Below are 113,147 nucleotides of genomic sequence, written 5' to 3'. Positions count from 1 at the left end.
CGACGTTGTGTTGTTCGCAAGCAGGAAAGAGCTCTAATTTCATCGGTCATTTCCTTCTTATCAAAATAAGATTTTTGAGCATCTTCAAGCCCTTTGTTGTTTTCTGCAAAATCCTTAGCTAGTTGTTTCCCGTAATCGGCACCTTCACCTGAACCACTTTGACCAGGTAATTTACGACCTGAATCCTTGAATTTTTTATCAACGGCATCCTGTACACCATTGCTGTAAACTTCTTCAAACTTTGCAAGGTTAGCCGTTGTCGTTTCCTCATCATCACCAATAAAAAAGTCAATAATGCCATCTGGAAGGTTCTTTTCTTTTGCAACCTTCAAGGCTTTATTGACTATTGATTCGCGATTACGAGTTTTTTCAGCACCCTCAATCTGTTCGCGCCTGTTTGGAGTGCATAAAAAATATGCCTTTTAACGCCATGCTTAGGGCAAACAAAAAAGCACTCTCTTTAAAGAATGCTTTTTTGTGGTTAATAGCTTTATTTAGTTCGTTCATTACATTCTTCCACAATCGCGCCCTTGAAGAAAGACGCTTTCCTTATTTCAGAAAGCGCCCGATAATTTAAGACAGCTATTTTCGAGTAATCGGAATTTTAATTATTATTTCCGCAAAATCTTCTCCATCGCTTTTCCCTTTGCTAACTCATCGATCAGCTTATCCAAATAGCGAATTTCCTGCATAGTTTGTTCTTCAATGTCTTCCACTCGGACACCGCAGACCACACCTTTGATCAAAGTCCGTGAAGGATTCAGTCGGGGAGCTTCCGCAAAGAAGGTCTCAAAGTCTGTCTGTTTTTCCAGTTGCGCTTCTAACTCTTCCTGGCTATACCCTGTCAACCAACAGATGATTTCATCGACTTCAGTTTTCGTACGTCCTTTTTTCTCCGCCTTCGTAACATAATGGGGATAGACACTTGTGACACTCATTGTATAGATCTTATGTTTGGTCATGATACATCCTCCCTTACTGTATGTTCAGGTATGAAGTTTTTTGAGGTTTCCACATGATTATCCGAATACCCAATTCGCGCCCTTATATGGAATAAGCACCTTTGGAGAATTCCTATACCATACGTTTAATAGTCTCTAAAGAATTATTTCCATAATATTTAACTAATTCGATCAAATGCTTCCCGATAAAATCCCCTTAACTCAGCTGAATTATCTTTCCATTCAACTGGATGTCCGTTGACTATCTGGTGAAGTACATCCAGACATCGATGCCATCCTGCAGCAGTATACATTGCCATTTCCTTATCGTCGAAAATGTGGGTGAAGGCCATTTGGCATCCTTCATCCTCTTCTAGTAATGAGATTTGTATCAAATCATCAACTTCGCGGAACTCAAAAGTATGGGGTTTTTTTAATTCAGTTATGATACCTTCATATGTCGACCCTTCACCGTCATCGAAGGCAATCTTACCTCCTGATCTGAGTTCCATTTCCCCCGTTGCGAAAGGGTACCATTGGGAGAAGTAACTAGGATTCGTAATGACACGGAAAACATCTTCGGGTTTATAAGAGAAAAAGCGTTCAAATCTTAGAGCATAACGACCATTTGACTTATGTAGTGTTCCAAATTGATTCATCATATCATCCTCCCTTACTTTTATATCCTTAAAGTCTTACTATTCACCACTAATTCAAATAAACAAATTAGGCTCAGAAAAAACTAACAATACTCATATTTGTTTTCATGCTTTTATAGTACCAAACATTGTGTAAGACTAATTCTTTGGAATCGATATTTTCTCTTGTTAAACTCAAAACTCTTCCCCCTCATCAAACTTAACGCGCTTCACCTTGCCCTGGTGTGTAATAATCTTCGTCTCACCATGCGGGGGAAGCTTGGTCATTTTTGCTGTGCCTTTGCTGACCACAATTGAAAAGTTTTCCTGCTCTTCCATTATATCAACTTCTAGTCTCATTGTAATAGGATCGATTTTCAATTCTTTTAGTCTCATAATGTTCCCTCCTAATAAATGGCCAAAAGTCGAAAGTATGCTTCACCATGTCCAAAATTTCTTTTCTGAGGTACTGTGCAATACCATCTATTAAAGATTTTAAATATAGCTGAAAACTTGTATAATTTTATTACCTTTATATGAAAGGACTGAACTATGCACAGATATCAATATCTTGACCCCAAAATAAAAACTAATGGAGGTAAAAGTATTGATTACAGAGTTAAGCACCAAAAGATTACTATTAAGAAAGATGAAATCATCTGACTCGGATAGCTTGTTTCAAATTTGGTCTGATCCAGAAGTAACTAGATTTATGAATATTGATAGGTTCACTGATCAAAAACAAGCAAAAGAAATGATTATGTTATTTGATAAATTATCAAAAGAAAACACTGCAATTCGTTATTCAATAATTGAGTTGGAATCAAATAAAATTATTGGTTCTTGTGGTTATAACATTTTAGATTTCGAAAATGCCAAAACAGAAATTGGTTACGAAATTGATAAACATTATTGGGGCAAAGGTTATGCTCCAGAAGCTATTTCTTTTTTAATAAAATATGCTTTTAACGATTTAAATCTTAATCGAATAGAAGCAAAAGTAGAACCTGAAAATGTTAACTCAATTAAAGTCCTTAAAAAATTAAGTTTCCTCTTTGAAGGAACAATGAGAAAAGTAGAAAGATCAAAAGGACGATTTATTGATCTCAATCTATACTCGTTATTAGTAACAGATTAAATTGTCTGCCTATACTTGAAAAAGTATAGGCATTTGTATGATTAATATTTCGAAAAAGATACTAACTAGTTATACAGTATTGGTCTACTCACCCAATCCATCCCGGCAACAAAACCATGATCACAAATAATACAACTGTCGCAGCCCCGGCAAATGCAGCCGTCAAATCCTTGTTTCGTTCGGCAAGTGCAGTATATCCTCAGGATGCTCCTCATATTTTTTAGAGAGCTCCTGGACGGTTATCACTTAGTTCTTTGTCGCTAACTCTGTATGTAGAATTTCAATGTGTTTTGGCATCATTCGGGATCACCTGCCAGTGCTTTTAGTGCGACTTTGTACATTTGATTTGCACTTTGGATCGATGGATTTCTTGTAATGTCAATCAAAGCTTGATAATAGCGTTCATTTTCTACGTTAACAACCTTTTCAGCTTGCTCTATGAGATAATCAAATGACTCCATCCTTATTTCCACGATGTATGAATCCTCAAATATTATTGTACGGATGCTGGCTTCATTCCAATTTCCTGTATTTTATCCTCCATAAGTACCTCCAAATTGGAGCAGAACCCATGTTACAATAGAAACCTCCTACATTTTTATTGTCCGGGCTCTGCTCGGGCTTTTTAATTTTTTGACCAAGGTGTTTGCTCAACCATGTCAAATAGCTTCGGCTTCTCCTCTAGAAAGATCAGATGCTTGGCTATGTACGCTAGCCGTTCAGATTCTATCATTTTCCATGTAACAACCTCTCCCGGTAGATGATCATTTCTAGTTTTTGTGCTCATGAAGCAACCTCCTTCACTAGAACTTCAATACTTGGCGTTTCCTCATAAACCTTGTAAACTGAGATACTAACAACCTGATTATCATCTGCCCAGATCAATTGATTAAGAGAATCGAAGAGGCCCTTTGTTAGATTGTCTATATCAGGCTTTTTACAATGCTGGGTAACAACTGCAGCTTCTTTCTTTTTGCCACTCCAGCTCGAAGGAATCGGCATGTTAAATCATAATCCACATGCACTAGACCTGTAATAATCTAGTGCACTTTCAATTAATGTTTCAACTGCCATTGGATAGCTCTTTTGTAAGTTAAGTACCTTTGAGCGTTTTTATCTTTGAATTTGCCTTAATATGTCAGGCGGACTGCTCCCATCGGCAAGATTAGAATGTTTAATTTGTTCACTCCTCTATCTCCCATCAGCCTCAAGCCATTCTCGATTCCGTGTCTCTTGCCCGGGCAGCAGTATGATTTGTGTTAAGGCTCGGATCATTCTACTTCACCGTTTCCTGTAAATATCCCAAAATGCTACCTTTTCTTCCTGATAATTTTCCTGTGTCCGCCGTGCTGAAGTACAACATTACTAACTACTCGAATATAAAAGTTGGCGTACCTTTTATCGCTAAGGAATTTGGAGTCACAAAAAATTCGCGAAAAAACGCTAGAACCTTTTTCGACGAAAAATTGAACAAGAAAAAATTTGATGAGATGTTTCAAGATTTCATGCCACCTAAGAAAACTCCTCCATATTCTGCAGAAACTAGGGCAATTCTTTTAAAACTTTATCTACAACTTAAAAGAAAGGTGTGGATAGTAATGATTAAGCAAAGAGTCTATCAAGAATATGTGAACGAAAAACTAGTGTCATATTGATATGTACTTACTTTTGATCATATTAATTGGGACAAGCCGGTGATTTATTTTGATTTGCAGCCTCCATTTGAATATTTCTATCGTGATATGTTCGATGCTTCGATGCCCGCGATTTCTGTTACTATGAACGAATTGATTTTAAATCATGACTATCCTCGAAACTGCGAATTCTTAAATATGGTGGGAACCCGATTCATTTTAAACAATTCATTTTTCAAATTCCTGATCTTTCTGAAGTCTTGCGCTTAAATTCCTCATCGTAGAAAACTATTTAGAAAGTTAAAAATGAAATGTTAATGGAGAGAAGAACATGAGTAGTTTTAGACAAGTAAGACCAGGGACATACGAATTCCGCTTGGAGTTGGGATATGATTCTACTGGACGACGGATTCGTAAATTTAAGAATCACCAATGAAATAATAATAGAGAAGCTAAAAAAAATATTAGCACGACTCGAAGTAGGGCAACTTAGTTGATCATGATAATATCAAATTCGAAGCGTTGTATGAAAAGTGGAATGTTGATTTTGCTCCGTACACTCTTGATCCTAGGACTCAGGAGGTCTATCAATATACAATAGAGTCCTTAATCTTCCGTATTTCAAAAAGGCCACTGTACAGAAAATTAAAGTTCGGAATTTGATTCGATATTTTAACAAGGCATGATAAGGGCGAAGGTATATACACATATCACCAGGAAGTTGGATTCAGATGCCGGAAATGCATTTTTAGAGGCTAGAAATTGAAAAGGTCAGTTGTTTGGTCGGTTGGAAGAAATCAAAAAATAAAAAGCCACTTCCGAAGAAGTGGCTTTTTTATATGAGAATCCCTTGTTCCATAAGGGTTCTCGGGGTTTGGCACCCAATGATTCCGACTGGGCTCGAACCAGCGACCTCTACCCTGTCAAGGTAGCGCTCTCCCAGCTGAGCTACGGAATCGGATAAATCAATACGCTGGAATATGTACCGACATACATTATTATAATCAGATAACTTATTTTCGTCAATAGTTTTTTTAACCTTGTCTAATTTTCTATTTCTAGATAAATTAAGCCAACTGGTAGAGTTTATGATAAGAAGAAAATTAAATCAATCAACTATGAAAATCGACAACACTGTTTAGTTCCTGAAAAAACAGGAATCCCTGCTAAAAACAGGGTTCCTGATCAGGCACAACTCTAGACCGTAAAACTAGATGAAACAGCCTCAAGAGCTTGGTCGAAGTCTTTGATCAAGTCCTCTGCTGCTTCGACACCTGCACTTAGACGGAGCAATCCGTCAGTAATTCCTCGTTTTTCTCTTTCCTCTTTCGGCATAGAAGCATGAGACATTTTTGCCGGATACGACAAGATGGATTCGACAGCACCTAAGCTGACTGCAAATACAGGCAGTTTTAATTGTCGGACGACTTTCCGTACTGCATCTTCATTTTCCAATTCAAAAGAAAGTACAGCACCGTCTCCCAGCGACTGGCTCTTATGGATAGAAGCACCCGGATGAGAAGAAAGCCCTGGATAATACACATTTTTTACTGCCGGATGTCCGTTAAAGTACTCTGCCAGCTGCTTGGCTGTTTGGCTTGACCTTTCCAGCCTGACTTGCAGCGTTTTTAATCCTCTTAAAATAAGCCAGCAATCTTGGACGCCTAGAACCGCGCCAAATGAATTTTGCAGCTTATAAAGCTCTTGAGCAAGGTCTGGATCCTTAACAGCGGCAAGACCTGATAAGACATCGCTGTGTCCGCCCAAAAATTTCGTTGCACTATGCAGCACAATATCTACACCAAGGTCGAGCGGACGTTGAAGTGCAGGCGTCATAAAAGTATTATCGAGAAACGTTAAACAGCCATTTGCGCGCGCCAGTTTTACAACTCCTCGAATGTCTGTAATACCTAAGGTCGGGTTTGACGGTGTTTCCATATAGATGACTTTCGTATTTGGCTGAATATGTAACGCAACCTCATTGAGATCAGTCATATCAACAAATGAATGCTCAATGCCAAACCGGTTTAACACCTCGGTCACCATTCGGAAGGTGCCCCCGTAAACTTCTCTTGTCACTAGTACATGGTCTCCTTTTGACAACAGCAAAAAGGCGGTAGAGATCGCAGCCATTCCTGATGCAAAAGCAAATCCTCTTACTCCTCCTTCTAGAGCGGCTATCGTTTCTTCCAGCGCCTGTCTTGTCGGGTTTCCTGATCTGCTGTAATCAAATTCTCCAAACTCGTCAAAAGAAGCTTGATGGAAGGTAGAAGCGTGCTGTACAGGTACACTGACAGCACCAGTTGACCCATCAGTTTTATGCTCATTATGAAGAAGCCTTGTATCAAAACTCCAGTTATTACTCATACGTTACAGCCTCCTCTTTTACTTTCTCAAGTGCAATTCTTAGATCATCCTTTAAGTCCTCTACATTTTCGATCCCGACAGAGAAGCGTAAAAGCCGATTACAGACTCCATTTGCGATGCGAATCTCTTCTGGTATATCCATATGGGTTTGCGTCGCAGGATAAGTGATGAAACTTTCAACTCCGCCAAGACTTTCAGCAAAGCAGATCGTTTGCAGGTTTTTTAAAAATGGATTAACCATTTCTTCTTTCAGGATTCGAAAAGAAAGCATTCCCCCGCGTCCTGGGTATAAGACGTCGGTGATTCCTTCCTGCTCGATAAGAAATGCCGCAAGCTCCTTAGCATTTTCTTCATGTTGTCTCATACGCAAGGCAAGAGTTTTCATTCCTCTCATTAACAGCCAAGAATCAAAAGGTGCTAAAACAGCTCCAATTGCGTTTTGATGCTGAAATAGCTCTTCCGACAATTCTTCTCCTTTTGCTACCACAAGGCCGGCCAAAAGGTCATTATGCCCGCCTAAATACTTTGTCGCGCTGTGAATCACAATATCCGCACCTTCATCAATGGGACGCTGAAGCACCGGGGTATAGAAGGTGTTGTCTACAATCAACAGTAAATTATGCTTTTTCGCAATGTTTGCAACCTTCTCGATACTAACTTCCTGCATCAAAGGATTCGTCGGAGTTTCAAGAAATATCGCTTTTGTATTTTCATTGATGTTTGACTCCGTACAGTCCTCATTATCTAAATCATCATAGATAAAAGTAAGTCCGTATTTTTTCCATTCATTTTCAAACAAACGGTAGGTTCCCCCATATAAATCAGAGGAAACAATGATTTCGTCTCCGCTTTTAAATAACGCCATAATCGTATGAATGGCTGCCATACCAGAGCTGAATGCAAAGCCTCTAGTTCCTCCTTCAAGGCTTGCGATTGCATCTTCTACAAGCTGTCTTGTCGGATTTTTCGTGCGAATATAATCAAAACCCGTTGATTCGCCGATTCCTAAATGGCGGTATGCCGAGGAAAAATAAATCGGCGGATTAACAGCTCCTGTCGTTTCTTCACTTTTGTTTCCAATTTGTGCAAGTTTCGTTTCTACATGTCGAGTCATTTGGACACCATCCCTTTAAAAATTAAAAACCCTTCTTCATAAGAAGAAGGGTTTAACTCTTCCTCTTATCTTTCAAGCAAAAGAACGCTTGCTGGATTTAGCACCTTGGTGCAAGCTGATTGAACAGCATGCATAACCGGTTGCTGAGGTTTCTTCGGGCCAGTCCCTCCACCTCTCATGATAAGAACGTATTCGTATATTCTAATTTTTCTTTACTTTAACGTACTCCATCCTATTTTTCAAGAGCTTATATAAAAGTTTTTATCTTTTCTTCCATGCTTGTTCTTTGCTAAACTATAGGTAATCATAAAAATTATACTTTTTGTGACAATAGATGGAAACGCTTTAATTTTTTGCAATTGCGGGGGAATAGTTGTGACTAGCAAAAAAGGTGTTATAAACGAGGAAAAGCTTTATTCGAACGAATTAGCCGAACATATGGATGTATTGACGTATTTGCCCAAAACCTTTTCACCGTTGTACACGTACCATGTCATTATTGCCCAAGACGGTAATGATTATTTTCGATTAGGACGAATTGCCCGTCAGGCAGAAGCTCTTATGAATGACGGAAGTATGGAAAGATGCATAATTGTCGGTATACCATACAACAGTGTCAGTGAACGGAGAAACACCTATCATCCAGAAGGAACAAAATTTAATGCGTATAAACGATTTTTGGCAAAAGAGCTCATCCCATTCATTGACGAAAAATTTTCGACTTATCAGGTTGGTACCGGCCGAACGTTAATCGGCGACTCACTGGGCGCGACCGTTTCCTTGATGACCGCTCTTGACTATCCAAATATTTTCGGCAATATCATCATGCAATCGCCTTATGTCGATCAACATGTTTTACAAGCGATAAAAGATACCGAGTCCCTTCATCTCTTAAGCATCTATCATCAAATCGGCACAAAAGAGACTGAAGTACACACCTCAGACAAACAGGTTCTTGATTTTGTCAAACCAAATCAAGAATTAAAACAGCTGCTCGAGAATAAAAATGGCATTTATTATTTTGAAAGCTTTGACGGTGATCATAAATGGACGTATTGGCAGCCATTGATCACGCATGCTTTAAAGAAGATGCTCTCAATGTCTCCTTAATTTTTTGGTATACTATATAATATGAAACACTAAGGAGGTTCACTATGAAATACGGAATTGTTTTATTTCCTTCAAAAAAACTCCAGGATATCGCAAATTCTTACCGTAAACGTTACGATCCAAATTATGCACTCATTCCTCCTCATATAACATTGAAACCGGCTTTTGAAGCAAGCACTGAAGTCATTCACGCTCTTGTTCCAAAGCTGAAAGCAACGGCAAAAAAGTTAAACCCAGTGACTATAAACATAACAAAATACAGCTCATTTGCCCCTGTAAATAATGTGATTTACATGAAGATTGAACCGACAAAAGAGTTGAACCATCTTTATGAGGCTATTCATAATGATAGCTTGGACGCAGAACCGGAAAATCCTTTTGTTCCGCATGTGACAGTAGCCCAAAAGATATCTGAAGATGAACATTCCGATGTGCTTAGCTCGTTAAAAATGACAGACGCTGCCCATGAAGAGACAATCGATCGTTTTCATTTGCTTTATCAGCTCGAAAACGGGTCTTGGACTGTGTATGACACATTCATTTTAGGAGAAGGAGAATAAATATTGATAGCAACAATTGCAGAAACTGATCAACAACGGAAAGATGCTTTATCTATAAGAAATGAAGTATTTATTAACGAACAGAAAGTATCTCCGGAAATCGAGATGGATGAACTTGATGAGACCTCTGTCCACGTTGTATTGTATGATGGAGAGAAGCCGGTTGCTGCCGGGAGAACTCGATTATTCGAAGGTATGGGAAAGCTCGAACGCATTTGTGTATTAAAATCCTACCGATCCAAAGGTTGCGGAAAACAGATTGTGAATGCTCTCGAAGAAGCGGCGGCTAAGCTTGGGGCATCTTCTTTTCTGTTATATTCTCAAGTCCAAGCAGCTGTCTTCTACGAAGCTCAAGGCTATAAAACTGTATCTGGAGAGTTTTTGGCTGCAGGAATCCCGCACGTTAAAATGATAAAGGAAAAACTGTAAAAAACCATTGTGTGAAAAGGTTGTTTTTTAAGGTTTAAACATATTCTTGAAAGTACCTGCCTTTTCCATTCTCAGAATAAAAATTGTTCTGACGGCGTTTACGATTTCCACCCCAATTTGGCTGATAGCTTTTTGGGGTGTTTTTTTCCAGCTCACGGTAAACGAGTTCCCCTTGGATGCTCTTCACTTTTGAGACTTGGGCATAATTGCTTTTTCGGTTCATCCTGCTCGCGTATTGTATGTATTGGTCAAGCTGAACGTGCGGAGCATAAATCATTTCATACGCCTCCTTCCCATTGTGATGTCCTTTCCCCTTTCATTTTCATTTTAAACTCACAATTATCTATTCCATATAATGAACAGTGTTACCTTTTAAAAAAAAGCAGAGTGAAACATATCTGTTTCACTCTGCAGTAGAATTGTAATATCTTTATTTTTTCATCATTTTGCTGATCGTTCCAAAATCAAGCTTTTCTTTTCCGCTAGTAATCGATTGGACGATTTTATCTTCCATTTCTTTTGGAACTTTTCGATTAGCCATTTGGGCTACCCGTTGGATTACGCCTCTTACCGTCTTTTCATCTTTAAAATTCGCATGCTGCAATGAATTGGCAAGCTCCAATACATCTTTCATATTGACGCCCGTTTTCTTTTCAACATTTTTGAAAAATTGATTGTCCATTTAACTGCCTCCTTTTATGGGAGTGATAGGATATTGTATGAAGAAAAAACAATTTTGTGCTTGGTTCATAAACTCCCCTATTTTCTAATCCGCTGAATCAAACAAAAAAAGGTACGGTTTTAATCGACCGCACCTTTCATTCGTCCTTTCGATTGATTAACTATAAAAAGAAGCGCCTACGATAATCAAAAGAATGAACAAAACAACCACTAGAACAAACCCCGAACCGCCATAGCCACCTCCGTAGCCATATCCGCCGTATCCGTAGCCCATGTGCATTCACCTCCCTTTCTCATACTGTATGAAGATGAATGTATTTTGTTTGGATAAATGCATAGGTTCACATGAAAATCCCAAATGAGTCAGATTTTTTTCCTTGCGCAATCAACCATTGTTCGGTCTGACTGTCAAATTTATCCATTTCCCGATCAAAATTATCAGCTGATATCTGGAACTTATCAAATGCTCGTTCATTTTTAATTATTATTTTCTCATGCTTGCTAATGTCATAATTATGCTGCCGGTAAATCGATTCAATCATTTTTTCAAAGCTGTTCAACGGATGCTCCTCCCTTCCACTGCATTAATATGCAGCCCGCAAGAATTTGGGAAGAGGCTTTAAAATAAAGAGAAAAAAACCGACATCAGCCGGCTTCTTTAGTTCGAATATTTTTTCTTTTTGCAGCCGCAGCCGCTTTTTTTTATCGGTTTTTTCAACGTAGATTGATAGTTTTGAGAGACCTGCTTTTGTATACGAGGGGAAGGCTTATGCATTTGGTTCATTGTGTTTTCCTTCCTTTCTTTTCAGATAACATATTATATGAATCATAATTCATAAGTTTCTGGACATCTGACTTAACATTCAGCAATTTTCTAGTAATTGTTTCTAATAGATCAACAATACCTGCAAGTGAAAGTATTGCATCTGCTTTTTATAAGAGCTTCTTCGTGAAAAAAGAATAAACATCCAAAAATATTCATATTTCCACCCTCAATTGACCGTAATTCCTATACTTAGAACTCCATTCCAATGTATGCGCCTTCTTTAAGAAACATGAGCTGTAACTGAGGCGGAGTTTAAGGATCTGAAACCTTAGACTTAAGGAAATTAGGCTGTGAAGATGCAGTGCTAAGAGGATTTTTAGGCAGAAATACAGTCAAATATTTAAAAATAGGTGAATTCGTTATACAAAATCATTCATGTTACATTTAATAAATGTAAACGGAAGGAGGAATAATAGATATGAATTCAACACCATACAACCGGGTTGCATTTGATTGCTCTGACCGTCATCCAAATAATTTTAGTGACAAAAGAGATGATGTTAATACAGAGGCAGATCAACTAAGTAAAATCGCTCAACTTTCTTCAGAAGTAATTGTTATTAAAGATTCTTTGGACATTGACGTTCAAACAACTAAACACAAGAAGCTGATTTTCTGCAAGCAGCTTTACAAATAGCGATTGCCCTCGTTATTAACCTTACAATTGCTGACAGTAAAAGAGCAGAGCAAATTTCAACCGAACTTTTTCAGGCCTCGTCTATTAAACAAGCAAATCGACAAAAACTCGTCATCGAAAAATCTCGCGACGTTAGCGTGACAACTACAGATACAGACGTGGCACTTTCCATCCAACATCTTGTCCAAATCTTGGTGGCTCTAGTCGCTTCTATAGATATTAAATAAGGTTTACTGAAAAAACTAAAATTGGCGGATTTTTTTCTTGCGAAATCAACCATTGTTCTGTCTAATAGGCAAATTTCTTCGTACGACTGCTAATTTGAGCTGCATTTTGTCAGAATGTAATTTTTTCATGTAGAGTTACGCTGCCGGTATAACGATTAAATCAATTTATTAACTGTTCTCCAAATACATTTTTTATGTAGCTAAAAAAGCTTTCGGAGAATTTATAAAAAATGGATATTAAACATGATTTTTGTTTTGCAGCAGACTAAAGCCGCTTTTCATTAACGGTGTTTTTATAGATTAATATTTATGAAAATACTTCTTTAGAAAATGCGGGAAGGCATTTGCTTTTCATTCATAATATTTCCTTCCCTTTTTTATAGCATATTATATGAATCGAACTACATTTGTTTCTGGACATCTGTCTCAATCTTCCAATAATTTTCTAATAATCGTTTCTAATAGAGCTGCAATCCCTGCAAGGGCAAGAATCGCCATCAGCCATTCCCCAAGTCCGGGTAACAAGTAATTTACAAAAAGCAGGATTCCCGCACTCCATATGCCAGTACACCAATAACAGCTAATTAACTCACCAAACCATGCCTTCACACCATTACCCTTTATAAGCAAATAGGTTTCCTTATGACCTTCTTCATCAACTTCTTCTACTTCTTCATGAAAAATGCTCCTAAAGGATGAAGTGATCGTGTCAGATACGATCAGCCTTGTCAGTCGAAAAACTGCAAAAGAATAAATCATCAGTTCCAGCCAGCTTTCCATCATCAAATGATCGCACTTCCTTTTAATATCTCTCTCCTTTCCAATGTATGCGCATTGCCTAAGAATCATGAGCCGAAACTTGTCCGATTAATTTGGGCGGGTGATTGGATGTTTTTCTTATTCCACTATGCTTGTGACCTGCATTTACTAATGATATAGAGAGAAGGGAGTGAAGATATGTCAATTGTAGAAAATGCAGAAGTTCTCTATAGCCAATTAATTGCCGAACTTACGAGCGATGCAGAAGAAACGATATATATCGTCGGTTCAGAAGCAATCACGATAAACTCAACAAATAACAAAATTGCGCTGTCCCTTCAAGCTGCCGTTCAAGCGATCATCGCACTAGTTATCCAGCTTACCATTGCCGACAGTGACAAAGCAGATTCCGTTAGAAATCAGATTTCATCAAATATGAAGTGGCTAAACAGAAAAATGAAGGTCATATATATTGAAAATTCATCTCATGTAACAGTTACAGTCAGCTCGGTTGACATTGCTGTAACCCTCCAATTTATGCTTAAGATTTTGTTATCAATACTCGCAACAGTAGATATTCTTTGATCCCTTTCTCTTTTAATCCCACATTAAAGAGGTGATAACATGTCTAATGATCCAAAAGATGCACCAAATGTTTCTGATTCTCTAATGCAGCTGTTTGTTTCAAATGTTTTTAAGAAAAACAATGTTGCAGAAGATGATAAGCGTAAGCTGTCTTCAGCCGAGAAGCAGCAAATCCGCCAAATCGTAGAGGATCTGCAATCCCAAGTCAACGAATTTATTGAAAAGCAGAAGCAGCAGAAACAAGAAAAAACTGAAGCCGAGGAAGTACAGGAAGCTCCTAAAAACACAACATTAAGAGAAATTATTCGCAGAAGAAAAGACAAATAACTAAAAAATAGGTGATTTCATCAAGATAAATGTCTTATACAAAATCTCTCTTATTTACATTTAATAAAAGTAAATGGAAGGAGGAATATATATGGATTCAAAACCGTACAGCTGGGTTGCGTTGGATCGATCCGACCGTCACCCAACAGTTGCAAGTGAAAGAAACGCATGCTCTGATGATTCCATTGTTGAAACAGAAGCAGATCAATTAAGCAAAATCGCTCAGCTTTCTTCAGAAGTAATCGTTATTAAAGATTCATGTGACATCGACGTTCAAACAACCGAAACACAAGTCGCTGTTTCTCTCCAAGTAGCTATTCAAGTAGCTATCGCCCTCGTTATCAACATTACGATTGCTGACAGCGCAAGGGCGGAGCAAATTTCAACCGAACTTCTTCAAGCTTCAGCAATTAAACAATCGAACCGCCAAAAACTTGTCATCGAAAACTCACGTGACGTTCACGTAACAACTACAGACACAGATGTTGCACTTTCTATCCAGCTTCTAGTCCAAATTTTGGTGGCTCTAGTTGTTTCTCTAGATATTCTTTAACACAAAAGCAGAGCAAAAAACGCTCTGCTTTTCTTATTTCTCTAGTATACATAGACGTTTGCCCACACCAACATCGTTACGTGTACATATGTTGTTAAAGACTAAAGTCAAATACCCTTTTATGAAGGAGCTGAAACCATGAGCTGCGGAAAGAACCATGGCCATTCTGAAAACTGCGTGTGCGATGCGGTTGAACAAATATTGGCAGAGCAAGAAGCAGTAGAAGACAATTGCCCAACAAGCTGCTTCAGTAACCTGCTAAGTCCGACTACAGTTTCCGGCAGAGATACTATTCCATTCCTATTATTTGATAAAAAAGGCGGATTGTTTTCATCTTTTGGGAACGTTGGTGGTTTTAACGATGACACTCAATGCTTTGAATCAATCTTCTTTCGTGTAGAACACTTGAAGGATTGCTGTGCGACACTTTCTATTTTACGACCAGTTGACGTGAACGGAGATACCGTAAGTGTTGTTCATCCATGCGATCCTGACTTTTTCGGTCTAGAAAAAACAGATTTTTGTATCGAAGTAGATTTAACTTGCTTCTGTGCTATTCAATGTCTGTCACCTGAACTTGTAGACCGGGTTTTGCCTGCGAGAGATAAAAAACATCACGGATAGGCTTGAACACGAAATGCTGCGATAGAATGAGAAATCCCCTTTCCCGCTTCTGATCGTTGCAATAAGAGTTCATGCAGGCTGCCGTCTCTCGGCAGCTCCTTTAAAATTAATTCGTGTAAATAGGCTTGATAGGAGGGATAAAATGACCCGAAAAAAAGATTTCAGCTGTGTTTGCGAAGCTGTTGAAAATATCAATGATCTCCAAAATGCTGTTGAAGAAGAATGTCCCACCAGCTGTTTTAGCAACCTGCTGTCGCCAACAGCTACATTGGGAGACACCATTCCTTTTATATTATTCACAAAAAAATCAAAACCATTTACCGCATTCGGCAATGTCGGAGAATTAAATGCCGGTCCTTGCTTCAGTACGGTATTCTTCCGTGTAGAAAATATTAGAGGCTGCTGTGCTACTCTGCGCCTGCTGATTGCCTTTGATGAAAAGAGAAAAGTCCTTGATTTTACAGGTAAAGACCATCACAAAAATGAAGTCTGTGATGTGTTCAGATTAGAAAAAACAGACTTTTGTATCGAAGTTGACCTAGAATGCTTCTGTGCCATTGAGTGCTTGAACCCTAGATTATTGAATCGCTGCTAAAAGTCCCTTAGATGGGACTTTTTGCTTTCTTTCGCCTAATTGGATTTATTGTATCAATTAAAAACCGAGCGGATGAATCGATTTTATGCTTTCGATTTGAATCCTTTCTGGATCACCGCTTGCTGACGTTTTAATGAGTACAACCCCATCCTTTTTTTCAAGGATAATTCCCCTGTATGTTTTCTCCTCAGTTTCTATCATACAGAGGGCTTTCGGTATGTTATTTGGCAGCCTCGTAAGAAACTCTAGCCTTTCCTCGATATTCATATGATTTAACGGCTTTCTCGACCTTTTTCCTTCGTTCCTCTGCTCTCCTGCCGTTTCACTTAATACCCCTCCAGAAAGCTTTTCATCCGGCACTTCCACTGAGGAGGTATCTTCTGCTATTTCCTCTTCGGTCTGAAGCTGTTCATTTTCTTCTTCGCTTGCAGTTTCATTCTCTTGTACTTGATCTTCGAAGTTTTTTTCAGGTTTTTCCGGCTCTGCTTTTTTCTTTTTTTTCTTTACAAAATGCTGCATCGGTGCTTTCACTTCCGCATATTCTGGCTGAACAATGTACATCAACGGTTTTTTATCCGAATCATTATTATTTAATGTCATATCAATTATCCCTCCGAAATCGATCATTAGTGCATTATATGATTGCAAAAAAGAAATCAGAAGAAGGTTTTTTATCCCGTTTGAACAGGCAATAGAATTTGCGCCACAATTCAAGAATTAAAAAAGAGTAACCCGCCATCCGTACATCTGAATGGTGAGGTTACTCTCTGTATTATCTTGCAATGATATGGTAGCCGGAATCAACATGAATGTTTTCACCAGTGATTCCTCGAGCCAAGTCACTGAATAAAAACGATGCCGTATCTCCTACTTCTTCCGGTGTTGTTGTTCGTCTGAGCGGAGCGGATTCTTCAATTTCTTTCAATATGGAGTTGAAGTCGCTAATTCCTTTCGCAGACAATGTACGAATCGGGCCAGCAGATATGCTATTCACGCGAATTCCTTCCTTACCCAAATCGCTTGCTAAGTACTTTACGCTTGCATCAAGTGACGCTTTGGCCACTCCCATGACGTTATAGTTTGAAACGACCCGTTCTCCCCCAAGATACGTTAGCGTGACAATGCTGCCGCCTTCAGTCATGATTCCTCTAGCCGCTTTTGCAACAGCCGTTAATGAGTAAGAGCTGATATTGTGCGCCAATAAAAATCCGTCCCTTGTCGTGTTTAAATATTCTCCGGCAAGGTCTTCCTTGTTGGCAAACGCGATACAATGGGCAATCCCGTGAATTACCTGAACCTCTTCTTTTATTTTTTCGAAGCAGCTCTCCACCTCTTGATCATCGGTTACATCACACGGAAGGATGATGCTGTCCTTTCGGTCCAGTGAATCCACCAAGTCGCGCACTGATTTTTCAAGGCGTTCTCCGGCATAAGTAAAAATTAGTCTCGCGCCTGCCTCATGCAATGAACGGGCGATTCCCCATGCAATGCTTCGTTTATTGGCCACTCCCATAACGACGATGTTACGGCCTTTTAATGATAAATTCATATGTATAAGCCTCCTGTTTATGACGTGTTTCTAGTACCTGATCACAATAGTACCACAGAATTCATTTGATTGACAGGGGAGTTGCTATAACAAAAAAATACCTCCATTTCAGAGGTATTGTCAACGAAAACTATTCGCTAATTAATGAGTTGATTTTTCGACAATTTGTAAGCAAAGTGATTGGTCGGACCATGACCTTCACCGATGTTAATTCCGTTTTTTATTGCTTCATGAACGAAGCGGGCAGCTGTTTGAAAGGCTTCGTAAACGCCTTTTCCTTTTGCGATTTCCGCTGTTAATGCTGCAGAGAATGTGCAGCCGGTTCCATGAGTGTGGCGGGTATCAATAAACGGATTGGAGAGCGTCAAAAATTCCTTGCCGTCAAATAAAAGGTCGATTACTTTGTCGCTATCCGGCTGGTGCCCTCCTTTGATGATGACGTTCTTGGCCCCGAATTGATGCAATTTTTCTGCAGCTCGCTTCCGGTCATCCTCAGAGTTGATTTCAATCGAGGTTAAGCTTTCAGCTTCAGGAATATTTGGCGTTATCACAAATGCCAAGGGTACAAGCTCTTCTATTAATGCAGAAACGGCCTCTTTTTCAAGAAGAGACGCCCCTCCCTTTGCGATCATGACGGGATCAATCACAAGCTTTGTCAGTTCGTGCTCCTTTATTTTTGCAGCTGTTAATGCAATGATTTCTGCATTGAACAGCATGCCTGTTTTTAGAGCGTCCGGCTTTAAATCTCGAGCAACGGCATCCATTTGTTCTGCAAGTGCTTGTGCCGAAACGGGATAGACCCCGTGAACCCCAAGAGTATTTTGCGCCGTAATCGCAGTCAGAGCGGACATTCCGTAGACTCCCAATTCCTGAAATGTTTTTATATCCGCTTGAATTCCCGCTCCTCCGCCGGAATCAGACCCCGCAATTGTTAATGCTTTAAACATAGATCCATCTCCTTTTACCCTATCCATTTGCTGTAGATCGTCCGTGCTCTGGCAATGTCTTTTACTCCATGCACTAACGCCCGTCCATCCTGGAACAGAACCAGTTGGCAGCCATCAGCTTCGAACGAAACCAGGTAAGGATTCCCTTTTACCTTTACACCTGCTTTTCCCAAACGTTCATAAATAAGCTTTAACTCCATTTTTTTCTTCGTATTGCTTCTGATCTGAACCGTATTTCTGCCGCATAGAACGGCTGCTTTTGTCTGATTTTCATAAGATAAAAACGGATAGCTCCGTTCGGCACAGGTAGGACACGCAGAATGTTTTAAGGCATCTACCCTTACCTCAGAATGCTCGCCCTTCCAAATATCAGCAGTTCGCAAGACAGAACCCGTATGCTGACCGGCTAGTAGCTTAAAAACCTCTGTTACCTGCCAGACAGCCACCTGCTGAACAATCGGGCTGATGACCCCAACTGTGTCACACGTCATGCCATCTGCCGGAAGATGGCCGATTAAACAATTCAGGCAAGGCGTCTGTCCGGGAATGATCGTATAGGAAAGACCGTAGCTCGCAACACAAGCTCCAAACACAAAAGGAATCCCTTCTTTAACTGCGGCATCATTTACGATCAGCCTTGTTTCAAAATTATCGGTACCGTCAATAATGACCGAGGAACCTGCAATGAAACTGAAGATATTCTCAGCGGTAATATCAGCTACAATGCCTGTTACTTGAATGTCGCTGTTAATTTGCCGCAAACGTTTTTCTGCCGCGACAGCTTTCGGCAGCTTTTCCTGCACATCTGATTCTGTGTAAAGCTGCTGACGCTGGAGATTGCTTTCATCAACATAATCTCTGTCTACTATCGTTATTTTGCCTATGCCGGACCGGGCGAGCATCTCTGCTGAGGAGCTTCCCAGAGCTCCACCGCCGATAATTACAACGTGAGCATCTGCAAATTTTTTCTGTCCTTCCTCGCCGATCGGGCCAAATAATGTTTGCCTGGAATATTTATTTGTCAAGATCCTACCATTCCTTCAAGCGGACTGCTGGCAATTCCGTAATTTTTTTCTGGAATTCTTCCAGCTTCAAAGCCCATACGTCCGGCTTCAACAGCCAATTTCATCGCAAGCGACATTTTGACTGGATCGTTTGCATTTGACACCGCTGTATTTAGGAGAATACCATCTGCGCCTAGCTCCATTGCATAGGCAGCATCCTTTGGAGAGCCAATACCAGCATCAACGATAACCGGTACATTCGATTGTTCAATAATAAATGAGAGATTCATTGGATTGACAATGCCTTTTCCTGATCCAATCGGAGAAGCACCCGGCATGATTGCATGAACTCCCAAATCCTCGAGTCGCTTGGCAAGAACCACATCGTCAGACGTGTATGGCAGTACAATAAATCCTTCCTCCAGCAGCATTTCTGACGCTTTTAAGGTTTCTACCGGATCCGGCAGCAAAGTTCTGTCACAACCAATTACCTCAACTTTAATCATGTCACACAATCCCGAAGCCTTTGATAGCTTCGCGATTCTTACGGCTTCTTCTGCTGTTTTCGCCCCAGCTGTATTAGGCAATAACGTATACTTTGATAAATCTAGCGCTTCTAAAAAATTCGGCTGCGATTCTTCAAAGATATTCATTCGCCGCACGGCAAAGGTTAAAATTTCAGCCTCAGAGACTTCGACTGCTTCTCTTTGGGTCTCGAAATCAGGGTATTTTCCGGTACCGAGAAATAATCTGGATTGAAATACTTTATCAGCGATTTTTAACATTTTTTTTACCCTCCACCTACAAAATGAACGAGCTCGACAACGTCATTTTCCTGAAGCTGTTCATCTGTATAGTTTGATTTGTCAATGATTTCTTTGTTTTTTTCAACGATGACGATTCGGTTATCTAATTGATAGGCTTCTAAAAGCTTCTGAACCGTTGTAATGCCATTGTCAACTGTTATTTTTCGTCCGTTTAATTGAATCATCATATGACCTGTCTCTCCTTGTCCTTAATCGCAAAGGCATCTTCCCACTCTTGATTCACCTTCTTGCCGAGAACGAGGTCAGAAATCATGCTCCCCGTTGCCGGTGCAAGCAAAATTCCGTTTCTGTAATGCCCTGCTGCAAATAGGATTCGATTGTCATTCGGATGCTTTCCGATATATGGTGTACTGTCCTCTGTCTCGGGTCTCAGTCCTGCCCAAAAGGTGTCTATTTTCATCCGTGTGACAGCTGGAAGCATGGAGGCAGCTTTTTTCATGACGGCTCCAATTCCTCCTAAGGTTGGCTCTTCATCCCAATCGCCAGGCTTCATCGTCGCTCCGATAACAAGCCGCCCGTTTTTTCGCGGTACGATGTAGCAATGTTCATGATAGAGCGTTCTTTCAAGCGCAATATCCTCATTCCAAACTGAAAGGCATTCTCCTTTGACAGGATACAGCTTTTTCTCAAGTCCGAGCTGCTGAAAGAAATGCCCGCTCCAAACTCCGGAGGCAACGATCAATTGATCCGCTGAAAATGTTTCATTTTGCGATTTTATTGTAATAGCTGCAGAATCCGTATCAATCGCGGTAATTGGCGTATATTCATAAATATCTGCCCCAAGAAGCCTTGCTGATTTTGCGAAAGCCTTGCAAACTTTCGTTGGCTCTACTTGAATATCATCTTCGATAAAGCTCGCACCGAGAATACTTTCGCTGATAGAAGGCTCCATGGCAAGTGCCTCTTCCTTGCTTTTCCAAACGACAGAATCGAGTCTATTCATTTGATTTCCACTTTCTATATCTTCCTTGGAGTAAGCTAGCTTTAAGATTCCTCCAGTCTTCAGGTTCATATCAATTCCGCTGATTTCCTTTACTTCCTCTGCCAAAGTCGGGTACCTGCTCTGGCTGGCTCTTGCGAAATCAAAGAATACACCTGGCTTTTCCAGCTCTGCATGGGCACCAAGCATTCCGGCGGCAGCCTGAGATGCTTTTTTTCCAACTTTTCCGCTTTCAAACAGGGCAACCTTGACGTTTTTTTTCGCAAGATGATAGGCAGTAGATAAGCCGATAATGCCCCCTCCGATAATCGCTGCATCGTAATGCGTTGCCATTACTGTTCCTCCTTTAGCAGTTGTACAAATGACTCTGCTGCTCGTCGCGGATGATCAGCTGAAAGTATAGCGGACATCACCGCAATTCCTGCCGGTTTTATTTTTTTTAGCTCAGCGATTTTTTCTCCCGTTATTCCGCCGATGCTGATGACTGGAATAGCTACGGCGTTTACAACCTCCTGCAATGCTTCTGTTCCTCTGCCTGGTGCAAAGGATTTGCTCCCTGTCGGATAGATATGACCGAACAGGCAATAATCGGCGCCGTCTTTTTCGGCTTGAATTGCTTCTTCAACAGAATGGACTGAAACGCCGGCAGTTAAATAGGGGAATTTAGCTTTTACTTCCTTCACATCAAAGCTATGTGATGGAAGCTGTACTTGATTGACTCCAGCGAGCACAGCCGCATCAACCCGGTCGTTGATAACCAGCTGACTTCTGTCAAATCCGGAATTTATCAGCTGTTTCACTAAGTTCGCCACATCTTTTGCACTCTTCGTTTTTTCGCGAATGTGTAAGTAATCGATCGAATCTTGCAAATCGGATACCTTTTGAATCAATTGGTCTATCGTATGGCGGTCATCGGTAATTAAGTGAATCTGCACCCTGTTCCACCTCTTTAGACTCAGTAACGGACCAATTTTCTTTTTTATTCGCCATATCCCAAAATTTGTATTCATAGTAGCATGACGTTACAAAGTTTTGCTTCATTCGCTGTCTCACTTCTTCTGTGCTTTTCTCGGCCCACTCGTCAAAGCGCTCAATTTGTTCTTCAACAAGTGATTTGAACCAATCTCCGCCATAGGTTGCAATCCATTCTTGATAGATTGGATTATCAGGCGTACATTCCTTCAGATGCTCACCGACATCATAATAGAGCCAGTAACAAGGCAGCAGGGCTGCTAAAATCTCGCCGAAATTCCCTCCCATTGAAGAACGGTACATGTGAGAGGTATAGGAGTAAGCCGTTGGTGACGGCTGAAAAGCGTCCAATTCTTCATCGCTGATCTTTAATAGCTCAGTAAATTTCCGATGAAGGGCAAGTTCAGCTTCGTAGGTTCCTTTTGCATGGTCAGCCATCCGGCTCGTGACATACAGGCTGTCAGCATAGGCCGCCGCCAATGATTGGACCTTGGCAAAATGAGTTAAATAGTAGGAATCTTGGAGAACGTAATATTTAAACTTATCTAGAGGCAGCGTCCCTTCACCAATCCCTGTTACAAATGGGTGGATGAAGCTGCCCTCCCACCACTCTGCGGCGTTCTTTCTGCAATGTTCCGAAAATTTCATTCGTTTTCCCCCTAAAAATAGAAAAACCACTTTTCCGAAGAAAAGTGGTTTGGTATTTGCATAGATAAAGTAGATGGCAAATGCCTCGCCACTTCCCTACGCAGGTCTGAACCTGTTCAGGTACATAAGGGTCCGAAAGTCTCACTTTCATCTCAGCCCTTAAACAAGGACTCCCCTAGTGGTTTAACTATAAGTTTTACCTATATCTTATCACAAATTAAACAGTTTTTGTACTAATAGACTTCTAATTGGCTCCTTAAATCATTTATATAATTTCGCGAGCCGGAAATAATCAGCCTGTCATTTGTTTTTAATACAGTGTCTCCGTGCGGAATGATGCTGTCAGACCCTCGAAAAATTCTTACAAAAACGAGATCGCCTTTAAACGGAAAGTTCCTCAGCATCACTCCATCATAAGATTTATTCTTCATATTAATTTGAGCCAAGGATGCATCCTTACCGCTTAGCACATTCAAAATTTCAGGCGCTTCAATATACGCCTTTAACAGCATTTGCCCGGATAATGGAATAGAAAAGGGTTCAATGCCTTTGTCAGTTAGTTCATTTACCTCAGAAAGAAAGCCGGTGCTGGCAATGACACGATTTACACCATTTTCCTTTGCAAAAGAAGCAATTTGGCTATTGAGACTTTCATCTCCTGTAGCAACAACTATGATATCTGCTTCATATATAGAATGATCTCGAAGTGTCGATTCCTTGTAGTCGGGTAAGCGGTGAATATCGAAAACAGAGTCAGAAATTTTCTCTTCCGCATTTTCCGGGTACACATGATACACTCGAACTTCATACCGATCAGGATTTAGTTCCAGCGTAACCGGCAATGTCATTTGAGTGGCACCGATAAAAGCAATCTTTCGTTTCTGCTCTTTTGCGGATTTTTTTATATAAAGTTTCTTAAACCCAATTGGTGTGATGATACTCGTAATGACGGCGACTAATATTAGCGCGCCTGACATTTGGCTGTCAATCAGCCCTAGCCGTTCTCCGATCGTTGCTGCTGCAATCACCAGCGACAAGGTTGATGTTAAAAGAAACCCTGCAGCAAGCGCCTGCCTCGTTCCAAACCATTTCTTTAAAAGCATGACAGGAAGCAGCTTGCTGATTAATAATGCAATAAATAACAGCGGGATAAGAGCTAGTATTTTCGGATTTTGAAAAAGCGACCAAAGATCTAGTTTCGCCCCGACCATAACAAAGAAGATCGGAATCAAAAATCCATAGCCGAACGAGTCGAGTTGTTCAACCATTTCTTTATTCGGGGATAATAGGGAAACTAAGACGCCTGCTAAAAAAGCACCCAAAATGTTTTCCGCACCAACTGTTTCTGACAAGGCAACCAGGACGATAATCAGCGTAAATACTGCTCTCGTTCCAATTTGTATCGTACCTTTAGACATCGTTTCAACAAACCTGCGATTTTTAAATCCTCTTCCAAAAAAGTAAAGAATGACACCGGCAGCAAACAATATAAGAAGCAGCCACATGTTGCTATTGCCTTCTTCATAAACGGACGCAAAAATGGCAAGCAGAACCATAGTAACAAGATCCGCAATAACGGCAACTAATAAAATGATTTGGCCAAAACTTGAGTTCATGATTCGTTCTTCTTTTAATGTCGGCACGACGACTCCAAGTGAAATCGTAGAGATAATGATCGTCATTAAAAACGCTTGATTGATAAAGCCCATCCAGACAAATAGATAGGATAGAAGAAGGGATAAGGCAAAAATCCCTAAGAAAACGATGGAAGAAACAGTAAACGTGTTCGGTTCACTTTGTCCATCCTGTTTCTTTTTATTCTTCCCATTTCTGAAAGAAGAAAAATCAATTTCTAATCCGCTCAGAAACATTAGGAATATAAATCCCAGGGTAGACAACGTTTCCAGCCACATGTCATTTTCCATGACAAGATTCAGTCCGCTTTTTCCTATGATAAGACCCATTAAGATTTCTGCCACAACCACAGGCAAGATCGTTAATTTTAAACGATTCATAAGAATAGGTGTTATAAATGCGATGACAATCACTATAACGAGTGATGTAAGAGAATGATGCTCCATGGTTCCCCTCCTTTAATTGGACTTGAAAGCCTACAATATTATTATCGTTGACTTTCCTTAGAAAAACACATTTTAACAGGGTTCAATTCGATTGAAAAGAAATAACGCTCAAATTTTTCATAAATTCTCGGGTAAAATAGTAGTAAAGAAAACAGGGAGGGATTTTCACATGAGTTATGACGTAATAGGAGATGTTCACGGATGCTACGATGAATTAATCGAACTGCTGGGAAATTTGGGTTATGAACAACCCGCTTCAGGTGCCCCGTACCATCCTGAAAACAGAAAACCGGTTTTTTTAGGCGATCTGACAGACCGCGGCCCCCATTCTCTAAAAGTAATCGAATGGGTAGCAAAAGCCGTAAAAGAGGATCGCGCCTATTACGTACCTGGCAATCATTGCGATAAGCTGTACCGATACTTTCACGGAAACCCTGTAAAGATAAAGCACGGCTTAGAAACTACAGTAGCGGAACTCGAGAAAAGCTCCGAAAAAAAGCAGGATCAAATAAAACAAGCTTTTATCTCCCTCTATGAATCCGCCCCGTTATATCTTGAATTGGACGAGGGAAAACTGATCGTTGCCCATGCGGGAATAAAGGAAAAACTCATCGGGCAGAACAAATCAAAAAAACTAAAGGGATTTGTCCTGTATGGCGATGTGACTGGAGAAACTCTTCCTGATGGCAGACCCGTAAGAAAAGACTGGGCAAAGCAATATCAGGGAAAGCCATGGATTGTCTACGGACATACTCCCGTAAAGGAACCAAGAATATTCGGTCGGACGATTAATATCGATACTGGCTGTGTATTTGGGAACAAGCTTACTGCCTTTCGGTACCCTGAACAAACGACGATATCCGTTCCAAGCAGCATGCCGCTCGATGAGACAAGATTCCATGTATACGATTAATTAAAAGCTAAGGTCGTAACTATCGGCAAATGATCCGAAGCTTCCGGATTGTTCCAAACAACAGCGGCATCTACGACCTGTAGCTGGTTTCCGACAAAGATATAATCCAATCGTTTTCTTGGCCTCGCTGAAGGAAACGTATACCCCATACTTTTTCCCGACGCGGCCCAAGCATCGGTGTATTCCGATGTCATCCGTTTCCACCGCTTGGTATGAGGACTCATATTCCAATCCCCCAGGATAATGACCGGATGTTTGCTTTCTTTTGTTTTTTTCACAATAAACTCGGTTTGTTTTTTATGAAGGTACGTGTTCAAGCTAAGATGTGTGACATAAAAATTTATCAAGCGATTGTTTATTTCGACTGTTGCTTTAAGCAGCGACCTTCCTTCTGACAGCCCTTTTCTCACATTAAAGAAGTGATGGTTTTCCGCTAGGATCGGATACCGTGAGAGCAGTCCATTCCCGAACTGTTGAAGCAATCCAGTTTTTTTGCACGTCCTTTCGATAGAAGGGCTGTATACGTAATTAAAGTTAAGAAACTCGGCAATATGCCTGATCTGGTCGGCATGATTGCTGCGCTTGGAAAAATTCACATCGACTTCATTGACTCCGATGACATCCGCTTTGCTTCCAGAAATTATTTTTGCAATTCTATTTAAATCGACTTTCTTATCCATGCCTTTTCCGTGATGGATATTAAACGTCATTACTTTGATGTCCAACAATATCTTTCCCTTTCTTTCCCATGTGACTAGCTACCCCTTTAGCATGCGCATGATCCATTCCTTTACATCAACCATTCGCAAGTGTTCCGGTTCGAGATCCGTTCCCGATACAATGATCGGAAAAAAACTGTCCTCTTCATGCAATGAACCGTGGCTCGCTCCACCAACATGTGTCGGTGATCCTTCTCCAATAAATTCATAGCCGGGCTTTGTGTTTGCGATAATATAGCTTCCTGTGTGTGAATAAAACGAACTATAAAGCCTGGCAAGAGCGTCGGGGTAATCTCCGTAAGAAATTAAGCCATCCTTGTTTATAGAAAGATCTAACGCTTGAGGATCTCCTTCAATGTCCCAGCTTTGTCCAAAAGTGTCAGTATACTTTCCGTTTGACCGGAAGGAAAGTTCTTCTTCCCGTGTTCCGGATATTACGTTCACCGTATTCCCTTCTCTCCAAGCGATGGTATCGATGCGATCATCGGATTGAAGCTGCCGAGCTAGCGACTCGTGTTTGATTGTATTATCAAGAGTGTAGATAAAAGACATTCGTTCATTTAATCCAAGGACGATTTGGTCATCCTTCTGGATTGGCTTGTTAATCCTGTATATCTTGTAGCCATTCAACAGCTTTCTTAAATCGATCAACGCTGCTTCTTTCTCGCCTTTAATATGTGTCTGGCCGCTGTCCCCCATTACCATCCATATGTTATCTTTTAATGCTTCCTCCCACGATCCGTAGGAATTGAATAGGCTTTGCAGCTTTTTATCAGCCTCTTCAATTCCTTTTGTTTCATTCACTCCTTTTTTGTGGACCTTTTTATCATTATCTGAAAAATACACGAGTGAAAAGGAAGGGACTCTGTCTTTTTCAATTAAATATTTCATTTCTTCTGTCGCAAATTTGTCATTAAACCCGAAGCCGTTCCACAAATGAGTATGTGTATTCTCTGGATTTATTTTTGAAAGAAGCCCGTATGAAAAATAGGTAGCTCCTTTAATTGGAGCATCTTTCTTCAAGAATCGGAAAAACTGCATCAGCCTCGGTACCTGCAGCTTATGTGATCGATTGCCGCGAAATATGAGGGCATTAATTGAAGCAGACTGGAGACCATTCTCATCCAATTCTTCATGAATCGTTTTCACTTGATCGCTCAATTGCTTTTCATTTAACTGAGACAAACTGTTTTGCAGCACTTGCTTCGGACCTAATTTAAGAATTTCTTTTTTGTCGCTTCCATAGCTGATGAAACGCTTTTCTTTTTCATCATACCAAACAAGTGCAGGTACCTTATGTTGATCAGAATATGTTCCGGTTAAAAGGGTGCTGTCGATTGTGACAGACATCGTAGGGTAGCTGCTCACCACTTTCGGATAATACCTTCCATTATTGATTAAATATTTCATTGCGGGCGCCTTATCTTCTGTAATTGCCTTTTGCAGAGGCTCATTCATTAAAGAATCGACAATAATTAGAATGACCTTTTTCTGAGGCGAAGCATATGGAATAGTTAATTGAGATTGTACCTTTTGTTGCTGTGAACTTAAGTAAATAATGAATAAGACGAGAATAAGTAAAATTACGACTATGGCTATTTTCAAAACGCCCCACCTGCTTAACCCAATTTTTTGTACATTCATACCAAATAGTATGTGACCTTTTTTTGAATTTATCCCGCAGTAGTCGTTAGAAGTCTGATTGGAGAACTTCTCTCGCCAATGTCTTAATCAATTACTACCATTGACAAAAGTTAACATTATTCTCTTTATAGTAAATAGCTTTGAATCACACTTGTGAAATCCTCAAATGTATGAATATGGGCAGTTACTCTTTTCAGATGCTCTTCCCTCTCCTTCTCATCCTCCAAAAATTTCAAGATAGTTTCTTCAAGTTGGTCTCCATCGTTTAGCTTGATGACGAGCCCATTGCTTTCTAAATATGCTTTGTTTATTTCTTCCTGACCGGGAAGCCCGTAATAAAGAAAGACAGGAATTTGTTTGCGTAAACACTCGCTGATCGTAATGCCTCCCGGTTTAGTCAGGATGAGATCCATTTGATCGTACAAATCATTCATTTCGTTTCTATCTTGTATGTAACGAACAGGTGTAATAAGCTCACTCTTTAATTGCTTGATTTTGTTATACAATTGAATGTTTTTCCCGCATAAAACAAAAAAATTGATTTTATGATTCTTCTGCTTCAGAAGTTTTTCAATGGGACCGACACCAAGACTGCCCCCTGCGATAAGTACATTGTAAGTCGGTTTCTCATTTTCCTTCTTCGCAATGGATATTTCCGGATGAATCGGAATACCGGAAACCGTGATTTTTTCCGGTTTCACTCCGAGTTTTTCTAAAATCTGTTTGCAATCCAAACTCGGAACAAAATGGTGATCGATCGACTGGATGCCCCATACGTTATTAATAAAAAAATCCGTATAAGCATTGATAACAGGAACGTTTAGCACGTTCTTTTTTTTAAGCAGATTCAATAAATAGGAAGGCAAAGAGTGACTGCATATAATGAGATCAGGTTTTTCTCTTTCCACCAGCTCTTTCATGCTGCGCAAAAAGAGCATCTCATAAAAATAATAAGTTTTATCGCGTGCAGCGGTTTTATAGGCATTTGTTTTGTATAACCAGCTGTAAAATCGAGGAATTCTTTGGATGGCATATAAGTATAGATTTGATATCAATCGTTCGCCTCTGCCATAGGTGTAATGCAAAATATCAATTTTTTTGCACGAAATCGTCTGATCGAGCCGATAAATATATTCAGCTAAAGCATCTGCTACTTGATGATGCCCCGATGAAATTTGCAAAAATGGCAACAACAAAACTTTTTTCATCCGAAATCAACCTTTTTTGCTTATTATGAGGTTATCGGATACGTAATTATTCCTTTGATTCCCACTTTTAAAAACGAAAAAAAAAATCATCCTATCGATATAGACCTGGAGCACTGAAAGGAGAAGAACATTGTGCTTAGAATTTATTTAGTATCGATTTGGAGTATAATTGATCCAGTTTATTACCTGTTTACCCGGTTAAGATGCATTCAATCCAATGATTCATATCAACCCGTCTTTCGCGTAAGATTGACGAAATATAAAGGGAAAGATGTTTGTTTGCCTGATGGAACAAAAATATGCAAAAACGACATGTTATTAAAGGTTCACCTTCATAATGTTCGGCTGCTGCGAGAAACATTGGTCAATCAAAATCAAGTGATGCAAGGGAGATATATTTATAAAAGAGTAAAGCAATCCATGCCCTATTTAGCGATGTACATCAACAACCATAAAGATAAGTCAATGATTAAAGGGATCATTGGAATTACACTGATTAACAAAGGAATCAAAAATTTAGGGTTTGAATGCTTCGAGCCTGAAAACAAATTTTATAAATGGTTTAAAAAAATCAGTTTATTTCCAATTTACTTATTATCGACGAATACAGCTTCCTACGACATGAAAAAACACAAGCTTGTTTATTTAATGATGTCAAAAAACAACTTGCTTTCGAAATATTTAAATGAGGATATAAAATCCCAGTAACTCCCACTTGGACTTCATCTCTTCCGGCTCTATAATTTATAGTAGGAGGAGATGAAATGTACGTTTTATTTATTATTCTAGCAGCACTTATTTTTTTATTTTATAAGGCTTATAGAAACACGAAAAACGTTGTTGTTAATACTGTAGAACTACAAGATAAGAAAGCCAATGGAACGAGCAGAACGCTGTCCATCCTTCACTTATCTGATTTTCATATGGAAAATATCTCGATTTCTCCTGGTGAGCTGTATATTGCTGCCTCAAAACAACATGTTGATATCATTGCGTTAACGGGCGACTTTCTTGATCGCAAACGCAGCATACAAAAGCTGATTCCTTATCTTCACGTTTTTAAAAAAATCAACCCGAAATATGGTATTTTTGCAGTTTTCGGAAACCATGATTATGTGTTAAACTCGAAGAATTTTAATATATTAAAGCAGACATTAGAAGAAAACGGCTGTAAAACATTACAGAATGAACACGCTGCAATCGACGTGGATGGCACGCAGTTGAATATTATCGGTATCGATGATTACAGCACAGGCCGCAGCAGTATTGCCGGCTCTTACCAGGGGATGAAAGAAGGATACAACCTTGTCCTGACACACGATCCCAATGTCGTTCTTGAGATGCAGGACGCAGATTTTGATTATCTGTTGTCCGGGCACTTTCACGGCGGGCAAATTCATTGGCCAAAGCCCTATCATCTCGTAAAAATGGGACAATTGGTTAAAATGAAAATGGTTAAAGGACTGCACTATCATGATGGAAAACCGTTTTACATTAGCGAAGGCTTAGGACAAACCGGTGTAAACATCAGAATCGGCAGCAGACCTGAGATTACGTTTCATAATATTTCATAGATAAATAGCAGTTAATTAGGCAATCAACATTCAGCAATGACTCATATGTTGATTGCCTTTTTTTTAGCACTTTCCCCCCCCCCAAATAAAGATTGTGTGTCGAACATAGCGTTTAAGCATTTATAAAAAGTAGTTTTTAGTTTTTTTTAATTCGATAGCAATTTCCTTAATACCTTCCTCAATTCGATGTTCATTAACATTTGAAACATTCAACTTCAAAATTCGTTCATGGTAAAAATCATCTAAATAGTTCATTTCAACTGAATCTAGATATATATCCTTCTCCTGCAAACGATGAATAAATGATTTCATATTCACTTGCTTTGGCAGCACAATGTGATTATGCATTACAATTTCTGATGATGATTCGCACATAGATAAATGAGTCTGTAGTGATTGCTGAAGGGTTTTTGCGCGTGAATGATAAATGCTGCTTACCTTCGTTTTATAATGTTCATACATACCACTTTTCAAATAGAGATGTAATGCAGCTTGAGAAATCATAGAACTGTCGATATCCGTAGTCACTTTGAATTGTTGAAAGGTATTGATGAGAGCTTTTGGAAGTACCGCCAGACCAATTCTTAACCCAGGGAACATAATTTTTGAAAAGCTTTTCAAATAGATGACACGCTCGTGGAAATCCTCTGTAAAAAGTGGATCATTTTTCGAATTGTATTCAAAATCAGCTAAGTAATCATCTTCAATAATATACACATCATACTTGTTGGCTAACTGTAAAATAGCCGCTTTTTCTTTTTTGCAGTATGACGTCCCTAAAGGATTATGAAAACGTGGCATTGTATAAAAAAATTTAATGTTCTTTTCATGAAATATTTGTTCTAATTGATTTAAATCAATACCTTTTGCTGTACGCTTAATGCCTACTGCCGGCAGCCTATATGTTCTCACCATATCCATATATAAATGATAGCTTGGTTGTTCAACTAAGATAGTGGAACGATTATTTGGAAACGGCATAATACTTAACAAAGAAAGAGCCTGTTGAACTCCCGAAGTGATGAAAATCTTTTCGGAATGCGAGAATACTTGATAAGATTCTAAGAGTTTTTTAGCTTCGGTAATCAGTGAGGGCAAACCTTTTGGTGTGCCGTAGCGAAATAAGTCTTGTTGATACGTATCAATTGCTTTATTCAAGCAATGTTGAAAGTCTTTATAAGGAAACGCGTGCCATGTGGGAGATGATGTGGCAAAGTCGATACTGTCAGTGATTGATGGTGTTTTAAAGACCTGATGTTCCACAATATAATATCCGCTTTTTGGTATGGAATATAGAATATGTTGCTCTTCTAATTTTTTAAGAGCTGTTAATATTGTGCTTTTACTACAAGAATAACGCTGAGTTAAATTTCGAATTGAGGGTAATTTTGTCCCTGCCGGTATATCCCCTGCTTGAATTTGCAGAAGAAGTGACTGAAATATCGATTCATATTTAAGCATAGTATTACACCTCAATCTCATCTGTATCGGTACAGATATGTATTTTTCATATCGTACATATTGCTAATTTTTCTTACGATAGTGTTACCGGCCGGATACAACTTAGAAAGGATGCCTTTAGATGATTGAAAAAAGAAAAGCGTATATCGCTGCAACAATCTACTCAATAATTATCGGATTGTCATTTTTGTTTGTCAAAGTGGCATTAACTGCTGCAACGCCACTTGATACATTGGCTCACCGGTTTACAATCGCATGGATCGCTGCCTCAGTGTTATTGCTGTTAAAAAAAGAATCTTTAAAAGTAAAAATAAAGGATGTACTGATGATTGCTTTGCTAGCTATTCTTTATCCGACACTTTTTTTTGCTTTTCAAGTATTTGGGCTGGTGCATACGTCGTCATCTGAAGCTGGGATTATACAAGCGGCAGTCCCGATTTTCACATTAGTTTTCGCAAGTCTTTTGTTAAGAGAAACATCTACACTTGGTCAAAAATTAGCGATTAGTTTATCGGTGCTCGGTGTAATGTATATTATGTACATGAATGGAGCGGGGGACAAAAATACAAGTCTGCTAGGAAGCAGTTTAATCTTTCTATCAGCTCTTACAGCTTCACTGTACAATGTATTTGCCAGAAAGCTAACACAACGTTATTCGTTATTCACCATCACATATGTAATGACATTGTTTGGATTTATTGCATTTAATGGGCTGGCGCTCTCAAACCATATAATGAATGGTACAGTTCATGAATTTGAGCAGCCCTTAATGAACCTAAATTTTGTGATCGGAATTTTATATTTAGGTGTTTTATCTTCTTTAGGTACTTCGTGTCTTACTAATTATGCATTATCACAATTACCAGCTTCACAAATGAGCGTTTTTAGTAATTTAGCCACGCTCATTACAATACTAGCCGGAATTGTCTTTTTGCATGAATCATTTCATTATTATCATGCGATTGGTGCTTTCATAATCATTCTTGGAATTGTTGGTGTGAATTTTTTGGGAAGCAGAGAATCTAGGCATCATACTCGGGGAGTTAGAAAAAAGTGACCTCGTCTTTAGCTTAAAAGATAAAGGAGAGCACATATTAATCATACATAACATATTCTCTCCTTTACTCTGCATTTTTTAGAAGCGGACATCCGATTCTTAGTCTGATTGTTCTTCAATCAATTTCCTGATATCTTGTGGAACCGGAGCACAAAAGGTTAACTTTTCCTGCGTTATTGGATGAAAAAAAGTGATCCACTCGCTATGCAGTGCCTGCCTGGCTATTTTTTCTTTTGATCCTCCATACAATGAATCCCCGCATAACGGATGGCCGTAGTGCTCCATATGGACTCTGATTTGATGTGTTCTTCCCGTTTCAAGCATAAGAGCGACAAGTGTTGTGTCAGCAAACCTTTTTAAAACGGTAAAACGAGTCACAGCTGCTTGTCCGCTTTCACTGATCTCCCGTTCAATAATGCTTGTTCCTTTTCTGCCGATCGGCGCGTCTATTGTGCCTTCATCCTTGGGGACTATCCCTTCCACAACCGCAATGTAAGACCTTTTCACCTTTCCTTCTTTTTGCGATTTTGATAACAAGGAATGAGCGAACCTATGCTTTGCAATAAGCATGGCTCCAGACGTGTCACGATCAAGCCGATTTACGAGATGGACGGTTGATTCAAAGTCCTTGGCAGCGTAATAATGGATCAATCCATTCGCGATACTGCCTGTAGGATGTTCCCTTGAAGGAATAGAGGAAACATACGGCTGCTTATTGATAAGAAGAACATGCTCATCTTCATATAAAATCGTAAGAGGGACAGGATCCGGCTCAAGGGATGAACTTACGAACTCAGGCGGAAACCTGACCGTAAGTTCTTCGCCGGCAGAGAGCTCGTGCCGAACGGTTACTGACTTCCCGTCAATAAGCAAATCCCCGCCGCTGAATTTGATATCAGTCAGCAGCCGTTTTGAGATTCCCATTTCGTTTAAATATTCTTTTAAAGCCATGCCTTGCTCTTTCATGGATATTGCTTTAGTTACTGAAAATTGACTCATGCGTTTATTCCTTTTTGCCGATAAACGAGTCAACAACCCGTTTCCAAAACGGAAACGGCCGGAACCTTGCAAACCTGACTACCTCGCTTGCGACGCGGCATTCTACCGATTTCACTTCCTTATGAAGCAAGGTTAAATGATCAATTGTAATTTGAAAGTCCACGTCATTCAATGGCTTAATGACACACGTATGGTGATCAGGCAAAATCAACGGCGAACCGACCGTCCGGAACACACGATTGTTGATCGACGCCATTTCCGCAAGCTGAATCGCCCGGATCGATGGGTGAATAATTGCTCCGCCTAACGCTTTGTTGTACGCTGTGCTTCCGGACGGTGTTGACATACATAATCCGTCGCCCCTAAAGGTTTCAAAAAGCTCTCCCCTGATTTCTACGTCAGCAACAAGGGATCCTTCTGTGCTTTTAATCGTGCACTCGTTTAAGGCCAAGTATTTTTCTTCCTGATTGCCATTAAGATAGCGGACAGTCACTTCTAAAATGGGATATTCAACTGTTTGATACGGAGTTTTGGCGATTGCGATTACCAGCTTTTCGATCTCTTCTGGCACCCAATCCGCATAAAACCCAAGATGGCCGGTATGGACACCGACAAAAGCCGTTTTATCCAATCGATGGCTGTATTTATGAAACGCATAAAGCAGTGTCCCGTCTCCTCCTACTGAAATGACAATGTCCGGCTCTTCCTCATCCATTTTCAAGCCGAAATCCTGAAGATAGGTATCGATTCTGCTTTTTAACTTGTCAGAAACTGAATCTCCTTTTGATGAAACTGAGAACTTCATCATCTCTTATCTCCTTTAGGTCCATGCTCTTTTTTTCTGAAAAATACAGCATGAGCTTCCTTAATTTCCTCACGAATTTCGGACATTTCGTCATCTAGCCTGGAAGCTGCATCAGATGCCCTTTGCAGTCTGTGCTTCACTTTTTCGGGTATATTACCGCTATATTTATAATTTAACGAGTGTTCAATTGTCGCCCAGAAATTCATCGCCAATGTGCGGATCTGTATCTCTACAAGAACCTTCTTCTCTCCTCTTGGCGTTTGCAATGGATATTCAGCCACTAAGTGATAGGATCTGTAGCCGCTCTCTTTTTGCTCGGCAATGTAATCCCTTTTATCGACAATTTCCATGTCTTTGCGTGCCAACAGCATTTTGATCACAATTCTTATATCTTCAACAAATTGGCACATAATCCGGAGACCGGCGATATCCTGCATCGTTTCAATATTATGTAATGGAATGCTTTTTCTTCTTGCTTTCTCCTTGATACTGGCTACAGGCTTTACTCTTCCCGTAACAAACTCAATCGGCGAATGATCAATCTCATAGTCATAAAGAGAACGCATCCCTTTTAGCTTCACCTTTAGCTCCTCAACTGCCTGATGGTATGGAGCCAAAAAAAGCTCCCATTCTTTTTCATCCATAAGACTCCCCCCTTGTTCGCCATTTTACAAAAAGGCATCGATCACCTTTTTTTCCATTTCCTCTCCGTAATTCGCATTATCTTTAATATTGCCCAATAAATAGGAAAGCTCTTCATGAATACCAGTCAGCTCTATTGTCCTGCTTCCTATTGATATGTAGACAGGCATGTCGCTTTCTAGGGCATTATTTACTTGCGGCCACACCTGCTCTTGTAAAATGGCATAATAAAACGCTTGTTTATATTCAAGCACATAGACAAAAGCGAAGTTGTCTGAATCGACGAGCATTTGTCCCGTGGCTTTTATTTCTCCTTCTAACTCTGCGGCGGAGCCGGACAGAATAAGGGCATTGTCTTTCATACTGGATTCTGTTAATTCAATTCTGTTTGGCATGTTGTTCTCCCTCCAAAAAAAGTACATTACCATTTTAGCATATCCAATAGAATATTGATAAACGTCAAGCAAGAAGAGATAATGGAACAAATACCTGGAATGAAAGAGGGAGAAAACTGATGCAGGAACTCGAAATTGAATTTAAAAATATGCTGACAAGGGACGAATTTCTACGAGTACAAAGTGCGTTTGCTATATCTGACAAAGCATTTTTCACACAGGAAAATCATTATTTTGATACACCCGATTTCAGGTTGAAGCAGGCGAAATCCGCTTTAAGAATACGGACAAAAAACGGACAAGCTGTTCTCACTCTTAAAGAACCGGCAGAGGTCGGCCTAATGGAAACCCACCAGGAAATTATAGACCTCAAACAGCTGAAGGAATTTTCGATTCCTGAGGGCCAGGTAAAGAAACAGCTGGAAAATCTCGGGGTTGACATTATGCGAATTGAGTATTTTGGGACGCTCACTACAAGCAGGGCAGAAAAAAAGCTGGAATCGGGTGTAATTGTTCTCGACAAGAGCCGATATATAAATAAAGAGGATTATGAATTGGAATTTGAAGTCAGCGACTACGAAAAAGGAAAGCGGGATTTTAAAGATTTGCTGTCCGAATTTCAGATTCCAGTCCGTAAAACAAAAAACAAAATCGTCCGCTTCTATGAAGCAAAAATGAACAAACAGCAAGGTGAGGAAAAATGAACGTAAACAATTGGACCGCCCTCCTTGAGCTCAGCGCTCTGAAAGCAATACAGCCGACTAACGGAACCTCCTCTGACGATACATTAACAGCTTTTAAAAATATTTTGTCCCAATATTTATCGGGAACGAATCAACCGACCGGCACCGTACCCTTTCCTCCAAATGTCAGCGGAAGTCCAAGACCTGAACAACTCCCCAATTCTATCACGGGAGGAATTCCATCAGCTTACGCAGGCCGTACACAGGAAATAAAAGAAATAGTGAAAGAGGCAGCTAAAAACTACGGAGTTGATGAAAAACTGATTCACGCCGTGATCAGCCAAGAATCCGGATATAAAAATCTTGCCGTAAGCGGAGCCGGCGCAATGGGTCTCATGCAGCTTATGCCGTCAACCGCCCGCTCTTTAGGGGTCAGCAACGCTCTTGACCCGAGGCAGAATATAGAGGGCGGCACAAAATATTTAAAGCAAATGCTCGATCAACATAACGGCGATGTTTCGCTCGCTCTTGCCGCCTATAATGCCGGCCCGGGAAACGTTCAAAAATATGGAGGAATTCCCCCGTTTAAAGAAACACAAAATTATGTCAACAAAATAACAACTGCTTATTACGGTTAAACGGAGAATGAATCTCCGTTTTTTTGTGTATGAATAACTTAGAAACGTGTACATTAGCTACCAGCCGAAAGTCAGTTTATTTGTAGATTTATGTCCCACTTGGTAAAATGAATTTACAAATGACTTATTAATAGGATCATCTAATATATTTTAAAAGGAGTAGTCAACATGGAACAATCGTTTAAAGCACCTTATGAAGCGATTGGAGAAGAACTTCTATCGCAACTTGTTGATACTTTTTATACACGGGTAAAGGAACACGAATTGTTACACCCGATATTTCCGGATGATTTGTCCGAAACAGCGAGAAAACAAAAGCAGTTTTTAACTCAGTATTTGGGGGGTCCCCAGCTTTATACTGAGGAGCACGGACATCCGATGCTGCGGGCGAGACATCTCCCCTTTCCAATTACGCCAGAACGAGCAGAAGCATGGCTTAGCTGTATGAAAGAGGCAATGGATCAAGTCGGCTTAGAGGGTGACATCAGAAAGTTTTTATTCGAACGACTAACCTTAACTGCACACCACATGGTCAACCAAAGGGACACGGAGGACGATCAGCATTGAGAGGTAACGGTAGCCGTTGTGACCAATATTTTTCCCATTGCCATGGTCACCCTCAAAAGCCAATTGAAATCTTCATGTTCATTGATCCCACAAACCCGGAGTGTTGGGATCTGGAACCGGCAATAAAGAAGCTGAAGATTCTATATGGAAGGTTTTTTTCACTTCGCCCGATTGTGATAGTATCAATTGCTACCTTAAATAATAAGACGAAGAAAAAAAATCTTTCCCGGGACAATATGGAAGCCGTGTCCGCCATGCCTTGTGATGCAGGATTGCAAAACGATTCACCACCTGCTTCCTACAATATCTCGCTTGCCTTAAAAGCTGCGGAACTTCAAGGAAGAAAAGCAGGGCTTCAGTTTCTCAGAAATCTGCAGGAAGTGCTGTTTGTCAAAAAACAAGATGTAACTAAAGAAAAAACACTTCTTCAAATTGCCGAAATGGCACGTCTGGATGTGAAGGAATTCAAAAAAGACCTGCATTCGGCAAATGCGATAACAGCACTGCAGTGCGACATAAAGATTGCCGCTGAAATGGATGTGAAGGAACTTCCTACTCTCGCTTTTTTTAATACACGCTATAAGGATGAGGGTCTAAAAGTATCCGGAAATTATCCGTATTACATTTACGAGGAAGTGCTGTTTGAAATGCTGGATGAGAGGCCGAAGCCTTCAGAAACTCCACCGCTTGAATTGTTCCTCGAGTACTTTCAGTTTGTGGCTGCACAGGAGATCGCAATCGTATATGATCTTAGTCTTGAAGAAGTTGAGCGGCAAATGAAAAGACTCGCTTTTGCGAACAAAGTCAAACGGGTTCAGGCTAAACAAGGAGTTTTCTGGCGTTATGTAAATTCTGGGATTTCTTGTTTTTTACCATTGTAATATGATATCGAACGGGCGAAGGGCCCGTTTTTCCTTGCAATCTTCAGAACATACGTTCTTTTACAGATACAAAGAAACCGCGCCGGGATAAGCGCGGTTCTTTTATGTCTTAACGACAACAAAGGGGATGGGAGAAATTATTCACGGTCAAACAAAGGGGTAAATGTTTGTATGTGATCAATTTCACATCTATATAGTATCAAAACTTGTCGACAATTGACAACCCCTTCAATTAAATTTCACAGATTTGTAACAAAAAAATTTACACTTTGCATCTAAAAAATTTGCACCCTGCTTCCTCTTGGACTAACTGGAGAGATGGACTCATAACTTTAAAAGGACAATACCTTTCACAGGAGGGAAAAATGATACTTCTTATAATCGGCATGCTCTCCGTTGTTGTTTCCAGCATAATGAATATGCTCGCCTTTTTGCATGTTTTTCCGCTGTACGTTACGATTCCTTTGTTGTTTTTATCGATTTTTTTTACGGTACACCAACTTAATCATCGAAAAACGTTTAAAGGGTTTTAAAAATCCGCCACGTGATGGGCGGATTTTCGTCAGTTTTTCAGCAAGAGCTCTTCTAGTTCATTTAACTGCTCTTCAAATACTTTACACGCTGCTTCAATCGGCTCTGGAGAAGTCATATCAACGCCTGCTTTTTTAAGAACCTCGATCGGATAATCTGAGCTGCCAGCCTTCAGATAATCGACAAATCGAGTTACGGCTGGCTCTCCCTCTTCAAGGATTTGATTGCTGAGAGCTTGAGCGGCGCTGTAGCCAGTCGCATACTGGTACACGTAGTAATTGTAATAGAAATGAGGAATGCGTGACCATTCCAAGCCGATTTCTTCATCGACCACAATCTCATCTCCATAATATTTTTTATTCAAATCATAATAAAGCTTTGTTAACAGCTCAGGCGTTAACGGTTCACCGTCTTGGGCTTTCTTATGAATCAAATGCTCAAACTCCGCAAACATCGTTTGTCTGAAGACAGTTCCTCTAAATCCTTCGAGCATATAATTTAAAAGGTAAAGGCGTTCTTTTTCTTCCTTTACTGTTTTCAACAAGTATTTTCCAAGTAACGCTTCATTCGTCGTGGAAGCAACCTCTGCGACAAAAATGCTGTAATTCCCATAAGGATATGGTTGATTGTTTCTCGTATAATAGCTGTGAATGGAATGTCCGAATTCGTGCGCCAACGTAAACAGATTGCTTACATTATCCTGCCAATTCATTAAAATATATGGGTTTGTACCATATGTACCGGATGAATAAGCACCGCTTCGCTTGCCTTTATTTTCATAAACATCAACCCATCGATTGTCCAGGCCTTCTTTGACCAATGAAAGATATTCTTCGCCAAGCGGCTCAAGTCCTTCGAGCATTTTTTTCTTCGCCTCATCATAGCTGACCTTCATTTCCACTTCCTTCACAAGCGGGGTATAAAGATCATACATATGTAATTCATCCAGCTCGAGCACTTTTTTTCGCAAAGCAACATATCTGTGCAGCAAATGAAGATTTTTATTTACGGTATTCACAAGATTTTCATACACTTCTTCGGGAATGTTGTTTCTGCTGAGTGCCGCTTCCCGTGCAGATTTATAGTTTTTTACACGCGCATAAAAATTATCTTTTTTTACGGTTCCGCTTAACGTGGCAGCAAATGTATTTTTAAAGCTGCCGTATGTGTCATACACCGCTTTAAAAGCTGCTTTTCGAACATCGCGGTTTTCACTTTCCATAAAGGTGATAAAACGTCCGTGAGTCACTTCCGTTTCATCCCCGTCTTCATCCGTAATTTTCGGGAAACTCAAATCGGCATTATTAAGCATGCCAAATGTATTATCGGAAGCGGACAGCGCATCAGATGCCTCCGCCAAAAGCGCTTCTTCCTTTTCGCTTAGTACGTGCGGGCGTTCCCTGTTAATTTCATCAAGTGCATGAGAATACAGGCGAAGCTCTTCCTTTTCAAGCAAAAATTGCTGGAGCTTATCTTCCTGAATGGAAAGAATCTCAGGCACCACATATGAACCAATGCTTGCAGCCTGCGTGTACAGATTGGCAGCCCGATCCTGCATTGCCTGATAAAACGAATTTCCGGTGTCCTGATCGCTCCGCATATGGGCATATGTATAAAGCTTGCCAAGCCTCTCCATTAGATGGTCCTGATACGTCAGGGCTTCATAAAGGTTATCAGCAGTAGCCCCTAGCTTTCCTTTAAATTCACCGAGTTTAGGAAGCGCTGCTTTTACCTCATCAAACTCTTTGTTCCAGTCTTCATCCGTTGAAAAAATATCTGTTAATCTCCATGTGTATTCCTCATTAACCTCGGATCTTACAGGAAGTTTTTTTTCTTTTTTCGTGTCAGTCATTTCAATTCCCCTCGCTTTCTTAAGAGTCAGTTTATCCAAGCCAATTGGCAAAACATTCAATAAACACCCCTTTAGATTATCTTGCTTTTTTTGACTGTCATTTGTCAACCCAAATGCAGGCCAGGTACCTATCATAAGAAACACTAGAAGCTCCGCAACCATTAAACTCTTTAAGAATCTGCTTATTTGGCTCACCTCTTTCTTTTAATAAAATGAACCAAATCAAGCTTTCTCATTCTTTTTTAGTCGTAAGTGAATGTCGTTGTCTTTTTTTAATAGTTCCTCCATTGATAAAAAAGCGAATGACATTTGATCAGTGATAAACTGCTCCTTTTCTCCCTCTTTAATAGTGCCGATCACCGCCAAGCCTTGTAAATATTCCAGAGTGCTTGTATATAGCGTATGTTCAGAAATGAACATCTTTCTTATTTTTATTTTTTTTGTTTTTACTAACTTTACAATCACTTTCTCAATCTCCCTAGCCGTCACAACGGACCTGCTGAGTAAATAAAGATAAATATAGCTTTGCCAAATGTATACGGGCGATGAGAAGTAGTGATTTGCAGAGAGCGGCAAAAACACCTCGGATGGAAGAAAAGGAAGTGTGACTTGAAGTTTCTCGTAGTATAGAAGGCGCAGTTCATTCACTTCTTTGGAAATTCTTTGCTTAGGCTTTAATCGGAAGTTCCTCACAACTCTGGGCCAGCTTTCCGGCGGACAAAAGGTGTCTTTTTTTCTTTGCAGCGTGTCCCGTTTCGCACGTTTTAAAGGTATATAACGCAATTCTGCACACGAAATTGAAGATGAGAAGACAGTCATATGATTCAAACGGATAAACGCCTTGGCGTTGGGGCAATAAAACAGCAGGGCAGACGGCGGATCGGTATAAGAAGAAAACTGTCTGAGGAAATCAGAAATTTGAAAAACTCCGTCTGACACACGCTTTAATCGATTTGCGCCAATAATCCAAACCGGTTCAATCTTAATTCCGATATAGCTTGACGTCCGTTTTTTATAATCCGGATAGCTTAAAGGGGAACATTGAAACTCCAATGCGGCAGGGTTATTTTTTTCTCTAAGGAGCAAATCAGGCCTTTGATTAATGGCCGGTAAGTACGGTTCAAGCTCAGGATCTTCACCCAATCTGATCAGCCAACGGTACAACTGCCTCTTTCCTTCCAAATGAAAATCGGATTCAGGCTCTCCTCGATAAGGGCAATGATGGTTGCGCTTATGTGAGAAATGAAAAATCTTAATCTGACCCAGCTTTAAATCTACTTGCTCTTTACATACCGGACAATAAAAACTGTGATCAGTACGCCATTTTTTTAAAACGTCAGATGAATAGTCATCAGCTAAATAAATTAGCTGTTGATCGTCCCGCCTTGCAGATAACAACAAACCACTCCTTTCTCCTGTTGATACGAATCATTTCAACAAGAAAATGCCTGTCCCCTTTTATTTATTGAAAACAGCCTTTTGGGACGTGATAAAAGGGTTATCGTGCTATTGGAATAGAAAATGAAAGGGTTGTGGCAGCTGATCATAATTGCTGAGATCGCAAATACATTGAGTATTGCCAATTGGGGATATGTGAAATTAACCTGCGGAGCCAATATAAAAAGGTGACTCAATATATGAGCCACCTTCTCATTCCATTATTATGAAAAATGCTTTTTAATAGTGTGGAGTGCATGTTCCGCCGTGATAAGTGTTCCGTATTCTTCAAGCCTGTGAATTGTTGCGTTTGATTCAGATCCAAATTCTAAAAACAGGCTTAATTGATCTTCGACTTCATGGTCGGAAAGTTGTTCAAAATCTATATATAGGTAATACGTATTCTCTAATGAATAAAGAGTTGTCTTGCATCCGCTGAATTGATGCTTTGCTAATGAAACGAGATCTTCAAAGTCTGCAAATTTAAGAACAAATTGCAGCTTCGTTTCTTCATTTTCTATCTCATCAGGCTTTTCTTCATTGTCTAAATCATTTAGTAATGAATTCAACTGCTCAGCTTCTTGACTATACTTTTTATCTTCAGGAATCGGCAATTCGAGCTTTTGTCCATCCTTAGAAAGCTGTGCTCTTGTCACAATAACTTCCAATCCTTTATCAAGTGCTTGAACTTGTATCCAAAGTGGACCTTCTACTGAAAATTCTTCCTCATCATGCACTTCATCCATCATTTCCCAAAATAATTCTTCGCTTTTGTCACGGTTATACCAAATTTCTTCACGGTCAAAGCCGCGATCTTCCAAATCATTATACGAAATATAAAATTTAACCGTATGCTCATTGATTCTTTCGATTTCCATCTTGCCAACCTTCCCTTCTATTTAAGATTTTGAAGGGACAACTAAGCTCCCGATTACTAGATACTTTACTACATATTACCCTTCTAAGTCCACAACTTAACCATCTTGGCATGTAACGTTATAATTTTATTTTATGACACTTTGAAGAGAAATGAAACGAAAATGCTTCAACCTGCTGCAGGTCAGTTCAATATCATATTTTTCATGTTCGCTCATACACTATCTGTACAAGCAGACAGGGATAAAAGTGAGGGACACAAATGGAACATGAATTCTTCTTTGCAGTCATTACCATTATCGGAATTGACTTAATTCTCGGCGGCGACAACGCACTTATTATTGCCATGGCGAGCAAAAACCTTTCAAATAAAGATCGCAATAGAGCCATTGTCCTGGGAACAATCATTGCCGTACTTCTTCGGATCTGTATGACCAGTGCCGCCGTATATCTTCTGACAATCCCTTATTTGCAGCTGGCAGGCGGTATTCTGTTGCTTTACTTAGGCTACCATTTACTGGTTGAAGACAGTGAATCAAAGCAGGTGAAAAGCAGCCCATCCATATGGAAAGCCATTCGAACCATTGTACTTGCAGACCTTTTCATGTCATTTGACAACGTAATCGCTGTGGCAGGAGCTTCTCACGGCAACTACCTCCTTGTCGTACTTGGCCTAATGGTCTCTGTACCCGTTATTATATGGGGCAGCAAGCTAATTTATAAGGCAATGGGCAAATTTCCTTTTCTTATTTATGTCGGCAGCGCCCTTTTAGCTTATACAGGCGGTGAAATGATCACAAGAGAGCGGAAACTCGCCCAATTCTTTGAAGGCCAAGACGTGCTGCCCGTTCTATTGCCAGTCCTGTCGATCCTCTTTGTTCTCCTGGCGAGTATTTTTTACGAACAAAGTGTACATAAACAGTAAATACAAAAAGAAGACTGAACGGATCAGCCTTCTGCTATATTTTTAGTTCGCAAGCCTTTGGGCTTCTTTTAATTGGAAAGAACGAACTTTTCTTGGCAAAAATCTGCGGATTTCGTCTTCGTTATAGCCGACTTGCAATCTTTTTTCATCAATAATGATCGGGCGGCGTAAAAGACCAGGATGCTCATGGATTAATTGATATAGCTCTTGAAGCGGCATCGTCTCCACATTGACATTAAGCTTTTGGAACACTTTGGAGCGGGTAGAAATGATTTCATCCGTACCGTCCTCAGTCATTCGCAATATTTGTTTTATCTCATCAATTGATAATGGTTCTGAAAAAATATTTCTTTCCTCAAACGGAATCTCATGTTCTTCCAACCATGCTCTTGCTTTTCTGCATGAGGTACAACTAGGTGATGTGTATAGTGTCACCATGATCTTCACTCCTCTATAAGTAGAATGAATTAATGTTAAATTGAATTCCTAAATAGAAATTAGTTTAAAAAAGGAATCTTTATAGGGTATTATACTATAAAAAAGTAAGTGTGAATAGGTCTAAAAGGAATATTTGTGACAAAGAAGCAACTTTTTTATTCATTTGACCAACTTTTCATTCTCAATTAGTCCAATTGATCGAAAATGTTCTTTTGCTTATCATCCTCAATCACTTTTAGAACTTGGTCAACTTGCTCGTACGATTCGCCGTACCACTCTTTGTCTTTATATGTATGAATTTTTTCATACATCTGTTTCATGGCGCCTAACACTACTTCCTCGGTGTTTGATTCCGGCGACCAATACAAAATTTCCAATTGATTAACTTCATTCGTAGCTAGAGACCTTCTTCTGTACCCAATTGACTTGGCATGCTTAAAGTTTTGCCTTTGATAAAATTTTAAACGTTTGGCTGTATCCTTGTCATTTTCATCGACGGGTTCTACCTCAAGCAAAACAGGTTTATGTTTCTTTTTTAGCTTTTCAAGCAGCTTGCTGCCAAGCCCTTGTCCTCTAGCGTCTTTTGAAACGTATAAGTAATCAATAAATATGAAGTTTTCAAACTCAGCATACATTAACACATGGTGAGGACCTTCCTCTTTATGATAGATGTCGCTTTGTTCCTTAAGTAAAGCTTCCATATGTTCCTTCGACTTCATTTCTTCAATTGGAAAATACTTACTGAGTTTTTCATACCAATTCATCGATCTGCTCCTTACGTTCACGTATTCACTTTTAAACATACCCTATTTCAAATCGTTTTAAACGATTTGCCCTATATACAGTAAGACGATTGATCAACAGAAAGGTTTCAATTAATTTTGTATAATAATGCGAGTGGATTTGGATTGTGATTATTTTATGGCATAGGGAGTTTTTCCCGTACAGTTAACTCATCATATTCTTGTCATTTAATTCGAAATAAAGGGGGTTTTTCTTATGTATTTCTTGTCATTCACCTGATTAATGAGAAATATTGCAATATCTGCATTCGTAATTTTTGTACCTGGCACATCTGTTAAATTTTCCTTTATCACTCCCGTTTCTGAACCTTCAATAACAAATGGCAACCGTACAAGTGTCCATTTAATATCGCTTTTTAAAAGAATGCTTAGTTCCTTTTTTTTATCTATCATCATTTTAGGAAATAAGACTTCAAATATTTTCGCTCCTATTCTATTTATCATTTTCTTGCTATCACCTTTTATATTTAGTGATGCTCCTGTAACACCAATATATCTTTTAATTGCAAATTCTTTCATTAAAGATAGGACATCAGCAGTTACACTGCTATATATAGGGACATCCTTTACCGGTTGTCCCAGGGTATTGATAACAATGTGACAATCTTTGAGCAGCAGACGTATAGAATCTATGTTTTGAGCATCGCCTTTTACTATCTCAATTCTGTTATCATTATACGCTAACTTAACTGGGTTCCTGACAAGCATACGAACTCGGAAGCCGTTTTCTAAAGCTTTTTTCGCTATGTAATAACCTACTTTGCCCGTCCCCCCGATTATTGCAATTCTACAAGAATCCTCCAACAAAATTCCTCCAGCAAATAATATTTTAAGTCTATATGATATACGGTGTGACATGATTTTAGTTTCAAATTTTACAAAATAATATATTTTCCTCTAACTTTTTTGTCAGAATCGTTGTCGTTTGTTAGAAGATAGGTTCATTTAAGATGAAACAAGAGAAGAGTGATTTTAAATGATAGTTGAACAGAACATTGTGCAATATAGAATAAATAAAACCCACTGATTATTGTATCAGCAGGTTCTATTGATGGTTTTAACGTCTGTTGCTTTTCGGGTCAAATGCGTCACGAAGGCCGTCACCGATGAAGTTAATGCTGAGCACAGTTAGGAAGATAGCCAGTCCAGGCGGCAGCCATGCTTCCGGACTATTGCGCAAAATTCTTATGCTTTGCGCTTCAGACAGCATATTTCCCCACGTCGGCGTAGGTTGTGGAACTCCAAACCCAATAAAGCTAAGCGCTGATTCTATGATGATCATTGTCGCCATCAACAGAGTCGCATTTACAATAATTGGTCCAATCGCATTCGGAATAAAGTGCTTAAAAATAATCCGGATATCGCTTGCTCCAATCGCCTTTGCGCCTACAATGAATTCTTGTTCCCTGAGCGATAAATACGATCCGCGAATAACCCTCGCCAGGTTTGGCCATGTCGTTAACGCTATCACTGTTACCATAATTGTAATGTTAGTCTTTTGCAGAACAGCGACAATCGTTAGCAATAATACAAAAAACGGAAGGGTAAGAATAATGTCTGCAATACGCATAATTAAACTGTCAATTCTTCCGCCATAATAGCCAGCTATCGAGCCAAGAATAACACCAATTATTACGGTAGAAAGCATAGCGCTAAATCCAACAATCAAAGAGATGCGCCCACCATATAAAAATCGCGCCCAATTGTCTCTTCCCGAGCTGTCCGTTCCTAACGGATGGTCAGCGGAAGCCGGCCGTTCTACCAGCAATAAGTCAGCTCTTGTAGGGCTATGATTAGTAATAATTGGGGCGAGCAGCACAAGGATGACAATCAATCCTAAGACAACTAATCCTGCTACTGCCAATTTGTTTTTCAAAAATCGTTTACTTGCGATCTGAAACGGGCTTTTGCTCTTTTCAGAAGAAGTTAATGGTTGAATCTCCGGATTTACTTCGAGCTGGTCCTCCGGATTCGGATTAAGTTGCATCACTGTTTCACCTCAATCATAGCGGATTCTTGGATCGACAATACTGTAAAAGATGTCAGCCAATAGGTTCCCTAATAGAATAAAAAAGCCGAGCATTAAATTAATTGCCATAATCACCGAATAATCTCTGTTGCCAATAGACTGTAAAAATAACGTCCCAAGGCCAGGATAGTTAAATACACTCTCTACAACGATAGCTCCACTTAAAAGATAACCAACTTCAAAACCCAATAAAGTAATAATGGGAATGAGGGCATTTCGGAGCGTATGTTTGTAGAGTACATTATTATCGCTCATTCCTTTTGCTTTTGCCGTACGGATATAATCACTTGCTAAAACGTCAAGTACTTCCGAACGCATATACCTCATGTAGCTTGCTGTTCCCGCGAGGCCGAGTGTAAATCCGGGCAGAATCAAGTGATGAAGCCTGTCGAAAAACAAGCTGATTCCACTCCCTCCTGGACCTGAAACGGAGCCTTGCGAAGGAAACCACCCTAATGTAAGGGAGAAGATATAAATTGCTATTAAGCCAAAGAAAAAGTTAGGGATAGACAAACCGAAGAATCCAACTGCAGTTGTGGAATAGTCTAATAGAGAATAAGGCCTTCTGGCCGAATAAATACCAATCGGGATTGAAATGACCACAGTAATAAAAAGGGAAAACAACCCTAAGCTCAGTGTATTTTGAATCCGGTCGCCGATCAAATCCGTAACTGCACGACCTTTATAAATAATTGAATTCCCAAAATCTCCTTGAACGACATCGCCAAGCCAGCGGAAGTATTGAATATGGATTGGATCGTTTAATCCAAGCTCTTCTTTCATCTGCTCAAACACTTTCGGATCGACATTTGGATCCAAAACTCTACCAGCAAAAGGATCTCCCGGAGCAGTCTTCATAAGCGCAAATACAATAATTGTAAGAGTAAGCAGCATAGGGATAAATACGAGAATCCGGCGAAATATATATTTATACAACTTTTCCCCTCCTTTTCCTTCCGAAAAGCGAATATCAGCCGTTCAACAAACCTTGTCCGCTTTTTTAATCATAAAAAAGGAAGGAGCATGCGGCGTTTTTCGCGCACGCTCGCTCCACTTAAGATTTTGTGCCTTTAATTTTGACTAACCCACCATTTGTGCGTTTTATTTAACATAGAGTATGGAAGCGGCTCTATACCATGAAGACGATTATTATGAGCCCATAAGTCATTCGGTGCATACAAGATAAAGGCAGGCATTTCATCCTGGAATTTTACTTGCCAGTCGCTGAATACTCCATCACGGAAATCTTTGTCTAATGCATCAGGAGGTGTATTTGCTTTTTTAATTAAATCTTCTGCTTCTTGATTATTCCAGCGTCCATAGTTATAAGCAGCTGGTGCTCCATATATCCCGCTTGGATCTGGATCTGTCGAGCTTAGCGACCAGCCGATCAAATACAAATCCCAATCAAAATTGTTCTTTTCTAAGCTCTCAAAATAGGAAGCTGCTTCCATCGGCTGGCGAAGATCTATTTTAATGCCGACGTCTTCTAAAAATTGTTTAATGATTGGCGCGGATTTTTCACGTGTTTGGTTCCCTTTCGGATAATTAAGGTTCAACACCCATTCCTTTCCTTCCGGATCCTCACGGAAGCCGTCACCATTTGTATCTTTATATCCTGCTCCGTCAAGCAGTTCTTTCGCTTTATCCGGATCAAACTTATACTGATTTGGTTTTTCTTCATCATACGCTGAGAAATTTCGGGGAATCGGTGAATTAACTACGTCCCCGTGGCCATAAAGCAGCCCATCGATTAATTTTTGGCGATCAACTGCATATGCAATCGCTTGTCGAACTTCTTTGCTTTGAAGTTTTTTATTTGGCACAAATTGCTCCGGCTTAATCACACCGGCTTGGGCGTCTTCTTTTGAACGATGGTTAATGCTCATCCCCATGATTTGATAACCAAATTGCGGCTGCTCAATAATACTGATATTTTCCATATCCTTAACTGTGTCGTAATCAGCTGGAGGGAAACCGTTGGGATCAGCAACAAAGTCAACTGAACCTGATTCAAGCTCACCTAAAATAACTGATTGCTCCATTACTCTCCATGTAACTTTATCCAAATAAGGCTCACCGTCAAAATAATCTGGGTTCTTTTCAAGTACATACTGCTCGCCTTGAACCTCTTGTGCGAATTTAAATGGACCTGTTCCGATGACCTTGCCTGCTTCTCTTGTTTCCGGCGCTTTCGGTATATCTTTCACCGGGATGTCTTTAAAAATATGCTCCGGAATGATTTGCAGGCTCGCGTCAGACAATGCTTGGATGTTTGACTCTTCAAAATAGAATGTTACTTTGTTATCTCCATCCGCAACTACGCCTTCGAATTTATCCGTTTTGCCTGTTGAATAATCTTGATAACCTTTTAAACGAACAACATAATCCGTACGAATACCGCCGGCAGCAACGTAATCCGGATCAGAAATGGTTTTATAGGTGAAGACAACGTCATTAGCTGTAAACGGTTCGCCGTCCTGCCATTTCACTCCTTCATTTAGCGTGAAAGTGACGGAGGTTTGATCTTCGCTTAAGTCCCAGTCTTTTGCCAAAGAAGGCAAAAATTCAAGTTTATCATTCTGCGTAATCAATCCGTCATGAGTAAATTGTAAAATATTGTTCTCATACGAACTGGAATAAAAAATCGGATTGAAAACACCTTCAGGAGGCGTATCCATCGCTCCGACAAGCTCCCCGCCTTTTTGCGGTTCGCCTGCGGCTTCACTGCCGCCTTCTTCATTTGAAGAAGAATTCGAATTACATGCTGCAAGGATAAGGACAAATATCAAAAGCAGCGGCCAAAGTTTCTTTCCTTTCAAGTTGAACACCCCTCTAATTTTTTTATCATTTCAAATCATTTTTCAGTTGGTGCACTATATCCTCATATCACCCCCTTACCTAGTACCCATAGCACTATTCCTTAGGTTCCGTGTACAAATGGCAGGCTACATAGTGTCCGCTGCCGATATCAGTTAATTCGGGACGGACTTCTGCACAACGTTCATGCGCTTTTGGACAGCGTGTGCGAAACGCGCATCCCGATGGAGGGTTTGATGGGCTTGGCAAATCTCCTTTTAAAATAATCTTTTCTCTTTTTTTCCGGACATCCGTTGTAGGCACTGAAGATAAAAGCGCTTTTGTATAAGGATGCAGCGGTGCATCGTAAATCCTTCCCTTTGGTGCAATTTCAGCGATCCGGCCGAGGTACATAACTGCTACCCGGTCGCTGATATGCTTGACGACACTTAAATCATGAGCAATAAATAAATAGGTTAGTTTAAACTCGTCCTGAAGATCGGCCATCAAATTCAATACTTGAGCCTGGATCGACACATCAAGCGCTGAAACCGGTTCGTCGCATACGATAAATTTAGGATTAAGAGCAAGCGCGCGGGCGATGCTGATTCTTTGCCGTTGTCCCCCTGAAAACTCATGAGGGTATTTAAACTTGTCAGCCTTGCGAAGGCCAACTTTCTCCAACAGGCTGTCTACCTTATCTCTTCGCTCATTTTTACTTAAGGAGGTTTGGACAACTAGAGGCTCTTCAATTAATTCGGAAATGCTCATTTTCGGATTAAGCGAAGCAAATGGATCCTGGAAAACGATTTGCATATCGCGCCGGTATGGGCGAAGCTTTCGGTTGTTTAAACCTGTTATATCTTTGCCTTCGAAGACAATTTGACCTTCTGTCGGATCCAGCAGGCGCAAAAGGACACGTCCAAGCGTAGATTTTCCTGATCCAGACTCGCCGACAACCCCAAGAGTCTCACCGCGCTTCACATCAAGGCTTACACCGTCTACAGCTTTGACGTGCCCAACTGTGTGCTTGAGCACTCCGCCTTTTATAGGGAAATACTTCTTTATGTTTGTCGCATGTAAAATATAATCTTCTTCCGCATCTTTATGTAATTTCTGGAGATCGTTTTCAACTAAAGACAATGTCCTAAGCCTCCTTTTCGTATAGATAGCAGCGAACCTTATGATCGTATGAGGTTTCGATTAAACTCGGATTTTCCCCTCTGCAAATTTCCATTACATGCGGACAGCGATCTGCGAATCTGCAGCCTGTCGGGAAGCTGTAAGCTGGAGGAACGGTTCCTTTTATCGCTCCAAGCCGTTTCACATCTTTATCCAAGCTTGGAAGGCTGGCCAATAGTCCTTGTGTATAAGGGTGTTCGGGGTGTTCGAACAAGTTTTGCGTATCCGTACTTTCAACAATTTGACCGCCGTACATCACCATGACACGGTCTGCGTATTCTGCTACGACTCCTAGATCATGAGTGATTAATAGAACAGCCATATTAAATTTTTCTTTCATTTCATTCATTAAATCCAAGATTTGTGCTTGAATCGTGACATCCAGCGCAGTTGTAGGCTCGTCTGCAATCAATAGCTTCGGCTCGCAGGAAATGGCAATTGCTATCATTGCCCGCTGTCTCATTCCCCCGGAAAGCTGATGGGGATATTCATTCATTGTGGCTTCTGCTCTTGGGAAGCCTACTGTTTTAAGGAGCTCGATTCCCTTTTTGCGTGCTTCGACTTTTGATATTTTTTTGTGTTTTACTAATGTTTCGACAATTTGATTTCCAATAGTGAACACTGGATTCAACGCAGTCATAGGCTCTTGGAAGATCATAGCGATATCATTTCCTCTAACCTTAGACATTTGCTTATCACTGAGCTTTACTAAATCCTCACCGCCGAAAACGATTTCCCCTTCTTTTATTTTTCCAGGTTTATTGATTAATTGCATAATAGATAGTGAGGTAATGCTTTTCCCGCTTCCGGACTCCCCAACTAGTGCTAAAGTCTCTCCTGGTTGAATTGAAAAATCAACATTATCGACGGCTTTCGCAACCATTTTGTTTTCTAAATAGAAATAGGTCTTTAACCCTTTTACATTTAAAATTGCATTTTGAGCCATTCACTTCACCTCGTGATTCAATATGTCCGCCAAGTAGTCTATCAATTTATATTTAGAAAAAGTATACATTCAAGCCAGAATTTTTTCAATATAAAAAATAATAAAAATATTAATATTTTTGAAAAATATGACGTTTCAAATCAAGATAAAAGAACTAAAACCTTAGAACTATTAAGTCGGTTGAAAAGCAAAAAAAAATAATAAAATGAAACCAGTTAAAACGTTATCACTTTAAGACGTTATAGAAATAGAGAGGTAAAGAATCAAAAAGGAGAGCTTTCTACAGCTTCGATACTTTTGTTTATCCAGTCTTACGATTCACCTATATCTTGCTAAAATAAAATATCATCAAAAAACTATTTTATTCACAAATATATTATCAGACCATAATTTATGCATCTATGCATTTGTCCGTACTGAGTAGACAGGTTGTATTGGGGCATTTTTAATACTGGCAACGGTCCTATTTTATTCTACAAAAGAACCAAATTGAAGAAATTCGTCACAATATCTTCCATCTGTATTTCTTGGTTCGAAATATTAAATTATTTATATCTTACATCATTTGCTGAAATATATTTACATATTTTTTGAAAACAATAAAAAAACTTGAAGAAAATCTCCAATAAGAAGTTCTGCAAGTTTAATCCATCTTATTTACTAAGGGGAGTATAATCAACGCCGCGCGTGTAAGAGTTTGCGGCATCCCATAACAAAAATTCATTGATTCCTTCTTCATTTAGCGCCTTGATTTGATCTTCTACCTCTTCTTTCCCATACTCCTGATAGTTTCCGCTTCCGAGGTAGGAAGCAGTGAAATCCTGCATCCAGGGTCTTGAAGTTGGCGGGTGATCTAATTTTTCCAGCTTTTGTTTTTCAACCTTCGAATATTCCTTAATCATTTTATACGGCTCTAAATCCGGTTTATTTACTCCAAAATACCCAGTCCAATGGCTCGGATAGATCATTGATGATATAACATCCACATTACTCGATATTTTCGAAAAGTTTTGTCCGATTCCTGGAGCTTCAGGAATGGTGGCGGAGTAGCCAAAGATATCAACCGATACATCGACACTGTATGGCTTGAGCTTTTCTTTTGCATACGCGACAAAATCAGTAACGGCATTTACTCGCTTTTGTACGTTGTCCTCAGCAGATTCTCCGTATTTTCCTGTCTGATAGTTCAGGTCGGCATCTCGTTTTTCAAATCCTTCAGGAAAACGTACATAATCGAATTGAATTTCTTTAAACCCCATTTTTGCTGCTTCTATGGCCAAGTCGACATTGTAATCCCAGACTTCCTTCAGAAATGGATTGACAAAAGATTCCCCTCGTCCGTTTGTCCATACCTCACCGTTTTTCTCTTTAAATGACCATTCTGGTTTTTCTTTTGCAAGTACCAAATCTTTGAACACTACGATCCGTGCAATTGGATAAATCTTTTTTTCTTCCAGTGTTTTTAGCATGGCTTGGGGATCTTTTATGAACTGGTGGCTGATCCCTTCATACTTTGATTCCTTAGCAGGCCTGTACGTTAAGTTGCCATGATCATTTTTAACATCAATCACCATCGCATTTAATTCCGTTTCGTCCACTAATTTTGTTAGCTCATTAAACCTGCTTCCTCCTGCTGAATTTCCAGATACATAAATCCCCCGAACCGCATCAGGATATTCAAATTCATAACCGGAGCGATACTCAAATCTGGGCATTTCACTAGGCAGCATGAGTTTTTTTATTCCAAGATTTTTTGTACTAACGTCACCTGCCCCTTCTTCATCAGCTGAAGCTGAAGCCGATAAGCTCACTAATAAACAGAATAAAATTATATTTAATCGCACATGACCCCCCTCCTCAACTTCATTATAAGACAAGCAAAAATCCGTGAATAGGATAAAGTATGTCCCGCCAACACTTCAACAACAAACAAAGAAAAAAGACGATCCCTTCATAGGGGCCGCCTTCTATGACTATTTCTGATATGATGCTTGATATGATTTGAATTCTTCTTCAGAGCACATGACATAATGCCCAGGTTTCACTTCTCTAAATTCCATCTCTTCTCCGGATTTCAATCGGTGGACGGATGGATCATATTTTTTGCGGATACGGTTCTTTTCATAATCCGGATCAGGCAGAGGAATTGCGGACAGTAGTGATTGAGTATAAGGATGAATCGGATTATTATATAAATCTTCAGCCGGAGCAAGCTCCACCAGCTTCCCTAAGTACATAACCCCGATTCGATCACTAATATACTTTACCATTGAAAGATCATGGGCAATAAACAAATAAGTCAGCCCTTTTTCTTGCTGCAGTTCCTTCATCAGATTCACAACCTGAGCCTGAATGGAAACGTCAAGAGCAGAGATTGGCTCATCAGCTATGATAAATTCCGGCTCAACAGCGAGTGCACGGGCAATACCGATCCTTTGGCGCTGCCCGCCGGAAAATTCATGCGGATAGCGGTTGGCGTGCTCTTTATTTAGCCCTACCGTTTCAAGAAGCTGATAGACCCGTTCCTGGCGTTGTTTTTTTGTTTTGGCCAAGCCATGAATGTCGATTCCCTCAGCAATAATGTCTGCTACCTTCATGCGGGGATTCAATGACGCATACGGATCCTGAAAAATCATTTGCATTTTGCGGTTGAATGCCTTCAGTTCAGCTTTCGTTTTTTTCGAATGGACGTTTTCACCCTTGTAAAGGACTTCGCCTCCAGTTGCATCGTACAGCCTGATTAAAGTTCTTCCGGTGGTCGACTTTCCGCAGCCGGATTCTCCTACAAGCCCGAGAGTTTCTCCTTTGTACACTTGAAAGCTGATATCATCAACAGCCCGCACTTGGTTTGGTTTTCCGATATTAAAGTATTGCTTTAAATGATTCACTTCCAGCAGTACTTCTTTTTCACTCATGAATTTCCGCCTCCTTTACCGGAGAATTGTTTCATTCTTTGCTTCACTGCTTCCGGAGGCTCTACCTTCGGCGCATTCGGATGCAAAAGCCACGTTGCTGCATAATGAGTATCAGACACCTTGAACATCGGCGGCTCTTTTTCAAAATCGATTTTCATCGCGTACTGATTTCTCGCAGCAAATGCATCACCCTTTGGCGGCTTTAATAAATCAGGAGGCGATCCAGGAATCGCATACAGCTTTTCTTCCGTCGCATCGAGGCTCGGCATTGAACTTAATAATCCCCACGTATAAGGGTGCTTCGGATTATAAAAGATATCATCTGCCGTACCGATCTCGACAATTTTACCTCCATACATAACGGCGACACGGTCCGCAACGTTTGCAACGACACCTAAATCATGTGTAATGAAAATGATTGATGTGTCTATTTGTTTCTGAAGATCCTTCATTAACTCTAAGATTTGGGCTTGAATGGTTACATCAAGGGCAGTGGTCGGCTCATCGGCAATCAGCACTTTGGGATTGCACGCCAATGCGATCGCAACAACAACGCGCTGCCTCATTCCACCGGAAAATTGGTGAGGATATTGCTTGAATCGATTTTCCGCATCCGCAATTCCCACAAGCTCAAGCAAATGGATCGCGCGTTTTTTCGCTTCATGCTTACTTGCCTTTTGATGCTTAATAATTGGCTCCATGATCTGTTTTCCAACGGTCATTGTCGGATTTAACGATGTCATCGGGTCCTGGAATACCATCGAAATCTCTTTGCCTCGGATTTTCTGCAATTGAGATTCTTTCAGCTTTGTCAAATCCTTGCCACCGTATAAAATTTGACCTTTTTTAATTTCTGAGTTTGATTTTGGGAGAAGGCCCATAATTGATTTTGTCGTAACCGATTTGCCTGAACCAGACTCACCGACAATTGCCAAGGTTTCGCCTTTATTCAGTTCAAAATTAATACCGCGGATCGCCTGCACTTCTCCGCTGAACGTGTGAAAGGAAATTGTTAAATCATTTATTTCTAATACCTTTTCTCCTGTGTTCAAAATGTTCACCTGCCTTTATAAATATAAATTAGTCGCGCATCTTCGGATCAAGAGCATCACGAAGACCGTCTGCGATTAAATTGAATGCAATCATGATTACACTGATAACAATTGCAGGAAAAATCATTTGCGTTGGGTAAGCCAGCATTACCTTAAAGCCGTCATCAATTAAAGTTCCTAAAGATGCTAACGGATCCTGCAGGCCAAGCCCGATAAAACTCAAAAACGCTTCAAAGAAGATCGCGCTCGGGATAGTGAACATCGTATTGATAATCATCACACCAGCTAAATTAGGAAGCATATGCTTGCTGATGATTTTCGCATGCCCGAGCCCAAGCGTTCTTGATGCCAGTACAAATTCCTGTTCCTTCATTTTCATTACCTGCGCGCGTACGACCCTTGCCATATTGATCCAGCCGGTGATCGTTAAAGCAAGAATGATAGGTCCAAATCCAGGTTTAAACAAAATGATCATTAAGATGACGACAACCAGATTCGGAATCCCCATTAAGATCTCTATGATCCGCTGCATAATGTTATCAATTCTGCCCCCGAAATAGCCGGAAATCGCGCCGTAGATAACACCAATGACTAAATCGATTAAAGCAGCAAGTACAGCGATCATCAGTGAAATTTGTGACCCTTTCCATACTCTGGACCAAAGATCGCGGCCAAGGTTGTCCGTACCGAACCAATAATAGTCATTAATTTGTTTCTCCTCGTAAGGATTGACTACGTTTCCGCTTTGAGTTGTCCGTACCCCGTCAAACGGAAGCCACTTGACGTTCTCAAGCACCGGCACCCGAGGGGGCAAATTAGCGTGTGGCGTATATTGCTTGTAATAGGGCTTATCATTCATCATCGGTCCGAATAATGCCAGTAAGGTAAGCAGCAATAGGACAACAAGGCTGATAACAGCACCTTTATTTTTTCTGATTCGCAGCCATGCATCCTGCCAGTAATTTAAGCTTTTACGTTCGATCTTTTCTGCTTCTTTATGATCAGGAGAGGCTGGCTCAAATAATTCTTTTGGTAATTTTTCTTCGTGAAGAGACATTATTTTTTCCCTCCTGTCACACGGATTCTCGGATCGATAATTCCGTAGAGTATATCGACAATCAAGGTTATGAACACAAATAATGCAGCAAACAATAGCGTCGTCCCCATAATAACAGTGTAGTCATTGACTGTAATAGCTTTTACAAATTGCTCTCCTATCCCAGGGATGGAGAAAATCCGTTCAATAACTAACGAACCTGTCATAAGGCTTACTGTTAAAGGTCCCAGCACGGTAACGACAGGGATCAGTGCGTTTCGCAAGGCATGCCTGAAAGCAACTTCCCCGAAGCTCGCGCCTTTTGCCTTCGCTAGCGTAATGTAATCAGAACCAAGAACTTCAACCAGTTCTGTTCTCATAAAACGTGCGGCAATCGAAATCGGGAACATTGCTAATGCAATCGTCGGCAAAATGCTGTATTCAAATCCGTTCCAGAACTGAGTAGGAAGGATCCCCCATTTCACACCGACGTAGTATTGTAGCAATCCAGCGAAAACAAAAGAAGGAATAGATTTTCCGATGACAGAGAGAAAAGTAGCTAAATAGTCAAGCCAAGTATTTTGTTTAAATGCACCAATAATCCCTAATAGAATTCCTGCAATCGTTCCCACAACCATCGCCTGAATACCCAATGTCAGTGACGGTCCAATTCGATAGGAAATTAGTTCAGCAACAGAGGTATTGTTGAATTGGAAGGATACTCCCAAATCTCCTTTTAGAAGATTTCCCATGTAATTGAGGTATTGAATAAAAAGAGGGTCATTCAGTCCATACCTTTCATACATTATCGCTTTTTGTGCTTCTGTGAGCTTATTTATATTCGAAAAAGGAGTACCCGGCATAAATTTCATTAAAAAGAAAGAAAATGTAGCAATCAAAAACAGAGTAATCACCATATAAAAGATTCTTTGCGCAAGATACTTTATCACTAACGGCACCTCCTAATTAAAAAATTCTTTATTTTTCGACATATCTTGTAAAGTAAAAAGAGAGCATATTCAGAGAATATACTCTCCTCCGCGAAACATTCCGCGGAAAACTCACTTCACTTTCAACCATTTGTAGGAATATTCAGGTCCAACCAAATGGTAAGTGAACCCTTCAAGCTTATCAGAAACAAGAACATTGGATGAACGCTGATAAATCGGCGCAAGTGCAGCATCTTCTTCTAAAAGAACTTTCTCAGCTTCCTGTAGCGTAGCCCATCTTTCTTCCGGCTTGTCAGCAAGTTTGTTTTGAGCATCGTTGATCAGCTGATCATATTTCTTGTTTGAATAGTTCATGTGGTTGTTTCCGCCGTCTGTAATAAACAGATCTGAGAATGTGATCGGATCAAGATAGTCTGGACCCCATCCAGCTACTTGAAGATCATAATTTTCGCTTGTGTCACGATCAATTCGAGTAGCAAACGGAACGCTTTGGATATTAAGTGTAAGGCCGTCTAACGTTCCTTCAAGCTGATCTTTCATATACGAAGCAATCGTTTTTGCTGATTCAGTATCGTCACCTAGATAGTTAATGGTTACTTCGGATTGACCAAGTTCTTTCAGTCCTTGAGCAAATAGCTTTTTCGCTTCTTCTTTATTCATTTTCAAAAAGTCGCCGTTTTCACGGAAATCTTTTCCAGATTCGTCTTTGACAAAATCTTGTGGTACTTCATAATAGGCAGGAACGGAACCATTTTGAAGGACATCGTTCACTAGCGCTTCTTTATCAAAGGACATAGCAATCGCACGGCGAATATTTTCATTTGCTAATGCTTCATTTTTTTGGTTCATTTTCAACCAGAAAATAGTCGGCTCCAGCCATTGAACCTTTCTATTATCGTCCTGATACTTTTCAAGTACTGCAGCAGTTGACAGCTTTGGAGTTACGTCAGCCTCTCCTGCTTCAAACGCATTGGCAGCTGCTTGCGGATCTTTAGATACGTTAAATGTAATTTTGTTCATTGATACGTTATCTTTGTCCCAATATTGATCGTTTTTCGCATATTGCCAAGTGGTAGCTTGTGATCCTTCCCATTTCGCAAGGGTGTAAGGACCGTTATAAACGAGGTTTTCTGCATTTTTCGCGTAGTTGTCGCCTTTTTCCTCAATAAACTTTTGGTTTTGCGGGTAGAAAGTAGGGAAAGCAAGTAATGATTCGATAAAAGGAATAGGCTTTTCAAGCGTAATTTCAAGCGTCTTGTCATCAATTGCTTTAATGCCTAGTTCACTTGGTTTTGCTTTACCAGCATATACCTTGTCAGCGTTTTTAATTTTTCCGCTCATCATGTATGGGCCGTAATCTGATTCTGTTTTAGGATCTAGAGAACGCTGCCAAGCATAAACGAAATCGTTTGCTGTCACAGGGTCACCATTAGACCATTTTGTATCACGAAGCTTAAACGTGTAGACTGTTTTATCTTCGTTTACCTCAGGCTCGCCGTCAGCAATGGCAGGAATCGGCTCTTGATTTTGATCCATCCGGTATAAGCCTTCCATTACATTGTTTAACGTCGTAAAGCTAACAGTGTCGGTTGCTTTGACAGAATCCATGTCAGGAAGTTCAGCTGATTCGAGAATAACTGCTTCTTGCTTTTTATCTCCACTGTCTTCTGAGCTGCCGCCGTAGCCGCATGCTGAAAGAACCAGGCTGAAAACAAGGGCAAGAGCCAAAAGCAATGAAAATTTAGATTTTTTCAACATCCAAGTATTGCCTCCCTGTAAGTATAAATTTGTGTACGAAAACTATTATACAAGCTAACTGAAAATTATGCATTCATTTTGTTAAAAAAATTTAAATTTAATTTACCTGAATGTAACATTTTAATAATCCCAGTAATATAGTTTCATAAATTTTCAATAAAAAATGCAATAATTGGTTTTGATATGATCTAAAGCTTGATATATAGAGATTTCTCTCGTTATAACAGGTTTAATCTTTTCCCTTTAATAGTAAAAACGAATTATATTTATTTCATGTAAATCTCGAAAACATAATATTTCTCTATACTTATCACATAATTTTCAATATACTTATTAATATTTTACAATATGAATGTAAAGGAGTTGTTAACGATTCGACCAGTTATTATTACCCTATTTTCTTGTCTTTTGCTAATCATACTTATGATGTGTTTTACAGGAGGATTTACTCTGCTAAATTTAATTAATGCTTTGTTTCTTGTTTCCTTCCTTCTCATTCTTCCTTCACTGTCATACATAGTTTTTCGCGGAGGCTTTTTTAAAGGAATTTCATATAGTTTTAGAAGGCTGTTCACCCAAAAGGAGCGGGATATGTACGGCGAACTGACCGGGGAATCACCTGAGAGCAATCAAAGCAGCTCTCAAAATACGAAAGAGTTCATGAAGACGCTGGGTGTCACAGGTTTCGTGCTATTTGCGATCATGCTCGTTCTGCTAATGGTGTATTATTTTTTAGAAACTTGAAGTCCATATCATTCTTTTATATAATAAATTCCGTAACATGAACTAAAAATGCGATGAAGAAGAATAGTACACATTGACAACGTTTAAAGAGAGCCTGCGGTGCTGGAAGCTGGTAGCGAAGTAATGTGGAATGGGCTTTGGAGCAGCTGACTGAACTTGTAGTAGGCTCAGCCGGAGAGGACTCCGTTACAAACATTAAGGTGATTTCACGTGTTGAAATAAATCAGGGTGGTACCGCGGTTCATTCGTCCCTTTTTAGGGAATGAATGAACCTTTTTGCATTTTATATGAAGGAGAGAATTAGAAATGAAAACCATTTTTTCAGGGATTCAGCCAAGCGGATCTGTCACGCTTGGAAACTACATTGGGGCAATGAAGCAATTCGTTGACCTGCAGCATGATTACAACAGTTATTTTTGTATTGTTGATCAGCATGCAATTACCGTGCCTCAGGACAGGCTCAGGTTAAGAAAGAACATTCGAAGCCTCGCAGCGCTTTATCTTGCCGTCGGGCTTGATCCGAATAAAGCGACTCTTTTTATTCAATCAGAGGTTCCTGCACACGCCCAGGCCGGGTGGATGCTTCAATGTGTGTCCTACATTGGCGAGCTGGAACGAATGACTCAATTTAAAGATAAATCGGCAGGGAAAGAAGCCGTAGCAGCAGGTTTGCTTACCTATCCTCCATTAATGGCTGGAGATATCCTTCTTTATTCAACCGATTTAGTTCCAGTGGGTGAGGATCAAAAGCAGCATTTGGAACTTACGAGGGATATCGCAGAACGTTTTAACAAAAAATACAACGACATCTTTACGATTCCCGAAGTAAAAATTCCGAAGTCCGGTGCACGAATTATGTCACTGGCTGACCCAAAAAAGAAAATGAGCAAATCCGATCCGAATCAAAAAGCATTTATTACCCTGCTTGATGAACCGAAAGCAATCGAGAAAAAAATCAAAAGCTCGGTCACTGATTCAGAAGGAGTCGTCCGATACGACAAGGAAAACAAACCTGGGATCTCAAACTTACTGACGATCTATTCGATTTTTGAAGGAGTTTCGATTGAAGAGCTTGAAAACCGTTACGAAGGAAAAAACTACGGTACATTCAAAGCCGAGCTCGCAGAAGTAATCATCGAATCTTTGAAGCCGATTCAGGACCGCTATTATGAGCTGTTGGAATCTGAGGAGCTTGATAAAATCTTAGATGATGGAGCTGAACGAGCAAACCGAGTAGCTTCTAAAATGCTAAAGAAAATGGAAAATGCAATGGGCCTTGGCCGTAAAAGAAGATAGAAAGAACGAACGCACCGCTCATGGCGGTGCGTTTTTCAATTCACTTTCGTTTCGTTTTCAAGATCCCAAAGCTTTTCAAAAAAAGGTTGTCCTTTTATTAAGTTCTCGCAGAAGTTCAGATGCTTATCAGACCAGCCTTCTACAGTTTCATTGTAAAGCATATCCCAAATTTGTTCGAAGCTCATTCGTTTCATTTGTTTATACATAGACGGATTCCACTCGGTGTACCAATATGCGATTTCCGATTTGTTGTTCAGTCCCTTCAGCTGATCAAGCGCCATAAACATAAGCTGCTTTAGCTGCCTTTCCTTTCTCGTTAACCCCCTTACATGCTCGGGCGACAAGGAAAGAATATGGTACTCTTTTGAAGATTCAAGTGTCTGGCTGCTAAAATCATAACTATTAGGATCGACGTCCTTGACCATTTCATAAACAAGCTGTTCTTGCCTTGGAATCAACCTGCTTTTTCTGACTGGAATCGTATAGCCTATCGTATCCACCGCAAGAATCCCTATGCCGTCTGTTACACAAAAACAGTAATCAAGCTGCGAACGTTCATGGTTTTTGCGAATGTAGGCCTTCTGATACACTTCAGACAACAAATCCGGCGGCAGCTCGGACAAGTCATTTTCTATGTAATGAAACAGCACGCTCGGAACCCGAAGCAAAGGTACTTGATCCAACAACTCGACGCTGTCATCCTTTCTCCATTCATGAAAATGGCACACGTTGTATCCATTTTCTTCCCCTTCAAACCAATTGACCCACACATCATGAAGAAACAACATCTTTAACCCCTCACTTTTTGTAACTTTTGTTCAACAGTATAGGCAGTTAAAAGAGAATTTATTCCACAAGGATCAGTTTTTGGGCTTAATTTTGACAGCTTGACTGTAGATCTCGATAGAAATAGTTTTGCCACTTATCGGTTCCGATTTTGCGCATTTACTTGTGGCCATTATTTTGTTACGGGTCGCTCCCACTCATTTATGAGCATTCTTCGGATGTTTATTGTGATCAATGCAAAAACTTTTCAGATGACAATGTAAGGAGTTGTTTAATTTTTTTATTGCTCCTTGCCATGTAATCCTTTACAATACGGTATCCTACCGCATATCCCATCATTTGCGGATAAGGCCCTCTTCCATATAACAGCCTTTGGATGAGGCTGCCTTCTTCTTGTCTGACGTCGATATTTGGCTTAATCCATCTTTCGAAAAACTGATCTAGCTGTTTGTTGTTGTAATAAGCAGTCCATTTGGCTGTCTCTTTTTTACCGAACCGTTCATTGACGGCAGCTTCGGCCAATCCTTCGAGAATCAATGTATCCAGAAGTGTGATATCGGATTCGTCTTTATTCATTTTATTTAAACGGCAAATGTGATTATATTCATGGGTGATGAGGGCTGCGATTGAGGAGTTTGAATTGTCAGGGGATAAAAAAAGAAAGATTTTATCAGGAAAGGCAAGACCGCTTTTTGATCCGAATTCAGCACGTAATCTTCTGTTTTGCTCGTCTACTGGAAGTATAATTACTGGAACATCGGGTCCATTCCATTCTTTTTTCAAAAAGTTAATTTCTTTCGCAGCTTTTTGATAAAACCCTTGCTCTTTTAACTTTTTTATATTGCTTTTTCCATCTTTCCAATTACGAAACATTCCGTGACTGGAAAGATGGACAAGGATACCTCTTCCCATTTTTTCATGAGCTCCTTCAAATAACGGCAGCACGTATTTCGAAAGCTCAGCTGTATTGTCCGCATTATCAAACCATTTGACTGTGTTTATCACACTCATCTATATCCCCCCTTTCCTTATCGTATGCAAAAAAAAAACAACCGGCTACCGTATAGGTAACCTGCTGTTTATGCTAGACATATTTTTTGAATACGAGTGTGGCATTGTGTCCGCCAAAGCCAAGGGAGTTGCTTAAAACAGCCTTTACTTCCTGCTTACGAGCTTTGTTTGGAACATAATCTAAGTCACAGTCCTCGTCAGGCGTTTCGTAATTAATCGTCGGCGGAATGATTCCGTCTTTGATTGCCATAATTGAAAAAATAGCTTCAATACCGCCAGCAGCACCTAGCAAATGGCCTGTCATGCTTTTTGTTGAGCTGATCGCCAGCTTATAAGCATAATCGCCAAATACTTCTTTGATTGCCATCGTTTCAAATTTTTCATTATATTGAGTACTAGTTCCATGTGCATTGATGTAATCAATGTTTTCCGGAGTTAGTTCTGCATCAAGAATGGCTTGCAGCATCGCCCTCGCTCCTCCTTCACCAGTCGGTGATGGAGCGGTAATATGATACGCATCGCCGGTAGAACCATATCCCGATACCTCAGCATAGATATTCGCGCCTCTTTTGATCGCATGCTCCAACTCTTCGAGAATAACGATTCCTGCTCCCTCACCCATGACAAAGCCATCGCGGTTTTTATCAAACGGACGGCTTGCCGTTTTCGGATCAGGATTGGTGGAAAGTGCTTTGTTTGCACAAAAACCGGCAAACGACATTTTCGTAAGCGGCGCCTCAGTTCCACCTGCAATCATCGCATCCGCATCTCCGCGCTGAATTGCCTTAAAGGCATCGCCAATCGAATTTGTGCCTGTTGCGCATGCTGTGACGGTACAAGAATTAACTCCTTTTGCACCAAGGTAAATTGATACTTGCCCAGCAGCCATATCCGGTATCATCATCGGTACAAAAAAAGGACTGACACGTCTTGGTCCTTTTGACAATAATGCATCATACTGCTGTTCAAATGTTTCCATTCCGCCTATGCCTGAACCAATCCAAACTCCAATTCTGGGAGCATTTTGATCGGTAATTTCAAGCTTTGCATCTTCGACTGCCATTTTTGAAGCAGCAACCGCGTATTGTGTAAATCTGTCCATTTTTCTGGCATCTTTTTTATCCATAAAATCGGCTGCATCGAAATCCTTTAGCTCTGCTGCAACCTTAGCAGGATATTCATCAGGATTCACTCTCGTTAACGGACCGATTCCCGAAACGCCTTTTACGGCATTTTCCCATGATGTTTGGGCTGTATTTCCAAGTGGCGACACAGCTCCTATGCCAGTAATGACCACTCTTTTTTTATTCATAAAAAGCACCTCACCTTTTTTGCTATCGACCCCAGCGCATTGCGATGGCTCCCCAAGTCAAGCCTCCGCCGAAGCCTACCATAACAAGTAAATCTCCATCTTTTATTTTACCAGCTTCCAGCTCTTCCACAAGAGAAATCGGAATAGACGCAGCTGAGGTATTCCCATATTTTTGAATCGTTTTTGACATTTTTTCAAGCGGGAGTTCAAGACGTTCTCTTGCCGACTCCATGATTCTTATATTCGCTTGGTGCGGAATGAGAAAATCAACATCTTCTTTACCCAGACCAGCTTTTACAAGGACGTTTACACTTGATTCGCCCATTTGCCGAACAGCAAATTTAAACACTTCTCTGCCGTTCATGAAAATTTTAGCAGCATCATCAGAATAGAGATGCTTTCCACCTGTTCCATCTGATCCAAGCTCAAAAGATAGAATGCCTTTCCCATCACTGACCGGGCCGAGAACAACTGCACCGGCACCGTCTCCAAAAAGAACTGCCGTGTTACGGTCTTCCCAGTTTGTGATCCCCGAGAGCTTCTCAGCCCCTACGACAAGAACATGCTTGTAGCTGCCAGATTCGATAAACTGCTTTGCCGTAATTAAGCCATACATAAAGCCGGCACAGGCAGCACTTAAATCCATCGCACACGCTCTATGTGCGCCCAGCCTTTCCTGAAGCATACAAGAAACTGAAGGAAACGAGCGATCCGGCGTAACAGTTGCTACTAAAATCATATCTATGTCCGCCGCATCCACATTTGCTTGTTTCAAAGCTTTTTCTGCAGCATAGTATGCCATATCAGAGGTGAATTCGTCATCTCCGGCTATTCTTCTTTCTTCTATACCTGTTCTAGTACGTATCCATTCATCGGAAGTTTCCATCATTTTTTCTAAATCAAAATTAGTTATGACTTTTTCAGGCAGATAGCGCCCGATTCCCCATATTCCAGCATTCATAGGATAAGCTCCTTTACAAAGTTAAAAGCTAATATTAGTATCTGGTACTAATCGTACCTTATTTTTTTTTCTTTGGCAATACTGCATGCGCCTAAACTGAAAGCCGAGCGAAAACATAAACTGGCAATAAAGGGGGAAATGCGATTGAACAAAGGGAATGATTTTTTTAATCAAATGATGTTCGGAAAGAGAGAAGAAAAGGAGAAAGCGGAAGAGAAAGAAGTCAAAGATGAGCAGAAAGATCCTGATTCGATTGATTATAATCATGTGATGAACCAAATTGGGAAGATCATGAATTCTCTTGATGAAATTAAACCCGCCCTGAAAGAATTTGCCCCTCTCTTTAACAGCATAAAGAAAAAAATAGGAAAATAAAAAAAGCCATTTCGTTCAAAAAATGGCTTTTTTATTTACTTTTCGCTTGCATCTGTTTTACCCAGTTCATAGGCTTCAGCCATGACCTTCGTGAATAAATTCATAAATGGCTCCAAAGAATCAATTGACAGCTCGATTCCGGCTTTATCTAATTCTTGCTTTGCTTCGGGTAAATATTTCATGGCGATTTGCATAAATTCCATTGATTTTTCATGTGGCACTCTCATTCACGTCCCTTCGTTTGGAAGTTTTCCTGTTTGTTTATAATCCTTGACCAATTGATTGATTTTATTTTGATAATCATATGGTATAAGAGGGCTGAAATCACCAAGGGTAATAATATCTTCTTGAAAATCAACATAGCATGTTCCCGATTCAAGTGTACCATCATTAAACTTTCTTGCCACAGTTTCATAGAGATGATCCACATTCTGAACTGTACTGGTCAGAACAACATTGTCTCCCAAATCGATTTGATCGTTGATATAGCCGATGGCATATAGCCCGTTAGCTTTTAATTGCTGGATTACAGGAATATTATACCCGTCACCTGCAGGATAGACAACATCGACCCCTCTGCTGATTAACTTTTTGTTTAATTCAAGTGCCTTAGCTTTGTCGTCCCAGCTGCCAACATACTCTACATCCACTTTGACTTCTTTATCCTGATAACGCGAACCTTCTATAAAGCCTGCTACTTCAGGCTGCCATTCATATGAAGCGAGAATGCCGATTTCATTCGTTTTTGACATTCGAGAAGCTATCATCCCTCCGAAAAAACCCATGGCTTCAGCTTTAAACTTAATGCTTGTCACATTCTTTTTATCTGAGTCTCCATTAAAAAAGACAAACTGTACATCAGGATATCTTTCACTGAGTTTATTAAAGATTGGTTCATAAATATCACCGTGCCCGAAAATCAGATTGGTTCCTTTTTTCACAAAATCTTCTACCGCACGCTCGATATCTCCTTCACTCTTCATTCCTTCTTTATAAAACACATCCACATTGTATTCCGATTGGATGCTTAACAAACCCTTATATCCTTTTGTTCCCCAGACCTGGTCACTAATCGTATCAGGTACAAGAAGCCCCGCTTTTTTTAATTTCCCTCCAGTAAAAGGTTGTCCACAACTAGTTAAAACAAGGAGGACAGCAATCAATGTGGCAAGCTGCTTAGCCAACTCATGCTCAGCTCCTTTCAAAACATGCATGATTATATTCTATCGTCCCTCTAGCAATTTTGGAAGAAGTTTCTTATATTTTGTCGATTTTTGTAGGTGTTTGTCGCTGCCATTGTTCAATGAGTTTATCCGCTTCCTCTTCTGACGTTTTCTTCTCAATCTCTGCTAAAAATTTTTTCCGCTTCCAATCGGATGTTTCTTCCACTAGTTTATCAGCCACATCATTAACAAAAAAACAATCGTCCGGCCTTTCTTTCTTGTAATTCATGTCCCATGGCCCATACATCTTAGGAAGTGGAATGATTTTCACATGTTTTTGCTCTTCCTCATTTAATCTTACTTGACCGATTTCATGATCATAGACAAGAAGAAAAAGAGGATGTTCCCTATCTTTCCAGACATGATCCGCCAGTTCAGGAGAATAGATAATATAAATTCTTTCGTATTCTTGGCTTTTTCCGTTTGGTTCTACATAAAAATGCTCATTTCTTCCCAGCCACAGCAGTCTTTCCTCAATTAAATGCTGTTTTTCTTTAACTTGAGTCTGAAGCAAAACTGCATGGACTTCAAAGCCTTCATCCAATAATTTTTCACAAAGTGTAAGCCCGAAAAATTCATCTGTTCCAAGGACAAGGACCGAATTCATTTGACCTGTCCCACCTCTCATTATTAGTTTCATTAACGTCCAAAAATGAAAAACAGCCTGAATTCAGGCTGTTACTACTTTATTCTTCACAATTCCTTTTCATGCCTCTTGAAAAATTTCAGAATAGAAGATCGAATTCGATTCGGATGATCAGCCAGATAATAAGTTACTTTCACCTGATTCTTGCCATTCATTTGTTTTTCTTCGAAGATTTTGGCATGGGCATCGTACGGATAGGCCCCATTCATTCTTTGCCAAATATGGACAGGTACTTTGTTGTGGTAGGGGATAATTGTTTGAAATCGAAAATTCTCCATTTCCTTTTCAGGAATTCCGTAGCTTTTTTCCAATTGTTTTACGAGCTGCTTATAAAAAAATTTATTTTCTTTTTCGTTCTCATAATAGCTTTGCAGGTCAAGGCAAGGAGTGAGCATAGCAACTGAACGAATTTGCTCTTCTGATTCATTCAGAAGATTTGCAGCCACTAGAGCACCCGTGCCTTCTGCTATGATATGGATTTTTTCGTTTAGAATTTCATGCTTTAATACGTAATGGATAAAATGCCTCGTGTAATCCGACGCTTTCTTCGCCCCCCAATGGGGATTAAATAAATTGCTGTAAAAAATTGTATAACCTTCAGACAAAAGCAATTGAATCGTCCTGTACTTCCCATCATGCTCCAGCCAAAAGCTTGTTTCAGGCTTGACAAAGTGATTCCTGTCCCCAAGAACGAGCACTCCGAATCCATTTGGCCGGTAGGGTATATGGATCGCATTCCATTCTGATTCAAATTGAAAAAAACGTTCGAAAATAGTCACCCCTTGCCTCACCTCCCTCCACGTCAATTCTTCTCTATATCATATGGAATTATTGTTGAAAGGGTTAAGAAATTGTCCTATCCCCTGAATTTTATCATTAAAACAAAAATTGGAGCGGATGTCTGAAAAATGTTCACAATTTTGGTGTTTATATATCTCTAGAGTACTTTTACCTTCTATTTTTCTATGGTATGATATGCTTTAGAAATGGAAAGAAGGACGAGGTGGGATCGTGCGTTTTATTATGCTTTTCTTTTGGGCGTTCCTTTTAACTCACATGGCAGGTTATTTAATTGCCTCAATGAATGGAGCAGCTTACGAACCATTGACTACATCAATTATAGCGGTAATTGCGTTCGTTCTCCTGATTATTTTGGGTGAGATTTTGCCAGCTACGAAAGAAACGAAACAGCATTAAAAATAAAAACTCTGCTTGGATATTTTTCCAAGCAGAGTTTTTTTAAGGTTTTCTTTGGTAAGTCCAAATCCGATTATGGTTTGAGGTGTCGGGAAACATATCACCTGCACTCAAGCGGATTTTTTGCGGGTCTTTTACCATGCTTCCTGTTTCACCAATTTCAACATATATACCATTGTTCGGTGCTTTTTGGCCAGGTTTAAATTGGTGCTGCTGTCCCATAATTTCACTCCTTCACCTTAATCAAAAATAGTATACCCATTCGATAAAAAAACATGTTTTTACAAAAAGCAAAAGGCCTTCCCGAGCTGGGAGGCCTTTTTATTGCTATTACTTGATTAAAGCTTTCAGCAGCGCTTTTTGGACGTGCATCCGGTTTTCCGCCTGCTGGAACACCGCTGAATTAGGTCCGTCGATAATTTCAGCTGTGACTTCTTCTTCTCGATGAGCAGGAAGGCAATGAAGGAAGGTGTAATCAGGCTTCGCATGAGCTGCAAGCTCTGAATTCACCTGGAAGCCTGAAAAAATCTTCAAGCGCTCTTCGCTTTCCGCTTCCTGTCCCATGCTCGTAAAGACATCTGAATAAATGACGTCTGCATCAATTACCGCTTGTTCCGCATCATTAGTGACGGTAACAGCAGCACCTGATTTTTCTGCAAATGCTTTTGCCGACTGAATGACTCCTTCTTGTGGTTCATACCCCGAAGGAGAAGCGACTGTGATGTCGCAGCCGACCTTCGCACAGCCAATCATAAGGGAATGGGCAACGTTATTGCCATCCCCTACATAGACGACCTTTACGTTTTCCAGTGTGCCTTTTGTTTCATATATCGTTAACAGGTCTGCTAACGCTTGGCATGGATGCGCGAAATCAGATAATCCATTGATAACGGGAATCGTTGCGTATTTGGCAAGCTCTTCAACTCTTTCGTGTTCAAACGTTCTGATCATAATGGCATCGACATAGCCAGACAACACCTTAGCCGTGTCGGCAATCGTTTCTCCCCGCCCGAGCTGTATGTCTCTATTGCTTAAAAACAGCGCATTCCCACCAAGCTGCGCCATACCAGCTTCAAACGAGACGCGTGTCCGAGTGGAAGATTTTTCGAAAATCATTGCCAGCGTCTTTCCTGCAAAAATCGGCTGAAATTTGTTTTTTTTGAGATTAGCTGCTTCTTCAAGCAGGCCGATGATTTCTTCCTTTGTTAAATCCGCCAATGTGAGAAAGTCCTTACCCTGCAATTCGGTCACTGACTCCTGTTTCACATGTAATGAGCTCATACTTCCACTTCCTTTTTATAAATCTCACTTAGTGATGTCACTTTCGTTTCGCCTGAGGCGCCGGCAAAAAAGGCGTAAACCGTTTCTTCCTCTGTTAAGACAGTAACACCGTTGGTAAGGGCAGCAATCCTTTGCTTTTTCGCTTCTTCCGAAGTGTTCAGATGAATATGAAGGATTTTATCATCTTTTTTCAGCCAGGAGTCAAAGTCTTCATCCACTGTAAAACCATTTTCCTCAGCAAGCTTTTTTAGCTCTGAAGAACCTTCCAAATAGATCGAACCCTTATTCGTCCACTCGTTTGCGAAAATCTTCTTAAGCGCACTTTCCATGTTTTCCGCTACACACATTCCTTCACCGGTCGCTTTCATTTCCGGACCGAGCTTCAGGTCGATATCCTGAATGGCGTGTGAGGAGAAGACTGGAAATTTCACAGCGACTGCAGAATGGTTTTGGATTTCAGGGTTCATATCTTCAAGATGCTCTCCCACTAAAGCTTTAGTCGCTAACGGAATAAGCGGCACACCCATTACCTTGCTGACAACCGGTACTGTCCGGCTCGCACGCGGATTAACCTCCAGAACAAGTACTTCATCCTTCTGAATAACAAACTGTATATTCATAACACCTTGATAGGAAAGCTTTTTAACGAGTTGATCTGCCGCCAGGTACATCTCCTGCTGCTGTTTCTCAGTGAGAGATTGTGCTGGCAGTACCGCGAAGCTGTCCCCTGAGTGAACACCCGCTTTTTCAATGTGCTGAACATACGTTGGCACAAAGATTTCTTTCCCATCCGCCACTAAATCGATCTCGTATTCTTTGCCGTAAATATATTCGTCAATTAATATCGGATAAGGCAAGTGATTCGCATCGTTCAGCAATTCAAGCAGCATTTTTTCTGAATCAACAATAATCATACCCATACCGCCGATAACGTAGGATGGTCTGATCAATACTGGATAGCCGATATCTTTTGCTTTATTGACGGCATCCTGCTTGTCATAAGCAGTATCACCTTTGGCATGCTTAATATCAAGCTCATTTAGCAGTTGATAAAACCGGTCCCTGTCTTCAAGCAAATCGATAGTCTCAAATGAGGTTCCAAGAAGAGGGACTCCAGCCTGTTCCAATTCTTCTGCGACGTTGATCGCGGTCTGTCCGCCGAACTGGACAATGGCAAAATCGATTTCCTCCGCTTCGATGACATTCAAGATATGCTCAAGAGTAATCGGTTCGAAATAAAGTCGATCAGCAATTTCATAGTCTGTGCTGACTGTTTCAGGATTATTATTCAGCATGATTGCCTCAAAGCCCATCTTTTGCAAAGTCAACACAGCCTGCACGGCACTATAGTCGAATTCGACTCCCTGACCTATACGAATCGGTCCTGAGCCGATGATCAATGCCCTTTTCTTTTCTTTCTTTGTTACATCCGCATCATTTTCTCCAAAGTATGTGGAATAAAAATAATTCGTTTTTGCATCAAATTCGGCCGCACACGTATCAACAATTTTATACGATGCTGTGATTCCTTTTTCTTTTCTCAAGGCACGTATGGCAGATTCTTCTTTTCCGGTCAAGGATGCAATTGACCGATCAGTAAAGCCCTTTTCCTTAACGATTTTCAAACCATTGCCATTTAGAAATTCCGGATCTTTCATCATTTTGTTTTCCATTTCAATAATTGTTTTGAAAACAGAAAGAAAATAGCGGTCGATTTTTGTTTTCAAGTGGATTTCTTCCGCCGATTCGTTTCGGCTTAACAATTCCATCACAACAAAGAATCTCCGGTCATCCGGATTCACTGCCATTTCCCATAGCTTGTTCGTCGATACATCGCCAAGCTCCCTGAGATGCGTTCCAATTGTGTCAAGCTCAAGGGAAGCTACTGCTTTTTGCAATGCTGCTTCCAGATTGCGTTCAATCGCCATAACCTCTCCAGTCGCCTTCATTTTTGTGCCAAGAATTCTGTCTGCCTGTTTGAATTTGTCAAACGGCCATCTTGGAAATTTTACGACCACATAGTCAAGGGCTGGCTCAAAGCTTGCATAGGTTAATTCCGTTAATGGATTTTTCAGCTCATCAAGCGTGTAACCGGCAGCAAGCTTCGCGGCCATGCGGGCAATCGGATAACCGGTTGCCTTTGATGCCAAAGCGGAAGAACGGCTGACACGCGGATTAACCTCGATAACAAAATAATTCTTGCTGTGCGGATCAAGGGCGAATTGTATGTTGCAGCCTCCAATGACATCCAAAGCTGAAATAATCTTTAAGCTTGCAGAACGCAGCCGTTGGTAATCCTGGTCAGTTAAGGTTTGTGACGGTGCTACTACGATTGAGTCACCGGTATGAACGCCTACGGGATCAATATTTTCCATATTGCAAACGGTAATGCACGTGTCGTTTTTATCGCGCATCACTTCATATTCAATTTCCTTGTATCCCGCTATACTTTTTTCTACTAAGCATTGATTGATCGGACTTGCCAAAAGAGCATTTTCGATCAGCTTAAGAAATTCTTCCTTCGATTTTGCGATTCCACCGCCTTTTCCGCCAAGTGTATAAGCGGGTCTGATGATGACTGGGAATCCTATTTTGCTGGCAAAATCAAGTGCGTCTTCTTTATTGTCAACAATTTCGCTTTCCGGAACGGGCTCATTAAGCTTCTTCATAAGCGCCCGGAATTTCTCCCGATCTTCTCCATTTTCGATCGTTTCTACAGAAGTTCCCAAAAGCTTTACATTGTAACTCTTAAGCACTCCCTTTTTTTCAAGCTGAACAGCAAGGTTCAATGCAGTCTGGCCGCCTAAATTGGCAAGCAGACCATCCGGACGTTCCTTCTCGATAATGGATGTAATGCTTTCTGGCGTAAGCGGTTCAAAATAAATTTCGTCCGCAAAGGTTTGGTCTGTCATGATGGTCGCAGGATTGTTATTTACGAGTATGACTCTATAGCCTTCCTCTTTTAAAGCAATACAGCCTTGAGTTCCCGAATAATCAAATTCTGCTGCCTGCCCGATGATGATGGGACCAGAGCCTATTACGAGTATGCTTTGTAAAGAGCTATCTTTAGACATGAGCAATTTCCTTTCTTCCTGCTTTAAGTTTTTGCAAATAATCATCAAAGATCCATTCGCTTTCAACTGGCCCCGGATTTGCTTCCGGATGAAATTGGACGGACATGATTGAATATTTCGTATGGTAAAGACCTTCGACTGATCCGTCATTTACATTGTAAAAACGAACATCAAAATCGGTTGTCTGAAGTGAATCTTTATCGACGACGTAGCTATGGTTTTGGCTTGTCATGAAGACCTTTTTCGTGTCTTTGTCAATGACAGGATGATTTGCTCCCCTGTGGCCGAATGGAAGCTTATACGTATTTCCTCCGAACGCCAAAGCTATCAACTGATGGCCAAGGCATATTCCTAAAGAAGGATAAGCAATCAATAGCTTTTTCAGTGTTTTTAAATAAGGTTCCATTACTTTCGGGTCACCAGGGCCGTTAGAAAGAACGATGCCATCAGGTGAAATTTGTTCTACCGATTCCAGCTGATGGTATGGTATGACTGTTACCTTGCATCCGCGTTCTATTAATCTAGTAATAATCGATTTTTTACTACCAAAATCGATTACGGCGATATGAACTGAACCATTGTCGTACGTTGAAATTTCCTTATTTCCAGCCACTTGTTCAATGACATTTTGATCCTTTTCTTCCTTCTCAAAACTTGGTGCATCTTTTGATGCAGAAATCATTGCGCTCATTGTACCCTTTGAACGAATCTTTTTTACAACAGCCCTGCTGTCTACGTGAGTAATCAGCGGGATGTTCCATTTTTTCAAATATTCACGCAGGCTCATTTCTGCTTCGCAATGGGAAAAGTGGTCTGTCGCTTCATATACAACCACTGCCTTAACCTGAGGCTTCATGCTCTCAAAATCACTTTTATTAATCCCATAATTTCCGATTAAAGGATAGGTAAAAACAACAATTTGCCCTTTATAAGAAGGATCTGTCAGAACTTCTTGATACCCTGTCATTCCCGTGAAAAATACGATCTCACCCGAACATTCAACTTCTGTCTCTATTTCTCCGTTATAGGAGGTTCCATCCTCTAACACTAAGTAGCCTTCCATTTCCGAATCCCTCCTCGATGAATAATAATAAATTATATTGAATGTTTATGCAATAAGGCTCAAATTTTTTATCGGAGGGCGATCAGCCCCCGCTACCCTTTTGAATTGACAGTTGATACTGCATATATAGCTTCTTTAATTTTCGTTACAGCGGTATCGACTTCCGCTTTCGTTACTGTCAGCGGCGGCAACAGACGAATCACATTCGGTCCTGCCGGTATCACCAGAAATCCTTGTTCCTGCAGCTTCAGTAGAACTGGCTGAATTTCCTCAGTACACTCAATTCCAATAATAAATCCTTTTCCTCTAATGGACTTAACAGTTGGGACATCGAGTTCAGTTTTTAATTTTTCTATCAGGTATTCACTTTTTTGCTGGACGTCCTTGAGAAATTCTTCATTAAAAATTTTAGTCGTCACAGCATCTGCTGCAGCCATTGCCAACATATTCCCTCCGAAGGTCGTTCCATGAGATCCGGGAGAAAACGCATCTCCAAGCTCCTTCTTCCCTACGATTGCTCCAATCGGAAAGCCGTTCCCTAACCCTTTTGCCAATGTCATAATGTCAGGTGACAGATTGTAATGTTGATAAGCAAATGGCTTGCCGGTTCTGCCTATTCCGGTTTGGATCTCGTCGATGATAAGCAATGCGTCTTTTTCTTCACAAAACGTTTTTACCGCTTCAAGGAAAGATTCTTCCGCAGGATTTACACCGCCTTCTCCTTGAATCACTTCAAGCATCACAGCAGCAATATCATCGCCTTCAAATGATTGCAACGACTCTGCATCATTATAAGGGAGATAATGAAAACCCTCTAGCATTGGACCAAACCCAATTTTTATTTTCTCTTGGGCGGTAGCGGCCATCGTTGCATAGGTACGGCCATGGAACGATTGAGTAAATGTGATAATGTTTTTCTTCTGTGTTTTCTTTCTTGCCAGCTTAATCGCTGCTTCATTAGCTTCAGCGCCGCTATTACAGAAAAAAACCAAATCTCCATCGCTGTGTTCCGTAAGTTTTTTTGCCACCTGTTCCTGCAAAGGGTAATGAAACATATTTGAAACGTGCCAAACTTTATCCAGCTGCGCTTTGACAGCCTCTGTGACTGCTTGATTGCAATGACCAAGGTTTGACACGGCAATTCCTTGAACGAAGTCGAGATATTCCTTGCCGTTTTCATCGACGAGATAGGATCCTTTTGCTTCCTTCACAGTTATATCCCAACGGCTGTAGGTTTGAAACAAATGGCTCATAATACATGCTCCTTTTCTTTAATTATTTTCGTACCGGTAAAAGTATCATTCGCTAAAAATGATCCTTTTCCATTTACAATCATCACTTCTTTTACACGTTCACTTAATGCGCTCATCGCTGATTCGACCTTAGGAATCATTCCTCCCGTAATCACTTCGGAAGAAATCAGCTCCTTGATGTCTGCAGGGGTAAGCTCACTCTCCAGCTTGCCATTATTTATTATTCCGGAAACATCAGTCACATACATCAGCTTGTTGGCATTCAATTCAGAAGCTACTGCTGAAGCGGCAAGATCAGCATTCACATTTAGGGTTTGGCAGCTTTCTGTTAATGCAAGAGGGGCGATGACAGGAATAAAACCAACGTCCATCAGCCCATGAAGCACGTTTGTATCAACTGCTTTAATCGAACCTACCTCTCCGTACACTTTCTTATCGAGGTATTCAGCCTTAAGCAGTCCTCCATCTGTCCCTGATAGACCGACCGCCTTTAACCCATGGCTTGTAAGGCGTGATACGAAAAATTTATTCATCTTGCCTGAAAGAATCATTTCAGCCACTTCGAGTACTTGCTTTGTTGTTTTTCGCTGTCCTTTTACAAATTCCGTGTTGATCTTAAGTTTGTTAAGCATGGAAGTAATTTCTGGTCCGCCGCCATGAACAATTGCAAATTTCCATCCGTCATTCTTTAACTGTTTCAGGTTGGCAAAAAAGTCGTCAGAAATCTCTTTAATGACACTGCCTCCACATTTAAAAACTATTGTTTTATTCATTGTTTTCCCCTCTTAATTAAGTTCGGTAGCTTGCATTTATTTTCACATAATCATAGGTTAGATCGCAGCCCCAAGCAGTTCCTGCTCCATCGCCTATGTTCAGTTCCACAGATATGGTAATTTCATCGCCTAATAAATAGTCTTTCGCCAATTCCTCCGAAAAGCTTTGAGGCTCGCCGTTTTTAAATAAGCATTGCCCGCCGATGTAGATTTCAACGGAATCAGGTGATACAGCTGCATCACTGTGGCCGATCGCTCCGACAATTCTGCCCCAGTTAGCGTCTGTTCCATACACAGCTGTTTTTACTAGGTCGGAGCCTACGATTTTTTTGGAAATAACATTTGCTTCTTTTTTGTTTTCCGCCCCGCTTACACGCACTTCGATCAGCTTCGTTGCGCCCTCTCCGTCTCTGGCAATTTCCTTGGCAAGATCCTCGCAGACCATACGGAAACCAGTTAGGAATGTGTTCCAATCCTGATGGTTTTCGTCTAGCGGCTGATTTCCTGCGCAGCCGTTCGCCATGGCCAAAACCATGTCATTCGTCGAGGTTTCCCCGTCAACAGTGATTTGGTTAAAGGATACGTCTGTAATTTCACTCAATGCTTTTTGCAGCGCCTGTTCGTTAACGGCTGCATCCGTTGTAACAAATCCAAGCATCGTCGCCATGTTCGGGTGAATCATTCCGGATCCTTTAGAGCAGCCCGCAATCGTAACCTTTTTACCGTCGATCGTCATTTCATAGCAGGTTTGCTTAATTTTTGTATCTGTCGTTAAAATGGCTTCTTCGAAATGGCCGTCACCCGGGTCCGTTTCGCTTAGAACATTTATTCCTTTGCGGATTTTATCCATATCGAGAAGCTCTCCGATCACTCCAGTTGAAGAAATGGCTACCATTTCCGGATCAACGTTCAACTGGTCTGCACATAACCGCCTCATCTCGTAAGCATCTGCCATGCCTTGCTTTCCTGTACACGCATTTGCGATTGCGCTGTTTACCAGCACAGCTTTTATGAAGGAATCATTTTCAAAGCTATTTTTAGTTACTTTAACCGGTGCGGCTTGAAAGTGGCTCTGTGTATAAACTGCCGCACTGACAGCGGGAACCTCGCTTACAATCAACCCTAAATCTTTTTTTGCGTATCGCAGACCAATGTGTACTCCTTTGGCAATGAAGCCTTTAGGTGAAGATACCGAACCTTGAACCTTAATGATGCTATCCTGACTCAACTGAATCATTTTTTTCGCTCCTGTCTTATGGATATATTGGGGAGAAGAGTAAGCCTGTTTCCTCCGGCCATCCATTCATTAAATTAAAATTTTGTACTGCCTGGCCGGCAGCTCCTTTGACGAGATTATCGATCACAGAAACGATGGTTACCCTTCCTGTTCTCTCGTCAGCTGCGACGGCTATATCACAATAGTTGCTTCCATAAACTTCTTTTGTCGACGGATAATTTCCGATATCTCTGATTCTTACAAAATAGGAATCTTGATAAAATTCCTTATACAGCTCATGTAATTGGCTGCTGTTATAGTTTCCGGCAAGATCGGCATAGATCGTCGCCATGATTCCTCTCGTCATTGGCACGAGATGAGACGTAAATGTCACTCGCTCAAAGGATGGATTGAGACTGCTTAACATCTGCTCGATTTCTGGTGTATGCTTATGTTCATGGACACTATATATTTTAAAATTCTCGTTTGTTTCGGAAAAATGTGTCGCAGAAGAAGCTTTCCTGCCCGCTCCCGACACTCCTGTTTTTGCGTCAATGATGACGGATGGTTCCTTTATTGCTCTATTTTTAACCAGCGGCGCAAGACCAAGGATAGCCGCAGTCGGAAAACAGCCCGGATTTGCAATACATGAAGCATCTTTGATTGCCTTGGCATTTAATTCGCTCAATCCGTATACTGCCTCAGAAATGATTTGCTGAGGAGCTGCTTTTCTCTTGTACCATTTTTCATAGACTGTCGGTTCTTTCATTCGCAAATCACCGGAAAGATCAACAACAGGCACTTGTCTTTCTGCAAATTGGGGAGTTAGTTCGCTTGACACTCCCGGCGGAGTCGCCAAAAAGACAAAATCCACTTCTTCAGCCATTTTTTCAACATCAATTGGCTGTAATGTTTTATCTATGATTTTATTGACATGCGGAAAGCTTTCCCAATACGGAAGGCCGTCTTCACTAGATGAATACAATATACAATCTTCTGCATATGGATGAGTATGTAAAATACGAAGTAATTCTGCTCCTCCATAGCCAGTAGCACCAACAATACCAATCTTCACGTTCCGTTCACCTTCTCGATCCTGTTAAATTATATAACATTATAACATGAATAAAAATTAATTCAATTGTATATTTACTAATTCTTTTAAAATCTTTATTTCGCCGATTATACAAATAACTCTTTCCTTTTATAAATCGAAACCAAACATTCGAATCCGCCCTAAAAAAGCCTGTCTCTCGCAAAAGACAGGCTACATGCTTATTATAAAGTAAAGAAACTTCTAATAAATAAAATAAATAAAAAAATTACCAAAAAATAAAACTGCCTCCATTTGCAACGAAATGGGGGCAGTAAAAAAAATCTTATTGAATGCCTAACGCGATTTTTGCATATCTTGACATTTTATCTCTTGTCCAAGGCGGGTTCCAAACGATATCCACCTGTACATCCTTGACCTCCGGAATGTCATTTAATGCTTTTTTAACTTCATCTACGATAATAGGTGCAAGCGGACAACCCATAGATGTCAATGTCATTGTGATCGTCGTATTTCCTTCATCATCCATGTCAAGCTCATACACAAGACCTAGGTTTACAATGTCTATACCAAGCTCAGGATCGACCACCTGTTCAAGTGCTCCGAAAATATTTTCCCTTAATGCTTCATCCATTTATATCACTCCTTTTTTGTTAGTATAACGAAACTTCTCTTGAATAAAAATGAAAGTGCTTCTTCCTACAAATGGCAGGCAAACCATTCAACGGCTCTCTTTAAACCTTCACTGCTCACTTTATGCTCAGCCTGGTCATCTGCAATAAATTCAAGCCGTTTTGGTGTATCTGCATAGAAGGGAACCACTTGCTGATAAAATTGATAGGTCGGCTCGAAAGGAACGTATGGATCCCTTTTTCCATGCCAGAAGAATAGCGGCCGCAAATTCAGTTTTTCCGGTTGTTCCCATAAATCATAGGCGATTAACTGTTCGAGTTCATGATTTAATTCAGTATCGGGGATCGGAAGCAAAAAACCGCTGGCTCTCATCGATTCCACCTGCAGCTTTAAAAAACTATGTAAACTCGGGCTGCCCATCAAGCTGACCGCAGCTTTAATCCATTTGTATTGTGTAAGGGCTGCCAGAGTCGTAATCCCGCCCATCGATGTACCTCCGACTCCGATTTTGCCGCTGTCAATTAAGTCTCTCTGCTCAAAATGTTCCTTAATCATTTCAAGCTCTTTAATCTCGTTAACAACAATGGACGGAAAGCGGAGATTTAATTCATTTTTAGAAAGATTTTCTCCTCTTTCGCCATGGTAAAGTGCGTCAGGAAGAACAACACGCACCCCTTTTTCAGCCAGCATATATGCTAAGGAAAGATTCATTTCCTTAAAGCTTGTGAATCCGTGGACGAAAATAACAAGCGGCGCTTTGTTTTGACGCAAATCATTTCTATAAATATGAAGCAATGAAATCGTTGAAATGTTTTCTTTTTCGATAGTGACCATGTTTATTTCAACTCCTTTACGCATATCCATTTACATAAGTCTAACATGTAGACAATAAATATGGGAAAAAGATAAACTATAGTAGGAGATAATATGACTGGGGCAGCTGACGATTGCTTACATTTCCACGACAAAGGAGCTTTTATGAACACTAAACCGTATTTAATCGCTTTAGATTTGGATGGCACATTATTGAAAGATGATAAAACCATTTCGAACGAATCAATTGAAATTGTTCAGCGTTTAAAATCAGAAGGACATCAAGTTTGCATTTCAACAGGAAGACCTTATCGTTCATCTGCGATTTATTATGAACAGCTCAAGCTTGACAGTCCAATCGTTAATTTTAACGGTGCATTTGTCCATCATCCGCAAGACAAATCGTGGGGGAGATTTCATACCTCACTTGATTTGAATGCAGTGAAAGATATTATTGAAATTTCTGAAAAATATCACGTACATAATATTTTAGCTGAAATCATTGACGATGTGTACTTCCATTATCATGATGAACAGTTGATCGATGTGTTCAGCATGGGTGATCCGAAAGTAACGGTAGGCGATTTGAGATCCACTCTTGGCGAGGATGTCACAAGCATATTAATTCATGCGAAAGAAGAGGATGTCCCAAGGATCAGAAGTTATTTATCGGATGTACACGCAGAGGTCGTCGATCATCGTAGATGGGCTGCACCTTTTCATGTCATTGAAATCATTAAAAAAGGAATCAATAAGGCAGTAGGTCTTGAGAAAATCAGCAAATATTACGGAATTCCTAAAGATCGCATCATCGCTTTCGGCGACGAAGACAATGACACAGAGATGATACAATTTGCAGGCCATGGTGTTGCTATGGGAAATGCTATTCCTCTGATAAAAGAGACAGCCAATCACATCACTAAGACAAATGAAGAAAATGGCATTGCCGAATTTTTAAAAGATTTCTTTTCGTAATATTATTTTTTCCCATTACTAATTCTGATTATCCAAAGACATACTAGTATTGGCGACAGGCTCGCCAATACGTTTTTTTGGGGGCAATATTGATGGGTAAACGCAACAAATCAAAGCGTTTTGTTCAGCAAGGTAAAGATGCTGTAAGCCTTCATGATGCAAGGTTTCCCTACCGTTCAACTTTGGAGGAATCCATTCGAGATCAAGAATCCACAATTAGGGGGACTTAAATCGTGCGAAATGAATTATTTGATCAGGCAAAAGATTTTGTTCTTCATGCCGACCAAACAGCTTCAGGAAAAACCTCTGGTGATCTGACACATGCGATTTCTGCAGCAAAAAATGCCGTTTCTTCTGCATTTGCCAATTCGACAGACGCTGAAAGGGCTCAGCTGCGCAAGATGCAAAACCATCTGGATAGGTTATCGTAACCCAAGACAAAAAACCCCTTTTCCTATTTATTAGGAAAAGGGGTTTCCCCTAAGAGCTGAAGCTTGTACTTGCCTTCAATGTATTCACAGATTCTGATTTCCCTAAAAACGTAACTGTAGCCTTGTACTCACCAGGCTCTAAATTTTCTGTTTTCCATACATCGGTAAACTCATAAACCTCGCTTGGTTTTAAAACGATCGATTGAAATGCTTGTGTGAACATTTTGTCCTTGGAATACCGGTATTTCTGTTCTCCTTTTTCATCGTACACGACAAGCTCAAATCGCTGCCCGGTGTTAAATGTAAATTCAACATCCTCATTCCTGTTATTCTTTAGAGCCATAATAAATTCTACTTCACCGTTTTTCGGTACTGCTTCAATCGACAATGCCAGATCATTTTGTTCCACTTCACCTGATACCTCCTTGTCAGATTGGGGAGTTTCCTTTTGATCACAAGCTCCAAGCAGTAACATTGAAAAGACTAGTACAGCAAACCATTTCATCGCATGACCCCCTGATTAATCCTTGTTAAACAGTCCCAATACCCCTGTCGTTTGAACGATGTTAGTGAAAGCTTCAGGATCGATCTCGTTAATTATTTTCTCCAAATAATAGAGCTCGTATCTTGTGATTACTATTATCATCATATCTTTTTCTTCGTTTGTAAATGCCCCTTTTGCAGGTACGTTCGTAATTCCACGCTTCATACGGCTATAAATTGCTTTTGTAAGCAAATCTGCTTTTTTTGTGACGATCATGACGGTCAGCTTTTCATGTCTTGTATGGATAGAATCGATTACCCGTGTCGTTACGTAAAGCGTGACTAATGTATATAATGCTTTTTCTGCCCCATTTAATGCACCAGCCATCAAAATAATGATTGCATTTAGGATAAAGAAATAGGTTCCAACGGGCTTGTCCTTCCATTTGGCAAGAATCATCGCCACGATATCAAGACCTCCTGTTGAGGCTCCGTATTTCAAGGTCATTCCAATCCCAATCGCGGAAATCACTCCTCCGAATACGGCATTTAACAAAATATCTTCGGAAAATCTCGTCTCAGGAAGAATCGTCAAAAATACTGAAGTAAGCGCAACACTCAAAATACTATTGAGAGTGAATGATTTCCCTACTTTCAGCCAACCTAATATACCGACGGGGATATTTAATAGAAAGAGCAGGATCCCGGTTGATATATATATCGGCGAGTGTGCGTCAAGTACTCCTGACAACAGCTGGGCCACACCTGTAAAGCCGCTCGCATACACATTAGCAGGGATTAAAAAAAGGTTAAGTCCAATTGCGTTTAATAGTGCTCCTATACATACGATGACGAATTTTTTTATTTCCTCTTTCATTTGTTTCCTCCAAAAAAATTATTCCTATATGTTAGGTTTACCCTTCTTACATAGGTTTGAATACGAAAAGTAAAAAAGTGTGATATAGTTACAATGAATGAATGCTCATTTATGTTATAGAAAGAAGGGATCCATTCACATGACGATTCGACTGCTTGCTGACAGCGGAGCTGATCTGCCAAAAAGTTACTATGATGAAAATAACATTACATTTATTCCATTAAGAGTCAACCTTGATGAAAATGAATATGACGATTTAATCACAATTCGGCCTGGCGAGATTTACGAAGCGATGAGAAACGGAAAATCCCCCAAAACCTCTCAGGCATCTCCAAATTTTCTGAAGGAAACCTTTACAGAACTCGCGAAAACCGCGGAACCCTCAATATATATCGCATTTTCTTCCGGACTCTCTGGTACATACGACACGGCGGTTATGATGAAAAATGAAGTCTTAGAAGAATATCCTGATTTCGATCTGAAGATTATTGACTCAAAAGGCGCCTCATTAGGCTGTGGATTAGCCGTTATGTATGCTCAGGAGCTTATTAGCACCGGAAATACAATACAGGAAGTTGAAGAGTCTGTAAAGAACTATTGTGAAAGTCTTCAATATATTTTTACAGTTGACGATTTAACCTATTTAGCAAGAGGCGGACGTATAAGCAAAACTTCAGCCTTTGTCGGTGGCCTGCTTAGCATTAAGCCACTTTTGCACATGAAGGATGGAAAGCTTGTTCCGTTAGAAAAAATCAGGGGACGAAAAAAATTAGTAAAACGCATGATTGAACTGATAGAAGCAAGAGGCGTAAATTTAAGCGAACAAAGAATCGGAATCAGCCACGGCGACGACATTGAGCTGGCAAATGAGGTGAAAGAGCTGATCGAAGAAGCTTTTCAACCTAAAGAGATCGTCATTAGTATGATTGGTGCCGCAATCGGAGCCCACTCAGGTCCCGGTACGCTTGCCATATTTTTTGCAGGAAAAGAATAGACAGAAAGTCTTCTTCTGCCTTACATGTGAAATAGAAGAAGCCGGCTTAGATTAATGAGCCGGCTTTTTTAGTTGAGATATAAAATTATCTCTTTCATGTTTACTTTGATGTACTTTTGTCGTTTCTTTAGATTTTAATTTGTGCGATCTCTCCAGGTTATTAGCGCTGCAGTTTTTTCTAGAAAAAGACGAAGAAACTTAGCATCCAGCCTGTATTCTTCTTATTATTTTTCTTTTGTTATTTCGTAAGTCCAGCTTCCCTCTTGACGCACTTTACCCTGCTTCATCAAATGACCTAACGCACGTTTGAAAGCACCTTTGCTCATCTGAAATCGTTCTTTGATATCTTCCGGGTCACTTTTATCTGAAAAAGGCATAGCTCCATTTCTCGTTCTCAAATAGGAAATGATTTGTTCTGCATCAGTGCTCATCGAATCCTGTTTCCTCGGCAGCAGAGATAAGTTGACAGAGCTATCGTCCTTAATCGCAATCACACGCGCCTTAAGCTGTTCGCCAAGCCTTGGCTCTTCCTTGCGTTGGGATGGATGGATAAATCCCCTGATTCCCTCTTCAGAAATGACAAAAGATCCTGAAGCGATTAATCGATAAACCGTGCCCGTTAATTCTTTATTCATCAGGCTTTGATCAGCTGGTTGAAACAGCTCCTTTATGACATCTTCAGGAGCAGGCTTTGCGAACATGCGTCCATATTTTGTTACTTTCATCATGCAATACAGCTTATCGCCTGCTTTTGGCCAAATGCTTTCAAAAGGCGGCAAATGCTCTGTCGCTACTAACGCATCCTTTGACAGGCCGACATCGACATAGACTCCTCTGCCTGAAACTACGTCGACAACCTCGACCCAATCGTAAACCTCTTCCGTTATTTTCGGCATTTTCATTGTTGCAGCCAATCGTTCCTCATGATCAACATAAAGATACACAAGTACCTCTTCACGATCGGAAATATCCTCTATGATCTCGCTGTTATGAAGCAGGATAGTCGATTCTCCATCAGTCAAAAAATATCCGTAATCTGCTTTTTTCTCTATTTCTAAAGTAACCTTTAAACCGGGTTTCATTTGTTTCTTCCTTTCTGTTTCCTGTATCATCTTATATTATCTCCAGCTACGTTGGAAGTTTGTACTTTATTCTACTATAATCAATTCATAAGATAAATGACGAGGAGGCCGAAAATGGCAAAAGAGAGTTCATTTGATATCGTATCAAAGGTAAACTTACCTGATGTCCAAAATGCAATCGGAAATGCGATGAAGGAAGTAGCCAACCGATATGATTTTAAAGGAAGCAAAAGTGACATTACACTTGAAAAGGACGAGCTAGTGTTGGTTTCAGATGATGAATTTAAAATGGATCAGCTGAAGGATGTATTGGTGAACAAGCTGATCAAGCAGAATGTGCCGACCAAAAATATTCAATATTCGAAAAGCGAAAAAGCCGCAGGGGGCACGGTCAGGCAACGTGGAAAACTTGTTCAAGGGATCGACAGCGAGCAAGCGAAAAAAATTAATAACCTGATTAAAAATTCCGGAATCAAAGTAAAATCCCAGATTCAAGGCGATCAGCTCCGCGTCATAGGTAAAAACAAAGACGATCTTCAGCAAATTATCTCTTTAATCAAGGGAGCAGACCTACCTATTGATGTCCAATTTATTAATTACCGATAAATTACTAGTTGATTATTTCGTTCACTTCATGTAAATTGAAAATACTATTATTTTTCATATCATTCATACAACTTATCATGAGAAGCGGAGGGACTGGCCCTGTGAAGCTTCAGCAACCGGTGCAATGATTCAATTCATTCATGACCAAGGTGCTAAATCCAGCAAGCGTACTTGCTTGAAAGATAAGGAGACAGCGGAAACGAACAAAAGTCTTCTTCAAACAGAAGACTTTTTTTATTTATAGTTCGTACTTGAGGAGGAAATTATGGGACTGATCGAAGATTTGCAAAAGAAAATTTTAATCGCCGATGGTGCGATGGGAACACTTCTTTATTCTTATGGAATTGACCGGTGTTTCGAAGAATTAAACATTTCTCAGCCTGAAGCAGTTCGCGGCGTTCACCAAGCGTATGTTAATGCCGGAGCTGATATTATTCAAACAAATACGTACGGAGCAAATCATATAAAGCTATCCAGATATGGTCTAGAAGACGATATTAAAAAAATCAATGCAGCTGCTGTTCAGCTCGCAAAGGCAGCTGCAGAGCAAGCATATGTGCTCGGTACTATCGGCGGTATCCGCACTTTTAATAAAAGTGCCCATACGCTCGAAGAAATCAAACGAAGCTTTCGTGAACAGCTCTACCTTCTGCTTCACGAAGAGCCTGATGGGTTACTATTAGAAACGTATTACGACCTGGAAGAAGCACAGGAAGTATTAAAGATCGCCAGAAAGGAAACGGACCTTCCGATCATTGTCAATGTGAGCATGCATGAACAAGGTGTTCTTCAAGACGGTACATCATTAGCCGATGCCCTTGCTTCACTGGAAGGTTTAGGAGCCGATTCAGTGGGTATGAACTGCAGTCTCGGACCTTATCACATGATTCAATCCCTTGAGGAGGTCCCACTGCCAAAGCATTCATATCTGGCTGTTTATCCGAATAGCAGCTTACCGGCATTAGAGGAAGGACGCTTGGTCTATGAAACAGATACGGATTATTTCGGCGAAAGTGCGCTAAAATTTCGAAATCAAGGAGCGCGAATTATCGGCGGCTGCTGCGGTACGACTCCTGCACACATCAAAGCAATGTCAGAAGCCGTCAAGCAATTGCATCCAGTTACCGAAAAAAGCGTCAAGGTCAAAAAAACGGATCCCGTCCATGTTCAGGATATCCGCGAGGAGCCTTCCTTGGACGAACTTGCAAAGCAAAAGCGGACAATTATCGTGGAACTTGACCCTCCTAAAAAACTTAATTTTGAAAAATTTCTGCATGCGGCTTCTGAGCTTCAAGCCGCCGGAATTGATGCACTTACGTTGGCTGATAACTCGCTAGCGACTCCGAGAATCAGCAATGTTGCCTGCGGGGCGCTATTAAAGCAGAAGCTTGACATGAGATCGCTAGTTCATATCACTTGCCGAGACAGAAATTTGATCGGACTTCAGTCCCATTTAATGGGTCTTGATACGTTAGGTCTTCAAGACATCCTGGCCATCACAGGAGACCCATCAAAAATAGGTGATTTTCCAGGAGCGACCTCGGTATATGATCTGACTTCCTTTGATTTAATAAGACTGATTAAGCAATTTAATGAGGGAGTATCCTATTCGGGTAAGCCTTTAGGGAAAAAGACAAACTTTTCTGTTGCAGGTGCGTTTAATCCGAATGTCCGCCATATTGATAAAGCAGTTAAACGATTGGAGAAAAAAATTGAATGCGGAGCTGATTATTTTATTTCACAGCCCGTTTATTCCGAAGAGCAGCTATACAAAATCTATGAAGAAACGAAGCATTTGACAACGCCGATTTACATTGGCATCATGCCGCTGACCAGCAGCAGAAATGCTGAATTTATTCATAATGAGATCCCGGGGATTAAACTTTCCGACGAAATCAGAGAGGCCATGGCGTTTGCCGGAGAAGATAAGCAAAAACAGGCAGAGGAAGGACTTTCTATTGCAAAATCCCTTTTAGATACAGCATGTGAGTTATTTAACGGAATCTATTTAATTACTCCCTTTTTACGGAGCGATCTAACGTCAGAATTAACGACTTATATACACCAGAAGAAAAAGGAGATACATCATGTCCACGACCATCAATGATCAGCTAAAAAAGAGAATTCTCATTCTAGACGGTGCCATGGGTACAATGATTCAAGATGCCAACCTTTCTCCAGATGATTTTGGCGGAGAAGAATACGAGGGCTGTAATGAATATTTAACAATCACTGCGCCCCACGTTATCAGGTCTATTCATGAAGATTATTTAGCAGCTGGCGCTGACTTGATTGAAACAAATACATTCGGGGCAACGAAGCTTGTATTAGATGAATATGAGCTCGGACATTTAGCATTTGATATTAACGTAAAAGCAGCTGAGTCGGCAAAAGAAGCTGTACAGAAATTCTCAACTGCCGACTGGCCTCGTTTTGTTGTAGGTGCTATGGGCCCTACGACTAAAACACTGTCAGTTACCGGGGGTACAACGTTTGACGAGTTGGTTGCCAACTATGAAGAGCAAGCAAGAGGCTTGATAATCGGCGGCTCTGACCTTCTTTTGCTGGAAACAAGCCAGGACATGCTGAATGTGAAAGCTGGGTTTATCGGTATTCAGGAAGCCTTTGCGAATACAGGCAAGCAATTGCCTTTAATGGTATCCGGCACGATAGAACCGATGGGTACCACTCTGGCAGGACAAGATATTGAAGCATTCTACATTTCCCTTCAGCACATGAAGCCGATCAGTGTCGGATTAAATTGTGCAACGGGACCGGAGTTTATGACCGATCATCTCCGGACGCTTTCTTCCTTTTCGTCATCCTACGTCAGCTGTTATCCGAATGCCGGACTGCCTGATGAAGAAGGGCATTATCATGAATCCCCTTCCTCTCTTGCGAAGAAAATTAAAGCCTTTGCCGAGCAAGGCTGGCTGAATATTATCGGCGGCTGCTGCGGAACGACGCCGGCACATATCGAGGCGCTGCGCGAAGCAGTTTCCGCTATTCCTCCTAGAGAGATCCCGAAAGACAAGCTTCCTCATTCGGTTTCCGGAATTGATGGACTGTTTTACGAAGAAAGCATGCGCCCTCTCTTTGTAGGAGAACGGACAAATGTCATCGGCTCCAGAAAATTCAAGCGACTCATTTCTGAACAAAAGTTTGAAGAAGCTTCAGAAATCGCAAGAGCGCAAATTAAAAACGGTGCCCATGTCGTGGATGTCTGCTTGGCAGATCCCGACCGTGATGAAGCTGAGGATATGGAAAACTTTATAAAAGAAGCGATGAAAAAAGTTAAAGCTCCTTTTGTCATTGATTCAACAGATGAAGCTGTGATTGAGGTAGCCTTGAAATATACGCAAGGAAAAGCAATTATTAATTCTATTAACTTAGAAGACGGTGAAGAACGGTTTGAAGAGGTATTGCCACTAGTCAAAAAATATGGTGGAGCTCTTGTTGTAGGGACGATAGATGAGGAAGGCATGGCCGTCACAGCTGAGAAGAAGCTGGAAATCGCGATTCGCTCGCATGAACTGCTCACAAAAAAATACGGCATTCCGTCCACTGACATTATTTTTGATCCGCTCGTCTTCCCGGTCGGAACTGGAGATGAGCAGTACATCGGCTCTGCGAGTGAAACCGTCAATGGCATTCGTTTAATTAAAGAAAAGCTTCCCGATTGCTTGACTATTCTTGGCGTCAGCAACGTCTCATTCGGTCTTCCGCCAGTAGGAAGAGAAATCTTAAACGCGGTTTATTTGTACCACTGTACGCAAGCGGGACTTGACTATGCCATTGTTAATACCGAAAAGCTTGAACGATTTGCCTCCATACCAAAAGAAGAGGTTGAAATGGCGGAAAAGCTATTGTTCCAGACGGATGACAAAACCCTTGCCACTTTCACAGAGTTTTATCGAGGCAAAAAGAAGGCTGACAAAAAGCCAAAGCAGTCACTATCTCTTGAGGATCGTTTGGCCGAATACGTCATTGAAGGGACAAAAGAAGGGCTGATCCCGGATTTGGAGGAGGCGTTAACAAAATACAGCACTCCTCTTGAAATTATCAATGGACCTTTGATGACCGGCATGGCAGAGGTTGGGCGTCTCTTTAACAATAATGAATTGATCGTCGCCGAGGTTCTGCAATCAGCTGAAGTGATGAAAGCGTCTGTCTCTTTTTTGGAAAACTACATGGAGAAAAAAGACGAGAGCGGAAAGGGCAAGATTATTCTTGCGACCGTCAAAGGCGATGTTCATGACATTGGCAAAAACCTAGTAGATATCATCCTAAGCAATAACGGCTATAAGGTTGTAGATCTTGGCATTAAGGTGACTCCGCAAGATTTAATCGCAGCTGTCCGCAAAGAAAATCCCGATATCATCGGGCTATCCGGGCTGCTTGTCAAATCCGCCCAGCAAATGGTCATTACGGCACAGGATCTCCATGAGGCTGATATTTCTCTGCCGATTATGGTAGGAGGTGCAGCCTTATCAAGGAAATTTACGAAAATGAAAATCTCTCCTGCTTATACTGGACCAGTTCTTTATGCAAAGGATGCGATGGACGGACTGGCCTTGGCCAATGATCTCCGAACAGACTTAGACCGATTTATCGAGGAGAAACGCCAGCAGGAAACGCCGGCAGAAACCGTTCAAGAGAAAAAACAATCAGAAACAGCAGTGAAGCTTCTTGAGAAGAGAGCCGTTATATCTGAAGCTCCTGTCTTTGTTCCGGAAGATTGCAAACGGCATTATTTAAAAAACATCGACCTTGCCAGTATCGTTCCGTATGTCAATGAACAAATGCTGATCGGCCATCACTTAGGATTAAAAGGAAAAGTGAAGAGGCTTTTGGCTGAGAGAGATCCAAAAGCGATGCAGCTAAAAGAAATCATTGATGAGCTTCTGCAGGAGGGGAAAGAGAAAAAATGGTTTGATCCTGAAGTTGTCTATCAATTCTTTCCAGCATATAGTGAAGGGAATGATCTTCATATCCTCGACCCTGGGAATCAACAGGATATTCTTGAAACGTTCCATTTCCCGAGACAAGAGAAGCTTCCGTTCCGTTGCATTTCCGATTATGTGCATACAAAGGATAAGATTGACTACGTGTCATTTTTCACGGTAACAGCCGGACGCCATATTAGAGAAATTGCTAATCAGTTTAAAACACAGGGAGACTATTTAAAAAGCCATGTCGTTCAAGCGCTCGCTCTAGAGCTTGCAGAAGGCTTGGCGGAGCGGACGCATCAAATCATCCGTGACCGCTGGGGCTTCCCTGATTCTCCGGATTTCACAATGGAAGAAAGATTCCAGGCGAAATATCAGGGACAACGGTATTCCTTCGGGTACCCTGCCTGTCCGGATCTTGAAGATCAGGCGAAGCTCTTCCGCCTCATTCAGCCGGAAGGAATCGGCGTTCAATTAACAGAAGGGTTTATGATGGAACCTGAGGCCTCTGTGTCGGCAATAGTAGTTTCTCACCCCGAAGCGCGTTACTTCAATGTACATTAAATACCAAAAGCTGCCCATCAAGTGATGCGACAGCTTTTTTCTATATTACGATTATATGCGTTCAATACGCGCGGCAGCAAATTGATTCCAACGAGCGGAAATCGCCTGTAACGCATTGTCTTTATCCTGATAAGCACCAATTTGAGTTCCATCAATGATCACGCGGTATATGTTACTGCTAGCTTTTTTTTTCAGACTAAAGCTTTTTGCCAATCCGTTTACGTGCCCTCTTGCGACTCGTGTAATCCATGCCGGGTCTTTCATTTTATTCGCATCCGATTCGTCCGAAATAAATCCGTTTTCGGTTAAAATCGCTGGCATTGTTGTTTCACGAAGTACATGGAAATCTGCTTTTTTCCGTCCGCGATCTCTTAGTTCATTTTGCTTCAACACTTCTTCATGAATGATTCGTTGATAGCCAGCTGTAGCAGATTGATCGGAAAGACTAGTGTGAATATAATCTTCATATCCTTCTGCAGATCCATTAAAAGAATTTACGTGGATAGATAAATAAAAATCCGCTCCCCACAGATTGGCTGAATTGGTTCTTGCTGTCAAAGAAACCGTCTGATCGCCTGTCCGACTTAAGCGTATATCTACCCCTTCATATTCAATTCGCAATATCTCAGCAATCTTTTGCGCTATTGAAAGATTCACATGTTTCTCAAGCAAGCCATTTCCAGAAGCTCCACTATCTGTACCTCCGTGGCCAGGGTCAATAAATAGCTTCACTAGATATGCCTCCTCTTACTTGATTTAGATGGTTGTCCTATTTAACTATGACTTAATCTTTTACCATCACTACTAATCTATGAATTTGATCAGATTTTGTTCTGGCATTCCCCTAGTGTATTTAAGCATTTTTTAAGTCTTTTGACCGTTTTTTAATGACAAGGTGTAAAGACATGTGTAAACTTAATTAGCGTAAGATGATGAAGAAACAGAGGTGGCTTATTTGAAGAACAAACAAATTTCAGAGAGGAAGCTTCTCGGCATTGCCGGAATGGGCTGGATGTTTGACGCAATAGACGTTGGCATCCTGTCGTTTATCATAGCAGCATTGCACAGTGAGTGGAATTTAAACCCTCAGGAGATGAGCTGGATCGGCAGTATCAATTCAATAGGAATGGCCGTAGGCGCTTTCGTTTTCGGTATCCTTGCTGATCGGATCGGAAGGAAACACGTCTTTATTATAACTCTTTTATTTTTCTCGATTGGCAGTGGATTGTCTGCACTAACGACGACTCTTAGCGCATTTTTAATTTTGCGCTTCTTTATCGGAATGGGCCTTGGCGGAGAGCTCCCAGTGGCTTCGACGCTCGTATCGGAGTCAGTGGCACCTGAAAAACGAGGCAGAATTGTCGTTTTGCTTGAAAGCTTTTGGGCAGTTGGCTGGCTTATTGCCGCCTTGATTTCGTATTTTGTGATCCCTTCGTTTGGATGGCAAACAGCTCTTATTTTAACGGCCATTCCTGCACTTTACGCCATATATTTACGAATCGGCCTGCCGGATTCACCGAAGTACGAAACACTTGATGTGAAAAAGAAAAACGGTTGGATGAAAAATATTTCATTACTATGGTCAAAACAATATAAGCGCTCAACAACCATGCTATGGATCGTCTGGTTCTGCGTCGTCTTTTCCTATTACGGAATATTCCTATGGCTGCCAAGTGTCATGGTTATGAAAGGCTTCAGCATGATTCAAAGCTTTGAATATGTCCTTATCATGACGCTTGCCCAGCTCCCAGGTTATTTTTCTGCAGCGTGGCTCATTGAGAAAGCTGGAAGGAAAGCCGTTCTCATGATCTATCTAATAGGAACGGCCATCAGCGCATTTTTCTTCGGAAATGCCGAGTCTCTTCCAATGCTTCTTACATTCGGGATGCTTCTTTCCTTTTTTAACCTCGGTGCCTGGGGAGTTTTATACGCCTATACACCAGAGCAATACCCGACAGCCGTCAGAGGCTCCGGTGCAGGGCTGGCAGCATCCATCGGCCGTGTCGGCGGCATCCTCGGTCCGCTGTTAGTCGGATATATGGTCACACAAGGAACATCGATCGCGATTATTTTCACTATTTTCTGCGGGTCAGTCTTTCTCGCCGTGTTAGCGGTCTTCTTTTTAGGAACGGAAACAAAGCAAAAAGAAATTTTTTAAACCCTTTGCCAAGCAGGAAAACTGATTTTCCGCTTGGCATTTTTTATCCTTTTGTTCCACCAGCGGTTAAACCGGAAATGAGATACCTTTGCAAAAACAGAAAAACCAAGGCAATCGGGATGGCAATTAGGATACTGCCGGCTGCGAATCTAGTGAAATTATTAGCAAATTGATTATTAATAAAGGAGAAAAGACCTATGGCAAGAGTAAAGTTTTCTGGTGATCTAATAATAATTGAAGGCAGCAGAAAATCTGTAAACGGCGCCATAAAATTAAACAAAGCCACAACTGCCAAAATCGGCTTTGCCAGCGGCAGCATGATTTTGAAAAAGACAGCAAAATGCCCTGCACCGTCGATTCTGGCCGCATCATCAAGCTCCCTGCCAATCGTATCAAAATAGCCTTTGACCAGCCATGCATTAAAAGGGATCTGCCCGCCGATATAAATGAGAATGAGCCCCGCCAGTGTATCGAGAAGCCCGAGCATATTCAACAGCACATAAATCGCGACCATTGCCATTAAAGAAGGGAACATTTGCAGCAGTAAAAAGGTATACAATCCATATCTTCTGCCGACAAACTTATACCGAGAAAAAGCATACGCAATCAGAGCAGTCAAAAGAACCGAGATACCTGAATTGATGACGGCGACAATGAAACTGTTTTTGTACCAAAGCAAATAGTCACTTTCTGCAGAAGTAAAAAGCCACTTATAATGGGTAAATGACCAGTTTTCCGGTATCAAGGCGGCAGTATACAGACTGTTTCCTGAATTTAATGACAGCCCTATCGTCCAAACAAGAGGGTATCCAATCAAAATAAACATAATAAAAATAAACAAATACATGAATGTCACTTCGATTTTTGATTTCGTTTTCGCAGACATTACAGAGTCCCCTCCTCTTTAAAGGATCTCGTTCGTCTGAATTGAAAAAATGCGGCTGCAGACACGAAAAGCCCAATCAGTATAGATATGACTGCTGCCATATTGTAGTTATTCGTTTGAAAGGTCAGTTTATAAACCCAGGAGATTAATATATCCGTCCCTCCCGCATTTTGTCCTCTGACAGTTGGTCCTCCTTCATTAAACAAATAGATTATATTAAAATTGTTAAAATTCCCTGCATATTGCATGATCAGCAAAGGAGCAGTCGCATAGAGGAGATGAGGGAGCGTAATCATGCGAAACTTCTGCCATTTGCTTCCGCCATCTACATCAGCAGCCTCATACCAATCCTTTGAAATGCTTTGGAGAACTCCTGTAAACAAAGCAAAAACAAACGGAAAGCCAAGCCAAGTTTGAATGAGAATCAATGCAACTTTCGACCAAAACGGATCTGACAGCCATGGAATCGCTAAGTGAAAATAGGAAAGAAGATCACGATTGATTGTACCAAATTCATCATTGAACATTGCTGCAAAAATTAAGATCGTTACAAAAGCAGGAACTGCCCATGGAAGGATGAGCATCGTCCGAATGGCTCGTTTGAATTTAATCCGGGGATCGTTAACAATTACCGCCAGCAGCAAGCCGATCCCAATTTGCAGAGATGTTGCAAGAAATGTCCAGATGAGTGTCCATGAAAGGACGCTGAAAAAAGTATCCTGCCATATCGGAACTGTAACTAAATCGATAAAATTCGCAAACCCTACCCAATCTAGAAGATTTCTTGGCGGTGAATTGTAAAGATTATAATTTGTAAAAGCGAGTGCTATCATAAATAATAGCGGCAGCACAACGACGAAAATAAGCATGACAAAGCCAGGTGTAATCATCAAATACGGGAAGCTCGAATCCCACATATGCCGCAGTATCTCTTTAAAGCCAGCACTCGGGATTCCTGCTTGTTTCTCTCTCGCATCGAGATACGCATCACGGATATTGTAAATATATAAAACAAGAGCGAAACAAACCAAAATAAGTGAAATAATTCCTTGGATTAACAGAAAAATGGAGTGATCAAGCATCGGGATTTCCCCAAGGGTGATTAGTCCCCAAAACCCGATATTGATAAAATTAGCAAAGACGATCAAAAATACAGCTCCGATCATAAACAGGAATATTCCTTTTACGTATCTTCGATTATACAATTGACCAAGCCCTGCAAATATTGCAGACAAAACCAGCGCTAGCCACGGTCGATGTACTCGTTTTAAAGACGTGCTATGCGCCGGCTTCTCCGTCTTTAGATCTGTCATTACCTTTCTCCCCCCTTTTTAAGGGATAGGGGCAAGATAGATGCCCCTATCCCAATAGGATGTTACTTCCCGCCTCCACTCGCTTCAATGTTGTTCTTGATTTCCTGAACAGATTCTTCAAGCACGCCGGTGTCTTCCCCTTTGGAGAGCAGTTCAAGCGCTTTATTAAATGGCTCCCATACCTGCTGAATTTCAGGAATGTTCGGCATTGGTTCCCCGTTCTCAACCTGTTTGGCAAATGCACTTATCAGAGGATCCGTTGTAATTTTTTCATTTTCCAAGGCTAAGCGGTTTGCCGGCATTTCGCCAGCTTTTTCGTAATAAAGAAGAGAGTTTTCTTCATTTGAAATAAATTTCATTAAATCAGTAGCCCATTCGCTATTTTTAGAATAAGAAGAAAGCATCCACGACTTCACACCGACTAATGAGGCTGCAGGACTTCCATTAATATCAGGAAGCGGAGCTGCACCAAGCTTTTCACCCAATGCGGCTTTATATTGCGGCAAAGCCCAAGGACCATTTAAAACGACTGCTGCATCCCCTTTCTCGAAAACACCATTTAAAATATCCTGAGTTATCTCCGTAGGCATTTTCTTGTCAGCAAACCATTCCGAAATCATTTGTCCCGTTTGTACAGCACCTTCATTCGCCAAACCGATATCATTTATGTCGTACGTGCCATCGGCTGAACGTTTGAAAATGTATGAATCGTTGTTTGAAAAAAATGGAAAAGCAAAATAAAGATTCGCCGCTTCCATTAAAAAGCCATATTGTTTCTTTTCTGAATTTGTATGTTCTTTCATAATTGCTTGAAGTTCATCCAAGGTTTTTGGAGCTTCGTTTATTTTATCCTTGTTATAAAAAAGCCCGTACGTTTCAACGACCATAGGTAAGCCATAAGTTTGCCCTTCATAGGTGACAGCAGAAACAGCTGTTTCCGAGTATTGCTTTTCTTCTTCTCCCAACTGAACTGGAGCTGCTAATCCTTGAAGCAAAATATCTCCAAGTCTGTCATGAGGCTGAAAGAATAAATCCGGACCTTTGCCGGCAGGTCCGTCCAGTGAAAGCTTTTCAATTTGACTCAGCATATCCGTTTCAATCATTTCGATTTGTATTCCAGTTTTTTTCGTGTATTTTGTGAATATTTCTTTTAATGCCGTTTTCTGATCTTCATTGTTGTTCACCCAAACGACAAGCTTTTCCGGTTTTTCAATCCCTTCCGATGAAGATCTCTCTTTTTGTGCGTTATTCACTTCCTCTGCGCTACGTTGCGGTCCGCAGGCGGCAAGTAATCCGAAGACTAGAAAAACGGCGAAAAGCGTTAAAAGCAATTTCTTCATTTCTTCCCCCTCCATTATCGAAAAAATTAAGACAAACGCCTTATAATTGAAAACGTTTACATTAATATTATAACTTTCCCTCCAACATTATCCATCTATTTTTTAACCCATCCATGAATTGACATGGTTTATCGAAACACTTATTCTAATCATAAACGAAATGCGAGGTGGTCTTTGTAATGTTTAAAGAAGCCGTGTATCACCGTCCACGAGGCAGTTATGCATATGCATACGATGAGAAAACCATTCATATTCGGCTGCGTACGAAGAAAGCGGATGCAAAGAGAGTTCAGTTGATTTTTGGCGATCCGTATGATTTTGACAGCGACCGTAACTGGATGGCAGAAAAGCAGGATATGGAGAAAATCGGAAACGATGAACTGTTTGATTATTGGCTCATTGCCGTGCAGCCTCATCACCGCAGGCTCCGTTACGGATTCGAACTTTTTGGAGAAAGCGACAGCATTGTTTTAACTGAAAAAGGCTTCTATGACTCCGCACCTCTTGACGATGTCGCCTACTATTTTTGTTTTCCCTTTATTCATAAAAATGACCTTTTAAAAGCACCAGATTGGGTAAAAGACACGATTTGGTATCAAATTTTTCCTGAGAGATTCGCCAATGGTGATCCTTCAAATGATCCCGAAGGAACTGTGCCTTGGAATAGCGAAGAGCCAAAGGTTGATAACTTTTTCGGAGGCGATTTCCAAGGAATTATTCATCACCTTGACTATTTACAACAACTTGGAATTAACGGAATTTATTTCAATCCATTTTTCATCGCACCTACAAACCATAAATACGACACGAAAGACTACAAAGAAATCGACCCTCAATTCGGCGACAAAGAAACATTGAAAAAACTCGTCAACGAATGCCATAATCGCGGAATCAAAGTTATGCTAGACGCCGTTTTTAATCATAGCGGCTATGAGTTCCCTCCATTTCAGGATGTGCTTAAACATGGTGAACAGTCAAAATATAAGGACTGGTTCCACCTTCACGAGTTTCCTTTGCAAACAGAGCCTATCCCTAATTACGATACATTTGCCTACGAGCACACGATGCCAAAACTCAATACGTCTCATCCTGAGGTGAAAAAGTATTTTCTGGAGGTCGGTACATACTGGGTGAAAGAGTTTGATATTGACGGCTGGAGACTTGATGTCGCTAATGAAGTCGATCATCATTTTTGGAAGGAATTCCGCCACGCTGTAAAAAGCATCAAAGACGATGTATATATCCTCGGTGAAATTTGGCATGATTCTTTGCCATGGCTGGAAGGCGACCAATTTGATGCCGTGATGAATTATCCTTTTACAATCGGTGCTAATGATTTCTTTTTAAAGGATAAAACCAGTGCCAGCCAATTTAAAAATACGATGCAAACAGTGCTGAATATGTATCCCCAGCAAGTAAATGAAGTCTCCTTCAATTTACTGGGCAGCCATGACACGCCTAGAATATTAACGATTGCCGGCGGGAACAAGGAAAAAGTAAAACAGGTTTTGGCCTTTCAGCTCAGCTTTCCTGGCTCGCCATGCATCTATTATGGTGATGAAATCGGGATGGCAGGAGAAAATGACCCTGGCTGCAGAGCATGTATGATTTGGGACGAGAACCAGCAAGACCAAGATATGCTGAATCACGTAAAAAAGCTGATATCCCTTCGCCGCTCCTTGCCGCTTATGCGAAATGAGGGAAGCTTCCGGATTTTAAACACGAATCCAGATGACCAATCACTTATATATACGAGGGAAGACGATGATCAAAAGCTCATTTGCATGATGTCTAACAAGGACAGTGAAAGTAAAGTAAATCTCCCGGCTGAACTAGGACTTGCCGGAAAAAAGGTAGCGGACATCTGGACAAACGAAGAAATCAGTTTTGAAGATGACGAGACGGAGATTACCCTCCCCGCTTATGGATTTAAGTTTTTGCTCCTTACAAAATAGCTGCCAGCCTGGCAGCTGTTTTGTTTTATAAGGGTTCTCTTAAGATGTGATTTGATTATTTCTTTGATATATAATGCCCTGTTCGTCACATTTTCCGGCGATCTTTCCTTCATTTGGGCGGTCATCACAATTGAACCATAAAACATCCCATTCATCTGCTGCCTCCCAGTTCCTCCATGATCTCTGCTAAAACCTTAATTCCTTTTTCTAAATCCTGCATTGAAGAGTATGCATAGGAAAATCTGATGCAGCTGGATGCTGCCGGATCGTAAATATTTCCTGGATTAATAAGAACATTTCGTTTCAATGCTTTTTCGAATAATTCATGTACTCGTATTTCCTTCGGGAAGGTGATCCATATGTAAAATCCTCCAGCTGGAATCGTCCAATGGGCGCTCCCGCCAAAATAAGTTTGTAACAGTTGCAGCGCCTTTTCTCTTCGTCGTTTCAGAGCGCTTCGTATCACCTTTAAATGTTCGTCATAGTAGCCTTCGGACAGCCATTCGGCGGCAATCGATTGCGATAAAGCGCTCGTTCCATAATCCGTCTGCATTTTTATGTCTGCCAGCCTTTCTATGACAGGCTCAGGACCAATAATCCATCCGACACGAAGGCCGGGACTGGCTGTTTTCGATAAGCTGCCGACGTACAAAATATTTCCTTCCTTGTCCTTTGATTTCAGCGGAGGCGGAGGAGGATCGTCGAGCCAAAGATCCCTGTACACGTCGTCTTCAATCATAGGAAGCTGTTCCTCCCGGCAAAGCTTCTGGAGCTCCTTTCTTCTGGCTTCTGACATGGTAATCCCGGTTGGATTGTGAAAAGAAGGAATCGTATACAAAAGATCTGTAGAGAGCTGCTGCTTGTATTGGCGCAAGAGACTTGTTTTTACCCCATCCTTATCCATCGGAACCCCAATTACTTGTGTGCCTCCAGACTGGAAAAACTTGATTGAATGAAGATAGCTCGGGCTTTCCGCTAATACGATCGAACCTTTTTTTAGCAGGCCAAAGGAAACGAGCTGCAACGCTTGTAACGCTCCTGACACAATGAGTATGTTGGACGGTGAAGCCTGAATGTCATATCTTTCAAGGTGCTTGCTGACAGTCTGCCTTAGAATGATGTTGCCTTTTGGTTCTTCATAGCCAAGTGCTACTTTAGAAAAGGACATTTTCTTTATTACACTTTCCATTTTGCTTACTGGCAGCAGGTCTTTAGAAAGCTCACCTGTTCCAAGCCGGATGATTTCTTCGTTGAATTCCTCTCTGTTTATTTTTTGAATGATAGAAAAATTGGGGTGGTAGCTTCCTTTTTTGACGTAAGAATTCCAATCCAAAGATGCATACGCTGACAGCAGGCTCCACGTATTGTTGCATACCTTCGTACCGCCTCCAGTTTTCCCTTCCACCAAACCTTGGGCGTAAAGTTCACCCATTGCTTCCACCACTGTACTTCGATTGACTTGGAACCGTGCGGCTAGAGCTCTCTGGGAAGGGAGCTTTGTTCCAACAGTCCATTCCCCATGAATGATTTTGCGCTTTATAAAATCTTCTATTTGTTTATGAAGCGGGATGCCAGAATACCTATCTATTTTCCATTCCTGATCCGTCATATGTGCCCCTCTTAGCTTTTTTCTTTAGCTTATCATTTGGTTGGGTTAAAAACCATCCAAATGGTTGGAGACTTCGGGTAGTCTCTGCACTTATACTGGTGGAGAAAGAGGTGTATTACATTGAATGGAATGCTTCATGGATTTATTTTAGCTTTTGGCTTGATTCTGCCATTAGGAGCTCAAAACGTTTTTATTTTTCAGCAGGGGGCTTACCATAAAAGCTTGGCAAGAGCATTTCCTGCAATTCTCACGGCTTCGATTTGTGATACCGTTTTAATCGTATTAGCTATAATGGGCATTTCTGTTCTGGTTTTTGGAAATCCCGTCGTTGAAAACATTTTAATCGGCGCAGGCGTTCTATTCTTGTTTTATATGGGATGGACGACTTGGAACAGTGAGATTACTCAAGCAGATGACGGTTCCGAAAGCTTCTCTTTGAAAAAACAAGTGAGTTTTGCTGCGTCCGTATCTCTTCTTAACCCGCATGCCATTTTGGATACGATCGGTGTGATCGGCACAAGCTCTCTTCAATATTCAGGAATGGAAAAGCTGCTTTTTGCCTTCACGTGTATTCTCGTATCCTGGATATGGTTTTTCTCACTGGCTTTCTGCGGCTTTGTATTGCAAAAAAAGAATCCGTCCGGGAGATGGATGCTCATTTTAAATAAAGGATCGGCGTGTCTTATCTGGGGAATCGCTGCGTACATGGCCGTAAGCCTTTTTACATAAGAAACAGCTGCTGATCTGCAGCCTAGACAATTCGCTTTGCATACTGGTAGAATGATGAAAAATAGATAGAGGTAGACGGTATTGAAAAAAAGATTAGGCTGCCTTCACGCCCATTATTCCAATATTGAATATATAGAAAATGCACTTTCTTCATTTGACATCGAAATCTTGCATTTTGTAGACCCGGCATTAATCTATCGTGTGACATCAGATCATAACTTCCTGGCATCAGATGCTCAAAATAAGGTAATTGAACAAATTGAATGGATTGCGCAATCCAAAGTCGATGCAATACTTATTACTTGCACAAATTATATTGCTTTTTTGGAAGAATGCCGGCTCTCACTTTCCATTCCAATTATTAAGATTGATGAACCTTTCTTTCATGACATTTGCAATATACAACAGCCACAAACTATCCTTTTTACAAATCCTGCAACTGTTGAGGGTACTTTAAATCGTCTTCATCTTTTTGCTGATACATTCAAAAAATCATTAGATTTAGAAGTTATTGTTATTGAAAATACCTTTGATTTGATTATGAATGGTCAAAGAGAAACGTACAATCAAGAAGTAACTAATTTTTTAAAACAAATGTTAAAAGATGAAAAGAAGGTTATTTCCGTTGCACAGCTATCTATGGTTAATGCTGCTGGGAAAGTAGAGGACGAAACATCTAGGACAATTATTAATCCCTTAAACTCACTCGTATTATCCATTGTTAATCAATTAGAATTAAAGATGAATGTTCAGTCGTAAAGCTTGGATTTAATATGGTCCCCTTCAGGAAGAAGGGGATTTTTACTTTATCATATTTCCGCTAGAATCGATTGTTTCTCTTCTGAGGTAATCGAATGACGATCATTAAAAACCTGATAATTGTTCATTCTTATTTTATTTAATATCGCTTTATAAAAGTACGCTGCCGCTTTCACCGAATTCCTCGAATACAAGGGGTATTCATTGATTGAATCAAAAGCTTCTTCGTAATACGCTTCCGCTTCAAATGCGAGATATTCCCACACCGAAATAAACTCCTGATTCACATCTCTTTTTCCGATAAGCTCGTCTGAATAACCAAACTGAGCCATCGCTTCCTGTGGCAAATAAACCCGGTTTCGCACTTCGTAATCCTCGCCGATGTCCCGTAATATATTGGTCAGCTGCATCGCAAGCCCTAATGAAACAGCACTATTGTGCAGACTCTTTTTCTTTCGGGGGGCAAGAATCGGCAAAAGCATGACGCCAACGGTACCAGCTACGAGGTAAGAATAATAAAGAACTTCTTCTAACGATTCATACCTGCTTTTTTCTAAATCCATTTTTTGGCCTTGAAGCAACTCATTTATCGGTTCTCCATCCAGTTGAAACTGTTGAAACGATTCATGAAGGGCAACCCACATGTAGTGATTTGAATCAAATTCCCCTTTCAAAAATAAGCTCCATTCTCTTTCAAATTCAATTAGCTCCTCTTTCGGAGACTTTCCTTCATCCACAATATTGTCAATGGTGCGGCAAAGCGTATAAATTGCCCATACTGCGTTTCTTTTTTGTTTAGGCAGCTTACGGAACGCAGTATAAAAACTATTTGAATGTTGTTTGATCACATTTTCGCATTTTTTGTAGGCATCTTCTGCAGTCATCACTATTATCACTTCCTCCAAGATTTTTTTCAGTCTAACACGTATGGAAAGTCCGGGAAACAATAAAAATGTCTAATGTTTCTCTTTCTTCACAATAGCTTTCGCAGTGATTTTGGCCGACTCCAGAATTGTCGGCAATCCGCTTCCCGGGTGTGTTGCTCCTCCGACAAGCCAGCAGTTTTCCAGCTCTTCAAATTGATTGTGAGGCCTCATCACCATCAACTGAGAAAGCATATGGCTAAGAGAGTATATCGCCCCTTTATATATGGACATGTCTTCTTCCCACTGTTTCGGCGTTATCGTCTTTTCAATGACCACATGCTTACGAAGATCATTAAAGCTTGTCCGTTTTTCAATCGTATCGAACACGAGCTCACGGAACCGCTCCTCGTGTTTATCCCAATCGATTCCGCTCTTGCTGTTCGGAACGGGTACGTGAATGTAAAGCGCAGAACCCCCTTTTGGAGCGAGTGTAGAATCCGTGACACTGGCGTTTTGAATATAGATAGAAGGATCATCAGGAAGCTCAAACGATTTCGTCAATTGCTCCGAATTCCGCTTATAATCATTGGCAAAAACAATTGTGTGGTGAGACAGGGGATAGCATTTATCCAATCCTAAGTACATCGTATACGCCGAACACGAATACGATTTGTTTTCAAGCCTTCTCTTTGAATATTTTTTTAAGACGCCTTCATCCACCATCGTTGTCATCGTATGGGCAAAATCACTATTTACTATTACCTCATCCGCTTCAATCCTTTCTCCGGAAAAAAGCTCTACTCCTTTTACTATTTTGCCATCGAGCACTAGCTTTCGTACTCCTTTTTCCAAATAAATGATCGCACCGAGCTCAGCAGCTGCTTTTGCCATAGCTTTGCTTAGTTGGTTAATCCCACCTTCCGGATGAAAAACACCGTATTCATGTTCTATGTATGGAAGGATTGAAAATAAGCCCGGTGATTCCCATGATGACATTCCAAGGTAGTTTGATTGAAAGGTAAATGCCTGCTTGATACGTTCATCCTTAAAATAAGAGGAGACATCGTTGTACAAGCTTTTCGTAAGAGACAGCCAAGGCAGAGCACGCACGACCCTCCAGCTTGCATAATGATAAAACTTGTCCATTTTGCTCTGCAAAATCGGAACAAGTACATTCATTTTTCTTTTCGTTTTTTTCATAAAACGAAGGTACCCATCCCCGTCTCCAGGTGCTATTTGATCAATCCGTCTTTTCATTTCTTCTATATCTTGTGTCACCTTTAAGCTTGTCTCATCAAAAATAAGCTCGTAAAGCTCTGTCAGCTCGATCATCCTTATATAGTCATGAAGATTTTTCCCCGCGTAGGCAAACACGTCTTCGGCAATATAAGCCATATTGAGAAAGGTCGGTCCTTTGTCAAACATAAAATCGCCGAGTTTCAGACGTGAATTGCTGCCGCCAATCGTCTTTTTCTTTTCAAATACTTCGACATGAAATCCTCTACTCGCGAGCATCATAGCTGCGGCGAGTCCGCCTGGGCCAGCTCCGATAATCAGTATTTTTTTCGCCATATTGTCCTCCTTTCACTTTAAGGGAATAGCCAGGCTGCAAAAAACCTGGCTCATTGCCCCTACTCTTCGATATCAATTCTGTACTCTTCAAACCACGTGTGAATTTGAGCAAGGTGAGCCAAAAGCTGAGGTCCCATCATTAACTGGCCGAACCAAGGGACTTTAAAAGAAGAGCCTTTTGTATCCAGCAATTCATTCACCTTTTTTATATCCAATAAACTGTGGAGGACGGAGTCTTTATTTTTCAGTAAAGAAGAAAGCCACTTCGAAACAGCTTCTGTATAATATGGATGGTGCGTTTTCGGATATGGGCTTTTTTTCCGATACAAGACTTCTTCCGGCAAGATACCTTCCAGTGCTTTTCGCAAAATCCCTTTTTCTCTGTTTCCATGCATTTTTATTTCCCATGGAATATTCCAGACATACTCTACAAGGCGATGATCTGCAAACGGCACTCGCACTTCAAGGCTTGCTCCCATGCTCATTCTGTCTTTTCTTTCCAAAAGAGTATTCATAAACCAAAGCATGTTTAAGTAAAATAACTGCCTTCTGCTTTTCTCGATTTCCGTCTCGCCTTCAAGAAGCGGCGTTTCATTCAATGTATCTTCGTATCTTCTTCTCACGTACTCCGGCAGATTTAACTTGCTTTGCCATTTGTCCTGGAGAAGTCCTACACGTTCACTTGTCGATCGCATCCATGGAAACCCTTCCTCTTCTCCAGGCTTATGAAACCAAGGATACCCGCCGAAAATTTCATCAGCACATTCTCCAGATAAACTAACGACAAAGTCTTTTTTTATTTCACGGCAAAACCAAAGCAAGGATGAATCAACATCCGCCATACCCGGCAAGTCCCTTACAATGACCGATTCTTTCAAATGATGAACGAGCTCATCCTGAGAAATGATACAGCTGTGGTGCTGAGTCCCAAACGTACTCGTCATTTTCTCAATCCAATAGCCATCCGCATTCGGCTGAAAAGCGGAGGCTTTAAAGTATTGATCATTGCCTTCATAATCGATGGAGAAGGTATGCAGCGGCCCTTTTCCTTCCTTCTCAAATTCCGTTGCAGCAATCGCTGAAATCGCGCTTGAATCAAGTCCTCCGGATAGGAACGTACAAACAGGCACATCTGAAACAAGCTGTCTCTTCACCGCATCTTTAAACAGATCTCTAACGGTTGAAACAGTTTCTTCAAGAGTGTCCTGATGCTTTTCGCTTTTGACATTCCAGTATCTCCAAACCTTCAATCCATTTCGGGAAAACGTCATTGCATGGGCGGATCTTAGCTCTTTTAAGCCTTTAAATACGGCCGATCCCGGCGTTCTGGACGGTCCAAGGGCAAAGATTTCAGAAAGCCCTTCCCGATCTACCTTAGCTTTTACATCCGGATGCGCCAATATAGCTTTTATTTCTGATCCAAATAAAAAAGACGATCCTGACTCTGTATAAAAAAACGGTTTGACTCCGAGACGGTCTCTTGCAGCAAATAAACTTTCCCTGCTCTCATCCCATATCGCAAATGAAAAAATTCCGTTCAAGTGCTGCAAGCATTCTTCCTTCCATTCAATATACGCATGGAGCAGAACCTCTGTATCCGATGTTCTTTTAAACTCATGGCCCCGCTGAATCAATTCCTTGCGTAGATCTTCGGTGTTGTATAGTTCTCCGTTGTAAATAATTGTATACTCCTCTTGTTTATGGACGCTTCTCATCGGCTGCCGTCCGCCGATTAAATCGACTACGGCCAACCGTTTATGGCCAAATAGAACATGGGGTCTTCCCCATACATTTGATTCATCCGGTCCTCGTAACAACAACGTGTCTGCCATATCCTCAATAATCGAGGTTTCATGGGAAATTTCTTTTTTGAAATCAACCCATCCAGTGATTCCACACATCAGCTTCAGCTCCAATCTTAGGTTGTATCCTTTAATACCGTATGATCCTTGCACTTTCAATAGTTTATGCTACCGCAAAGAATAGTTGAATTGTCCAAATGGAGTTGTATGGGACGAGCTTGTTTTGGAAACACAATAAAATAGAAGAAGATGTAAGGAGAAAAAACATGTTGACAGAAGAGCGAAAAAAAAGAATATCTCTTGAAGCGGGAAGCTGTGCAATCGGCTATATTATGATTGAAGACGGCCATTGTCTCATTGAAGACGAAACCGGAGATCTTTTCTTGCCTGAAAGTATAAATGGCCTTATTTGGATGAATACCGGAGCAGCATGGGCGGAGGGCACACTTTGTGGAAGTAAGCATGAATTTCAAATGAAGGATAAAATCATTAAGCTTAAAGGCGGAGAAGAAATAAGCTACCCTTTGAACCTTTTTAAGCCGCTGGAGGAACTGTTGGAGCAGCTGAATGACCGGCAATTTGAATTGCTGTTACGGGAGCTAAACCGGCTCGGCTTTTCACTCTTTGATTGCGTGTACAGTTTTCACCCTCTTTCTTATTCATCTTTAAAGAAGGAATCAGACTTTTCCGGGGCTGGTTTTTTTCAATTTGCAAATGACATCAGCCACTGTTCCTTACAGCATCATTTTAAAAGAGGCGAATTCACAAGTGACCGATTTGAATTTACCCTTTCATCAGGAGAACGCAGCCTGCTCATGGAAGCAGAGCAAAAATGAAAGCTGCCAGTACAGACAGCTTTCATTACAGATTAAAACAATTTGAACCCAAGCTGAAGGCGCAGGCCGAGAGCAATCGTGACTACAATCGCGATAATAAAAGCAATCCACATCCCAGTTGTTGATTTTTGTTTCTTACGGCGAATCAACAGCATTTCCATGAACCCAATTGAGATAATACCAAGAATCGCTTTTGAGATGTATTCGCCATTCCAAAGCTGTAAGCGAAACAGCAAGTCTGCACCAGTGGCAATAATTAATAGATAAATAAGCCTTAAAATCATATGGACAATTTTCGCTCCGCTTTTGCTGCCAGATGAATACATGGCATAGGTGACGAACACGAAAATCAAGCCGATGACCCATGTCGTAATATGTAAGTGTGTGCTCAAGTTCATTTAGCCCCTTTCATCAAATCACAATCAATTCAATCGTACCATGAAAGCGCTCAGATATAAATTTAAAAATATGAATATATAATCGGGATTCCACCCGTCAAAGAGGTATTTAATAGAATATTGCTCCGGTATTTTCTAAGGTCGTCCCTTTCTTTTAATCAATTCAAATTTTTTTTGGTTCAATTTTGCTTCCACCTGTTGTTCCTGAGTTTTTCGCATAAAAAATTCCATAAGCTTAATTGCGACAAGCCCATGGAACATACAAGAACGTGGTCATTTACAATGTATTTATGGGCTGCGCTATTTTATCATTACAATTCATAGCGCAGCCCTTATTTTTATGTTTTATTTGTAATAGCAACTATTTTTCCGTTATTTTACTTGATTAGAAAGCGTTCCAATTCCTTCGATTGTAATTTCTACTTGATCTCCAGACTTTAAATATTTTGGCGGATTAAATCCTTTTCCGACGCCTGCCGGAGTACCGGTTGCAATAATATCACCCGGTTCTAGTGTCATCCCCCGTGATAGCGTTTCTATTAATTCAGGGATTGAAAAAATTAAATCTTTCGTATTTCCCGACTGTCTTAATTCTCCATTCACTTTCGTTTCAATATGTAAATGTTCCGGATCTGCAATTTGAGATTTATGAACGATATAAGGCCCGATCGGACAAGAAGCATCCAAGCTTTTTCCAAGAAAAAACTGCTTATGCCGGCTTTGAAGATCCCTGGCAGTCACATCATTTATAATTGTGTAACCAAATACATGATCCATCGCGTCTGCTTTTGAAATACTCCGGCCTTGTTTGCCAATCACGACAGCAAGCTCGCCCTCATAGTCAAGCTCCGATGTTACGTCTTGATGGGCAAGTATGTTATCTCCATCGCCTATTACTGTTGTAGGTGCTTTCGTAAATACCATTACATGTTCCGGGATGTCTGCTTCGCTGCCCAATTCTAATGCGTGGTCTCGATAGTTCTTGCCAATACAAAAAATATTTTTCAGAGGCCTTTGAATCGGAGCAAGCAGTCTTACCTCGGAAAGGCTGTAAATAAACGAACCAGATTCATCGTTTGGTTTCTTTGCCCACTCTGTAAGCTGCTGAACGTGGTTTACAAATCTTTGGCCCTCTTTCATGCAATCAATTAAACTCGAAGGAATAGTTTCCAGCTCAAACAGTTTCCTTTCCGCTTTTTTCAGATCCATTACTAGATTCTCTTCCACTACTAGACCAATAAATATTTTTCCGTGTAGTTCTCCTGTTAGAAATTTCATTACTTCTCCCTCTCAATCGTTAAGAATCCCTAAGCTGCAATGCCCTTACCTGTTATTATTCTCTATGGATAAGCAAAAACCTTTTTTTCGTTAAACAAAATCACAAAACAGAGCAAACAACTATACCAAGAAAACATTTTCAACAGTATTCTCTGAGTGAATTAGATCAAAATTTCAAAATTATTGGTGAAAACAAAAGGGAATTCTTTAAAAATATTGTCGTGTTTTATGTATTTTTGACGAAACTAATGCTTTAGTAATAAAATGCGCTATACTATCTATATATTTAATTTAAAATTGAAAGTTGGCGTCTTAATGAAAATAAATACAATTGAAGAAAAAAGGCTGGATCTTATTCAAACTGCCCGAAAATTTGGTTTAAATTCGAAAGAAACCATTCAGTGTAGTCAAGAGCTGGACAACCTGTTAAGCAAATACCTGCATGAACATCCGGAACATTTCCAAGAAGTATTAAACCGTCCAATACGTTAATTTTCTCCATATCCATTCAATTGGCCCATAACGGAATTTTCTCAGCCAAATATGGCACCCCAACATTTGAAGTATATAAAAGAAAACAACAATAAGGACGAGCTGCACCGATGAAAGCGAGCCGTATAAACCATATCCGTACCCGTAAAAAAGGATGGAGCAAAATACTGTCTGCGACAAATAGCATGTGATGGACATTTTCCCTACAGGTATAAATAGCTTCCATCCTTTTGCAGGTGCTTCTTTTCCGTGAAGTAATAGCAATGCAGCACTTATATAGAAAAGCGTAAAAATTGGCGCACCAATAAAGTTTTGAAGCATTACCCATGATATATGCGTTCCTGCTGCCACGGGAAGCAGTTTAATCGGCAAGCCGATGACGAAGGCACAAATCATGACCACTTTTATCTCCTTTTTTATACCTGCGCTCCAATTCTTTTTGAACCATCCTCTTTTATATGCATATATCCCCAACAGCATAAAAGGCAGAATAAGAAATAAAAAGAAGAATATCCCCAAAGCGTTTGCAGTAAACCATTCGGAAATTCGCAAAGCCATTACTTCCCAAAAGCTACCGTCTTGATAGATTCTTATAGTATCTTGAATGCTGGTTGGATCTGCATACTGCAGCTCTTCAGCTGGGACAAGAAGCGCCAACAGCCCGAGTAGAGCGGTAAAGCATACAGGCACATAAAGAGCCGCTCCCCAGATGAGCAATGTCAATGGCTTTTTGTTGATAAACAAAAGCAAAAGAAATCCTATTACTGAATAGGTAAGTAAAATATCGCCATGCCAAACAAAAAGAATATGTATGATTCCGAAGAACAGCAAAGCGAAAAGCCTTCTAGTAAAATATGCGTGAAAAGAAAATCCTTTTTGGACAGATCTCTCATAAATTATGTATGCACCCGCTCCGAACAAAAAAGAAAATAACGGATAAAAACTGCCCTGGGCAAAGACAGTAACGAACGCTTCCAGCCAATAATTCAGTGTATCAGTACTTGAAATAATTGTTCCTGTGGAACTGATCGGTTCTTTGAAATCAAAAATATTTACCAAAAATATCCCTAATATGCTGATTCCTCTCAAAATATCAAGAGAAACAATCCTCTCTCCTGCATGCACAGGCTGAATCTCATTATTCATTCATCATCCTCCATAATTCATAATCACAATTGATCAACCACCACATACCTTATCTTATATAGCCCAAATTGTATAATCAAGTACGCAATTAAGATTTTTCGCAAAAAGGATGTTGCCTTATGCCTGCGATCGTGGGTGCTTTTAAAGTCAATGTTGTTGGTACGAGCAGCGTCGTGCATGTTGGTGATTGCATAACGATTTCGCCCTACAGTGAAGTAAAGACCTTTTCCGGTGCGGGGAGCTTTAATACGGGAGATGGATTAAATATTTACAATCAAAATAACGTGACAAATTCATATGATAATGACTTTATTGATCAACCAACTGTAGGAAATTTTTAAGAGGTGACTCAAAATGAATTTTTATATTAATCAGTCGATCCACATCAATTATTTAAGGGTTGAATCGGTGAGCAATTCTTCGGTATTGCAAATTGGCAGTGCAGGTTCCATTAAATCTTTATCCAATTTGTACAATACAGGCAGCTATACAGAGCCTGCACCAGAGGTACCGTCACCAGGAACCGGACCTACATCAGAAGGCCCGTCACCGGGAGCCGGTCCTGAATCCTTCGTCCCTTTACAGTCACCTGTTTTCTAATTGTTTTATTCAAAGTAACCATGTAAGGGGTGCAAAGACTGATGCAACAATATCCTCCAAATGTAAATACACCGCATCAACAAAATATGCAATCCTACTATCAACATCAAGCATCAAAAATAGAAGAGCTTGAAAAAAAACTTGCTGATCTGCAGAAGCAAATTGATGCCTTGCAAGATCGTCCAAACACAAAGATTGATAAAATTGAATATAAATTTGACCAATTAAAAATCGAAAAGCTTGAAGGCACGCTAAATATCGGTTTAAACCCGCTTGATCCGAATCAAGTTGACAATTTTGAGGTGAGCCAGAATCAACCTGGTTCTCCTCAGGGGCCGCTTTATCAGCAAGGAATGCCGCCGCAGCAAGACATGCAATTGCCTGTTTTTCAAAGATCGAGACAGCTGGTGGAAATGTTTTTGATCGAGGAGGCACCTTTACTAATCGAACAGCTGGAACAACGATTTAATCAGCGGCTTGATGACGCAAACCGCCTTCACATAGTTAATGACATCAGAAAACAAATGGACAGCAGAATCCGTTACTATTTAGCCCATTTAAAGCCTTCTGACAATGCTTCTCCTGAGCAGCATGCCGATCAGATTGCATCACATGTGAAGCGGGATGTCTCCAATGCCATTGAACATTTTCTAAGGCACATACCAGACGAAATGAAAGGAGCTGATCACGAATGATTTTTACCGTTGTCAATCGTGAGCTGTGTGTTGGTGACATTACTGTGAGAGGGGTAGCTTCTTCTTCCGTTTTTTTAATCGGAGATACAGAGCAGATTTATTTATCCTCCATCTTTGATACACCGCCGGAATCTCTAATTATTGGGCCTCTTGTCCCGCTGGCACCGGAATAATGATTAATCGAACATCTAAGATCGATCTATTCAAAATCAATTCGGTTGGACTCTGCAGCCTTGTTCAAATCGGCGATTCCAATGAAATTCTGCCAAAAATAAAAGTATTAGCAGTTCAGAGGCAAATCTCTACTTTCTTTGGTAACGAAGGTTCACTTAAACGGGAGGACTTTCAAACGTTTCATCAGCCATTCCCTTATCTGCTACCTGAAACGTCTGTCCACACGGCTTTTTTTCACGAGAAACCGCTGATTCATGTTCATTCGATCAAGATTCAAGCAGTTTCTTCTTCTTCAATTTTTCAAATTGGTTCTACTCCTTTAATTGACGCAAAATCACGAACGAAGCATATTCGGAAATTACTTTCTAACGAATCACGTGGGTCCACTTAAACGCATATAGTATCTCGAGACTTTCTAAAAGGGTGTCGGATATGCCAG

Annotated in this window: 129 protein-coding genes, 1 tRNA gene, 3 riboswitches and 1 other annotated feature (3 of these 134 running past the window's edge); of the genes, 44 read left to right on the top strand and 86 right to left on the bottom strand. The window is 40.6% G+C overall.

Going from position 1 to position 113,147, the window contains the following annotated elements; genetic code table 11:
- Positions 1–43 carry the start of an aldo/keto reductase gene (locus JOC74_RS00910; protein WP_082363690.1) on the bottom strand. Its footprint begins 356 nt before the window's first position, so the window shows 43 of its 399 coding nt (coding positions 1–43); its start codon is at positions 41–43; the stop codon falls past the left edge of the window.
- Positions 1–347, bottom strand: the 5' portion of a protein-coding gene (locus JOC74_RS00905; RefSeq protein ID WP_312883780.1) for a DUF4355 domain-containing protein. 28 nt of this gene lie to the left of the window's left edge; 347 of the gene's 375 nt are visible here — the first part of the coding sequence; it begins with the start codon at positions 345–347; its stop codon lies beyond the left edge, outside the window. Before JOC74_RS00905 ends, JOC74_RS00910 begins: the two co-directional genes overlap by 71 nt.
- Positions 348–378: 31 nt before the next feature.
- On the bottom strand, positions 379–507 hold the full coding sequence (locus JOC74_RS23785; protein WP_280881169.1) for a hypothetical protein: 129 nt from the start codon (positions 505–507) through the stop codon (positions 379–381).
- A gap of 104 nt (positions 508–611) precedes the next feature.
- On the bottom strand, positions 612–962 hold the full coding sequence (locus JOC74_RS00900; RefSeq protein WP_053602527.1) for a DUF2200 domain-containing protein: 351 nt from the start codon (positions 960–962) through the stop codon (positions 612–614).
- Between the two features lie 158 nt (positions 963–1,120).
- Positions 1,121–1,600 carry an SRPBCC family protein gene (locus JOC74_RS00895; RefSeq protein WP_053602526.1) on the bottom strand — a complete coding sequence of 160 codons (480 nt, stop codon included), beginning with the start codon at positions 1,598–1,600 and terminating at the stop codon, positions 1,121–1,123.
- 174 nt (positions 1,601–1,774) lie between these two features.
- Entirely contained in the window at positions 1,775–1,975 is a 201-nt protein-coding gene (locus tag JOC74_RS00890; RefSeq protein ID WP_053602525.1) for an XtrA/YqaO family protein, read from the bottom strand.
- 211 nt (positions 1,976–2,186) lie between these two features.
- Here JOC74_RS00890 and JOC74_RS00885 point away from each other — a divergent pair, with 211 nt between their 5' ends.
- Positions 2,187–2,717: a GNAT family N-acetyltransferase gene (locus tag JOC74_RS00885; RefSeq protein ID WP_053602524.1), complete on the top strand. Its 531-nt coding sequence runs from the start codon at positions 2,187–2,189 to the stop codon at positions 2,715–2,717.
- A gap of 296 nt (positions 2,718–3,013) precedes the next feature.
- Here the strand turns inward: JOC74_RS00885 and JOC74_RS00880 are convergent, their stop codons facing one another.
- From JOC74_RS00880 to JOC74_RS00855, 6 genes are all read right to left on the bottom strand, one after another.
- Entirely contained in the window at positions 3,014–3,190 is a 177-nt protein-coding gene (locus tag JOC74_RS00880; protein ID WP_158320287.1) for a hypothetical protein, read from the bottom strand.
- A 152-nt stretch (positions 3,191–3,342) separates the two neighbouring features.
- On the bottom strand, positions 3,343–3,504 hold the full coding sequence (locus tag JOC74_RS00875) for a hypothetical protein (protein WP_192841135.1): 162 nt from the start codon (positions 3,502–3,504) through the stop codon (positions 3,343–3,345).
- A complete protein-coding gene (locus JOC74_RS23290) occupies positions 3,501–3,719 on the bottom strand; it encodes a RusA family crossover junction endodeoxyribonuclease (protein ID WP_225970326.1) in 219 nt (72 codons plus the stop codon). Before JOC74_RS23290 ends, JOC74_RS00875 begins: the two co-directional genes overlap by 4 nt.
- 1,517 nt (positions 3,720–5,236) lie before the next feature.
- Positions 5,237–5,309: transfer RNA gene (locus JOC74_RS00865), tRNA-Val, on the bottom strand.
- A 239-nt stretch (positions 5,310–5,548) separates the two neighbouring features.
- The gene (gene metC, locus JOC74_RS00860) at positions 5,549–6,718 is read right to left on the bottom strand and encodes a cystathionine beta-lyase (protein ID WP_053602522.1); all 1,170 of its coding nucleotides are present in this window, start codon (positions 6,716–6,718) and stop codon (positions 5,549–5,551) included.
- A complete protein-coding gene (locus JOC74_RS00855; RefSeq protein ID WP_053602521.1) occupies positions 6,711–7,832 on the bottom strand; it encodes a methionine biosynthesis PLP-dependent protein in 1,122 nt (373 codons plus the stop codon). Before JOC74_RS00855 ends, metC begins: the two co-directional genes overlap by 8 nt.
- Before the next feature lie 62 nt (positions 7,833–7,894).
- A riboswitch (SAM riboswitch) is annotated at positions 7,895–8,019 on the bottom strand.
- Between the two features lie 188 nt (positions 8,020–8,207).
- Here JOC74_RS00855 and JOC74_RS00850 point away from each other — a divergent pair.
- Genes JOC74_RS00850 through JOC74_RS00840 form a run of 3 tightly spaced genes read left to right on the top strand, consistent with a single transcriptional unit; the run spans position 8,208 to position 9,931 of the window.
- Positions 8,208–8,942, top strand: coding sequence for an esterase family protein (locus JOC74_RS00850; protein WP_053602520.1), 735 nt, complete (start codon positions 8,208–8,210; stop codon positions 8,940–8,942).
- Positions 8,943–8,986: 44 nt separating this feature from the next.
- Complete coding sequence (locus tag JOC74_RS00845; protein WP_053602519.1) at positions 8,987–9,502, top strand: YjcG family protein; 516 nt, start codon at positions 8,987–8,989, stop codon at positions 9,500–9,502.
- A 3-nt stretch (positions 9,503–9,505) separates the two neighbouring features.
- Entirely contained in the window at positions 9,506–9,931 is a 426-nt protein-coding gene (locus JOC74_RS00840; protein WP_053602518.1) for a GNAT family N-acetyltransferase, read from the top strand.
- A gap of 34 nt (positions 9,932–9,965) precedes the next feature.
- On the opposite strand, the gene JOC74_RS00835 is transcribed toward JOC74_RS00840, so the two are convergent.
- From JOC74_RS00835 to JOC74_RS23780, 5 genes are all read right to left on the bottom strand, one after another.
- Positions 9,966–10,208: a hypothetical protein gene (locus JOC74_RS00835; protein ID WP_053602517.1), complete on the bottom strand. Its 243-nt coding sequence runs from the start codon at positions 10,206–10,208 to the stop codon at positions 9,966–9,968.
- Positions 10,209–10,361: 153 nt separating this feature from the next.
- Entirely contained in the window at positions 10,362–10,613 is a 252-nt protein-coding gene (spoVIF, locus tag JOC74_RS00830) for a sporulation-specific transcription regulator SpoVIF (protein WP_053602516.1), read from the bottom strand.
- A 156-nt stretch (positions 10,614–10,769) separates the two neighbouring features.
- Positions 10,770–10,886 carry a YjcZ family sporulation protein gene (locus JOC74_RS00825; protein ID WP_148564306.1) on the bottom strand — a complete coding sequence of 39 codons (117 nt, stop codon included), beginning with the start codon at positions 10,884–10,886 and terminating at the stop codon, positions 10,770–10,772.
- Between the two features lie 67 nt (positions 10,887–10,953).
- The gene (yjzK, locus tag JOC74_RS00820) at positions 10,954–11,172 is read right to left on the bottom strand and encodes a protein YjzK (RefSeq protein WP_053602515.1); all 219 of its coding nucleotides are present in this window, start codon (positions 11,170–11,172) and stop codon (positions 10,954–10,956) included.
- A 98-nt stretch (positions 11,173–11,270) separates the two neighbouring features.
- Positions 11,271–11,396, bottom strand: coding sequence for a hypothetical protein (locus JOC74_RS23780; RefSeq protein WP_264080151.1), 126 nt, complete (start codon positions 11,394–11,396; stop codon positions 11,271–11,273).
- Between the two features lie 460 nt (positions 11,397–11,856).
- Here JOC74_RS23780 and JOC74_RS23285 point away from each other — a divergent pair, with 460 nt between their 5' ends.
- Positions 11,857–12,075 carry a spore coat protein gene (locus JOC74_RS23285; protein WP_053602514.1) on the top strand — a complete coding sequence of 73 codons (219 nt, stop codon included), beginning with the start codon at positions 11,857–11,859 and terminating at the stop codon, positions 12,073–12,075.
- A gap of 137 nt (positions 12,076–12,212) precedes the next feature.
- Positions 12,213–12,302, top strand: coding sequence for a spore coat protein (locus JOC74_RS24230; protein WP_376773317.1), 90 nt, complete (start codon positions 12,213–12,215; stop codon positions 12,300–12,302).
- 426 nt (positions 12,303–12,728) lie between these two features.
- Here the strand turns inward: JOC74_RS24230 and JOC74_RS00810 are convergent, their stop codons facing one another.
- Positions 12,729–13,085, bottom strand: coding sequence for a DUF1360 domain-containing protein (locus JOC74_RS00810; RefSeq protein ID WP_053602513.1), 357 nt, complete (start codon positions 13,083–13,085; stop codon positions 12,729–12,731).
- A gap of 174 nt (positions 13,086–13,259) precedes the next feature.
- Between JOC74_RS00810 and JOC74_RS00805 the strand changes: the two genes are divergently transcribed.
- The 5 genes from JOC74_RS00805 (at position 13,260) to JOC74_RS00785 (ending at position 15,745) form a co-directional block, all read left to right on the top strand.
- Positions 13,260–13,646, top strand: coding sequence for a spore coat protein (locus tag JOC74_RS00805; protein ID WP_053602512.1), 387 nt, complete (start codon positions 13,260–13,262; stop codon positions 13,644–13,646).
- Between the two features lie 39 nt (positions 13,647–13,685).
- Complete coding sequence (locus JOC74_RS00800) at positions 13,686–13,973, top strand: hypothetical protein (protein ID WP_053602511.1); 288 nt, start codon at positions 13,686–13,688, stop codon at positions 13,971–13,973.
- 91 nt (positions 13,974–14,064) lie between these two features.
- Positions 14,065–14,526, top strand: a complete 462-nt coding sequence (locus JOC74_RS00795) for a spore coat protein (RefSeq protein WP_053602510.1) — start codon at positions 14,065–14,067, stop codon at positions 14,524–14,526.
- 138 nt (positions 14,527–14,664) lie between these two features.
- Positions 14,665–15,150 (top strand): CotY/CotZ family spore coat protein, encoded by a 486-nt coding sequence (locus JOC74_RS00790; RefSeq protein WP_053602509.1) that lies wholly within the window; start codon positions 14,665–14,667, stop codon positions 15,148–15,150.
- A gap of 142 nt (positions 15,151–15,292) precedes the next feature.
- Entirely contained in the window at positions 15,293–15,745 is a 453-nt protein-coding gene (locus JOC74_RS00785; protein WP_053602508.1) for a CotY/CotZ family spore coat protein, read from the top strand.
- A 57-nt stretch (positions 15,746–15,802) separates the two neighbouring features.
- On the opposite strand, the gene JOC74_RS00780 is transcribed toward JOC74_RS00785, so the two are convergent.
- The 10 genes from JOC74_RS00780 to JOC74_RS00735 form a co-directional block, all read right to left on the bottom strand.
- On the bottom strand, positions 15,803–16,345 hold the full coding sequence (locus tag JOC74_RS00780) for a CotO family spore coat protein (RefSeq protein WP_053602507.1): 543 nt from the start codon (positions 16,343–16,345) through the stop codon (positions 15,803–15,805).
- A gap of 172 nt (positions 16,346–16,517) precedes the next feature.
- Positions 16,518–17,294, bottom strand: a complete 777-nt coding sequence (gene fabI, locus JOC74_RS00775; RefSeq protein ID WP_053602506.1) for an enoyl-ACP reductase FabI — start codon at positions 17,292–17,294, stop codon at positions 16,518–16,520.
- Positions 17,295–17,431: 137 nt separating this feature from the next.
- On the bottom strand, positions 17,432–18,241 hold the full coding sequence (gene thiD, locus JOC74_RS00770; RefSeq protein WP_225970325.1) for a bifunctional hydroxymethylpyrimidine kinase/phosphomethylpyrimidine kinase: 810 nt from the start codon (positions 18,239–18,241) through the stop codon (positions 17,432–17,434).
- Positions 18,242–18,255: 14 nt separating this feature from the next.
- Positions 18,256–19,266 (bottom strand): ThiF family adenylyltransferase, encoded by a 1,011-nt coding sequence (locus JOC74_RS00765; protein ID WP_053602504.1) that lies wholly within the window; start codon positions 19,264–19,266, stop codon positions 18,256–18,258.
- The gene (locus JOC74_RS00760; RefSeq protein WP_053602503.1) at positions 19,263–20,030 is read right to left on the bottom strand and encodes a thiazole synthase; all 768 of its coding nucleotides are present in this window, start codon (positions 20,028–20,030) and stop codon (positions 19,263–19,265) included. Before JOC74_RS00760 ends, JOC74_RS00765 begins: the two co-directional genes overlap by 4 nt.
- Before the next feature lie 5 nt (positions 20,031–20,035).
- Positions 20,036–20,239, bottom strand: a complete 204-nt coding sequence (thiS, locus tag JOC74_RS00755) for a sulfur carrier protein ThiS (protein ID WP_053602502.1) — start codon at positions 20,237–20,239, stop codon at positions 20,036–20,038.
- Complete coding sequence (gene thiO / locus JOC74_RS00750) at positions 20,236–21,345, bottom strand: glycine oxidase ThiO (protein WP_053602501.1); 1,110 nt, start codon at positions 21,343–21,345, stop codon at positions 20,236–20,238. The genes thiS and thiO overlap by 4 nt, the downstream gene beginning before the upstream one ends.
- Complete coding sequence (tenI, locus tag JOC74_RS00745; protein ID WP_053602500.1) at positions 21,345–21,947, bottom strand: thiazole tautomerase TenI; 603 nt, start codon at positions 21,945–21,947, stop codon at positions 21,345–21,347. The genes thiO and tenI overlap by 1 nt, the downstream gene beginning before the upstream one ends.
- Positions 21,922–22,632 carry a thiaminase II gene (tenA, locus tag JOC74_RS00740; RefSeq protein WP_053602499.1) on the bottom strand — a complete coding sequence of 237 codons (711 nt, stop codon included), beginning with the start codon at positions 22,630–22,632 and terminating at the stop codon, positions 21,922–21,924. The genes tenI and tenA overlap by 26 nt, the downstream gene beginning before the upstream one ends.
- Before the next feature lie 76 nt (positions 22,633–22,708).
- Positions 22,709–22,819: riboswitch (TPP riboswitch) on the bottom strand.
- 46 nt (positions 22,820–22,865) lie between these two features.
- Positions 22,866–24,713: a monovalent cation:proton antiporter family protein gene (locus JOC74_RS00735; protein WP_053602498.1), complete on the bottom strand. Its 1,848-nt coding sequence runs from the start codon at positions 24,711–24,713 to the stop codon at positions 22,866–22,868.
- Between the two features lie 169 nt (positions 24,714–24,882).
- Here JOC74_RS00735 and prpE point away from each other — a divergent pair, with 169 nt between their 5' ends.
- Positions 24,883–25,626, top strand: coding sequence for a bis(5'-nucleosyl)-tetraphosphatase PrpE (gene prpE, locus JOC74_RS00730; RefSeq protein ID WP_053602497.1), 744 nt, complete (start codon positions 24,883–24,885; stop codon positions 25,624–25,626).
- Here the strand turns inward: prpE and JOC74_RS00725 are convergent.
- The 3 genes from JOC74_RS00725 to JOC74_RS00715 all read right to left on the bottom strand — a co-directional run bounded on the left by JOC74_RS00725 (position 25,623) and on the right by JOC74_RS00715 (position 29,197).
- On the bottom strand, positions 25,623–26,351 hold the full coding sequence (locus JOC74_RS00725) for an endonuclease/exonuclease/phosphatase family protein (protein ID WP_053602496.1): 729 nt from the start codon (positions 26,349–26,351) through the stop codon (positions 25,623–25,625). The two genes, prpE and JOC74_RS00725, sit on opposite strands and share 4 nt — an antisense overlap.
- Before the next feature lie 33 nt (positions 26,352–26,384).
- A complete protein-coding gene (locus JOC74_RS00720) occupies positions 26,385–27,950 on the bottom strand; it encodes an alkaline phosphatase family protein (RefSeq protein ID WP_312883761.1) in 1,566 nt (521 codons plus the stop codon).
- A gap of 164 nt (positions 27,951–28,114) precedes the next feature.
- Complete coding sequence (locus tag JOC74_RS00715) at positions 28,115–29,197, bottom strand: MGDG synthase family glycosyltransferase (RefSeq protein WP_053602495.1); 1,083 nt, start codon at positions 29,195–29,197, stop codon at positions 28,115–28,117.
- A gap of 132 nt (positions 29,198–29,329) precedes the next feature.
- On the opposite strand from JOC74_RS00715, the gene JOC74_RS00710 reads away from it, so the two are divergent.
- Complete coding sequence (locus JOC74_RS00710) at positions 29,330–29,905, top strand: YkoP family protein (protein ID WP_312883760.1); 576 nt, start codon at positions 29,330–29,332, stop codon at positions 29,903–29,905.
- A gap of 56 nt (positions 29,906–29,961) precedes the next feature.
- Entirely contained in the window at positions 29,962–30,771 is an 810-nt protein-coding gene (locus JOC74_RS00705) for a metallophosphoesterase (protein ID WP_053602493.1), read from the top strand.
- Between the two features lie 120 nt (positions 30,772–30,891).
- On the opposite strand, the gene JOC74_RS00700 is transcribed toward JOC74_RS00705, so the two are convergent.
- Positions 30,892–32,232, bottom strand: coding sequence for an aminotransferase-like domain-containing protein (locus tag JOC74_RS00700; RefSeq protein WP_053602492.1), 1,341 nt, complete (start codon positions 32,230–32,232; stop codon positions 30,892–30,894).
- Positions 32,233–32,353: 121 nt separating this feature from the next.
- Here JOC74_RS00700 and JOC74_RS00695 point away from each other — a divergent pair, with 121 nt between their 5' ends.
- Complete coding sequence (locus JOC74_RS00695; protein ID WP_053602491.1) at positions 32,354–33,289, top strand: DMT family transporter; 936 nt, start codon at positions 32,354–32,356, stop codon at positions 33,287–33,289.
- Positions 33,290–33,388: 99 nt separating this feature from the next.
- On the opposite strand, the gene JOC74_RS00690 is transcribed toward JOC74_RS00695, so the two are convergent.
- From JOC74_RS00690 to JOC74_RS00675, 4 genes are read right to left on the bottom strand one after another with little or no spacing between them, the layout of a single operon-like run.
- Complete coding sequence (locus JOC74_RS00690) at positions 33,389–34,288, bottom strand: RluA family pseudouridine synthase (RefSeq protein WP_053602490.1); 900 nt, start codon at positions 34,286–34,288, stop codon at positions 33,389–33,391.
- Between the two features lie 4 nt (positions 34,289–34,292).
- A complete protein-coding gene (locus JOC74_RS00685; protein ID WP_053605967.1) occupies positions 34,293–35,093 on the bottom strand; it encodes an NAD kinase in 801 nt (266 codons plus the stop codon).
- The gene (gene yjbM / locus JOC74_RS00680) at positions 35,093–35,737 is read right to left on the bottom strand and encodes a GTP diphosphokinase (protein WP_053602489.1); all 645 of its coding nucleotides are present in this window, start codon (positions 35,735–35,737) and stop codon (positions 35,093–35,095) included. Before yjbM ends, JOC74_RS00685 begins: the two co-directional genes overlap by 1 nt.
- A 24-nt stretch (positions 35,738–35,761) precedes the next feature.
- A complete protein-coding gene (locus tag JOC74_RS00675) occupies positions 35,762–36,130 on the bottom strand; it encodes a UPF0738 family protein (protein WP_053602488.1) in 369 nt (122 codons plus the stop codon).
- A gap of 116 nt (positions 36,131–36,246) precedes the next feature.
- Between JOC74_RS00675 and JOC74_RS00670 the strand changes: the two genes are divergently transcribed.
- The 5 genes from JOC74_RS00670 (at position 36,247) to JOC74_RS00650 (ending at position 39,432) form a co-directional block, all read left to right on the top strand.
- The gene (locus JOC74_RS00670) at positions 36,247–36,834 is read left to right on the top strand and encodes a CYTH domain-containing protein (protein WP_053602487.1); all 588 of its coding nucleotides are present in this window, start codon (positions 36,247–36,249) and stop codon (positions 36,832–36,834) included.
- Positions 36,831–37,451, top strand: coding sequence for a lytic transglycosylase domain-containing protein (locus JOC74_RS00665; RefSeq protein WP_053602486.1), 621 nt, complete (start codon positions 36,831–36,833; stop codon positions 37,449–37,451). The genes JOC74_RS00670 and JOC74_RS00665 overlap by 4 nt, the downstream gene beginning before the upstream one ends.
- Positions 37,452–37,619: 168 nt before the next feature.
- Complete coding sequence (locus tag JOC74_RS00660) at positions 37,620–38,018, top strand: globin domain-containing protein (RefSeq protein ID WP_053602485.1); 399 nt, start codon at positions 37,620–37,622, stop codon at positions 38,016–38,018.
- Entirely contained in the window at positions 38,015–38,899 is an 885-nt protein-coding gene (locus tag JOC74_RS00655; RefSeq protein WP_053602484.1) for a ClpXP adapter SpxH family protein, read from the top strand. The genes JOC74_RS00660 and JOC74_RS00655 overlap by 4 nt, the downstream gene beginning before the upstream one ends.
- A gap of 365 nt (positions 38,900–39,264) precedes the next feature.
- Entirely contained in the window at positions 39,265–39,432 is a 168-nt protein-coding gene (locus tag JOC74_RS00650; protein ID WP_098945189.1) for a hypothetical protein, read from the top strand.
- Between the two features lie 29 nt (positions 39,433–39,461).
- On the opposite strand, the gene pepF is transcribed toward JOC74_RS00650, so the two are convergent.
- From pepF to mecA, 3 genes are all read right to left on the bottom strand, one after another.
- Positions 39,462–41,282, bottom strand: coding sequence for an oligoendopeptidase F (pepF, locus tag JOC74_RS00645; RefSeq protein ID WP_098945285.1), 1,821 nt, complete (start codon positions 41,280–41,282; stop codon positions 39,462–39,464).
- 222 nt (positions 41,283–41,504) lie between these two features.
- Positions 41,505–42,683 carry a competence protein CoiA gene (locus JOC74_RS00640; protein ID WP_082363679.1) on the bottom strand — a complete coding sequence of 393 codons (1,179 nt, stop codon included), beginning with the start codon at positions 42,681–42,683 and terminating at the stop codon, positions 41,505–41,507.
- Between the two features lie 260 nt (positions 42,684–42,943).
- The gene (gene mecA / locus JOC74_RS00635; RefSeq protein WP_053602481.1) at positions 42,944–43,597 is read right to left on the bottom strand and encodes an adaptor protein MecA; all 654 of its coding nucleotides are present in this window, start codon (positions 43,595–43,597) and stop codon (positions 42,944–42,946) included.
- Between the two features lie 260 nt (positions 43,598–43,857).
- Here mecA and JOC74_RS00630 point away from each other — a divergent pair, with 260 nt between their 5' ends.
- Positions 43,858–44,520, top strand: coding sequence for a TerC family protein (locus JOC74_RS00630; RefSeq protein ID WP_053602480.1), 663 nt, complete (start codon positions 43,858–43,860; stop codon positions 44,518–44,520).
- Between the two features lie 42 nt (positions 44,521–44,562).
- On the opposite strand, the gene spx is transcribed toward JOC74_RS00630, so the two are convergent.
- The 14 genes from spx to JOC74_RS00560 form a co-directional block, all read right to left on the bottom strand.
- Positions 44,563–44,958 carry a transcriptional regulator Spx gene (spx, locus tag JOC74_RS00625; protein WP_053602479.1) on the bottom strand — a complete coding sequence of 132 codons (396 nt, stop codon included), beginning with the start codon at positions 44,956–44,958 and terminating at the stop codon, positions 44,563–44,565.
- 185 nt (positions 44,959–45,143) lie between these two features.
- The gene (locus JOC74_RS00620; RefSeq protein ID WP_053602478.1) at positions 45,144–45,722 is read right to left on the bottom strand and encodes a GNAT family N-acetyltransferase; all 579 of its coding nucleotides are present in this window, start codon (positions 45,720–45,722) and stop codon (positions 45,144–45,146) included.
- A 207-nt stretch (positions 45,723–45,929) separates the two neighbouring features.
- Positions 45,930–46,565, bottom strand: a complete 636-nt coding sequence (locus JOC74_RS00615; protein ID WP_053602477.1) for an NAD(P)H-binding protein — start codon at positions 46,563–46,565, stop codon at positions 45,930–45,932.
- A 253-nt stretch (positions 46,566–46,818) separates the two neighbouring features.
- Entirely contained in the window at positions 46,819–47,748 is a 930-nt protein-coding gene (opp4C, locus tag JOC74_RS00610; RefSeq protein WP_053602476.1) for an oligopeptide ABC transporter permease, read from the bottom strand.
- Positions 47,749–47,760: 12 nt separating this feature from the next.
- Positions 47,761–48,726, bottom strand: coding sequence for an ABC transporter permease (locus tag JOC74_RS00605; protein WP_053602475.1), 966 nt, complete (start codon positions 48,724–48,726; stop codon positions 47,761–47,763).
- Between the two features lie 134 nt (positions 48,727–48,860).
- Positions 48,861–50,612 carry an ABC transporter substrate-binding protein gene (locus JOC74_RS00600; RefSeq protein ID WP_053602474.1) on the bottom strand — a complete coding sequence of 584 codons (1,752 nt, stop codon included), beginning with the start codon at positions 50,610–50,612 and terminating at the stop codon, positions 48,861–48,863.
- A 94-nt stretch (positions 50,613–50,706) separates the two neighbouring features.
- On the bottom strand, positions 50,707–51,732 hold the full coding sequence (locus tag JOC74_RS00595; RefSeq protein WP_053602473.1) for an ABC transporter ATP-binding protein: 1,026 nt from the start codon (positions 51,730–51,732) through the stop codon (positions 50,707–50,709).
- 4 nt (positions 51,733–51,736) lie between these two features.
- Positions 51,737–52,717, bottom strand: coding sequence for an ABC transporter ATP-binding protein (locus JOC74_RS00590; protein WP_053602472.1), 981 nt, complete (start codon positions 52,715–52,717; stop codon positions 51,737–51,739).
- A 653-nt stretch (positions 52,718–53,370) separates the two neighbouring features.
- Entirely contained in the window at positions 53,371–54,561 is a 1,191-nt protein-coding gene (locus tag JOC74_RS00585) for a putative glycoside hydrolase (RefSeq protein WP_225970324.1), read from the bottom strand.
- Between the two features lie 129 nt (positions 54,562–54,690).
- On the bottom strand, positions 54,691–55,632 hold the full coding sequence (locus tag JOC74_RS00580; protein ID WP_053602471.1) for an oligopeptide ABC transporter ATP-binding protein OppF: 942 nt from the start codon (positions 55,630–55,632) through the stop codon (positions 54,691–54,693).
- Positions 55,629–56,684, bottom strand: coding sequence for an ABC transporter ATP-binding protein (locus JOC74_RS00575; protein ID WP_053602470.1), 1,056 nt, complete (start codon positions 56,682–56,684; stop codon positions 55,629–55,631). Before JOC74_RS00575 ends, JOC74_RS00580 begins: the two co-directional genes overlap by 4 nt.
- A 28-nt stretch (positions 56,685–56,712) precedes the next feature.
- Positions 56,713–57,741 (bottom strand): oligopeptide ABC transporter permease, encoded by a 1,029-nt coding sequence (gene opp3C / locus JOC74_RS00570; RefSeq protein ID WP_211086016.1) that lies wholly within the window; start codon positions 57,739–57,741, stop codon positions 56,713–56,715.
- Positions 57,741–58,670, bottom strand: a complete 930-nt coding sequence (gene opp3b, locus JOC74_RS00565; protein WP_053602468.1) for an oligopeptide ABC transporter permease — start codon at positions 58,668–58,670, stop codon at positions 57,741–57,743. The genes opp3C and opp3b overlap by 1 nt, the downstream gene beginning before the upstream one ends.
- A 111-nt stretch (positions 58,671–58,781) precedes the next feature.
- The gene (locus JOC74_RS00560; RefSeq protein ID WP_053605965.1) at positions 58,782–60,425 is read right to left on the bottom strand and encodes a peptide ABC transporter substrate-binding protein; all 1,644 of its coding nucleotides are present in this window, start codon (positions 60,423–60,425) and stop codon (positions 58,782–58,784) included.
- A gap of 351 nt (positions 60,426–60,776) precedes the next feature.
- Here JOC74_RS00560 and JOC74_RS00555 point away from each other — a divergent pair, with 351 nt between their 5' ends.
- Both JOC74_RS00555 and trpS read left to right on the top strand, forming a co-directional pair.
- The gene (locus JOC74_RS00555; RefSeq protein ID WP_082363676.1) at positions 60,777–61,172 is read left to right on the top strand and encodes a DUF3899 domain-containing protein; all 396 of its coding nucleotides are present in this window, start codon (positions 60,777–60,779) and stop codon (positions 61,170–61,172) included.
- Positions 61,173–61,216: 44 nt separating this feature from the next.
- Positions 61,217–61,428: a binding site (T-box leader), on the top strand.
- A gap of 50 nt (positions 61,429–61,478) precedes the next feature.
- Positions 61,479–62,468 (top strand): tryptophan--tRNA ligase, encoded by a 990-nt coding sequence (gene trpS, locus JOC74_RS00550; RefSeq protein ID WP_053602466.1) that lies wholly within the window; start codon positions 61,479–61,481, stop codon positions 62,466–62,468.
- Between the two features lie 35 nt (positions 62,469–62,503).
- Here trpS and JOC74_RS00545 read toward each other — a convergent pair whose 3' ends face one another.
- The 4 genes from JOC74_RS00545 to JOC74_RS00530 all read right to left on the bottom strand — a co-directional run bounded on the left by JOC74_RS00545 (position 62,504) and on the right by JOC74_RS00530 (position 66,538).
- Entirely contained in the window at positions 62,504–63,256 is a 753-nt protein-coding gene (locus tag JOC74_RS00545) for a YjbA family protein (protein ID WP_053602465.1), read from the bottom strand.
- A gap of 229 nt (positions 63,257–63,485) precedes the next feature.
- Positions 63,486–64,265 carry a DUF2268 domain-containing putative Zn-dependent protease gene (locus tag JOC74_RS00540; protein ID WP_053602464.1) on the bottom strand — a complete coding sequence of 260 codons (780 nt, stop codon included), beginning with the start codon at positions 64,263–64,265 and terminating at the stop codon, positions 63,486–63,488.
- A 73-nt stretch (positions 64,266–64,338) separates the two neighbouring features.
- Positions 64,339–65,577, bottom strand: coding sequence for a beta-ketoacyl-ACP synthase II (gene fabF, locus JOC74_RS00535; protein WP_053602463.1), 1,239 nt, complete (start codon positions 65,575–65,577; stop codon positions 64,339–64,341).
- 22 nt (positions 65,578–65,599) lie between these two features.
- Positions 65,600–66,538, bottom strand: a complete 939-nt coding sequence (locus tag JOC74_RS00530) for a beta-ketoacyl-ACP synthase III (RefSeq protein WP_053602462.1) — start codon at positions 66,536–66,538, stop codon at positions 65,600–65,602.
- A gap of 174 nt (positions 66,539–66,712) precedes the next feature.
- Here JOC74_RS00530 and JOC74_RS00525 point away from each other — a divergent pair, with 174 nt between their 5' ends.
- The gene (locus tag JOC74_RS00525; protein ID WP_376773343.1) at positions 66,713–66,913 is read left to right on the top strand and encodes a hypothetical protein; all 201 of its coding nucleotides are present in this window, start codon (positions 66,713–66,715) and stop codon (positions 66,911–66,913) included.
- A gap of 35 nt (positions 66,914–66,948) precedes the next feature.
- Here the strand turns inward: JOC74_RS00525 and JOC74_RS00520 are convergent, their stop codons facing one another.
- The 4 genes from JOC74_RS00520 to JOC74_RS00505 all read right to left on the bottom strand — a co-directional run bounded on the left by JOC74_RS00520 (position 66,949) and on the right by JOC74_RS00505 (position 69,561).
- Positions 66,949–67,134: a ComZ family protein gene (locus JOC74_RS00520; RefSeq protein ID WP_053605964.1), complete on the bottom strand. Its 186-nt coding sequence runs from the start codon at positions 67,132–67,134 to the stop codon at positions 66,949–66,951.
- Between the two features lie 6 nt (positions 67,135–67,140).
- Positions 67,141–68,097: a BMP family ABC transporter substrate-binding protein gene (locus JOC74_RS00515; protein WP_225970369.1), complete on the bottom strand. Its 957-nt coding sequence runs from the start codon at positions 68,095–68,097 to the stop codon at positions 67,141–67,143.
- 73 nt (positions 68,098–68,170) lie between these two features.
- Complete coding sequence (locus JOC74_RS00510; protein ID WP_053602459.1) at positions 68,171–68,743, bottom strand: hypothetical protein; 573 nt, start codon at positions 68,741–68,743, stop codon at positions 68,171–68,173.
- A gap of 86 nt (positions 68,744–68,829) precedes the next feature.
- Positions 68,830–69,561 carry a hypothetical protein gene (locus JOC74_RS00505; RefSeq protein ID WP_053602458.1) on the bottom strand — a complete coding sequence of 244 codons (732 nt, stop codon included), beginning with the start codon at positions 69,559–69,561 and terminating at the stop codon, positions 68,830–68,832.
- Between the two features lie 232 nt (positions 69,562–69,793).
- On the opposite strand from JOC74_RS00505, the gene JOC74_RS00500 reads away from it, so the two are divergent.
- On the top strand, positions 69,794–69,979 hold the full coding sequence (locus JOC74_RS00500) for a YjzD family protein (RefSeq protein WP_053602457.1): 186 nt from the start codon (positions 69,794–69,796) through the stop codon (positions 69,977–69,979).
- Positions 69,980–70,021: 42 nt separating this feature from the next.
- Here JOC74_RS00500 and JOC74_RS00495 read toward each other — a convergent pair whose 3' ends face one another.
- The 10 genes from JOC74_RS00495 to JOC74_RS00450 form a co-directional block, all read right to left on the bottom strand.
- Positions 70,022–70,201, bottom strand: coding sequence for a YjzC family protein (locus JOC74_RS00495; RefSeq protein WP_053602456.1), 180 nt, complete (start codon positions 70,199–70,201; stop codon positions 70,022–70,024).
- Positions 70,202–70,309: 108 nt separating this feature from the next.
- Complete coding sequence (argF, locus tag JOC74_RS00490; protein WP_053602455.1) at positions 70,310–71,260, bottom strand: ornithine carbamoyltransferase; 951 nt, start codon at positions 71,258–71,260, stop codon at positions 70,310–70,312.
- The gene (carB, locus tag JOC74_RS00485) at positions 71,257–74,334 is read right to left on the bottom strand and encodes a carbamoyl-phosphate synthase (glutamine-hydrolyzing) large subunit (protein ID WP_053602454.1); all 3,078 of its coding nucleotides are present in this window, start codon (positions 74,332–74,334) and stop codon (positions 71,257–71,259) included. The genes argF and carB overlap by 4 nt, the downstream gene beginning before the upstream one ends.
- The gene (locus tag JOC74_RS00480) at positions 74,327–75,397 is read right to left on the bottom strand and encodes a carbamoyl phosphate synthase small subunit (protein ID WP_053602453.1); all 1,071 of its coding nucleotides are present in this window, start codon (positions 75,395–75,397) and stop codon (positions 74,327–74,329) included. The genes carB and JOC74_RS00480 overlap by 8 nt, the downstream gene beginning before the upstream one ends.
- 92 nt (positions 75,398–75,489) lie before the next feature.
- Positions 75,490–76,650 (bottom strand): acetylornithine transaminase, encoded by a 1,161-nt coding sequence (gene argD / locus JOC74_RS00475; RefSeq protein ID WP_053602452.1) that lies wholly within the window; start codon positions 76,648–76,650, stop codon positions 75,490–75,492.
- Positions 76,647–77,423: an acetylglutamate kinase gene (gene argB, locus JOC74_RS00470; protein WP_053602451.1), complete on the bottom strand. Its 777-nt coding sequence runs from the start codon at positions 77,421–77,423 to the stop codon at positions 76,647–76,649. Before argB ends, argD begins: the two co-directional genes overlap by 4 nt.
- Before the next feature lie 16 nt (positions 77,424–77,439).
- Positions 77,440–78,660: a bifunctional ornithine acetyltransferase/N-acetylglutamate synthase gene (gene argJ / locus JOC74_RS00465; RefSeq protein WP_053602450.1), complete on the bottom strand. Its 1,221-nt coding sequence runs from the start codon at positions 78,658–78,660 to the stop codon at positions 77,440–77,442.
- Between the two features lie 16 nt (positions 78,661–78,676).
- A complete protein-coding gene (gene argC, locus JOC74_RS00460; protein WP_053602449.1) occupies positions 78,677–79,714 on the bottom strand; it encodes an N-acetyl-gamma-glutamyl-phosphate reductase in 1,038 nt (345 codons plus the stop codon).
- A 304-nt stretch (positions 79,715–80,018) separates the two neighbouring features.
- Positions 80,019–80,327, bottom strand: a complete 309-nt coding sequence (locus JOC74_RS00455; RefSeq protein ID WP_053602448.1) for a metal-sulfur cluster assembly factor — start codon at positions 80,325–80,327, stop codon at positions 80,019–80,021.
- A gap of 65 nt (positions 80,328–80,392) precedes the next feature.
- A complete protein-coding gene (locus tag JOC74_RS00450) occupies positions 80,393–81,160 on the bottom strand; it encodes an alpha/beta fold hydrolase (RefSeq protein ID WP_053602447.1) in 768 nt (255 codons plus the stop codon).
- Positions 81,161–81,304: 144 nt separating this feature from the next.
- Between JOC74_RS00450 and JOC74_RS00445 the strand changes: the two genes are divergently transcribed.
- The 3 genes from JOC74_RS00445 to JOC74_RS00435 all read left to right on the top strand — a co-directional run bounded on the left by JOC74_RS00445 (position 81,305) and on the right by JOC74_RS00435 (position 82,545).
- Positions 81,305–82,114 (top strand): Cof-type HAD-IIB family hydrolase, encoded by an 810-nt coding sequence (locus tag JOC74_RS00445; protein ID WP_053605963.1) that lies wholly within the window; start codon positions 81,305–81,307, stop codon positions 82,112–82,114.
- Between the two features lie 92 nt (positions 82,115–82,206).
- Positions 82,207–82,344, top strand: coding sequence for a hypothetical protein (locus JOC74_RS00440; RefSeq protein ID WP_192841134.1), 138 nt, complete (start codon positions 82,207–82,209; stop codon positions 82,342–82,344).
- 3 nt (positions 82,345–82,347) lie between these two features.
- Positions 82,348–82,545 carry a DUF3813 domain-containing protein gene (locus JOC74_RS00435; protein WP_053602446.1) on the top strand — a complete coding sequence of 66 codons (198 nt, stop codon included), beginning with the start codon at positions 82,348–82,350 and terminating at the stop codon, positions 82,543–82,545.
- A 49-nt stretch (positions 82,546–82,594) separates the two neighbouring features.
- Here JOC74_RS00435 and JOC74_RS00430 read toward each other — a convergent pair whose 3' ends face one another.
- Together JOC74_RS00430 and JOC74_RS00425 are read right to left on the bottom strand one after the other, a co-directional pair.
- Complete coding sequence (locus JOC74_RS00430) at positions 82,595–83,050, bottom strand: BsuPI-related putative proteinase inhibitor (protein ID WP_053602445.1); 456 nt, start codon at positions 83,048–83,050, stop codon at positions 82,595–82,597.
- A gap of 15 nt (positions 83,051–83,065) precedes the next feature.
- Positions 83,066–83,905 carry a YitT family protein gene (locus JOC74_RS00425; protein ID WP_053602444.1) on the bottom strand — a complete coding sequence of 280 codons (840 nt, stop codon included), beginning with the start codon at positions 83,903–83,905 and terminating at the stop codon, positions 83,066–83,068.
- A gap of 139 nt (positions 83,906–84,044) precedes the next feature.
- Between JOC74_RS00425 and JOC74_RS00420 the strand changes: the two genes are divergently transcribed.
- Positions 84,045–84,899, top strand: coding sequence for a DegV family protein (locus tag JOC74_RS00420; protein WP_053602443.1), 855 nt, complete (start codon positions 84,045–84,047; stop codon positions 84,897–84,899).
- Between the two features lie 224 nt (positions 84,900–85,123).
- Here JOC74_RS00420 and JOC74_RS00415 read toward each other — a convergent pair whose 3' ends face one another.
- Positions 85,124–85,981, bottom strand: a complete 858-nt coding sequence (locus JOC74_RS00415) for a CvfB family protein (protein WP_053605962.1) — start codon at positions 85,979–85,981, stop codon at positions 85,124–85,126.
- A gap of 114 nt (positions 85,982–86,095) precedes the next feature.
- On the opposite strand from JOC74_RS00415, the gene JOC74_RS00410 reads away from it, so the two are divergent.
- The 3 genes from JOC74_RS00410 to metH all read left to right on the top strand — a co-directional run bounded on the left by JOC74_RS00410 (position 86,096) and on the right by metH (position 92,100).
- On the top strand, positions 86,096–86,587 hold the full coding sequence (locus JOC74_RS00410) for a YajQ family cyclic di-GMP-binding protein (protein ID WP_053602442.1): 492 nt from the start codon (positions 86,096–86,098) through the stop codon (positions 86,585–86,587).
- Positions 86,588–86,656: 69 nt separating this feature from the next.
- Positions 86,657–86,776: riboswitch (SAM riboswitch) on the top strand.
- A gap of 76 nt (positions 86,777–86,852) precedes the next feature.
- The gene (locus tag JOC74_RS00405) at positions 86,853–88,694 is read left to right on the top strand and encodes a bifunctional homocysteine S-methyltransferase/methylenetetrahydrofolate reductase (RefSeq protein WP_053602441.1); all 1,842 of its coding nucleotides are present in this window, start codon (positions 86,853–86,855) and stop codon (positions 88,692–88,694) included.
- A complete protein-coding gene (gene metH, locus JOC74_RS00400; RefSeq protein WP_053602440.1) occupies positions 88,675–92,100 on the top strand; it encodes a methionine synthase in 3,426 nt (1,141 codons plus the stop codon). Before JOC74_RS00405 ends, metH begins: the two co-directional genes overlap by 20 nt.
- A 51-nt stretch (positions 92,101–92,151) precedes the next feature.
- Here the strand turns inward: metH and JOC74_RS00395 are convergent, their stop codons facing one another.
- The gene (locus tag JOC74_RS00395) at positions 92,152–92,832 is read right to left on the bottom strand and encodes an N-acetylmuramoyl-L-alanine amidase family protein (protein WP_053602439.1); all 681 of its coding nucleotides are present in this window, start codon (positions 92,830–92,832) and stop codon (positions 92,152–92,154) included.
- 271 nt (positions 92,833–93,103) lie between these two features.
- Between JOC74_RS00395 and JOC74_RS00390 the strand changes: the two genes are divergently transcribed.
- A complete protein-coding gene (locus tag JOC74_RS00390; RefSeq protein WP_098945284.1) occupies positions 93,104–94,258 on the top strand; it encodes a niacin permease NiaP in 1,155 nt (384 codons plus the stop codon).
- Between the two features lie 43 nt (positions 94,259–94,301).
- Here the strand turns inward: JOC74_RS00390 and JOC74_RS00385 are convergent, their stop codons facing one another.
- The 3 genes from JOC74_RS00385 to JOC74_RS00375 form a co-directional block, all read right to left on the bottom strand.
- Positions 94,302–95,144 carry a sugar ABC transporter permease gene (locus JOC74_RS00385; RefSeq protein ID WP_211086014.1) on the bottom strand — a complete coding sequence of 281 codons (843 nt, stop codon included), beginning with the start codon at positions 95,142–95,144 and terminating at the stop codon, positions 94,302–94,304.
- On the bottom strand, positions 95,144–96,457 hold the full coding sequence (locus tag JOC74_RS00380; RefSeq protein WP_053602436.1) for a sugar ABC transporter permease: 1,314 nt from the start codon (positions 96,455–96,457) through the stop codon (positions 95,144–95,146). The genes JOC74_RS00385 and JOC74_RS00380 overlap by 1 nt, the downstream gene beginning before the upstream one ends.
- Positions 96,458–96,519: 62 nt before the next feature.
- On the bottom strand, positions 96,520–97,797 hold the full coding sequence (locus JOC74_RS00375) for a sugar ABC transporter substrate-binding protein (RefSeq protein WP_053602435.1): 1,278 nt from the start codon (positions 97,795–97,797) through the stop codon (positions 96,520–96,522).
- Positions 97,798–97,976: 179 nt separating this feature from the next.
- Between JOC74_RS00375 and JOC74_RS00370 the strand changes: the two genes are divergently transcribed.
- On the top strand, positions 97,977–99,752 hold the full coding sequence (locus JOC74_RS00370) for an alpha-glycosidase (protein WP_053602434.1): 1,776 nt from the start codon (positions 97,977–97,979) through the stop codon (positions 99,750–99,752).
- Here the strand turns inward: JOC74_RS00370 and JOC74_RS00365 are convergent.
- Positions 99,719–99,907, bottom strand: a complete 189-nt coding sequence (locus tag JOC74_RS00365) for a hypothetical protein (protein ID WP_053602433.1) — start codon at positions 99,905–99,907, stop codon at positions 99,719–99,721. The genes JOC74_RS00370 and JOC74_RS00365 overlap by 34 nt on opposite strands.
- On the bottom strand, positions 99,904–101,361 hold the full coding sequence (locus JOC74_RS00360) for an aminotransferase-like domain-containing protein (protein WP_053602432.1): 1,458 nt from the start codon (positions 101,359–101,361) through the stop codon (positions 99,904–99,906). Before JOC74_RS00360 ends, JOC74_RS00365 begins: the two co-directional genes overlap by 4 nt.
- A 120-nt stretch (positions 101,362–101,481) precedes the next feature.
- On the opposite strand from JOC74_RS00360, the gene JOC74_RS00355 reads away from it, so the two are divergent.
- The gene (locus JOC74_RS00355; protein ID WP_053602431.1) at positions 101,482–102,090 is read left to right on the top strand and encodes a LysE/ArgO family amino acid transporter; all 609 of its coding nucleotides are present in this window, start codon (positions 101,482–101,484) and stop codon (positions 102,088–102,090) included.
- A gap of 81 nt (positions 102,091–102,171) precedes the next feature.
- Positions 102,172–102,849 carry an aspartate/glutamate racemase family protein gene (locus tag JOC74_RS00350; protein WP_053602430.1) on the top strand — a complete coding sequence of 226 codons (678 nt, stop codon included), beginning with the start codon at positions 102,172–102,174 and terminating at the stop codon, positions 102,847–102,849.
- 50 nt (positions 102,850–102,899) lie between these two features.
- Here JOC74_RS00350 and JOC74_RS00345 read toward each other — a convergent pair whose 3' ends face one another.
- From JOC74_RS00345 to asnB, 3 genes are all read right to left on the bottom strand, one after another.
- Entirely contained in the window at positions 102,900–103,736 is an 837-nt protein-coding gene (locus JOC74_RS00345; protein ID WP_053602429.1) for a phytoene/squalene synthase family protein, read from the bottom strand.
- 69 nt (positions 103,737–103,805) lie between these two features.
- Entirely contained in the window at positions 103,806–105,287 is a 1,482-nt protein-coding gene (locus JOC74_RS00340; RefSeq protein ID WP_053602428.1) for a phytoene desaturase family protein, read from the bottom strand.
- 59 nt (positions 105,288–105,346) lie between these two features.
- Positions 105,347–107,188 (bottom strand): asparagine synthase (glutamine-hydrolyzing), encoded by a 1,842-nt coding sequence (gene asnB / locus JOC74_RS00335; RefSeq protein WP_053605961.1) that lies wholly within the window; start codon positions 107,186–107,188, stop codon positions 105,347–105,349.
- Between the two features lie 167 nt (positions 107,189–107,355).
- Here asnB and JOC74_RS00330 point away from each other — a divergent pair, with 167 nt between their 5' ends.
- Positions 107,356–107,925, top strand: coding sequence for a DUF2777 family protein (locus tag JOC74_RS00330; RefSeq protein WP_053602427.1), 570 nt, complete (start codon positions 107,356–107,358; stop codon positions 107,923–107,925).
- Between the two features lie 32 nt (positions 107,926–107,957).
- Here the strand turns inward: JOC74_RS00330 and JOC74_RS00325 are convergent, their stop codons facing one another.
- The gene (locus JOC74_RS00325; RefSeq protein ID WP_053602426.1) at positions 107,958–108,323 is read right to left on the bottom strand and encodes a YisL family protein; all 366 of its coding nucleotides are present in this window, start codon (positions 108,321–108,323) and stop codon (positions 107,958–107,960) included.
- A gap of 372 nt (positions 108,324–108,695) precedes the next feature.
- On the bottom strand, positions 108,696–109,601 hold the full coding sequence (locus JOC74_RS00320; protein ID WP_053602425.1) for a fumarylacetoacetate hydrolase family protein: 906 nt from the start codon (positions 109,599–109,601) through the stop codon (positions 108,696–108,698).
- A gap of 315 nt (positions 109,602–109,916) precedes the next feature.
- Here JOC74_RS00320 and JOC74_RS00315 point away from each other — a divergent pair, with 315 nt between their 5' ends.
- Positions 109,917–110,093 carry an aspartyl-phosphate phosphatase Spo0E family protein gene (locus JOC74_RS00315; protein WP_082363671.1) on the top strand — a complete coding sequence of 59 codons (177 nt, stop codon included), beginning with the start codon at positions 109,917–109,919 and terminating at the stop codon, positions 110,091–110,093.
- On the opposite strand, the gene JOC74_RS00310 is transcribed toward JOC74_RS00315, so the two are convergent.
- Positions 110,073–111,239 carry a DUF418 domain-containing protein gene (locus tag JOC74_RS00310; protein ID WP_053602424.1) on the bottom strand — a complete coding sequence of 389 codons (1,167 nt, stop codon included), beginning with the start codon at positions 111,237–111,239 and terminating at the stop codon, positions 110,073–110,075. The genes JOC74_RS00315 and JOC74_RS00310 overlap by 21 nt on opposite strands.
- Positions 111,240–111,358: 119 nt before the next feature.
- Between JOC74_RS00310 and JOC74_RS00305 the strand changes: the two genes are divergently transcribed.
- The 6 genes in view from JOC74_RS00305 to JOC74_RS00280 are tightly spaced (at most 41 nt apart) and all read left to right on the top strand, a layout consistent with a single transcriptional unit that may run on beyond the window.
- Positions 111,359–111,580 (top strand): spore germination protein, encoded by a 222-nt coding sequence (locus JOC74_RS00305; protein WP_053602423.1) that lies wholly within the window; start codon positions 111,359–111,361, stop codon positions 111,578–111,580.
- Positions 111,581–111,593: 13 nt separating this feature from the next.
- Positions 111,594–111,839, top strand: a complete 246-nt coding sequence (locus JOC74_RS00300) for a spore germination protein GerPB (RefSeq protein WP_053602422.1) — start codon at positions 111,594–111,596, stop codon at positions 111,837–111,839.
- Positions 111,840–111,880: 41 nt separating this feature from the next.
- Positions 111,881–112,534, top strand: a complete 654-nt coding sequence (gene gerPC, locus JOC74_RS00295) for a spore germination protein GerPC (RefSeq protein WP_053602421.1) — start codon at positions 111,881–111,883, stop codon at positions 112,532–112,534.
- Positions 112,531–112,707: a spore germination protein GerPD gene (locus JOC74_RS00290; RefSeq protein ID WP_053602420.1), complete on the top strand. Its 177-nt coding sequence runs from the start codon at positions 112,531–112,533 to the stop codon at positions 112,705–112,707. The genes gerPC and JOC74_RS00290 overlap by 4 nt, the downstream gene beginning before the upstream one ends.
- Positions 112,707–113,099: a spore germination protein GerPE gene (locus tag JOC74_RS00285; protein ID WP_053602419.1), complete on the top strand. Its 393-nt coding sequence runs from the start codon at positions 112,707–112,709 to the stop codon at positions 113,097–113,099. The genes JOC74_RS00290 and JOC74_RS00285 overlap by 1 nt, the downstream gene beginning before the upstream one ends.
- A 41-nt stretch (positions 113,100–113,140) precedes the next feature.
- On the top strand, positions 113,141–113,147 hold the start of the coding sequence (locus JOC74_RS00280; RefSeq protein ID WP_053602418.1) for a spore germination protein. Its footprint extends 212 nt past the window's final position; only the first 7 of its 219 coding nucleotides appear in the window; its start codon is at positions 113,141–113,143; the stop codon falls past the right edge of the window.

The organism is Bacillus capparidis, assembly GCF_017832095.1.
Classification (GTDB): Bacteria; Bacillota; Bacilli; order Bacillales; family Bacillaceae; genus Bacillus; species Bacillus gobiensis.
This window is presented reverse-complemented; position numbering and strand designations above follow the sequence as displayed.

Excerpts from the sequence above, each read along its gene's own strand:
- JOC74_RS00430 (WP_053602445.1), bottom strand. The coding sequence starts at position 83,050 with ATGAAATGGTTTGCTGTACTAGTCTTTTCAATGTTACTGCTTGGAGCT.
- JOC74_RS00440 (WP_192841134.1), top strand. The coding sequence starts at position 82,207 with ATGGGTAAACGCAACAAATCAAAGCGTTTTGTTCAGCAAGGTAAAGAT.
- JOC74_RS00845 (WP_053602519.1), top strand. The coding sequence starts at position 8,987 with ATGAAATACGGAATTGTTTTATTTCCTTCAAAAAAACTCCAGGATATC.
- gerPC (WP_053602421.1), top strand. The coding sequence starts at position 111,881 with ATGCAACAATATCCTCCAAATGTAAATACACCGCATCAACAAAATATG.
- JOC74_RS00410 (WP_053602442.1), top strand. The coding sequence starts at position 86,096 with ATGGCAAAAGAGAGTTCATTTGATATCGTATCAAAGGTAAACTTACCT.
- argJ (WP_053602450.1), bottom strand. The coding sequence starts at position 78,660 with ATGATTCAGTTGAGTCAGGATAGCATCATTAAGGTTCAAGGTTCGGTA.
- JOC74_RS00590 (WP_053602472.1), bottom strand. The coding sequence starts at position 52,717 with ATGGCTCAAAATGCAATTTTAAATGTAAAAGGGTTAAAGACCTATTTC.
- JOC74_RS00835 (WP_053602517.1), bottom strand. The coding sequence starts at position 10,208 with ATGATTTATGCTCCGCACGTTCAGCTTGACCAATACATACAATACGCG.
- JOC74_RS00330 (WP_053602427.1), top strand. The coding sequence starts at position 107,356 with ATGTTGACAGAAGAGCGAAAAAAAAGAATATCTCTTGAAGCGGGAAGC.
- JOC74_RS00290 (WP_053602420.1), top strand. The coding sequence starts at position 112,531 with ATGATTTTTACCGTTGTCAATCGTGAGCTGTGTGTTGGTGACATTACT.
- JOC74_RS00660 (WP_053602485.1), top strand. The coding sequence starts at position 37,620 with ATGGAACAATCGTTTAAAGCACCTTATGAAGCGATTGGAGAAGAACTT.
- JOC74_RS00540 (WP_053602464.1), bottom strand. The coding sequence starts at position 64,265 with ATGAGTGTGATAAACACAGTCAAATGGTTTGATAATGCGGACAATACA.
- metC (WP_053602522.1), bottom strand. The coding sequence starts at position 6,718 with ATGAGTAATAACTGGAGTTTTGATACAAGGCTTCTTCATAATGAGCAT.
- JOC74_RS00620 (WP_053602478.1), bottom strand. The coding sequence starts at position 45,722 with ATGAATTGGTATGAAAAACTCAGTAAGTATTTTCCAATTGAAGAAATG.
- yjbM (WP_053602489.1), bottom strand. The coding sequence starts at position 35,737 with ATGGATGAAAAAGAATGGGAGCTTTTTTTGGCTCCATACCATCAGGCA.
- JOC74_RS00510 (WP_053602459.1), bottom strand. The coding sequence starts at position 68,743 with ATGAATTCGGTCCTTGTCCTTGGAACAGATGAATTTTTCGGGCTTACA.
- spoVIF (WP_053602516.1), bottom strand. The coding sequence starts at position 10,613 with ATGGACAATCAATTTTTCAAAAATGTTGAAAAGAAAACGGGCGTCAAT.
- JOC74_RS00445 (WP_053605963.1), top strand. The coding sequence starts at position 81,305 with ATGAACACTAAACCGTATTTAATCGCTTTAGATTTGGATGGCACATTA.
- JOC74_RS00455 (WP_053602448.1), bottom strand. The coding sequence starts at position 80,327 with ATGGATGAAGCATTAAGGGAAAATATTTTCGGAGCACTTGAACAGGTG.
- JOC74_RS00530 (WP_053602462.1), bottom strand. The coding sequence starts at position 66,538 with ATGAATGCTGGAATATGGGGAATCGGGCGCTATCTGCCTGAAAAAGTC.
- metH (WP_053602440.1), top strand. The coding sequence starts at position 88,675 with ATGTCCACGACCATCAATGATCAGCTAAAAAAGAGAATTCTCATTCTA.
- JOC74_RS00480 (WP_053602453.1), bottom strand. The coding sequence starts at position 75,397 with ATGGAAGGCTACTTAGTGTTAGAGGATGGAACCTCCTATAACGGAGAA.
- JOC74_RS00690 (WP_053602490.1), bottom strand. The coding sequence starts at position 34,288 with ATGAGTCAATTTTCAGTAACTAAAGCAATATCCATGAAAGAGCAAGGC.
- spx (WP_053602479.1), bottom strand. The coding sequence starts at position 44,958 with ATGGTGACACTATACACATCACCTAGTTGTACCTCATGCAGAAAAGCA.
- JOC74_RS00790 (WP_053602509.1), top strand. The coding sequence starts at position 14,665 with ATGAGCTGCGGAAAGAACCATGGCCATTCTGAAAACTGCGTGTGCGAT.
- JOC74_RS00665 (WP_053602486.1), top strand. The coding sequence starts at position 36,831 with ATGAACGTAAACAATTGGACCGCCCTCCTTGAGCTCAGCGCTCTGAAA.
- JOC74_RS00305 (WP_053602423.1), top strand. The coding sequence starts at position 111,359 with ATGCCTGCGATCGTGGGTGCTTTTAAAGTCAATGTTGTTGGTACGAGC.
- thiO (WP_053602501.1), bottom strand. The coding sequence starts at position 21,345 with ATGGCAACGCATTACGATGCAGCGATTATCGGAGGGGGCATTATCGGC.
- JOC74_RS00825 (WP_148564306.1), bottom strand. The coding sequence starts at position 10,886 with ATGGGCTACGGATACGGCGGATATGGCTACGGAGGTGGCTATGGCGGT.
- opp3C (WP_211086016.1), bottom strand. The coding sequence starts at position 57,741 with ATGTCTCTTCACGAAGAAAAATTACCAAAAGAATTATTTGAGCCAGCC.
- JOC74_RS00390 (WP_098945284.1), top strand. The coding sequence starts at position 93,104 with ATGGGCTGGATGTTTGACGCAATAGACGTTGGCATCCTGTCGTTTATC.
- JOC74_RS00650 (WP_098945189.1), top strand. The coding sequence starts at position 39,265 with ATGATACTTCTTATAATCGGCATGCTCTCCGTTGTTGTTTCCAGCATA.
- JOC74_RS00890 (WP_053602525.1), bottom strand. The coding sequence starts at position 1,975 with ATGAGACTAAAAGAATTGAAAATCGATCCTATTACAATGAGACTAGAA.
- prpE (WP_053602497.1), top strand. The coding sequence starts at position 24,883 with ATGAGTTATGACGTAATAGGAGATGTTCACGGATGCTACGATGAATTA.
- argB (WP_053602451.1), bottom strand. The coding sequence starts at position 77,423 with ATGAATAAAACAATAGTTTTTAAATGTGGAGGCAGTGTCATTAAAGAG.
- JOC74_RS00875 (WP_192841135.1), bottom strand. The coding sequence starts at position 3,504 with ATGAGCACAAAAACTAGAAATGATCATCTACCGGGAGAGGTTGTTACA.
- JOC74_RS00285 (WP_053602419.1), top strand. The coding sequence starts at position 112,707 with ATGATTAATCGAACATCTAAGATCGATCTATTCAAAATCAATTCGGTT.
- JOC74_RS00360 (WP_053602432.1), bottom strand. The coding sequence starts at position 101,361 with ATGACGGATCAGGAATGGAAAATAGATAGGTATTCTGGCATCCCGCTT.
- JOC74_RS23785 (WP_280881169.1), bottom strand. The coding sequence starts at position 507 with ATGAACGAACTAAATAAAGCTATTAACCACAAAAAAGCATTCTTTAAA.
- asnB (WP_053605961.1), bottom strand. The coding sequence starts at position 107,188 with ATGTGTGGAATCACTGGATGGGTTGATTTCAAAAAAGAAATTTCCCAT.
- JOC74_RS00800 (WP_053602511.1), top strand. The coding sequence starts at position 13,686 with ATGTCTAATGATCCAAAAGATGCACCAAATGTTTCTGATTCTCTAATG.
- JOC74_RS00415 (WP_053605962.1), bottom strand. The coding sequence starts at position 85,981 with ATGAAACCCGGTTTAAAGGTTACTTTAGAAATAGAGAAAAAAGCAGAT.
- JOC74_RS00555 (WP_082363676.1), top strand. The coding sequence starts at position 60,777 with ATGAATGTAAAGGAGTTGTTAACGATTCGACCAGTTATTATTACCCTA.
- JOC74_RS00780 (WP_053602507.1), bottom strand. The coding sequence starts at position 16,345 with ATGACATTAAATAATAATGATTCGGATAAAAAACCGTTGATGTACATT.
- JOC74_RS00310 (WP_053602424.1), bottom strand. The coding sequence starts at position 111,239 with ATGAATAATGAGATTCAGCCTGTGCATGCAGGAGAGAGGATTGTTTCT.
- fabI (WP_053602506.1), bottom strand. The coding sequence starts at position 17,294 with ATGAATTTATCATTAAAAGGCCGTAACATCGTCGTTATGGGAGTGGCC.
- JOC74_RS00895 (WP_053602526.1), bottom strand. The coding sequence starts at position 1,600 with ATGAATCAATTTGGAACACTACATAAGTCAAATGGTCGTTATGCTCTA.
- JOC74_RS00385 (WP_211086014.1), bottom strand. The coding sequence starts at position 95,144 with ATGTCTGCGAAAACGAAATCAAAAATCGAAGTGACATTCATGTATTTG.
- JOC74_RS23290 (WP_225970326.1), bottom strand. The coding sequence starts at position 3,719 with ATGCCGATTCCTTCGAGCTGGAGTGGCAAAAAGAAAGAAGCTGCAGTT.
- JOC74_RS00795 (WP_053602510.1), top strand. The coding sequence starts at position 14,065 with ATGGATTCAAAACCGTACAGCTGGGTTGCGTTGGATCGATCCGACCGT.
- tenA (WP_053602499.1), bottom strand. The coding sequence starts at position 22,632 with ATGAAATTTTCGGAACATTGCAGAAAGAACGCCGCAGAGTGGTGGGAG.
- JOC74_RS00760 (WP_053602503.1), bottom strand. The coding sequence starts at position 20,030 with ATGTTAAAAATCGCTGATAAAGTATTTCAATCCAGATTATTTCTCGGT.
- JOC74_RS00785 (WP_053602508.1), top strand. The coding sequence starts at position 15,293 with ATGACCCGAAAAAAAGATTTCAGCTGTGTTTGCGAAGCTGTTGAAAAT.
- JOC74_RS23285 (WP_053602514.1), top strand. The coding sequence starts at position 11,857 with ATGAATTCAACACCATACAACCGGGTTGCATTTGATTGCTCTGACCGT.
- JOC74_RS00300 (WP_053602422.1), top strand. The coding sequence starts at position 111,594 with ATGAATTTTTATATTAATCAGTCGATCCACATCAATTATTTAAGGGTT.
- argF (WP_053602455.1), bottom strand. The coding sequence starts at position 71,260 with ATGAGCTCATTACATGTGAAACAGGAGTCAGTGACCGAATTGCAGGGT.
- JOC74_RS00580 (WP_053602471.1), bottom strand. The coding sequence starts at position 55,632 with ATGAGTGAAAAAGAAGTACTGCTGGAAGTGAATCATTTAAAGCAATAC.
- JOC74_RS00450 (WP_053602447.1), bottom strand. The coding sequence starts at position 81,160 with ATGGTCACTATCGAAAAAGAAAACATTTCAACGATTTCATTGCTTCAT.
- carB (WP_053602454.1), bottom strand. The coding sequence starts at position 74,334 with ATGTCTAAAGATAGCTCTTTACAAAGCATACTCGTAATAGGCTCTGGT.
- JOC74_RS00715 (WP_053602495.1), bottom strand. The coding sequence starts at position 29,197 with ATGAAAAAAGTTTTGTTGTTGCCATTTTTGCAAATTTCATCGGGGCAT.
- JOC74_RS00855 (WP_053602521.1), bottom strand. The coding sequence starts at position 7,832 with ATGACTCGACATGTAGAAACGAAACTTGCACAAATTGGAAACAAAAGT.
- thiS (WP_053602502.1), bottom strand. The coding sequence starts at position 20,239 with ATGATGATTCAATTAAACGGACGAAAAATAACAGTTGACAATGGCATT.
- JOC74_RS00545 (WP_053602465.1), bottom strand. The coding sequence starts at position 63,256 with ATGTTGTTTCTTCATGATGTGTGGGTCAATTGGTTTGAAGGGGAAGAA.
- JOC74_RS00405 (WP_053602441.1), top strand. The coding sequence starts at position 86,853 with ATGGGACTGATCGAAGATTTGCAAAAGAAAATTTTAATCGCCGATGGT.
- JOC74_RS00375 (WP_053602435.1), bottom strand. The coding sequence starts at position 97,797 with ATGAAGAAATTGCTTTTAACGCTTTTCGCCGTTTTTCTAGTCTTCGGA.
- JOC74_RS00525 (WP_376773343.1), top strand. The coding sequence starts at position 66,713 with ATGATGTTCGGAAAGAGAGAAGAAAAGGAGAAAGCGGAAGAGAAAGAA.
- JOC74_RS00495 (WP_053602456.1), bottom strand. The coding sequence starts at position 70,201 with ATGGGACAGCAGCACCAATTTAAACCTGGCCAAAAAGCACCGAACAAT.
- JOC74_RS00380 (WP_053602436.1), bottom strand. The coding sequence starts at position 96,457 with ATGACAGATCTAAAGACGGAGAAGCCGGCGCATAGCACGTCTTTAAAA.
- JOC74_RS00365 (WP_053602433.1), bottom strand. The coding sequence starts at position 99,907 with ATGAATGGGATGTTTTATGGTTCAATTGTGATGACCGCCCAAATGAAG.
- trpS (WP_053602466.1), top strand. The coding sequence starts at position 61,479 with ATGAAAACCATTTTTTCAGGGATTCAGCCAAGCGGATCTGTCACGCTT.
- JOC74_RS00340 (WP_053602428.1), bottom strand. The coding sequence starts at position 105,287 with ATGGCGAAAAAAATACTGATTATCGGAGCTGGCCCAGGCGGACTCGCC.
- pepF (WP_098945285.1), bottom strand. The coding sequence starts at position 41,282 with ATGACTGACACGAAAAAAGAAAAAAAACTTCCTGTAAGATCCGAGGTT.
- JOC74_RS00735 (WP_053602498.1), bottom strand. The coding sequence starts at position 24,713 with ATGGAGCATCATTCTCTTACATCACTCGTTATAGTGATTGTCATCGCA.
- JOC74_RS00685 (WP_053605967.1), bottom strand. The coding sequence starts at position 35,093 with ATGAAGTTCTCAGTTTCATCAAAAGGAGATTCAGTTTCTGACAAGTTA.
- JOC74_RS00810 (WP_053602513.1), bottom strand. The coding sequence starts at position 13,085 with ATGATGGAAAGCTGGCTGGAACTGATGATTTATTCTTTTGCAGTTTTT.
- JOC74_RS00425 (WP_053602444.1), bottom strand. The coding sequence starts at position 83,905 with ATGAAAGAGGAAATAAAAAAATTCGTCATCGTATGTATAGGAGCACTA.
- JOC74_RS23780 (WP_264080151.1), bottom strand. The coding sequence starts at position 11,396 with ATGAACCAAATGCATAAGCCTTCCCCTCGTATACAAAAGCAGGTCTCT.
- JOC74_RS00675 (WP_053602488.1), bottom strand. The coding sequence starts at position 36,130 with ATGCCAAACAGAATTGAATTAACAGAATCCAGTATGAAAGACAATGCC.
- argD (WP_053602452.1), bottom strand. The coding sequence starts at position 76,650 with ATGAGCCATTTGTTTCAAACCTACAGCCGTTGGGATATAACTGTGAAG.
- opp4C (WP_053602476.1), bottom strand. The coding sequence starts at position 47,748 with ATGCAACTTAATCCGAATCCGGAGGACCAGCTCGAAGTAAATCCGGAG.
- JOC74_RS00325 (WP_053602426.1), bottom strand. The coding sequence starts at position 108,323 with ATGAACTTGAGCACACACTTACATATTACGACATGGGTCATCGGCTTG.
- JOC74_RS00315 (WP_082363671.1), top strand. The coding sequence starts at position 109,917 with ATGAAAATAAATACAATTGAAGAAAAAAGGCTGGATCTTATTCAAACT.
- fabF (WP_053602463.1), bottom strand. The coding sequence starts at position 65,577 with ATGAATAAAAAAAGAGTGGTCATTACTGGCATAGGAGCTGTGTCGCCA.
- JOC74_RS00630 (WP_053602480.1), top strand. The coding sequence starts at position 43,858 with ATGGAACATGAATTCTTCTTTGCAGTCATTACCATTATCGGAATTGAC.
- mecA (WP_053602481.1), bottom strand. The coding sequence starts at position 43,597 with ATGGAAATCGAAAGAATCAATGAGCATACGGTTAAATTTTATATTTCG.
- JOC74_RS00900 (WP_053602527.1), bottom strand. The coding sequence starts at position 962 with ATGACCAAACATAAGATCTATACAATGAGTGTCACAAGTGTCTATCCC.
- JOC74_RS00320 (WP_053602425.1), bottom strand. The coding sequence starts at position 109,601 with ATGAAATTTCTAACAGGAGAACTACACGGAAAAATATTTATTGGTCTA.
- JOC74_RS00805 (WP_053602512.1), top strand. The coding sequence starts at position 13,260 with ATGTCAATTGTAGAAAATGCAGAAGTTCTCTATAGCCAATTAATTGCC.
- JOC74_RS00705 (WP_053602493.1), top strand. The coding sequence starts at position 29,962 with ATGTACGTTTTATTTATTATTCTAGCAGCACTTATTTTTTTATTTTAT.
- JOC74_RS00370 (WP_053602434.1), top strand. The coding sequence starts at position 97,977 with ATGTTTAAAGAAGCCGTGTATCACCGTCCACGAGGCAGTTATGCATAT.
- JOC74_RS00695 (WP_053602491.1), top strand. The coding sequence starts at position 32,354 with ATGATTGAAAAAAGAAAAGCGTATATCGCTGCAACAATCTACTCAATA.
- JOC74_RS00700 (WP_053602492.1), bottom strand. The coding sequence starts at position 32,232 with ATGCTTAAATATGAATCGATATTTCAGTCACTTCTTCTGCAAATTCAA.
- thiD (WP_225970325.1), bottom strand. The coding sequence starts at position 18,241 with ATGTTTAAAGCATTAACAATTGCGGGGTCTGATTCCGGCGGAGGAGCG.
- JOC74_RS00420 (WP_053602443.1), top strand. The coding sequence starts at position 84,045 with ATGACGATTCGACTGCTTGCTGACAGCGGAGCTGATCTGCCAAAAAGT.